We start from the raw sequence: 113300 nt of genomic DNA on the forward strand, positions 1-113300 counted from the left end.
CCCGTGCACGTCGCGCCCGCGGCATCCGTCGCCCGCGCGCTCCGGCGCGCGTCACCGCCGGCCGTCGCCCACCCCTGAGCGACGGCCGGCGGTGAGGTCCGCTACGAGACCTGCTGCTGCAGGTGGTAGCGGAGGCTGGAAAGCTCGGCCTTGAGGGCCGCAGGCACGCGGTCGCCGAACTGGCCGAAGTACTCCTCGGTGAGGTCGCACTCCGCGAGCCAGGTCTTCGGGTCGACCTCGAAGAGCTGCTCGAGCGCGTCGTCGCTGATCTCGATTCCGTCGAGGTCGAGCGAGCCCTCGGCCGGCAGGTTGCCGATCGGGGTCTCGTCGGCGTCGGCGGTCCCCTCGATGCGGCCGACGACCCACTCGATCACGCGCGAGTTCTCGCCGAAGCCCGGCCAGAGGAACTTGCCGTCGTGGCCCTTGCGGAACCAGTTGACCTGGAAGATCTTCGGCGCGTTCGTACCGAGGATGCGGCCCATCTTGATCCAGTGGCCCCAGTAGTCGGCCATGTTGTAGCCGCAGAACGGGAGCATCGCGAACGGGTCGCGACGGAGTTCGCCGACGGTGCCCTCGGCGGCCGCGGTCTGCTCCGACGAGATCGTGGCGCCCATGAACACGCCGTGCTTCCACGAGCGCGCCTCCGCGACGAGCGGCACGTTCGTCGCACGGCGACCGCCGAACAGGATCGCGTCGATCGGCACGCCGTCGTGGGCGTCCCAGTCGTCCGAGATCTGCGGGCACTGGGCCGCTGCCACAGTGAAGCGCGAGTTCGGGTGCGCGGCGGGGCGACCGGACGCGGGCGTCCAGGCGTTGCCCTGCCAGTCGGTGAGCTCCTCCGGCACCGTGTCGGTGAGGCCCTCCCACCAGACATCGCCGTCGGGGCGGAGCGCCACGTTCGTGAAGATCGTGTTGCCCCAGAGCGTCTGCACCGCGGTCGGGTTGGTGGTCTCGCCGGTGCCGGGTGCGACGCCGAAGAAGCCGGCCTCGGGGTTGATCGCGTAGAGGCGGCCGTCCTCGCCGGGGCGCATCCAGGCGATGTCGTCGCCGATCGTCTCGACCTTCCAGCCGGGGATCGTCGGGCGGAGCATCGCGAGGTTCGTCTTGCCGCAGGCCGACGGGAACGCGGCCGCGATGTGGTACGCCTTGCCCTCGGGCGAGGTCACCTTGATGAGGAGCATGTGCTCGGCGAGCCATCCCTCGTCGCGGGCCATGACGCTCGCGATGCGGAGGGCGAACGCCTTCTTCGCGAGGAGCGCGTTGCCGCCGTAGCCGGAGCCGTACGACCAGATCTCGCGGGAGTCGGGGAACTGCACGATGTACTTCGTGTCGTTGCACGGCCACTCGACGTCGTCGCGCCGGTGGCCGACGCCGTCGACGAGCGGGTAGCCGAGCGAGTGGATGGTGTGCACCCACGGCTCGCCGGTCTCGATGAGGCGGTAGACCTGCTCGCCCATGCGGGTCATGATGCCCATCGAGAGCACGACGTACGGCGAGTCGGTGATCTCGACGCCGAGCTGGCTGATCTCGCCGCCCAGCGGGCCCATGGAGAAGGGCACGACGTACATCGTGCGGCCCTTCATCGAGCCCGTGAACACGCCGATGAGCTCCTCGCGCATCGCGTGCGGGTCGCGCCAGTTGTTCGTGGGGCCCGCGTCCTCCTCGTAGGTGGAGCAGATGAACGTGCGGTCCTCGACGCGCGCGACGTCCGACGGGTCGGTGCGGGCGAGGTAGCTGTTGGGACGCCACTCGGGGTTGAGCTTGATCAGCTTGCCCTCGGCGATGAGCTGGCGCGTGAGCTGGTCGGCCTCCTGCTTGGAGCCGTCGCACCAGACGATGTCGTCGGGCTGGGTGATCGCGGCGATCTCGGCGACCCAGGCGCGCAGCGCCGGGTCGGTCGTGCCGCGCGGGCGGTCCTCCGCGTCCGAGGCGGGTCCGGAGGCGCTGACCGAGAAGTCGGAGATGGTCATCGTCGTCCTTTCGAGGAGTTCGGAGAGCCGCCGTGATCGGTGGCGTGTTTCCAGTCTGAGCGAGGATGCGCCATCCATTCGCACGATTCGGGTGTTAAGAATTTGCGATCTTTCGATAATCTGAAGGCATGAAGCTCGGCAGCCCAGACCTGGCCACGCTCGGCCACCGCATCCGGCACTACCGCACCGACCTCGGGCTCACGCTCGACCAGCTCGGCGACCGGGTGGGGCTCGCGGGCAGTCAGCTCTCCCTCATCGAGAACGGCAAGCGCGAGCCGAAGCTCTCCACGCTCGACGCCCTCGCGTCGGCCCTCGAGGTCGACCTGGCCGACCTGCTCTCGCGCGAGGCGCCGAGCCGGCGCGCCGAGCTCGAGCTCGAGCTCGGCCGGGCGCAGGCGAGCCCGCTCTACGCCGCACTCGGCCTGCCGCACGTGAAGCCGAGCCGCGGGATGAGCGACGAGTCGCTCGAGGCGATCGTCGGACTGCACCACGAGCTGCAGCGCCGCGCGAGCGAGGCGATCGCGACGCCCGAGGAGGCACGGCGCGCGAACACCGAGCTCCGCGAGCGCATGCGCGCGCGGAGCAACTACCTGCTCGAGATCGAGCAGCTCGCCGAGGAGCAGGTGCGCGCGTCGGGCCACCGCCAGGGCGCGCTCACGCACCGCGAGGTGAGCGTCATGGCCGAGCGACTCGGCTTCCAACTCATCTACGTCAACGACCTTCCCGGTTCGACCCGCTCGATCACCGACCTCGCGAACGGGCGGATCTACCTCCCGCCGGCCTCGATCCCCGGTGGCCACGGGCTGCGCTCGATGGCGCTCCAGGCGATGGCCCACCGCCTCCTCGGCCACGAGCCGCCGGCGAGCTACGTCGAGTTCCTCTGGCAGCGGCTCGAGATCAACTACTTCGCGGCGGCGTGCCTGATGCCGCAGGAGGCATCCGTCGCCTTCCTGCAGGAGGCGAAGAAGGACAAGCGCCTCGCGATCGAGGACTTCCGCGACGCGTTCGGCGTCACGCACGAGGCCGCGGCCCTCCGGTTCACGAACCTCGCCACGAGCCAGCTCGACATGACCGTGCACTTCCTGCGGGTGAACGGCGACGGCGCCCTGCTCAAGGGGTACGAGAACGACGGCCTGCCGCTGCCGACGGATGTCACGGGCTCGATCGAGGGCCAGTGGGTGTGCAAGAAGTGGAGCGCCCGCACCGCCTTCGAGCACACGAATCGGACGACCGAGAACTACCAGTACACCGACACCCCGGTCGGCACGTTCTGGTGCGCCACGCAGACCGGGCGAACGGATGCCACCGAGTTCTCGATCACCGTCGGCGTGCCGTTCAACCAGGCGAAGTGGTTCCGCGGGCGCGAGACCACCCTGCGTTCGGAATCGCGCTGCCCCGACGAGTCGTGCTGCCGGCGCGCACCCGACGGGCTCGCCGAGCGGTGGGCGGGCCGGGCGTGGCCGAGTGCTCGGCTGCACGCGCACGTGCTCTCGCCGCTGCCCTCCGGAACGTTCCCGGGCGTCGACGACGCCGAGGTCTACGCGTTCCTCGAGGCGCACGCCGGCGAGTAGCACCCTCGCGCCGCGCACGCCGCAGCGCCCGCCTCGCCGAGCCCGACGAAGGACCGTTGCAATAGTGTGTCAAGCACAGTACAGTGCTGGACATGAGCATGGATGCGACGACCGCGAGCCACCTGCAGGAGCTGCGGCGCGGCACCGTCGTGCTCGCCTGCCTCGTCCGGCTGCGCGAGCCCGACTACGGGTACGCGCTGCTCGAGTCGCTCAACGGCATCGGCGTCACCGTCGATGCGAACACCCTGTACCCGCTGCTCCGACGACTCGAGAAGCAGGGCCTCCTCACGAGCGAATGGAACACCGACGAGGCGAGGCCCCGGAAGTTCTACCGCACCAGCCCGGCGGGCGAGCAGCTCGCCGGGGTCCTCACCGCCGACTGGAAGAACATCGACCGGGCGCTCGCCCGTCTCACCTCGGGAGAAGGATCATGACCACCCCCGCTGCAACCCTCACCGACCGCTACGTCTGGGCCGCCGCCCACAACCTGCCCGAGCCCCAGCGCGAGGAGTTCGGTCGCGAGCTGCGCGAGCGCATCGGCGACGAGGTCGACGCGCGTCGCCAGTCCGGCGCCCCGACCGACGACGCCGAGTTCGCCGTCCTCGTCCAGCTCGGAGACCCCGCGGCACTCGCGGCGAAGTACCTCGATCGCCCGCTGCACCTCATCGGCCCGCGGTACTACCTCACCTGGAAGCGGCTGGTGACGACGCTCCTCGCGATCGTCCTCCCGATCGCCGTCGGCGCGGTCCTGCTCGCCCAGGCGCTCGCGGGGGCACCGGTCGGCGAGGTCTTCGCGAGCGCATTCAGCGTCGGATTCTCCCTCGCCGTGCAGCTGGCCTTCTGGCCGACGCTGGTGTTCGCGATCGTCGAGCGCAGCCCCGGCTCGGGCCCGGTCGACCGCTGGACGCCCGAGCGCCTGCCCACGATCCCCGACGACGGCAAGGGCGGCCGCCTCGGCGACCTCATCGCCTCCCTCGTCTTCCTCGGCCTGTTCGCCGGGGTCATCATCTGGCAGGGATACGGTGCGCCGGTCGCGAACCGGCTGGGCGAATCGGTCCCGGTGCTCTCGCCCGACCTGTGGTCCTTCTGGATCCCGTGGTTCCTCGTCGTGATCGGCCTCGAGATGGTGTTCGCGGCGGCGATCTACGTCTGGGGGTGGAACTGGTGGCTCGCGATCGTGAACCTCCTGCTCAACGTCGCCTTCGCCGTGCCGGCGCTGTGGCTCTTCACGACCGGCCAGCTGGTCAACCCGGAGTTCCTCGAGGTGGTCGGGTGGCCGTGGGGCGAGGCCGGCGGCATCGTGGCCACGATCATCGTCTTCGCATTCATCGCGGTGAGCGTGTGGGACGTCATCGACGGGGTGATCAAGACGGTTCGCCGGCGCGGCGGGTCCGCGCTCTCGCTCGGGCGGATCTGACCTCGCATCGCGAGCACGCGACGCGATCGGGAGCTCCCTACTTGGGCTGCATCCGGATCCCGCCGTCGAGGCGGATCGTCTCGCCGTTCAGCATCGGATTCGCGACGATCGAGCGCACGAGCGCGGCGTACTCGGCCGGGTGCCCGAGGCGGGACGGATGCGGGACCTGCGCCTCGAGCGAGGCGCGCACGTCGTCGGGCATGCCGGCCATCATCGGCGTCTCGAAGATCCCGGGCGCGATCGTGACGACCCGGATCAGCAGCTTCGACAGGTCGCGCGCGATCGGCAGGGTCATGCCCGCGACGCCGGCCTTCGACGCCGAGTAGGCCGCCTGCCCGATCTGGCCGTCGAAGGCGGCGACCGACGCCGTGTTGACGATGACCCCGCGCTCGAGGGTGGCGGGTCCACCGGCGACGCCGGCCGAGACGGGCTCCGACTCCGCCATCGCCGCCGCCGCGAGCCGGATCACGTTGAACGTGCCGATGAGGTTCACCCGGATGGTGCGCTCGAACGCCTCGAGCGGTGCCGGGCCCTCACGGCCGACCGTGCGGTTCGCGGTGACGATGCCGGCGCAGTTCACCGCGATCCGGAGGGGGCCGAGGGCGGACGCCGCGGCGACCGCGCGGCCCACCTGCGTCTCGTCGGCGACGTCCGCGGGTACGAACCGCGCCCGCTCGCCGAGCTCGGCGGCGGCCTGCTCGCCGCGCGGACCGGGCAGGTCGACGAGCACGACGTGCGCGCCGCCGTCGACGAGGGCCTGGGCCGTCGCCCTCCCGAGTCCGGACGCTCCGCCGGTGACGATCGCGGAGGCTCCGCTGAGTTCCATGTTGCTCCCTTGTTCGAGGTGTGGGCGGGGCGGGCGGATCAGATCCGCTCGACGACGTAGGCGTTGGCCATGCCGCCGCCCTCGCACATCGTCTGCAGTCCGTAGCGCCCGCCCGTCGCCTCGAGCTGGTTCACGAGCGTCGTGAGCAGGCGCGTACCGCTGGAGCCGAGCGCGTGGCCGAGCGCGATCGCGCCGCCGCGTGGATTCAGCTTCTCGGGGTCGGCGCCGGTCTCGGCGAGCCACGCGAGCGGGACGGACGCGAACGCCTCGTTGACCTCGTACGCGTCGATGTCGTCGTGGCCGAGTCCGGCACGTTCGAGCACCTTCGCCGTGGCGGGGATCACCCCCGTGAGCATGTACAGCGGATCGCTGCCGACGACCGAGAACGAGCGGAAGCGCGCCCGGGGCTCGAGTCCCAGCTTCTCGGCGGCATCGGCGCTCATGATGAGCGCGGCCGAGGCGCCGTCGGTCAGCGGCGAGGAGTTGCCGGGGGTGATCCGCCACTCGACCTCGGGGAATCGCTCTGCCAGCCGGTCGCTGCGGAACGCCGGGTTCAGCCCGGCGAGCGACTCGACCGAGGTGCCCGGCCGCACGGTCTCGTCGACCAGCCGGTCGATGCCCGCCACGGGCACGACCTCCGTCGCGAACGCACCCGACTCCCCCGCCGCTGCGGCGAGCTCGTGCGAGCGCGCCGCGAACGCGTCGAGCCGCTCGCGCGAGAATCCCCACTTCTGCGCGATGAGCTCCGCGGAGACGCCCTGGCTGACGAGGCCGTCGGGATACCGTGCGTGCAGGCGCGTGCCGAACGGGTCGGCACCGGCCGCGCTGGAACCGAGCGGCACGCGGCTCATCGACTCGACGCCGCACGCGATGACGATGTCGGCCTGCCCGGCGAGGATCGCCTGCGCGGCGAACGTCGCCGCCTGCTGGCTCGACCCGCACTGGCGGTCGATCGTCGTGCCGGGGACGGACTCCGGGAAGCCCGCCGCGAGCACGGCGTTGCGGGTGACGTTGTACGACTGCTCGCCGATCTGGCTGACGCACCCGCCGATCACGTCGTCGACGATGGCGGGGTCGAGGTCGTTCCGGTCGACGATCGTGGTGAGCACGCCCGCGAGCAGGTCCACGGGGTGGACTCCGCTCAGCATCCCTCCGGGCTTGCCGCGACCCACGGGCGTTCGGACGACGTCGACGATGACGGCTTCGCTGCTCATGCCCTCAGCCTACGACCGGAGCGGGGCGGGGCCGCCGTGCGGCCCGCCCCCGCGCCATCCGCTCAGCCGACCTCGGCGACCTCGGGCACGGCCGCCGCGGCGACCTGCTCGATGCGCACGGGCTCGCGCTCGGGGAGCACGACCGGGTGCGTGCCCGACATCGCCTCGATGACGCGGACGACCTGGCACGAGTAGCCGTACTCGTTGTCGTACCAGACGTAGAGCACGACGTCGGTGCCGTCGGCGATGGTCGCGAGACCGTCGACGATGCCCGCGCGGTGGCTGCCGACGAAGTCGGTCGAGACGACCTCGGCCGACTCGATGTAGTCGACCTGCTGGCGCAGCGGCGAGGTCAGCGACACCTTGCGGAGGTACGCGTTCAGCGTCGCCTTGTCGGTCGGGCGCTCGAGCTGCAGGTTCAGGATCGCGAGCGAGACGTCGGGCGTGGGCACGCGGATGGCGCTGCCGGTGAGCTTGCCCTCGAGTGCGGGCAGCGCCTTCGAGACGGCCTTCGCGGCGCCCGTCTCGGTGATCACCATGTTGAGCACCGCCGAACGGCCGCGACGGTCGCCCTTGTGGAAGTTGTCGATGAGGTTCTGGTCGTTCGTGAACGAGTGCACGGTCTCGACGTGGCCGCGCACGACGCCGTAGGCCTCGTCGATGGCGGCGAGCACGGGCGTGATGGCGTTGGTCGTGCACGAGGCGGCCGACAGGATGCGGTCGCCCGCCTCGATGTCGCCGTGGTTGATGCCGTGCACGATGTTCTTGATCGCGCCCTTGCCCGGAGCGGTGAGGAGCACCCGCGCCACGCCGGTGGACTCGAGGTGGCGGCTGAGGCCGGCCTCGTCGCGCCAGCGGCCCGTGTTGTCGACGACGATCGCGTCGGAGATGCCGTAGGCGGTGTAGTCGATCGTGCCCGGGTCGTCGGAGTAGATGACCTGGATGAGGGTGCCGTTCGCGAGGATGGTGTTCGCCTCCTCGTCGACCGTGATCGTGCCCTGGAACGGCCCGTGCACCGAGTCGCGGCGGAGCAGGCTCGCGCGCTTGGCGAGGTCGTTCTCGCTGCCCCTGCGCACGACGATGGCGCGCAGTCGCAGGCCCTGGCCGCCGCCGGCGTGGGCGATGAGGATCCGGGCCAGGAGGCGACCGATGCGGCCGAAGCCGTAGAGCACGACGTCGGTGCCGGCTGCCTCGGCGGCACCGTCGGCGTCGGCCGAGGCGGCCGGGTCGACGAGCACGGGCGCGAGCTCGGACCGCAGGAAGTCGACGAGGTCGGTCCCGGCGGGTGCGGCGTGGAACCGCGAGACGAGGCGGGCCACGTCGATCGAGGCGGGGCCCGGGGCGATCTCGGTGAGGGCCTCGAGCACGCGCATGGTGTCGGCCAGGTCGAGCTCGACGTCGCCGGCCTGCCGGGCGAAGCGGTGCGCCTTCAGCAGTTCGACCGCCGAGCGGTTGATGAGCCGCCGGCCGTGGATCGAGGTGACGACCCCGTGCCGGCGGTACAACCCGCCGATGAGCGGGATCATGCGCTCGGCGAGCTCCTCTCGGGCGATCCAATCCTCACGGCGGGCGTCGAACTCGTGGCTCACGACTCTTCCTCTCAGCCGCGGGTCGGACCTCGTCGGCCTGTTCGGGTCGCGCGCGCGGGTGGGCAGCGTCGACCACGGGGGTGTCCAAGGGGATGGTCAGATCATAGCGACCGCGGCACGGTGAGCGCGATGTACACGGCGTCCTGCGGCGGGGGCGTCGGCTGCCGCGGCGGCGAGCCGGAGGCATCCGCTCGACCTCGCGGGGGGGGCGCGCCGGAGCGACGCGGGTGCGGCTCAGGCGGCGATGTCGTCGACCAGGGCGATGTCGTAGACCGCGATGCGCTGCGGAACGCCATCGAACGCGGCGGCGCGCGCGGCGGAGGCGAGGTACTCGGCCTCGAGCGCACGGAAGGCGTCGGCGTCGCCGGGTGCGCTCACCGCCCAGACGAACTGGTTCGCCTCGCGGATGCCGTACGCGAACTCGATGGCGAATCCTGCGGCGCCGCGCACGCGCGGCATCCACTCGTCCCACCACGTCACGAACGCGTCGTACTCCCCGTCGACGAGCGTGTACCGGCGCAACTGGATCGTCTTCACGCGTGCCATCCTGCCGCATGCCCGGAGCGGATGACGACGGGCCGGCGGGCTATACTCGCTCCGTCCAGGCGCCCTGATCCCCCGCGATCGACGCGCGGCGCCGGCGCCCGAAAAAGGGGTGCGAAGCGTCAGGCCGCCTCGGCCGGCCCCGCGAGACACATACGGAACCGCCATCCGTCACCGTCTCGAAAGGCTCCGCCATGCCCACCGTCTCCGCGCACGTCGCCCGCACGCTCGCCGCCCACGTCGACCACGTCTTCGGCGTCATGGGCAACGGCAACGCCTGGTTCCTCGACGCGCTCGAGCGCGAGACCGAGGCGACCTTCACCGCCGTCCGGCACGAGGTCGGCGGCGTCGTCGCGGCCGATGCCCACTTCCGCGCCTCGAACCGGCTCGCCGCGGCGACCGCGACCTACGGCGCCGGGTTCACGAACACGCTGACCGCGCTCGCCGAGGCCGTGCAGGCGAAGGTGCCGCTCGTGCTCGTCGTCGGCGACGAGCCGACCTCGGGCCCGCGCCCCTGGGGCGTCGACCAGATCGCGCTCGCGTCGGGCGTCGGGGCGCGCACCTACACGGTCGGCCGAGCGGATGCCGCGGCGACGACCGTGATCGCGATCGAGCACGCCCTGGCGTACCGGGTGCCGACGGTGCTCGCGATCCCGTACGACGTCGCCGCGCTCGAGGCGGGTCCGGTCCCGTCGACCGCCGAGCCGAAGCTGCCCGCGCCGCTCGCGCCCCGCGGCGACTTCGCCGCGGCCTCGATCGCCGCGCTCGCGCGGGCGCTCGCCGGCGCGAGCCGACCCGTGCTCATCGCGGGGCGCGGTGCGTGGCTCGCCGGCGCCGGCGAGGCGCTCGGCGAGCTCGCTGCCGCCACGGGCGCCGTCACGGCGACGACCGCGCTCGGGCGCGGGGTCTTCCCCGACGAGCGCCACGACCTCGGGGTGACGGGCGGCTTCGGCGCCGAGGGCGCGATGGCGCTCATCCGCGAGGCCGATGTCGCGGTGGTCTTCGGCGCGTCGCTCAACCAGTTCACGATGCGCTTCGGCGAGCTGTTCGCCCCGGGCACCCACGTCGCGCAGGTGGATGTCGCCCCGGCCGCGACGCACCCGCACGTCGGCGCCTACGTCAGGGGCGACGCGGCCTTCGTCGCGCGGGCGCTCGTCGACGGGCTCGCCGCACTCGGCGCGTCGTCGTCGGGTTGGCGCGAATCGCTCGAGGTGGCTCCGCTCCGCGCGCACGACCCGGGCATCGGCGTCGTGCCCGAGGACGGCCGCCTCGACCCGCGCTCGGTCGCCGCACGCCTGGCCGAGCTCCTCCCCGAGGACCGCGTCGTCGTCTCGGACGGCGGGCACTTCATCGGGTGGGCGAACATGTACTGGCCCGTGGCATCCCCCGACCGCATGATGATGGTCGGCACCGCGTTCCAGTCGATCGGCCTCGGCTTCCCGAGCGTGCCCGGCGCCGCCGCGGCGAAGCCCGGCGCGACGATCGTGCTGACCACCGGAGACGGCGGCGGGCTCATGGCGATCGCCGACCTCGAGACCGCCGTCCGGACGGCGGGCGGCCGCGGGGTCGCCGTCGTCTGGAACGACACCGCCTACGGCGCCGAGGTGCACCTCTACGGCCGCAAGGGCCTCGCCGAGCCGCCGATGCGCATCCCCGAGGTCGACTTCGCGGGACTCGCGACGTCCGTCGGCGCCGAGGGCGTCGTCGTGCGCGAAATCGCCGACCTGGACCGCCTCGGAGCGTGGGCCGCCGAGCCCGCCGACGAGCGGCGGTTCCTCCTGCTCGACTGCCGCGTGTCCGACCGCATCGTGGCGCCGTACCAGCACGAGATCATCCGCGTGAACTCCTGACGACGGATGCCTCGACCGCGCGCGTGCCGGTGAGGCACGAGGGCGGCCTGCGCGACATTCCGACCCCGGCGAGGCTAGATCGTATATGATCTGAGATACCAAATGCGCTCCGCTGCTCGGTACGATCGGCGTGACGCTCACGACGAAGTGGAGACCACGTGCCAGACCCGTCACGCATCCGCGAGATCGCCGACGAGCTCATCGCCGCCGACCGCGATCGCAGGACCGTCCCGCTCCTGACCGCCCGCAACCCCGGCATGACCGTCGAGGACGCGTACGCGGTGCAGCGCGAGTGGGCCGAGCGGCGCATGTCCGCCGGCGCCAGGCTCGTCGGTCGCAAGATCGGGTTGACCTCGAAGGTCATGCAGGTCGCGACGGGCATCACCGAACCGGACTACGGCGTGATCCTCGACGACATGGTCTACGAGTCGGGCTCGGTCATCGAGTTCGACCGCTTCTCGAACGTGCGCATCGAGGTCGAGCTCGCGTTCGTGCTCGGCGCGCCGCTCGAGGGGCCGGACACCACGATCTTCGACGTGCTCCGCGCGACCGAGTACGTCGTCCCCGCGCTCGAGGTGCTGAACTCGCACATCGCGCTCGAGGGTCGCACGATCGTCGACACCATCAGCGACAACGCCGCGATGGGCGCGATGGTCGTCGGCGGTCGACCCGTGAAGGTCGACGAGGTCGACCTCCGCTGGGTGGGCGCGCTGCTCTCGCGCAACGAGACGATCGAGGAGTCGGGCGTCGCCGGCGCGGTGCTCGGCCACCCCGCAATGGGCGTGGCGTGGCTCGCGAACAAGCTCGCGCAGCACGGCCAGTCGCTCGGCGCGGGCGAGATCATCCTCGCCGGCAGCTTCACCCGACCGATGTGGGTCGAGCGCGGCGACACGGTCCATGCCGACTACCACGACCTCGGGAGCATCTCGTGCCGATTCGCCTGACCCTGCCGCCGACCTTCGCCGACCGCATCGACGCGGCCGACCGTCCGCAGGTCGGCATGTGGGTCTGCTCCGGCAGCCCGCTCGTCGCCGAGATCGCCGCGGGCAGCGGCCTCGACTGGGTGCTGATCGACGGCGAGCACTCCCCCAACGGGCTCGAGTCGATCCTCGCCCAGCTCCAGGCGGTCGCCGCCTATCCCGTCGCTCCCGTCGTCCGCGTGCCGTACGGCGACACGGTCGTCATCAAGCAGTTCCTCGACCTCGGCGTGCAGAACCTCCTCGTGCCGATGGTCGACTCGGCCGAGCAGGCCGCGGAGATCGTCCGGGCGGTCCGCTACCCGACCGGCGGCGTCCGCGGGGTCGGCTCGTCGCTCGCGCGCGCCTCGCGCTGGAACCGCGTCGACGGCTACCTCCAGGCCGCGTCGTCGACGATCAGCCTCGTCGTGCAGATCGAGTCCGCCGCCGCGGTCGCCGCCGTCGACGAGATCGCCGCGACGCCCGGGGTCGACGGCCTCTTCGTCGGGCCGGCCGACCTCGCCGCGTCGATGGGGCACCTCGGGCAGCAGTCGCATCCCGAGGTCGTCGACGCGGTGCTCGCGTCGATCCGCGCGGGCGTGGCCGCAGGGGTGCCGGTGGGCGTGAACGCGTTCGCGCCCGCCGACGCCGACCGCTACCTCGAGGCCGGCGCCTCGTTCGTCGCGGTCGGGGCGGATGTCGCCCTGCTCGCGCGCGCATCGGAGGCGCTCGCCGATCGCTTCATCGGGCCGACGGGCGCACCGGATGCCACGAGCGCCGGTGCCGACGAGCGACCGAGCTACTGAGCGGCCGCGGCATCCGTCGCGTTGCCACCCGTCGCTGGATCGTATATGATTTCAGATACCAGGAGACGAGGGAGTCCATGACCGCCATCTCGAAGCCCGGCAAGATCATCGCCGTGCACCTCAACTACCCGTCGCGCGCGGCGCAGCGGGGTCGCACGCCCGCGCAGCCGAGCTACTTCCTGAAGCCCCAGAGCTCGCTCGCCGGCACCGGCGGCACGATCGAGCGCCCGGCCGGCACCGAGCTTCTCGCGTTCGAGGGCGAGATCGCCCTGGTCATCGGCGAGCCCGCGCGCCACGTCTCGCCCGACGAGGGCTGGGCGCACGTCGCCGCCGTCACGGCCGCGAACGACTTCGGCCTGTACGACCTCCGCGCCGCCGACAAGGGATCCAACCTCCGGTCCAAGGGCGGCGACGGATTCACGCCGCTCGGGCCCGTCGCGATCCCCGTCGACGGCATCGGGCAGGGCGACTGGCGCGTCCGCACGTGGGTGAACGGCGAACTCGTGCAGGAGGACACCTCCGACACGCTCCTCTTCGACTTCGGCCGCCTCGTCGCCGACCTGTCCCAGCACGGCACGCTCGAGACGGGCGACGTGATCCTCACCGGCACTCCCGCCGGCTCGTCGGTCGTCGTGCCGGGCGACGTCGTCGAGGTCGAGGTCGACGCACCCGGCGCGCCCGGCACCCCGACCACCGGCCGGCTCGTGACGACCGTCACGCAGGGCAGCGTCGCCTTCGGCGACTTCGGCTCGAAGCCCGCCGTCGACGACCTGCAGCGCATCGAGGCATGGGGCTCCGGCGAGGCGCACGCCGCCGCCGTCGCGGCCGGCCGAGCCACGCCGCTCGACGCCGCGAGCACGGTGCCCGAGGCATCGGATGACGCGCAGCCGCCGTTCGAGCTCACCGACGCGCTGCGCGCCCAGCTCTCCTCCGTGGCCGTGGCGACGCTCTCGGTCGCACTGCGCAAGCGGGGCTACCACGACATCTTCATCGAGGGCGTCGTCGCGAACCACCCGGGAGACCGGATCGTCGGTCGCGCCCGCACGCTCCGGTTCATCCCCGCGCGCCCCGACCTCTTCGCCTCGTACGGGGGCGGCTACAACGCCCAGAAGCGCGCGTTCGACTCGGTCGGCGCGGGCGAGGTGCTCGTGGTCGACGCCCGCGGCGAGCGCGGAACCGGCACGGTCGGCGACGTCCTCGCGCTCCGTGCCAAGGTGCGCGGCGCGGCCGGCATCGTCACCGACGGCGGCGTGCGCGACTTCGACGCGGTCGCCGGGATCGACATCCCGGTCTTCTCCCGGGGCGCGCACCCGAGCGTGCTCGGCCGCCGGCACGTGCCGTGGGAGACCGACGTGACCATCGCGTGCGGCGGCGCGGCCGTGCAGCCCGGCGACGTGATCGTCGGCGACGGCGACGGCGTCATCGTCATCCCGCCGCACCTCGTGGCCGAGGTCGCCGCCGAGGCCGCCGCGCAGGACGCGGCCGACGCCTGGGTCGCCGAGCGCGTCGCCGAGGGCGAGCCGGTCGACGGGCTGTTCCCGATGAACCGTGCGTGGCGCGAGCGATACGAGCGCGAGCGGGACGCCGCGGCATCCGGTGCCCTGCCGCCCGAGGAGGCGCGATGAGCGCCGAGAGCAAGTCGCAGCAGGCGTACCGGTTCATCCGGGAGCGCATCGACGACGGCCGGTACGTCCCGGGCTACCGGCTCGTCCTGGCGCAGATCGCCGGCGAACTCGAGGTCTCCGTCGTGCCCGTGCGCGAGGCGATCCGACGTCTCGAAGCCGAGGGGCTCGTCACGTTCGAGAAGAACGTGGGAGCGCAGGTCGCGCTCATCAAGGAGACCGAGTACCTCCACACGATGCAGACGCTCGCACTCGTCGAGGGCTTCGCCACCTCGCTCACCGCGCCGTACGTCACGGCCGGGCAGCTCGACCGGGCGCGCGCGATCAACGAGGAGATGCGGCGCACGCTCGAGGACTTCGAGCCGCACCGGTTCACCGAGCTCAACCTCGAGTTCCACGCCGTGCTGTTCGAGGGCTGCCCGAACCCGCACGTGCTCGACCTCGTGCACCGCGGGTGGAACCGGATGCGGGTGCTGCGCGACTCGTCGTTCAGCTTCGTGCCTGGGCGCGCCCGCGCCTCCGTCGAGGAGCACGAGCGCATCGTCGAGCTCATCGAACGCGGCGCCGACGCGCTCGAGATCGAGCTCGCCGCCCGACGGCATCGCACCGCGACGCTCGACGCCGTGCTCGCCTACCAGGCCGACCACAAGCCCGCGACCACCCCGGCTCCGGAGGCCGTCGCCACGTGACGCCGCCGCGCCATTCGACCACCGGCACCGCGGCGCCCGCCGACGCGCGCCGCCCGCCCAGCAACGACACGGAAGGAACCCGCATGACCCAGCACATCCCCGAGGGACTGCCCGAGCGCATCCGCCACTACGTCGACGGGGAGTTCGTCGACTCGGTCGGCGGCGAGACGTTCGACGTGCTCGACCCGGTGTCGAACGAGACCTACGTGCAGGCGGCGGCCGGCCAGAAGGCCGACATCGACCGCGCCGTCGCCGCCGCCCGCCGCGCCTTCACCGAGGGGCCGTGGCCGCGGATGCTGCCCCGCGAGCGTTCGCGCGTGCTGCACCGCATCGCCGACCTCGTCGAGTCGCGCGACGCGCGCCTCGCCGAGCTCGAGACCTTCGACACGGGGCTGCCCATCACGCAGGCGCTCGGCCAGGCGCGTCGCGCGGCCGAGAACTTCCGGTTCTTCGCCGACCTGATCGTCGCGCAGGCCGACGACACCTACAAGGTGCCGGGTCGCCAGGTCAACTACGTGAACCGCAAGCCGATCGGCGTCGCCGGGCTCATCACCCCCTGGAACACGCCGTTCATGCTCGAGTCGTGGAAGCTCGCTCCCGCGATCGCGACGGGCAACACCGTCGTGCTGAAGCCCGCCGAGTTCACGCCGCTCTCGGCGAGCCTCTGGGCCGAGATCTTCGAGGAGGCCGGACTCCCGCAGGGCGTCTTCAACCTGGTCAACGGCCTCGGCGAGGAGGCGGGCGACGCGCTGGTGAAGCATCCGGACGTCCCGCTCATCTCGTTCACCGGCGAGAGCCGCACGGGGCAGGTCATCTTCGGCAACGCCGCGCCGTTCCTCAAGGGCCTCTCGATGGAGCTCGGCGGCAAGAGCCCCGCGGTGGTCTTCGCCGACGCCGACCTCGACGCCGCGGTCGACGCGACCATCTTCGGCGTGTTCTCGCTGAACGGCGAGCGCTGCACCGCCGGCAGCCGCATCCTGGTCGAGCGCGCCGTGTACGACGAGTTCGTCGAGAAGTACGCCGCGCAGGCGGGGCGCGTCGTCGTCGGCGACCCGCACGACCCGAACACGGAGGTCGGCGCACTGGTGCACCCGGAGCACTACGACAAGGTCATGAGCTACGTCGAGATCGGCAAAGGCGAGGGCCGGCTCGTGGCCGGCGGCGGGCGGCCGGAGGGCTTCCCCACCGGCAACTACATCGCCCCGACCGTGTTCGCCGACGTCCCGAAGGACGCCCGGATCTTCCAGGAGGAGATCTTCGGCCCCGTCGTCGCGATCACGCCGTTCGACTCCGACGAGGAGGCGCTCGAGCTCGCCAACGGCGTGAAGTACGGCCTCGCCGCGTACATCTGGACCAACGACCTCACGCGCGCCCACAACTTCTCGCAGGCCGTCGAGGCCGGCATGGTCTGGCTGAACTCGAACAACGTGCGCGACCTGCGCACTCCCTTCGGCGGCGTCAAGGCCTCCGGGCTCGGACACGAGGGCGGCTACCGCTCGATCGACTTCTACACCGACCAGCAGGCGGTGCACATCACGCTCGGCGCCGTGCACAACCCGACGTTCGGCAAGCAGGAGCACCACGAGTCGGACCTCGACGACCCGGACCCGCGCTGACGCGCCATCCCACCGACCCATCTCACGCAAGGACGCTGACATGACCGACCGCACCCAGCCATCGCACCGTGATGGCATGACCCTCACCTCCTCCGGCTTCTACGTCTCCCAGGAGGCGCCGATCCGCAGCGAGAACCCGATCGCGACCCCGACCGCCCCGGCCCCCGACATCCTGCGCTGCGCGTACATGGAGCTCGTCGTCACCGACCTCGAGGCCAGCCGGAACTTCTACGTCGAGGTGCTCGGGCTCACTGTGACCGAGGAGGACGACGAGACCGTCTACCTCCGCTCGCTCGAGGAGTTCATCCACCACAACCTGGTGCTCCGCAAGGGCCCCGTCGCGGCGGTCGCCGCGTTCAGCTACCGCGTGCGCACCCCCGAGGACCTCGACAGGGCCGTCGCGTTCTACACGGAACTCGGATGCCGCGTCGAGCGTCGCACCGAGGGCTGGACGAAGGGCATCGGCGAGTCCGTGCGCGTCGAGGACCCGCTCGGATTCCCGTACGAGTTCTTCCACGACGTCGAGCACGTCGAGCGGCTCGCGTGGCGCTACGACCTCTACACCCCCGGAGCGCTCGTGCGCCTCGACCACTTCAACCAGGTCACGCCCGACGTGCCGCGCGCGGTCGCGTTCATGCAGGACCTCGGCTTCCGCGTGACGGAGGACATCCAGGACGAGGCCGGCACGGTCTACGCCGCGTGGATGCGCCGCAAGCCCACCGTGCACGACACCGCGATGACCGGTGGCGACGGCCCCCGCATGCACCACGTGGCGTTCTCGACGCACGAGAAGCACAACATCCTCGCCATCTGCGACAAGCTCGGGGCGCTCCGCATGTCCGACGCGATCGAGCGCGGCCCCGGCCGCCACGGCGTCTCGAACGCGTTCTACCTCTACCTGCGCGACCCCGACGGCCACCGCGTCGAGATCTACACACAGGACTACTACACGGGCGACCCCGACAACCCCGTGGTCACGTGGGACGTGCACGACAACCAGCGCCGCGACTGGTGGGGCAACCCCGTCGTGCCGTCCTGGTACACCGAGGCATCGCTCGTCCTCGACCTCGACGGCAACCCGAAGCCCGTCGTCGCCCGCACCGACGACTCCGAGATGGCCGTCACGATCGGGGCCGACGGCTTCTCGTACACGCGGAAGGGCGACGAGGAGAAGGGCTTCAAGCTCGGCAACACGCTCTGAGCAGCGCGGTGGGATGCGTCGGGGTCGGCGCATCCCACCCGTCGCGTGCCTGCGCGGTCCGGTCCGGTCCGGTCCGGTCCGGTCCGGTCCGGTTCGGTTCGGTTCGCCATTGTCCCGTCGCGGGACGACCGGATATCGTCGATGCCCTGAGGCCGGTCGGGTGAACCGCGCGAACCGGCAGGGTTCCCGTCCGTGGAGGAGCGCATGGCAGCTGACCCCGAGCCCGTCGGCGTCGATGCGACCGCGGTTCACGATGTCGACCCCGACGCCGGAGCGACCGTCGGGGCAGCGTCGTGGCCGGCATCGCTGCTGGGCGGCGCGGTGCGTCCGCTCACGCTCGATCGGTTCGTCGACGACCGCGGCACGCTCACGCCACTCGTGCTCGCGGAACTGTCGTTCGCGGTCGCGCGCGTCTTCGTCGTGAGCGCCCCCGCCGGCGCCGTGCGCGGCGGCCACGCGCATCGCAGTGTCCGGCAGGTGCTCTTCCGCGCGAGCGGGAGCGTCGAGGTCGAGTTCCGCCATCGCGGCGAATCGTCCCGGCTGACCCTCGACGACGCACGACCGGCGGTGCTCGTCGAGGCCGGTGTCTGGGCCCAGCAGACCTACCTCGACGACGGCTCGACGCTCATCGTCCTCGCCGACGGCGGGTACGACCGGAGCGAGTACCTCGACCACGATCACGGCACCGACGGGGACGCCTCGTGACGCGTCGCCGCGTCGCCGTCCTCGGCGCGGGGATCATGGGCACCGCCACCGCCATCGAACTCGCGCGCCGCGGGCTCGACGTGACCCTCATCGACCGTGAGCCAGCCCCGATGTCGGCCACGAGCCGGTGGAACGAGGGCAAGATCCACCTCGGATTCCTCTACGGCGCGGATCCGACCACGGCGACCGCCGAGCACATCCTCCCGGGAAGCCTGGTCTTCGGCGATCGCGCCCGTGAGCTCATCGGCTCCGAGCTCGACGGGCACGTCACGCGCGAGGACGACGTGTATCTCCTCCACCGCGACTCGGTCGTCGACGCCGCGACGATGCGGCGGAAGTTCGATGCGATCGGCGAGCTCGTCCGGCGCCATCCCGACGCGGCCAGGTACCTCGTCGACGTGTCCGACGCGCGGGTCACCGAGCTCGGGGCGGAGGAACTCGCGGCCATCGCCGGCGACGGCATCGTCGCGGGCTTCCGCGTTCCCGAGCGGTCGGTCGACACCCGGTGGTTCGCCGACCGACTCGCTGCGGCCGTCGCCGACGAACCCCGCGTGACCCTCCGCGCCCGCACGACGGTCGTCGGCGCCGAACCGCTGCGCTCCGAGGACGGAAGATGGCGCATCCGCACGGACGACGACGAGGACGAGGTCGCCGATGTCGTGGTCAACGCACTCTGGAACGGGCGACTGCCCGTCGACGTCACAGCGGGCGTCGACCCCGACCCGCCGTGGACCCACCGGTACCGGCTCTGCGTCTTCGCCCGCACGCGCACGCCGCACCGGGTCCCGAGCGCCCTCGTCGCCGTCGGTCCGTTCGGCGACGTGAAGAACTACACCGACCGCGACTTCTACCTCTCGTGGTATCCCGCGGGCCTCCTCGCCCAGGGCGGCGCCCTCGAGCTTCCTCAGCCGGAGCTCCCGACCGGGGACGAGGCCACGGCCTTCGTCGAACGGGTCCGCTCGGCGCTCGGCGTGCTGGTGCCGGGCATCGACGAGGTGCTCGACGACGCCGAGGAGACCGTCGTCCACGGCGGGTTCGTCTTCGCACAGGGTCAGGGCGCCCTCGACGACCCGAGGTCCGGCCTGCATCGCCGCGATCGCTACGGCGTGCGACGGCGCGGCAGCTACCACTCGGTCGATACGGGGAAGTACTCGACCGCACCGTGGAGCGCGCGCATCCTCGCCGAGGAGATCGCCGGATGAGCGAACCGACGCCGACGACGGATGCCGCGTCCTGGCGCCCGCTCGTGACCGCGCTCGTGCCGACGTACAACGGGGCCGCGTTCATCCAGCGGACGCTCGACAGCCTCGCAGCCCAGACCTGGCCGAACCTCGAGATCCTGATCGGCGACGACCGATCGACGGATGCGACGCTCGAGGTCGTCCGCCGCTTCGCCGAGCAGCATCCGAACACCCGCATCGTCGAGCGCGAGGCGAACCTCGGCTGGCTGCGCAACTCGAACGACCTCATGGGGCGCGCGGCCGGGGAACTGCAGTTCTTCGCGTTCCATGACGACGTCGTGGCTCCGACCTACGTCGAGCGGCTCGTCGCGGCGCTCGACGCCCACGAGGATGCGGTGCTCGCGTTCACCGACATGCAGGTGCACGAGCTCGACGGGCGAATCGAGCTGCACGTGTTCGACGAGCTCGACGGCCTCCGGTCCCCCGTCGAACGCGGCCGGGTGATGGTCCGCCGGCCGGGCTTCTGGTGGGTGCCGAATCGCGGGCTCTTCCGGACGACGGCGTTCCGCGCGGTGGGCGGCATCCACCCGAACGAGCAGGGCGAGTACTCCGCGGATTGGACGTGGCTGCTCGGACTCTCGCTCATCGGCGAGTTCGTACGGGTCCCCGAGGTGCTCTGCACGAAGTACTACAAGGCCGGCAGCCTGTCGAAGACCTGGCCGCACGACGTCGACCAGGTCGCGGCGCTCCGGAGATCCGGCGTCGCGGAGATCCGGCGGAGCTCACTTCCCGCCGTTCAGAAGGCGGTGCTCGCCGGATACCTGATGCGGAGGATCTACGGCCGTCGCCTGCCCAGAGGAGTGAAGCGAGTCTTCCGCCGGCTCGGGCTCTGATCCGCGCTGAGCGAGCATCGTCACCGGTCGGACCCGGTGCTCCCGTCTCGGGCGCGCGAACAATAGCGGAATCGGGCCGCCTCCGGAATGGCTGGACGTCCCGGCGGCTCGGACGGGATGCTGGTCACGTGATCGCATATCAGGGAACGACCGCTTCGCGGGCGATCACGACCGGGGGGACGACCCCGGGGGGCGCGAGTCCCCCGGGGCCCGAAGGTTCCCGACCCGCCGTGCGCCGCACGGCGTCATCGCCATTCAGAAAGGCACTCCCGTGAACACCCTGCTCATCATCGTCGGCATCATCGCCATCATCCTGCTGTTCACCGGCGGCTTCGTGCAGTCGCTGAACTTCCTGCTCTGGGTCGGCATCGTCCTGCTCGTCCTGGCGGTCATCGTCTGGCTCGTCCGGATGCTCACCGGCAACCGGAGCGCCTGACCGCCGGTGCGTGACCGCGCGTGCGCGGTCACGACGCTCAACTCGACTCGCCGCCCGCACCGTCCCGGTGCCGGGCGGCGTCGTCGTCCGCGGGCGCAACCGCGGCAGTGGACTCCCCGGCGGCCTCCTCCGCCTCCGCGTGCGGGTCGACGAGCTCCAACGCCTCGATCATCCCGGCGAGGAACCTCGCCACGACGGCGAGCTCGTCCTGGTCGAGCCCGTCCGCGACCTCGATCATCGCCCGGTGCATCCGGCCGAGCGTCGCCCGAACCTCCTCATCGCTGTCGGTCGTGCTCGCGACGACGAGCGAACGGCGATCCGTCGGGTGCGGCCGACGCACGAGGTGACCGCTCCGTTCGAGGCGGTCGATGAGCACGGTCGTCGAGGCCGTCGAGATGCCGAGCAGCTTCGCCAGCGCCCCGGGCGTGAGCATCTCGCCCTCGCGCTCGGCGCGCAGCACGTAGCGCAGCGCGAGGAGGTCGGTCTCGCCCATGCCCATCGAGTCCCGCGTGCGCCGACGCATCTCCTGGTCGGCCGATCGGTACCGACGGAGCAGGTTGAGCACGTCGACGCTGCCGAGCCGCGTCTCGTCCGACCCGTACCAGTAGCCGCTCGACTCGGATCCGCTCGGACGACTGGACACCCTGACACCATAGTCGCCGGCCGCGCGCCGCGCTTCGTGCGCCGAGGTCCAAGTGCGTCGCGCGGACGGGCAACGCCGACCGGCGGTCCGCTGCCTACCGTGGAACCCCAACTCAACGTGGAGGTGCCATGAACAGCCCGATCCCAGTCCTCGAGGAGGCGCACGCCGATCTGCTCGCCGAGATCACGCCGCGCGACGGCGAGCGGCGCGAGATCCTCGACCCGGCGACGGGCGGCCTCGTCGGACACGCCCCGGTGCACGGCATCGGGGACCTCGAGCGGGCGATCGCCCGCGCGGAGGCCGCGCAGCCGGCCTGGGCGGCGCTCGGCCATGCGCGCCGGAGCGAGCTGCTCATGCTCGCCGCGGACGCGATCGACGCCGAGGCGGAGGCCCTCGCGCACGTGCTCTCGCGGGAGCAGGGCAAGCCGCTGAACGGTCCGAACGCGCGCTTCGAGGTCGGCGCGGCATCCGGGTGGATGCGGGCTGCCGCGGCGACGCCGCTCGAGGCCGAGGTCGTCGTGGACGACGGCGAGACCCGCGCCGAGCTGCACTACCGGCCGATCGGCGTCGTGGGCGCGATCGGTCCGTGGAACTGGCCGCAGATGATCACCGTCTGGCAGGTCGCGCCGGCGCTCCGCATGGGCAACACGGTCGTCGTGAAGCCGTCCGAGTACACCCCGCTCAGCGTGCTCGCGCTCATCGAGGTCATCAACCGCGTACTGCCCGCAGGCGTCGTCGAGGTCGTCTCGGGCGGTCGCGACGTCGGCGCGGCGCTCGCGTCGCACCCGTCGGTCGGCAAGGTGATGTTCACCGGCTCCACCGCGACCGGCAAGGCGATCATCCGCAGCTCTGCCGAGACGGTCAAGCGGCTCACGCTCGAGCTCGGCGGCAACGACGCCGGCATCGTGCTGCCCGACGTCGACCCGAAGGCGATCGCTGAGGGCGTCTTCTGGGGCGCGTTCATCAACACGGGGCAGACCTGCGCCGCGCTGAAGCGCCTGTACGTGCACGACGACGTCTACGACGCGGTGTGCGAGGCCCTGGTCGACGTCGCGCGGGCGATGCCCATGGGCGTCGGGCTCGACGAGGCGAACGTGCTCGGGCCGCTGCAGAACCGGCAGCAGTTCGACGTCGTCGACCGCCTCGTGGAGTCGGCGAAGGCGGGCGGCGCCCGCGTGCTGCTCGGCGGGGAGCCGGATCGCGACCAGCCGGGCAACTTCTACCCGACGACGCTCGTGGCCGACATCGACGACCGCTCGCCCCTGGTGCAGGAGGAGCAGTTCGGTCCCGCCCTGCCGATCATCCGCTACCACGACCTCGACGACGCGATCGCGATGGCCAACGGGGTCGAGGTGGGGCTCGGCGCCTCGGTGTGGTCGACCGACCGCGACGAAGCGCGCCGCATCGCCGCGCGCCTCGAGGCCGGCACGGTGTGGATCAACGCGCACGGCGCGGTCCACCCGATGGCCCCCTTCGGCGGCGCGAAGCAGTCCGGCTACGGGCTCGAGTTCGGCGTCGAGGGCCTCAAGGCGCTCGGCGTGCCGCAGGTCGTCAACGGCTGACCGCGGCAGCGCCCGCGGGGGCGCGCAGGGGACGGGCCGGGGGCGCGATCGCGCTCCCGGCCCTCGTCGCGCCCGGTCGCACCGCGCACCCGTCTCGGCATGCCGAGCTGGGGCCCGTCGCGGCGCGTATCGTTGACCCCGACGCCGCGGCGTCGCGAGAGGGGACCATGCCGAAGATCGTCGACCACGACGCGCGCCGCCTCGAGATCGTGCACGCGACCTGGCGCCTCATCGCCGAGAAGGGCTTCCGCGCCACCACGATGCGCGAGATCGCCAGGGCGTCGGGTGTCGCGAACGGCGGGCTCTTCCCGTACTTCCGCAACAAGGAGGAGCTGATCGGGGCGACGTTCGAGCACGTCTTCGCGGCGACGAACGAGCGCTTCGCAGCCGTGCGCGCCGACCTCGAGGGCATGGCCGCCCTTCGCGAGCTGATGCTGCAGATCTTCCCTCTCGACCAGGAGCGGATCCTCGAGGCCCGCATCGTCATCCCCTTCTGGGAATACGCGGCCAACGAACCCGACCTACTCGCCCTGCACGAGCGCACCATGGACCAGTGGCGAGTCGAGATCGGCAGCCACCTCGCCGATGCGAAGCGCCTCGGCGAGATCCGCGACGACGTCGACATCCCCGTCGTCGTCGACCACTTCATGGCGATGCTCGACGGCGTGCAGGTCATCGCCGTCGTCGCCCCGGCGAGCGCCGCGGCCGACCGGCTGACCCGGTTGCTCGACGGGTACCTCGACCTGCTGCGCTGATCGCGACGGGCGGATGCCGGTGGGCGGCGTCACGGCTCAGTTGATGATCTCGCCCTGCTCGTCAGCGGCGAGCACGGCCAGTCGTTCCCGCCACGCCCGCAGCGCGTCGGGTGCGAGCCGGGTCCAGTCGGCGACCTCGCCGACGACCCGCAGCGGCTCGGTGCTCCGGTAGGACCGGGTCGGGTTGCCGGGGAACTTCCTGTCGGTGACGTTCGGGTCGTCCTCGAACGGACCGGTCGGTTCGACGGCGTAGACGCGCGGCTCGCCGTCGCCTGCGGCGAGTTCGGCCGCGAGCCCGGCACCATCCGCAAGGGCAGTGAAGTAGACGTGGTTCATGACCACCTCCGGGCGGTAGTTCGAGCGGAACCCCGCCGTGAGCAGGTCGCCGACCCGCAGCTCGGCCTTCGTGCCGTGGTAGAACGGCCCCTCGTCCAGCACCTCGCCCATCGGGCCAGCGTAGACCGCGCGACCTGCCTCGTCGCGCCGAGACCACGATCAAGAGCTTGGTCGCGCGATTACGAGCCAGATCCCGATCGAGATCGCGGTGAGCCCGGTGAGAACCATCCGCGATGCCGTCGAGTTCCTCACTACCCCAGCTGCCAGCCGTCCGAAGGAGCGCATCGATTCTCGACGGTTCCATCGCGCTGCCCGCTCACGGAATACGACAAGTAGGACACCTGGGGCGACCAAGACCCCACCGCCGATCACCGGTCCCATGACGCCCGCCGCCCTCGCCGATCCAGTTGGCCACTCTGCCCCGACGGTGACGCGACATCTCACGGACGATCGTCACGGGGCGGGATGGTCTTGCGGATCCCACATGCCGGTGAGGGCGGCGATGGCCTGCTCACGGTCGAGCCCGTGGCGAATGGCAGTGTCGTGAAGGGCTCGCGCTGCCGTGAGGACATCCGCGGGGAGCGCGCGCGGCGATGCGTTGATGATGGTGCCGGCACGGGCTCTGGCATGCACCAGGCCCTCGGTTTCGAGCAGCCGGTAGGCCTTCGCGACGGTGCCTGTGGCGACGCCGAGGTCTCGCGCGAGTTGGCGGACGGTGGGGAGTCGTTCGCCTGGTGCGAGTCGGCCGGTCATGATCTGTGCGCGGAGTTGCCCGGCGATTTGGTCGGAGGGCGGTGATGCCCCGCTGAGGTCGATGGCGACCATCAGGCGACTCGCGCTGCTGGCGCGTCGGCGGCGGGCCGGGGCAGGTCGACCCGGACCTGCCGTCGCCGTGGTTGGAGCAGCGGCAGCAGGAGCAACGCAACACCGATGCCCTCGAGGAGGAGGCCGAGGATCATGAACGGCAGCGCGAGCGCCGCGAACGAGGTTCCGACGTCGACGCGGGTGCCGTCGTACCCGGACAGGCTGGCGCCGAGTTGTGCGGACCGGCCGATGAACAGCCAGGACTGGCCGAGCGTGAACGAGGTCGCGCCCGCCGCGAGGGCCAGCACCGTCCGGGTGCGGTTGCGGCGTCCGGCGCGGTCCAGCTCCCGACGCATCGGGTCGGCCGGGACGGCCGGCAGGGCGATCAACCAGAGCGCGCCGAGCACCAAGACCACTTGGATGCCGAGCGCGACCAGCACTGGGGTGCCGTAGGTCCAGCCGAAGAACGAGGTCCCCGCGGTGCTCTCGCCGAGCTTGATCACGAACATCGTGTAGCGGCCGTCCTCCCCGGCCGATGACGCAGACCCGGCGAGGACGACCGTGGCGGCCATCAGCACGGTCACCACCGACCATCCGAGGAACCACGACCTGGCACCGAATGACCAGAGCGAGCGTGGGGCGAGGTCGACCTCGCCGAGCGACCGGCCCTGCACCGGGCGCACACCCGCGAGTGCCATGACGGCGATCGCGGCGATCGCGGCCATGATCGGGAACGCGTACCGCCAGTCCGGACCCTCATCGAAGGTGCCGAACCAGTACGCCGACCACCGCTGCCACCAGAACGCGATCACGCCGGCCACGGCGATCACGGACGCGACCCGTCCGACCCACGATTGGCTCGCGCTGGTCAACCGGGAAGCGCGCACTCCTATCAGCAGCAAGCCCAGCAGGACCAGCGCGACGATGCCGACGACGATCTCTTCCATCCAGACCAGCACACCAAATGACACGCGCACCTCCATTGGTTATGTATCAGTCAGATGATACATAAGAGTGCGCGCGAGGGTAGCCGCCTGATTGTGGCGCTGAGGGATCGGTCGTGCGTCGCCGGCGGACCGGGTACTGGACGGCGAAGGCTGATCCCATGACTGGGTAGGTTCACACCGAGATGAGTCGCGAAAACGTCATCAACCTCGTATACGCGGAGCTCACCGAGCTCGGATTCGCGGGGCGCGGACGAAACCTCCGGGCGGCCCTGCTTGGCCACGACCAATGGAAGACGTGGCGATCGCTCGACGCAGAGGGCGATCTCGTCGACGAAGAACGGACCAAGGCGCTCCGCCCTCTTGCCCGGCAACTCGCGGGAACGACCGAAGACGTCATGACGCTGAGTGATTTGAGGTCGGCTGCCGCTGAGGGCGGCTGACCGGATTCATTCGCAAGGACGCTCGCATCCTCCTCGAAGGCGGCTCGACTCCGGACCAACAGTCACGCTGAGGGATCGGCTCTGGGCTTGGTCTGACTCGGCGCAGGGCCGGCGGTACCGTCGATCCATGGATGAGGAGTTGCATCTCGCGGGAGGCAATGCGAGTGGTGCGGTCATCCGCGTCGGGTCCACGGTGCGCAAGGCGTGGACCGAATCCAGCGAGAGCGTTCACGCCTTCATGGGAGTCGTCCGAGCCCACGGCGTCGACGTGCCTGTACCGTTCGGCCGTGACGAGCGAGGTCGGCAGATCATCGAGTTCGTGCCGGGGCAGCTGGCGATGCACACGAGCCTGACGCTCGCCGGGCTTCGCCGGGTGGGTGCCATCGTGCGGGCGATCCACGACGCCAGCGTCGACTTCGTCCCGGCCCGCGATGCGGTCTGGGAGACCGCGATACCGGCACCGGGAGCGGAGATGGTCTGCCACAACGATCTCGCCCCGTGGAATCTGATCGTCGGTGAGCGGTGGGTGTTCATCGACTGGGATGCGGCTGCGCCGAGTACGCGCCTGTGGGACCTCGCGTACGCAGCCCAATCGTTCACCCTGTCGGACGTCGACCGTGCTCCTCAGGATGCCGCGGGTGACCTTGCCGCCTTCGTCGACGGGTACCGTGCAGACGCCGCGCTGCGGGACGCGCTTCCTGCGGTGATGCATCGTCGCACTGCCGCCATGCTCGAGTTGCTGCGGTCCGGACACGAAACCGGTCGCGAGCCCTGGGCATCCATGTTCGCCGCCGGCCACGGCGACCACTGGGCTGCGGTGACCCAGTACGTCCACACCAACCACGCCGTCTGGTCCGACGCGCTCCGCCCATCTCCCTGAGGGATCGTTCGCGCGCCGCGGGCATCTGGGTGCGGTTGGCGGGGTCGGCATGTACGAGCCTTGCCTGACGGAGTCGAGACTAGCCGAGCAGACTGGGGACGGATTGGTGTGAGAGCAGGGCACGTTCGGCGTGGAGCGCTGTTGGGGCTCGCAGCGTTGCTGGCGCTGACCGTGAGCGGTTGCGCGCCGTCGGCTGAGGTGAGCGTGCGTAACTACGTCGATCAGGCCATCACGGGCCTTGATGAGGGGTACTACGCGGATTCTCCGGAGTGGCATGCGGCTGTCGCTGAGGCGCTCCCGGATCTCTACTCGGCGAAGAACATCCCCGGCACCTACCGGCTGCTCTCTTCCTTGACGAAGGTCGCGGGTGGTGCCCACAGCTTCTTCTCGACACCGGCAGATGTCGCGGCGTGGGAGCAGCGATACCCGCCCGGCCACGTGCCGGTTCCGACGGTGAGCTACGACGGCTCGGTCGCGACTGTCGTGGTGCCCGGGTTCTCCAGCGCGCACCAGGACGAGGCGGACCTGTATCTCGAGGCGGCAGCGGAGATCTTCACGTCGCCTCGGGCGCGCTCCACCTGCGGATGGGTCATCTACGCGAGTGCGAACACCGGGGGTGACCTACGGGTGATGCTCGTGGCGTTGAGTCCGTTGCTCGATGACGGCGTCGTCGCGGTGTTCCGGGAGCGCGACGGTTCCACGACCGAGGTCGTGGTACATGCGAATTCGGTCTCGTGGAGAGATGAGGTCTGGGGCGAGCTGCCGGCCGAGCCGACCAAGCTCGCGAGCCGGCCGATCGCAATCGTTCAGAGCGGCGCGACCGCAAGCGCCGGGGAATCGGTGATCATCGCCTTCACCGGGCAGGAGGCCGTGAGGACGTTCGGCTCCGCGACAGGTGGGTTCACGACCGTGAACGACGGATTCGAGCTTCCCGACGGTGCCGCGGTCACGCTCTCGTTCGCCGTGATGGGAGATCGAGAAGGCAACTTCCACGAAGGCCCGTTGGCGCCCGACAGGGAAGGGGGGCACGGCGATGGATCATCACAAGCGGTAGCTCGTGACTGGGTGGCCGGCCACTGTCCCGACTCCTGAGTGCGCCGCCACCGCGAACGAGACAACACGATGGGCGGCGTCAAAGGGCGCTCGCCTCACACCGGCACACTCGAATCGGCCAGGGGTGCCTGATCAGATGGTTCGCACTTGGGGATCGCGCATGCGTCGCCGGCGGCGACCATCGGACGTAGCTCGAGCCGCGACGGCCTCATCTCTGCTTAGAGCTGAAAGGCGATCAGGTAGACCAAGGCCGCCAGAGGTATGAGCGCGAGGACCACCATCATGGCCTTCGTCATCCGGCTCTCGGTGCGTCGATAGAGCCAGATCAGGAGGCCGAAGAACAGTGTCAACACGAGAACCGCGCTCAGCGCGTAGTACGGAACGAGACCCGCTGCGGCCAACCCGCATGCTTCGCAGCCGGGCGGGAGAGCGTTCTGGAACTCATAGGTGACGGAGACACTGAGCCAGATGGCCAAGATCGTGGCGCTCCCGAGAACGCTGAAGAAGACGAGCCATCGTCGTCGACTGCCGGCAGAAGTCTTTCCCATGGCCCCCCGGTTCGTTCACGCACCTGCGTCATCGCACGTTCGCGCTGCTGGCTGCTCGGCGCCGCATCCGATGGCTGTCGCCAGATTACCGATCTGGACAGAAGCGACAGTCGCGCTGAGGGATCGCCTGCGTAGCAGCCACGGCGGTATACTCAGAGTATGACCACGACGATCAAGGTGAGCGATGAGCTCCGCGACCGTCTCAAAGAGCAGGCGGCACGCGACGGGCTCACCCTCGGCGCGCACCTCGCGCATCTCGCGGACGAGGAGGACCGCAGGTGGCGGCTGAGCAGCCTGAAGGCGGCAGTCTCCGCGTCGACGGCCGCGCAGGCCGACTCGCACGCTCGGGAGTCGGCGGACTGGGAGCGCACCGAGTTGACCGACGCCCAGTCGTGACCGAGGCGGAACTCGCTCCCGGTGTCATCGCCTGGGCATCGCTCGAGCCGGTTCGTGGTCGGGAGCAGGGTGGCCACAGGCCGGTCCTCGTGATCGCCTCCGCCGGATACCTGGACGCGGTCACGACCCTCGCGATCGTGCTGCCGATCACGACCACCGACCGCGGATGGCCCAACCACGTCCGGGTCGACGGGCACAGCGGTCTCGATCGGCCGTCATGGATCATGACCGAGCAACCGCGAACCCTCTCGCGTGACCGGCTGACGAGGATCTCGGGTCAGGTATCGCCCGAGTGCCTCGAAGCCGTGCGGATGTGGCTCGGCGACTTCCTCGACCTCTGACCACGACCGGCACCCGACATCATCCGCGGCCTCCACGCCGGGCTGAGGGCTCGTCGGTGCATCGACAACGGACCGTCTCGCGGGCGGTGCCGTTGGTCGCCGACACGCGCGCAAACCCCGCGTGGTGGAGGGGCGCCTGAAGCCAAGACCAAAGTCCCTTCTCGGGTCGGTCGTGACGTGGTAGCGAGGAACCAACCGAGTGTCGGTCCGACCAGGAACTGGTCCGTGGACCGGCGCCTCGAGGGGGCTGTCAGGAATGGGAATCGGAAGAGTTCTCGCTGGATCCGCACTGGCCATCGTGTTGACGACGGTGCCGGTGAGCACCGCACTCGCGGATGAGCCCGTTGAGATCGAAGGTTCAATTACCCCCACGGACGTGAATCCGTGTACTGGCGAACTCCACGAGTTGACCATCGAGTATTCTCTTCGCCTACATGTGCACGACGGGCGCACGGTCCAACACTTCTCGCGTACGGGATGGACCGACAGCGGCTACGTCTTGCAGCAGGGCGTCCGAACGGATCAGTTCAACGGTGAAGCAGAACAGAGAGCGGTGATCGACAACTGGTGGAATCCTGACGGCTCGAGGATGCAACTACGGTACGTCTTCGTGTTCAACGCCAATCTGGGCGACCTGGTCTTCACCGACTTCACCCTGCGTTGCATCAGATGACGCGCTCGTCCCCGACAGATCGACCGTAGGAGGTAGCGGCGCAGAACTCTTCCTTCAGGGAGGGTCAGCCGCGTCGCGGTTCGGGATCCTCAGTGGAGTGGTCAGCCGCTGGGCTCGTCGGCCGGGTCGGGGAGGTAGGCGGTGATGTTGATCGGCTGCGTCGGCGGTAGGGATGTTGCGGCGGCATCAATCGCGGGGATCATGGTGATTCCTCTCAGATCCGGTCAGCTGGATGGGCAGGCGAACGAGCCGTTGCCGGTCGAGGTGCATCCGTCGTCATCGAGGGCGCCGTTCGGTGTCCCGCCGGCGGGGGCGGCATCGACGACCGAGGTCTCGACAGCGGTCCACGCGATTGCCGTGCCGACTGGGAACGTGCTGTCGCCGGGGTCCTCGACGAGCACCTCGCGTTCGCCGATGAGCAGCCCGGTGTCCGGGTCGATGATGAGGTCCTGGCGCAGACCGTTCGCACCCTCGAGGCGTCCGATCGCGATGCCGGTGCGGCCGTTGAGGTTTGCTTGCTCCTCGGTCACGGTGACACCGGGGATCAACGCGGCCGCCTGATACATCGCCGCTCGCAGGTCGGCTGGGATGGCACCGATCCGAAGACGGTCAGCGATCCAGACCAGGGCCTCTCCATCGGGCGAGGGGCCTTGCCCGATCGTGGTCCGGTAGATGTAGTTCAACAGCCGGTGCGGGTCGCGGGGCAGGTCGGCAAGCGACTCCGGGTCGTTCAGGTTCGGCGATCCGTAGAACTCGCCGCCGGGCGCACGAAGTCGTTCGACGTAGTCCTCACCACGCTCGGCGACCACGCTTTCCCACGAGGCGGCCGCGAACCGCTCGGATTCCGGCCCGAACGTCTGGTACGGGCGCGACAGCGGACGCAACCAGATCCACTCGTCACCCCGGTCGGCGGGAATGAAGAGGTCCTCGTCCGTGATCGTGAGGTAGCTGGCGGCAGTGCCGTCCTCGTCGACGACCGTGGCGCCGTAGACGGCCGTGGTCTCCACCTTCAGATACTGGCCAGGTGCGATGACCGGGTCGGCGTTGCGAATGGCGGCGATGGATGCCTCCTGCAGGACGGCGGCGGCTGCGGCGTCCGCGCCGCCTCGCCATCCGGCGAGGCCGACCACGTTCGTCATCACCAGCGTTGCGATCAGCCCGGCCGCCGCGACGGTGCCAATCCCGGCAAAACCGGCCGAGCGCCATGGCCGGTGCCGGACCAGCCGGCGCGTCCGACCCGCGGCGCGGACACGCGCGGCTCGAGCGCCCGGGTCGACCTCGAGTGCAATGCGATCGAACAGTGCCGCGCGGGCGTTGGTCAGCGCCGCCTCGCTCGGCGGCGGCACGTCGCTACACGCGTTGCGGAGCAGGGTCAACTCGTCCATGGTCCATCTCCGGTTCTCCATCTGCAGAACGTCCGGCCGCGGCTCGCAGGACGCGGCGGACCCGATTCAGGCGTGAGCGGACGGTGCCGACCGGCACTCCAAGCGCGGCAGCAACGCCCTCGTAGTCGAGGTCGCCCCAGGCGTACAGCAGCAGCGTGTCCCGGTCGCGCGCCGGCAAGGACCGCAGCGCGGCCGCAAGCTTCCGCGACATCCGCGCCGCGTCGACGCGATCGTTCGCGAGCTCGATCGCGTCCGGCACGATCTGGGCGGCCGTGCCGGCGACCATGCCCCGCCAGGCTCGCGCTTCCAACCTCGCGTGACGCTTCATCAGTAACGTCGCGATCCCCAACAGCCACGGCCGAGCACTGCCCAGCGACGGATCGAACCGCTCGCGCTGCTCGAACGCGACCAGGAACGTCTCCGACAGGATGTCGTCGGCTACCCCCACCCCGATCCGACGCGCGACGTACCGGTGCACCATGCCCGCGTGCCGGTCGAACAGCTCAGCGAACACGGCCGGCTCATCGACCGACCGCTCGAGAACCTCGTCATCGTCGCTCACATCAGGTCTTGTCGGATCAGCGCGATCGAGTTCACGATCCCACTCTGCATCTCAGCCCCAGCCTCAACCGACTGGCCCGCCGAACAGGGCGATGCGGCTGGCCGCGCCCTCATCCCAGGCAGACCGTCGGCGTTCGTTGAGGGATCGATCTCGTAGCCAAGCGCGGCGCTGCTTGGGCCACAGTGCAATGATGACCGTGCGGGATCTCGTGCGACGATTTCAGCCGCCTAGAGACCGGCGGAGAAGGGCAAGCATCAAGATGACGCACTTCCTTCGGGCGCGCTGGGTCAGCTTGTTCGGGGCGATCTACGTCGGGCTCGGTGCGGTGCTTATCCTCGGGCTATCCATGATGAGGGCGCCACTCCCGTTCTGGGCAGTCGTTGCATGGACGGTCGTCGCTCCAGTGGCCGCACTTCCACTCGCGTTCTGGTGGGTTCGAGTCGAGACGCGAGCACTGTCTCGATCGATCACCTCACGCTTCGAGGTCGAATGCATCGTGCGCGTCGACGCACGCGCAAGGGATTGGAACACTCTTCTGCTCCCGGAGACGGAACAGTGGAAGGCGATGACGATGGGGAGTCGCGATGCCCGCATGCGCCGCGTGACCCGATACGGCAACACGCTGTTACTCGCGATCACGCCGGAATCCGCCGAGTTGTGGAGTGGACCCGCGGACGACCCAATCTTGGTTGCCAGGACTCCGTGGGATCGCGTCACGGTTGACGGAGCCGGCAACTTCATGCTTCGCGTTGACCGTCGTGACAACTTGACGACGATCTCGTTGCAGCTCGCACGCGCTGCCAGCGGCGAGCCGTTGACGCCCGCAGCCCGAGACGACGTACGTTCGCTCATCCAAGCGCATCTGGCCCTCGCCTGAGCCGCGGGTCGGCCCCCTCGGCGCAGTCCGCCCGTCCCTATGCACGCTCGCGCTCCGGTCGTGGGTCGAACAAGCCGTGTGACGCCGGCAGAGTCGACTAGAGGTCGTTCGCACTGAGGGATCGTTGGGGCGTCGGGATGCGGCACGCGCTGGGCTGGACTGGCTCCCGTGATCTGGGTCAGCGGTGGTGGCGGAGACTGATGCCTCCCAGAGTCACCAGCGCCGCGCCCAGGACGGGTACCAAGAAGGTCTGCAACCCGAACTGCAGCATCGGCCACAGGCCGCCGTCAGCCCCCATTGCGGACGTGCCGAGGAGTTGTCCAAACAGCCCGACGAAGATCAGTGTCGCGCCGGCCGAGATCGACGCTCGCGGCCGAGCCCATCCAGCTGCACATGCCGCGACAGTCGTGACCGAGAGAGCGACTCCAACCGAAATCCTCAGCTCAACCTGGGGCACGGCCGTGCCCAGACTCAATGACGCGAGGAGCGAAACGAGCACGAGCAGGATCACGCCGGACGCCAGGCCGAGGACGGCATCTACGGCCAGGCCAGCGCGACTGCTCGCGCGACTGCTGGAAGTCTCGGAGACTTCGTTGACCTGCATCGCTGACCCCCGCGTCCTCGTCCGGCACGTCGACGACATGTGGTGACCGACGTGCAGCTCATGCTAGTGAGCGGCACGCCTCCGTCGCAGACAGGGATCGTCGATGCACTTGCTGCCCGTAGGGTCGGATCATGCAGCAGCGGACGAGGGTTCTCACGATCGTGACCGGTGCCGGCGTGGCGCTCGTCGGCGGGATCGTGACCGTCGTCTACCTGTTCCAGCCGTGGCGAAGCTGTCCATATGACGACTCCCCGGCGGCGTGCGCGATGCTTCCAGCAGACGCCGCCGTGTTGGCCATCGCGGTCGTCTCGACGCTCATCGGCGCCCTGGTCCTCGTCATCGGGTTGCTTCTCAGACCCCGCGAAGAAGCCCGCTGAGGGATCCCTATACGAGTCGCCGCGAGCGATGGATCGCCCGATCTTGCTTCACGGATCGGAAGAACTGATTTGAGGGCGGCAACCACAGCAGGATCACCGCGACAAGCTCCAAGAGCCCGGTCACCACGGAGACGGGGTCTCGCGCGGAAACGAACTGCGCGATGACACTCAACCCGAACAGCACAGTGATCCAGATCCGAGCCCAGTTCGCCCCGCGTAGAAGCCCGACCGCGAAGACCGCATTGAGCAGGACACCGGCACTAACCAGGACGAGTCCTACGACCGCGGTGGCGACGGCGCCTTCAGGGGTGACCTCGAGTTGCGCACCATTGTGCTCGTAAGGCCCGACCGAGTCCGCGATGTACGCGTTCCAGTCGGTGGAGAGGAGGTTGAAGGCCAGGAGGATGAATCCGAGGGCCGCCAGCCCCAACTCGATGTAGGCGGCGACTCGAACCTGAACCGGCACGGCCCGAGTGAGTCGGAAACGCGGGGCCCGCTGAGGCCGAGCCAGTTCGCGACCGAATGTCGCGCTCGGGAGTCTTGGCATGCGTGAGAGCGTAGTCGGGCCAGAATGCTCGTCGGCCCAAGCACGACCCGCCGGCGCATGGACGATCCCTCAGCGCATCGCACGAATGACGGTGCTCCTCGGGCGGGATCGTGTCACCCCGTCTTGGTCAGCGAGATGGCGATGGATGAGCCGGCCGGGCGGAAGTCTCCAGCGAGACGAACCAGATTTCGGTGTGCGACCCATCCCGACTCCGCGTCTCAGCGTGGTCGAGGGTCTCGACGAACAGCTCGAAGTGACGCTCGCCCTTCTCGCGGATCAACCAGGCGAGAACTTCTTCGACCGAGCGCGCTCCGGTGATTCGTTGCGGATCATGCCGAGCCGCTTGCTCGACGTCGTCCCCCGTCCAGAAGCAGACCCAGTAGGCACGCGCATCCTGTTGTTGCGCTTCGAAGAACGACTCGTCCCATTCGGCGTTCATTCGACCTCCTCAGTCCCTCGACGCTAGCGCTTCGGCGACGGGTCGCCTGCCCGAGGCATTTCCGATCGTCGCGGTCTGCGTGCAGCCACGATCCCTCACCGCTGACGGTTCGACCAGAGCAGTGTCTGAAGCGTGTCCGGAACGCGAAATCGATGGACCACAACCGCGATTGTGATGAAGACCACGTCGAGTACGCCAGCCGTAGCGGCAAGGCCCCATCCAGCCGGATGACCGTAGAGCGCGAACGCGATCCCGAAGAGGACGAGCCCGCTGCACATCGCCACGTTGATGATCGAACCGCGACGACCGACGGGGCCTAGCAGCAGGTCACGTTTCGTCTTGGTCCTCACCAGCGGGCGAGCCAGTTTGAAGTCGCTCTCCGACCACTCTAATCCGTCCCACCACCGGAGCATGTCGTCCGCAAGAGGGTCGGTGTACCAACCAGGTAGGGCGCCTTCATGCGGCGGCGGGAGCGGGTGCATCCCAGAATCTTCGCATGTGGCTCGTGTCCGGTAGCCGGTCCACGAGCGATGCACGGACGATCCCTCAGTGACGACTCTCTCAGACGGGATCGAGCACGCTAACGCGATGAAGAATGGATCGCAGCTTGCCTATTGGCACGAAAGCGACTCGTGGCATTGGCCACTCGCCGTTGACGCGATGGACAAGGACCCGCTGGAGTGCGGCGATTAGGTTGAGGTCGACCCATCCGAGGAACTGACCGGGTCCGACTCCGAGGACCCAGCCGAAGAGCAGCCAAGCGATGAAGCCGACCGGGATGACGATCCATAGAAGCAGGCCTCGGACAACAAGCAGCGCGAAGACGCTGATCCCTCCGAGCGCTGAGGATGCCGCCTCCTTCATGCCTCGACCCTATGTCCGATCTCGATCCCTCAGCGCACAGGAGCGCCGCTCGGAGGCGCCGCCCTCGATGCGGTGGTGATCCTAGAAGCCGGTCACTAGCAGCGTGAAGACGGCTCCGGCGACACCGAGCGCGATGAGCACGCCCATCGCGGTCCGACCAGCCCACGCGGGCATCGTGACGCGTACCACGCTCGCAGCCAAGGCAGTGAACCCGACGATCATGGCCCAGACGGCGGCTGTGCCAGGTCGAAGGGAAAGTGGCGGGCACACCTGAACTCCGTTGCAGGCTTGGGGCCACTGTCCGATGAAGAGGATCAAGAGGCACAGGGCAGCCCCGATCACGAGGGGCCGGATGGCTCTGGGAAGTGCAGGCGCTGGCCGAGTGGGCTCGAGGTCAGAACGGGTCATGGCTGATCCTTACCCACCCGGGCCGCGCCCTGCCATGGCTCCGCGATGGTCGTTGCCAAATCGATCCTCGTCTGCGACCCGTCGGAATTGCGCCCGTCGGGCTGATTTCGTCGTTCACGGTGGTCTCAGAAGGGCACCTATGGGGGACGATCTGACACCTCAGGTGCGTTGCTCGTGCCGGAGTGGTTTGAGTCCGCGTGGTGCGTCGGTGGCCGGCTTCCATTCGCAGGTGAAGCTGCCCCGGTAGCCGAACAGGAAGCCGAAGCGGTCGTTGCGCACCTCGAGATCAACGTGGAACCGCCCGTCCGCGTCGTCGAAGCGTTCACGCAGGACCGCCCGCCCGCTGAACAGCAGCGGGAAACGGAAGCCGATGCCTCCTTCGTAGAACCGCTGCGCGTCCGAAGTCAGCAGCAACCCACCATCGTCATCCACGATGAGGTCGAGATCGACGGCGAGGTGCTGGTGCGTGCCGAGGTAGTCGACGATCCGCTCACCGACCAGGATCATCGTCGCGTCGAACCTGCGCCGCCGCCCGCCGACGGTGTACTCGCGGACGAACGTGACCGTCTCACGGCCGAACGGGTCGATGTAGGGGTAGTTCTCGATGGTGAAGGGAACATCGGTCCCGACATCCGGCACCAGGATGTTGCGGAGCCGGCCGACCTGCAGGAAGGGCACGGTCCACCACGGGCCGCGCTGAATCTCACTCATCACGCCGTGACCGATGCAGGCCTCGCCGCGGTCCAGGCTGACGCCGAACCTGCGCTGCATCATCGGGTGGAGCCGTGCGAACGCTTCGGCCCCGAGCGCGCTCTCGAACATGGAGGTCATCGCAGCGTCTCCGGGTCAGGTAGGGCCGCGAGTGTGGCGGGCGCCGTTCGTAGGTGGTCGGCGCGCCGTCGTTGCCCCTCAGGCGCCCGCCGGCACCGAGACGCGCGCGGGCGATCGGGTCGCCACAGCCAGACGACACTCGCGAGCGGCCAACGCTCAGGCGGTGCACTCTGCTCGAGCCAGATCCGGAGCCGGTCGAAGCTCCACGCCGTGGCCCACCCGATCACCGGTCGGACCAGCACATCGAACGGCCCCCAACCCGGCTCGTAGTCGTACCCGGTGATGAAGCGGATGCCGCCGGGCACCGGCTCGTACCGCCAATAGCCCCGCCCGGAGCGGATCGGCGAGAACCGGTCCGGCGTCCAGAACCGCAGCGCGGACGTGCGGGCCCCGTCCGGACGGGAAACCTCCCCAAGGTTCACCCCCGTGCCGTGCACAGTGTGGAACGGTGTGCGGCGCGTGTACTCGAACCGGGCGGCCCCGCCTGCGGCGACGCCCGTCGTCCGGATCTCGGAGAAACGGATGTCCCACCTCGCATGCCGTGCTGGGTCCTGCGTCGCATCCCACACGACGTCAAGGTCCGCCCTGATAGTCGTCTCGACGTAGATGCTGCGGGAAGACACGAATCGACACTAGACGAGCTGCGCGGTTCCGATCCGTCAGCGACGCTGTCGGTATGACTGGTTGTACTCGGATCATGAAGACCGCGATCTCGATCCCCGACGGCGACTTCGAGCGCTTCGAGCGTGTCGCCGCCCGGCACGGCATGAACCGCTCGGAGTTCTTCCGTCGCGCAGGCCGCCGTTTCGTCGAAGAGCTCGAGGGTGAAGCAGAGCTGACCGCCCCGGCCGACGCGGTGATCGAACGCGTCGGACAGCCCTCGGCGGATAGCCCCTTCCTGCCTGAGTCCGAACGCAACATGCTCGAGGCGACGGCGTGGTGATCGCCCACGGCGACGTCGTCTGGGTCGACTTCGGCTCCCCACGCGGATCGGAACCGGCGAAGCGAGGACCCGCCGTCGTCATGCAAGAGGACTGGCTGCTCGCCACGCAGATCGCCACCGTCCTGGTGGTTCCGCTCACCTCGAACCTCGCGCTCGAAGCATTCCCGGGCAACGTGCTTGTTCCCGTCGACGCGTCCGGGCTGGGCAAGGACTCGGTAGCGATCGTGTCCCAGGTCGGACCCGTCGGCCGGGAGTTCCTCGAACCGTTTCCCGTCGGTCACGTTCCCAGCTACGCCCTCTCAAAGATCGCTGACGGTATCCGCCGGGTCATGGGGATCTGAGCGACTACGAGAAGGACGGCAGCTCGCACGCGATCCCCCAGACATGCACCGACGTTCCGCGCGGTCCGGCCGATGTGCGTTGCGCTGGATCGTGCGGTGGCAGGTCTCTCAGGGCGGCCCCGTCTGTTGCCACGCTGTTGCGCGACAGCAAGACCAGGTGGGACCGACCGTGAACGTGGATCGACGGCGGCGATCGTCGTCAGTTTCGGTGGGTCGAATGGGCTTCACACCCGCCGATGGTGACGACGTTCCCACCCGGCAGCGGAGCCCGGTACACGGTCCCCTCTGCTCCGATGCCGCCTGCCGGAGTGGACGCGGTGGTCCCCGCGAGCCGCGCGGGACCCGCTCGCATTCGACCCGGCCGAAAGGACGGTCAGTGAGGGGACCGTCACCAGACGGTCCGGAACGCGTGGGGCGGGCTCCGCAAGAGGGTCTGGGCGGACGAATGCGCGACGGCCGCCGGCGGCGCAGAGCGGGCGGATGCCGCTTCCGCGACATCCGCCCGCCCGTCGTTCGAGCGCCCGCTCGTCAGGCCCCGTGCCCGTGCCCCGAGCACGAGCACGCGCCCGCCTCGCAGTGGCATCCGCCGGCCGCGGCATCCGTGTGGCACGCCATGCCGAGGGACTCGGAGGACGGGACGTTGAGGGTGGGGTTCCGCCCGAAGAAGCCGTACGGCTTCAGGGTGAACTTCGCGTAGTCGACGGGCATGACCGGCCAGTCCTCCACGCGCGGGAAGTGCGTGGGGCCGAAGGTGTGCCAGAGCACGATGTCCTCGCCGTCGATCGAGCGGTCGGCCTCGGTGTAGCGCGGGAGGCCGTCGCCGCCCGGGTTCTGGTTCACGAGGTCGCCCGCCGGGTAGCGCTCGTCCTGGTCGTAGCGGGTGACCCAGAGGTGCTTGCGCGTGAAGCCCGCGCGCTTGGCGATGACTGAGTCGGGGTCGGCGAGGAGCGTCGGCGTGCCCTCCGCGCGGAGCTCGTAGCCGACGGGACGGCCGAGCCGGTTCTGCCGCTCGGTGTTGACGATGTGCCACACGCGACCGGCGACGGGGTCGGCGTCGCGCGCGCCCTCCGCCTCGGTGCGCAGGCGCGTCGTGCGCTTGGTGAACGCGTTGCCGTAGGCGTTGCCCTCCCCCATCGGCACGCGGACCGCGTCGACCTCCTCGACCGCGTTCGCGACGCCGTCGACCATCATGTCGAGCCGCGCGCTGAAGAGGTGCTGGTGGTACGGGGCCCCGAGCCCGGGAGCGACCTCGCTCGCGTGGTCGCCCGCCTCCGGGTCGTAGGCCGACGAGAAGAGCACGCCCGTGAGCTTCGCCTCGCACTCGATCGTGCCGTCGAGGTAGAGGTACCAGTAGAACCCGTAGTCGTAGTTGCCGACCGTCGTGAAGAAGCTGATCACGAGGCGCCGCTGGCGGCGGACCTCGTTCGAGCCCGTGTAGATGTCGGTGTGCTTCCAGAGGGTCCCGTAGTCCTCCTCGTGCATGCAGATCGCGTTCGGGATGACGCGGGGGTGGCCGAACTCGTCGGCGATCGTGGCGTCGAAGTACCGGATCTCGCCGAGGCAGTCGCACCCGAGCTGCAGCGAGTTCGCGTAGCGGCCGAAGACGTACTCCCCCGTGTCGAAGTAGTTCTGCCAGAAGCGCGCGGGCGACGGGTCGCCGTAGGGCACGACCATCTCGGCGATGGAGGCGCGGTAGACGATGTCGCGCTCGATGCCGCCCTGGTCGGCGTCGACGTAGCGGATGCGGCGGAGCACCAGCCCCTCGCGCGCGTCGAACGCGAGGGAGAACCGCCAGTTCGCCCAGCTCACCCGGTCCTCCTCGACGGTGAAGCTCGGACCCTCGGGCTGGGTGATGCTGATCGGCTTCAGCGTGTCGAGCGGCGCGCCCTGCACCTCGGGGTCGTCGAAGTTCCCCGACTCGGCGGGGATGTCGTAGACCCTGTGGTCGACGAGCTCGAACATCCGGCCCTCGATCATGTCGACGTAGGCGCAGAGCCCGTCGACGGGGTGCGCCCAGCAGTGGTCCTGCTCGTCGTGCCGCATGAAGGCGAGCACGCGGATGACGCGGCGCCCGCGCTCGGCCTCGAATCCGTACTCCCCCGCCGAGAGCGGAGCGAGCGCGACCTGCTCGTGCGTGATGCCGCGCTTGGCGAGGGCCTCGTGCCACTCGGGCTCGGCGCCGAGCAGGTCGTAGATCGCCTCGAACTCGACGTCGAGGATCGGGACCTGCCCGTTCGCGCCGTCGATGCCGGTCCGGCTGACGATCGCGCGGTCGGTGACCGACACGCGCACGTCCGCGGATTCGCCCGTGGCGCGGTCGAGCAGCAGGACTCGGGAGATGCGCGGCAGCTCGGCGCCCGAGAGCACGTCGGCCTTGGCGGGCTCGTCGAGGCCGACGTACACGAACCGCGTCTGCTCGGCGAGGAGGCCGGCTTCGGCCAGGATCTCGCGCGTCGCGTCGATCTCCTCGGCGGAGAGGCCGCGCATCGGATCGATCGCGGGCGCGCCCGGATCGGGTGAGTGGTGCCGCGCTGCGGCTCGGGTGGTCGACATCGTCGTCATGGTGCACCTCGTTTTTCTCTACGTTTGTCGAGTAATATAGCCGGACTAACCGGAACAGGGAAGATTCGGGGAACGAATGGCCGAGGTCGCGCACGGATTCATGCTCGCCGGCGCGCTGGCGGGCACCGGCGCGACGCTCGCCCGGGGGCGCCGGCTCCGCGCCCTAGACGCGGTCGCCGCACTCGCGATGCTCGCGGCCATGTTCGACACGGCCGTCACCGGCATCCTCCCCGGCGTGGCGTGGGCGGGCATCCTCGTCCTCGCGGGCCTCGCCCTCGGCATCCGCTCGCGCGTCGACCGGTCGGGCCGCTCCGCATCCGCCGCGCCGCGGGGTCCTCGGCCGGTCGGCGTCCGCCCCCGCCCGATCCACGACCTGCACCACGCCCTGGCGCTGATCGCGACCGGATGGCTCGTGGCCGCCTCCGGCAGCGACGTCCACGATGCGTCCGCGGCAGTGCACGGGCACGCGGTCCCGCTCCTCGGCGCCGAGACCGTCGGCGTGCTGGCGGTGGTCGCGCTCGGCGCGGGGGCCACCGTCCGCGCGATGCGCGACGGCCGCGACGGGGTGGGCCACGGGGTCGCGGCGGCGAGCATGACCGTCATGCTCGCCGCCATGGCCGTTCCCGGCCTCGCCACCGCGTTCGGCGCCTAGACCCCTCGATGCGCCGGGGCCTCGACGACGGCCGCCTCGGCCTCCTCGATGCCGTGGCCGACCCGCGCGTAGAGCTCCGGGTTGCGCCGACGGATGACGAGCCCCCACACGACCCCGATGATGCCCGGGACGATGACGAGCGCAGGCAGGACGAACGTGACCGCGGTGGTCTCGGTCTGCCCGAGCAGCACGTTGAAGTTCGCGAGGATGAGCACGAACACCGCGAACAGGACGACCGCCGAGATCGCCGGCGCGATGAGCGTCTGCCATGCGCCGAGTCCGCGACGGTCGCGTCGGAAGAACCCGATCACCGCGATCGCGATGACGCCCATCAGCAGCACGAGTCCCATGGCGCCGGTGTTGGTGAGCCAGGTGAACATCGTGAGGACCGGGTAGAGGAACTCGACCGGCGCGAAGTCGGACTTGAGGCCCATGACCTCGCCCGCGACGACGAACCCGAGCGTCACCACGATCGCGATCACGCTCTGGGCGACCGAGCCGGCCCAGGGCGCACGCGAGGTCACGCGGACCGCGCCGAGACCGCGGTGCAGCACGCCCTCGCGTCCGAGCGAGAACAGGTAGCGGGCGACCGCGTTGTGGAAGGACTGCAGGGCGGCGAACAGGCTCGTGAGGAACAGCACCTGCATGAGGTCGCTCACGATGACCGGCGCGTGCGCGCCCATGAAGACGAACATCAGGTCGGGACCGTACGTCGCCGAGGCCTCGACAATCTGCGACGGTCCGATGCCGACCGTGAACGCCCACGCGCTGAACGCGTAGAACACGCCGATGATCGCGACGGCCGAGTAGGTCGCGCGGGCGACGGTGCGCTTCGGGTCCTTCGACTCCTCGCCGTAGATCGCCGCTGATTCGAATCCCATGAACGCGGCGACCCCGAACGACAGGACGGCGCCCACGCCGGGCACGAGGAACTCGGCCGGCTGGAGCGCGGCGGTGCTCACGCCCTCGGGTGTGACCGCGAACGCGACGAGGTCGAAGACGAGCACGGCGGCGAACTCCAGGGCGACGAGGATGCCGAGGACCTTGGCCGACAGGTCGACGCGGTTCACGCCGAGCGCGCCGACGACGACGATGCAGGCGAAGATCCAGAGCCACCACGGCGTGGCGAACCCGAACCTCGCCTCGAGGAACATCGACATCTGGAATCCGAACAGGCCGTAGATGCCGACCTGCATGGCGTTGTACGCGACGAGCGCGACGAGCGAGGCGCCGACGCCGAAGGGGCGCCCGATGCCCTGGGCGATGTAGGCGTAGAAGGCGCCGGCGTTCGTGACGTATCGGCTCATCGCGGCGTAGCCGACGGCGAACACCGCGAGCGCCGCGGCGAGCACGATGAAGCCGACCGGCACGCCGATCACGCCGGTCACGGCGAAGGTCGTGGTCACGCCGCCGGCGACGACGGTGAGCGGCGCCGACGCCGCGATGATCATGAGGGTGACGGATGGCACGCCGAGTCGGCGGTGGCTGAGCCCACCGGTCGCCGTCGGCGACGTCGTCGTCGTTGCGGAGGTCATGGCTGGGATCCCTTGGTCGACGGAGGGCGAGCCACGGCGGCATCGCCCGGTTCCGGCCCATGGTTCCGTGCGCCGCCCCGCCGGGCTTGTCGCAGAGCGTACGCCGATTGACCCCGGCCGCAGACTCCCACTGTCGAATTTGCCTCAACACGCGTAGAGTTTCCTCTCGACCCGGACATCGACGTCCCACCCAGAGATGAGGTGCATCCCGTGCCCCACGGATCCTCCCCCTCCCCCGCGCCCGCCCACGACGCGCCGGCCGTCGACACGTCGACGCTGCCGCTCGACTTCACCGAGTTCAGCGCGCTCGCCTCACGGTCCTTCGTGCCGCTGCGCGTGCGATCGGACGATCCGGACGCCTTCCGCGGCGACATCCGCGCGTCCGTCGGCGACGACATCCACCTCTCCGTCGTCACGGCTGCGGGGCACGAGATCCACCGCACCCCCGAGCTCGTCGCACGGTCCGAGCATCGCTCGTTCAAGCTCGGCCTCCAGCTCTCCGGTACGGGCCTGCTCGTCCAGGGCTCCCGCGAGGCCGTGCTCCGGCCCGGCGACCTCACGATCTACGACACCGATTCCCCGTACACCCTCGTGTTCGAGGAGGCGTTCAGCACGCTCGTGCTCATGGTGCCGCACCGGATGCTCGAACTCCCCACCGAGGCCGTGCAGGGCATGACCGCCGCACGGATCCCGGGCGAGAACGGGCTCGGCCGCACCGTCGCGCGCTTCCTCGCCGGACTCGCCGACGACCTCGACCAACTCGACGGCCCCATCGGCGGCCGGCTCGCCCGCAACGCGGTCGACCTCGTGACGACGCTCTACGCGCGCGAGCTGGATGTCGCGCGCGACGCCGACCGGCCCCACCGGGCGATGCTCCGCGGCATCCAGGCCTGGCTCGAGGACCGGCTGGGCGACCCGGACCTCACGCCGGCGAAGATCGCCGCGGCGCACTTCATCTCGACGCGCCACCTGCACGCGATCTTCCACGAGGAGGGGCTCACGGTCTCCAGCTGGATCCGCTCGCGGCGGCTCGACCGGTGCCGTCGCGAGCTCCGGGACCCGCTGGCGGCGCACCGCCCGGTCGGCCAGGTCGCCGGCCGATGGGGCTTCTCGGACGCCGCCCACTTCAGCCGCGCGTTCCGCGCCGAGTTCGGCGAGCCGCCGACCGCCGTCCGCGCGCGCGCGACGGCCGCGTGATCCGGAGCTCCGGTCAGACGAGGAAGTCGATCGCCGCGTCCTTGAACGTGCGGGACGTCAGCGTCGACACGTGGTCGCGACCGCGGATCGTGACGAGGTCGCTGCCCCAGTCGAGCGCGAGCTGCTGGACGCCCACGGGAACCGGGTCCTCCTCGCCCGCGACGAACAGCACCGGGATGCCGCCGGGGATCGCGAGCGGGGCGCCCGAGACGCCCTCGATGCACGCCAGGAGCGCCTCGCGGTCGGCGCCGGCGCGGATCGCCGGGGCGAGGACCTGGGCGATCACGGGGTTGCGCGGTGGCGTGCCGTCGACGAGGTACCCGCGCGCATCCTCGACGTCCCACGTCGCGAAGAGCTCCGTCGGCCCCGCACCGCCCACCACGACGCGGCGCACGCGATCGGGCGCGAGCTCGCACAGGGCGGAGATGACCCGATTGCCCATCGAATAGCCGATGGCGTCGCAGCGCGCCGCACCCGCCGAGTCGAGCACCGCGAGGAGGTCTCCGCCGAGCCGATCCGGCGCATAGGCGTCCGCGTCGGCCGGCTTGTCGCTCGCACCGTGTCCGCGGAGGTCGGTCGTGATCACGCGGCGCCCGGACTCCACGAGCGAGCGCACCCATCCCGTGCCGTCCCACGTGACGGTCGAGTCCGACGCGAATCCGTGCACCAGCAGCACGGGCGGGCGACCCGATTCGGCATCGTCGCCGTACACGCGGTAGGCGATCAGGACGCCGTCGGGGCCCTCCGCGTGCAGGACCGGCGCCGAGGACGTCGGCCCGATCACGCGTCGCCCGCCTCGTCGTCGACAGCCGCGTCGGCGGTGTCCGCCGCATCGGAGTCATCCGCCCCGACGACCTCGCCCGGCGGCAGCTCCGACGAGTCGACGATCGCGGCACCCGCGTGACCGAGTTCGGCGATCGCCGCGGCGGACGACTCCAGCGCGACGCCCGCGACCAGGTCGCGGAGCACGCGCACGTGCCGCCCGTGCTCGATCGCATCGAGCGCGCTCGCGCGCACGCAGTAGTCGGTCGCGAGGCCCGCGACGTCGATGTCGGTGATGCCGTGCCGCTCGAGCACCTCGGTGATCGTCGCGCCCGAGTCATCCGTGCCCTCGAAGATCGAGTACGCCGGCACCCCCTGGCCCTTGCGGATGTGCACGTCGACGCCGCTCGTGTCGAGCGCGGGGTGGTACTCGGCGCCCGGCGTGCCGGCCATGCAGTGCTTCGGCCACGTCGTCACGAAGTCGGGCGCGGCATCCGTCGCGAAGTGCCCGCCGTTGTCGTCGTCGGCGTTGTGCCAGTCGCGGGAGGCGACGACGAGGTCGTAGCGCTCGCCGTGCTCGGCGAGGTACGCGGTGATGCCCGCCGCGACGGCCGCACCGCCGTCGACGCCGAGCGCGCCGCCCTCGGTGAAGTCGTTCTGCACGTCGATGATGAACAGGGCCCGACTCATGATCGGCTCCTTCGCTCCTCGGGTCTCGGGCGGGGGTTCCTCCGGCCGCCGCTTCCATTCTGTCGCGATTCACGGATGCCGCGGCAGGCCCTCGGTCACTCGTTCGAGAGTTCGTCGCCGCAGCGGTAGAGGCCAGTCGTGAGCGTGTCGATCGCCACCTTCGCGTCGGCCGTGATCTGCGAGACGTCGCCGAGCGCATAGATCGCGAAGGTCAGGGTCGTGCCGTCCTGAGCGTGGACGATGCCCCCGAGCGTGTAGCCCGTGTCGATCCAGCCCGTCTTCGCGAACACCGCGCCGTGCGCGGCGGCGTTGCCACCCGCGAACCGGTCGGCATACGACAGCGAGCCTCGCTGGCCGGCGATGGGGAGGCCGTCGCGGATCACGCCGAGGTTCCCTTCTCGCGCCTCGACCTTCGCGAACAGGCGGGTGAGGTAGGCGGGCGGCACGGCGTTGTCGGGCGAGAGTCCCGACCCGTCGATCACGCGGATGCCGCCGCGGGCGATGCCGTACGTCTCGAGCGCCTGTCGCACCGCGGGGTCGATGGCCGCGAACGTGTTCCCCGTCCCCACCGCGACCGCCACCTGCCGGGCGAGCATCTCCGCGACCGTGTTGTCGGAGACGACGAGCGACTTGTCGATGAGCTGCGCGACCGTGGGCGACCACACGCGGCCGAGTTCGGTCGCCCCGTCGGGCGCGGTGCCGCGTTCGATGACCGAGACGCCGCCGAGGACCGAGGCGAACGCGTCACCCGCCCGGCCGACCGCGTCGGCACCGCGCCGGGAGGTGTTCGCGTACGGGTCGTCGCGGTCGCCGTCGACCATCAGCGCCGTGATCTCGGGCATGTAGCCGAGTTCGCGCTCGGTCGGCGCCCAGCTCGCGTGCCAGGTCTCACCTCCGAAGTACGAGGAGTCGAGGATGAGCTTGGTGAGCGGCGGATTCGACGGGTCCGCGTCCCACGCGGCGCGCACCTGGCGGGCGAGGTCGTCGAGGTGCGCGGCGCCGGGGTAGACGGTCTCGTTCCCCGTCGCGGTCCTCGAGAGCGTCACGTCGCCACCCCCGACGAGCACCACCGAGCCCGGCTCGCTCCCCTTCACGACCGTCGTCGGGAACCGGTCGTCGGGTGAGAACACGGCGAGCGCGGCAGCGGCCGTCACGACCTTCATGACGCTCGCCGTCCGCGAGGCCGTGAGGCCGCCGCGATCGAAGAGCACCTCGCCGGTCTCGGCGTTCATGACCTGCGCCTGCAGGTTCGCCAGGCGCGGGTCGGCGGCGAGGCCGGCGACCGAGCAGGTGCGCACGCGCGCGACCGGTTCCGGGGTCGGGCTCGGCGTCGGGGTCGCAGTGGGCGTCGGCGTGGGCGTCGCGGTGGGAGTCGGGGTCGGCGACGGGGTCGAGGTCGCGGCACCGCCGGCCATGGTCGCCGCGACGGCGACGGTGGTCCCGAGCAGCCCGACGGCGACGACAGCGGCCATTGCCGCGAGCACGCGGTGCTCGCCGATCAGCGAGCGGATGCCTCGGCGCCGACCGGGCTGCGTCCCATCAGCCGCGCTGCGCGGCGATGCGGGCGCAGCGGGCTCGCCGGACGACCGGGCCTCCCCGGCCGGCGTCGCGCCCGCGTCATCCGTCTCGTCGCTCACCCGGGCATTGTACGGAGGCCGTCCGGACGCCTCCCGAGTGCCGGCCGTTCCCCCCGGATGTCGGGAGGGTCAGCGTCCGGGCGCCTCGGCGGGCGAGCGGCCGCAGAAGTCCTGGACGACCCGCGTGACGACCCCGGTCAGCGTGTCGAGCGACGCGATCGAGACCCACTCGACCTCGGCATGCGCGCCGCCGCCCGCCGGGCCGACGAGCACGACCGGGATGCCCGCCTCTGCGATGAGCCCGGCGTCGGTCCACCAGGGGTCGCCTCGCAGGGTCGCGGGAGTGCCCGTGGCCGCTTCGACCGCGTCGATCACCGAGCGGGCGATGGGCGAGTCGGCGGCGCTCTCCATCGCCGGGCGCACGACGAGCGGGACGACGCGAGCGGGCCGGGATGCGGCGAGCACGCGTTCGAGTTCCGCTCCCGGGTCGGGCTCTCCGGGAAGGGTGCGCCGCTCGACGACCAGCACGCAGCGATCGGCGACCGTCGCGGCATCCGAGCCGCCCTCGATGGTGGCCACTCGCACGCTCCCCGTCCCGAGCAGCGGATGCCGCGCCCGCGCGCCGAGCTCGGCGCCGAGCGCACGCAGCGCGACGAGACCGTCGAGCGCACGATCGATCGCGTCGACACCGAGGGCGGGCTGCGACCCGTGCGCCGCGACGCCGTCGTACTCGACGCGGTACCAGGCGAAGCCGCGATGGGCGAGCGTCACGCCGAGGTCGGTCGGCTCGAGCACCACCGCGCCGTCGGGACGACGACGCGACGGATCGGACGCCGCATCCGCGTCGATCGCCGCGAGGAGCTCCTCCATCCCGAGCGAGCCGAACTCCTCGTCGGCGGCGAACGCCAGGACGACGTCGCCCGCGAGGTCCTCGGGCGCCGTCGAGGCCGCGACCATCGCCGCGGCGAGCCCGCCGGCCATGTCGTACGCGCCGCGTCCCACGATGCGGTCCGCATCGACATCGGCAGCGGCATCCACCCCGTCACCGGTTCCCCCGACGGTGTCGAGGTGACCGGCGAGGAGCAGGGTCCGGCCGCCGCCGGTTCCGCGTCGCCGCGCGAGGATGCTCGGACGCGCGGGATCGGCGCCGACCGGCCGGACCTCGAAGCCTCGGTCTCCGAGCCAGGTCGCGACGGCCTCGGCGAGCTCCCGCTCGCCGGCCCCGTCGGCGACCAGCGACGGGTTCGCCGCGTCGATCGCGACGAGCCGCCGCGTCAGCGCGGCGACGTCACCCTCGGTGGACACGTCGTCCCGTGCAAGCCGGTGGAGGTCAGTCCTCGCCCGGGTACCGCAATCCGATCTCAGCGCGGATGCGGTCGAGCGTGCCCATGATGGCGACCGATTCCTCGGTCGGCAGGATGTCGCCGCCGTCGAGTCGGCCCTCGGCGACGAGCTGCTCGAGCGCTGCCGCCTGGTAGTGCATGCCGCGACCGTTCACGTCGGACGCGAACTCCTCCAGCACGGCGTCGTCGTGCCCGATCACGCGGAAGGTCGTGGGCGTGTACCAGACGCCGTCGATCTCGATGCGCGCCTCGGTGCCGAGCACGAGCGCGCGGTTCGGCCCGCGGGCGTCGCTTGCGGAGAACGTCGAGGCGATGCGCCCGTCGAGGTAGCCGAACTGCACGGCGACCTGCGCATCGACACCCGTCTCCTTGAAGATCGCGGTCGACTGGATGACTGCGGGCTCGCCGAAGAGGTCCCACGCGAACGAGACCGGGTAGATGCCGAGGTCGAGCAGTGCGCCGCCACCGAGCTCGGGCGCGTTGAGTCGGTGGGCGGGGTCGTCGGGGAGCTTCTGCGTGTGGTCCGCGACCATCGAACGGACCTCGCCGATCGTCCCCGCCGCGATGATCTCGCGGATCCGGACCATGTGAGGGAGGTACCGCGTCCACATCGCCTCGAGCACGAGCACGCCGCGCTCGCGCGCGGCATCGGCGACGACACGGGCCTCGGCCTCGTTGAGCGTGAACGGCTTCTCGACGAGGACATGCTTGCCCGCCTCGATGGCCGCGAGTGCCGAGGCGGCGTGCCACGGATGCGGCGTCGCGACGTAGATCGCGTCGACCTCCGGGTCGGCCAGGAGCGCGTCGTAGCTGCCGTGCGCGGTGCGGATGCCGTACTCGTCGGCGAAGCGCTGCGCAGACTCGGCCGATCGCGAGCCGACCGCCCGGACGTCGAAGCCGTTGGCGAGCAGGTCGGAGGTGAAGAGACGGGCGATGCCGCCCGTCGCGAGGATGCCCCATCGCAGTCGTGCCGTCATGGGCGAAAGCCTATCGGTGCGGAAGACGGCGATCCGGAGGGGGTCGTCCACGTGACACCTGTTCTGGGATATGCGGAAGCCGCACCTTCTCGCTAGGTTTCGGCCATGTCGGCACATTCGAACCGAAGGAGCCGCATCGTCGGCTCGATCGCCGGGGCCACCGTCGCCCTCGTCGCCGTGTTCCTCGGCGCCGCTCCAGCCGCCCTCGCCGCACCGCCCGAGCCCGTCAACAAGTACGTCTCGCTCGGCGATTCGTACGCCGCCGGGCAGGGTGCCGGGCTCCCGCTCGACGAATGCCTCCGATCCGACGCCGCCTACCCCGTACTCCTCGACGCCGTGCCGCGGACCAACCTGCTCCGCCAGGCCGCGTGCAGCGGTGCGACGATCTCGGATGTCGCGTCGACCCAGCTGTCGCAGGTCAACCGCGGCACGACCCTCGTGACGCTGACCGTCGGGGGCAACGACCTCGGCGTCGGCGAGATCTTCGAGATCTGCGCCCCCGCCCCGGAGTCATTCGCGTGCGCGACGGCCGTGGCCGAGGCCCAGCAGCTGCTGGCGTCGGGCGTCATCGGGCAGGAGCTCGGCGGCCTGCTGCTCGCGATCGCGGAGCGCGCACCGAACGCGCGCATCGTCGTGGCCGACTACCCGATCCCCTTCGTGAGCGGATTGAGCCCACTGACCGACACGGTGAACGCCGCGACCGGCGCACTCGACGCCCAGATCGGCACCGCTGCGGCCGCGGCCGCCGCGGCCGGGGCGAACGTCGAGTACACGAGCATGGCGTTCGCCTACTTCGGCCACCAGGTCGGCGATGCGGACCCGTGGCTCGGCGCCGATCAGTTCGAGCCGCTGACCTTCCTCCATCCGACGGCGGTCGGGCAGGCCGTCTACCGCGACGCGATCCTCGCGACCCTCGGCTGAGGCGCGGACGCCGTGTTCACCTCAGTCGCCTCGCCGCGCCGGCGATCTCGGGACCGGGTCATGTCGACCGTCGAATCCATCGCACCCGTGCGCCCGCATTCGGACCACCGGCCCATCGCCCTGCTCGCCGCCGCGCTCCTGGCAGCAGTCGCGATGGTGCTCGGCGCCGCCGTCGCGGGGCCGGCGGATGCCGCGTCAGCCGCCGTCGCGACGGGCAAGCCGGACAAGCCGGGGAAGCCCGGCGGCGGGGGCGGCACGACCGAACTCACGTACTCCGCGCTCGGTGACTCCTTCGCGTCGGGCACCGGCGCCGAGAACTACATCGACTCCACCAGTTGCGACCGCAGCAGCCTGAGTTACCCCAAGGTACTCGACGCGGACGCGACTGCGAACGTGAAGCTCGCGGCGTTCCCCGCCTGTTCGGGCGCCTCCACCGGGGATGTCATCAACTCCCAGGTGAAGGCGATCCCGAGAGGGACGACCCGCGTGACGCTCACCGTCGGCGGGAACGACCTCGGCTTCTCGGACGTCATGACGTGGTGCTTCGTGATCGTCTGGCAGAGCCGGTGCAACTCGTACCTCAACACTGCTGAGTCGCTGATCTCCACGGGGACGCTCGGGGCGAGAATCACCTCGACCGTGAACGCGATCACGGCGAAGGTCCCGAAGGCCAAGATCATCGTCACCGGTTATCCGCTGCTGTTCGACCCGGCATCCGGGTACGCCAACGCCGCACGCGTGAACACCGACACCGAGGCGTTGAACGCCGCGCTCAAGGCGGCCGCGGAGGGCGCCGGTGCGGTCTTCGTCGACGTGGCCGGGCCCTTCACCGGCCATGGGATCGGCAGCGGAGCACCTTGGATCAACGGCTTCAGCGACACATCCATCGCCGCTCACCCGAACCAGGCCGGCAACCTCGCCTACGCGGAGGCCATCCGATCCGCTCTCGGCTGAAACGTGCGCCGGCATACCGCGAGCCGGCGGCGAGCTCTCGTGGCCCACGGTCCGGAAGCCGAAGGCCCCTCCGCCGGAGGGGCCTTCGCCGTGGTCTTTGGTGAGCGGCCGGTTCACCCCGGCCTTCGGTCAGGCCGACGCGGCGGTCTCGACCGACGACGGCGTTCCGCGCTCGGGGACCTCAGCCTCGAGCACCGTCGTCCACGCGCCCGACCCGCCACGAAGCACGGCGACCGCGGCGCCCGTGAACGCGATGACGCCGAGCACGAGCGACGTGTACGTGACCCACGCCCCCGAGAGGAAGTTCGGCAGCACGAACTCCACGACCACCCATGCGAGCAGCACGATCGCCACCCAGCGTGGCGCGACCGCGGAGCGGAGCAGCGCGACCGCGACGAGGATCACGCCGAGCACGGTGCCGGCGAGCCCGGCGAGCAGGTACGGCACGAAGTCGCCGCCCTGCGTCGCACCGAACGCCGCCTGCGCCGCGTCGAGATCACCTGACTCGGCGGCGTAGCGCGCCACGCCGAGCGTGACGAGGTTCGCGCCGCCATAGGCGGCGTGACCGAACGCGCCGAGGCCGCTGAACACCGCGCCGAGCGAGCCGAGCACCGGCGATCGGTGGCTCTCGGCGTGGGCGAGTCCGACCAGGCCGATCGCCCAGAACACCTGCGACCACAGGAAGAGCTGCAGTCCGATCGCGGCGGACGCCGAGCCGGCCAGCATCTCGACGTACCGGCTCGGGTCGTCGGGGAACTCGGGCTGAAGCAGCATCCCCACTGCAGCGAGGGCGATCGCGGCGACGAGCGATCCGGCGACGAGCAGCCGGCGGACGGACGGAAGTGCACGGGACGTGGACATGGACGGTTCCCTTCGGTTGGGCCACGGCCACCCCGCGGCGTCGGCACGAAGCTACGGGCGCGGGCGCGTCGAGGTCATCGGCCGCGGGAACCGTCCCGATCAACCGAAGTCGACTCGCCGATCATCCCGAGGTGATTCCGTCGGCGGGCCGCCGCCCGCTAGCCTGCGGTCGTGGACCGCCGCACGCGCTGGCATCTCGCCCAGGACGTCGCCGTCGCCGTCATGATCGCGGCGATCGGCCTCGCCGAGGTGTGGGTGCCGTTCGAGTCCGTGCAGGGCACCGGTTCGCCGCTGGTGAGCACGGCCGCCATCCTCGTCTGCGCGGTCCTGCTCGCGATGCGTCGCATCGTCCCACTGGCCTTGGTCGGCGTCCCCCTCACGTGGGTCGCGTGCTTCGTCGCGACCGCCGGCGACACCCAGGTGCTCTTCTTCGGCGGATTCCTCCCCCTGGCCCTGACCCTCTACACCGGTGCCCGCCACGGCAGCCTCCGGACGTCGGCGGCCGTCTGCGGCTCGGTGTTCGCGGCCGTGATCCTCGCCGACTTCTTCGTTCCCGAGTTGCAGGGGCCGAGCGAGGTCCTCTTCCACTGGGGCGTGCTCCTCACGATCTTCCTCATCGGCATCGGCATGCGCGTCTCCGAGCGGCGCGCCGTGGATGCCGCGGTCCGCGCGAGCATCGCGGAGACCGAGGCGCGCGAGGCGGCACTCCGCGCGGTCGCCGACGAACGCGCGCGGATCGCCCGCGAGCTGCACGACATCCTGGGCCACTCGGTGAGCGTCATGGTGGTTCAGGCCGGAGCCGCAGCCGAGGTCGTCGACGTCGACGCGGGCGCGGCCCGTCGCGCCCTGGAGGCGATCCGGACGACGGGCACCGATGCACTGGCCGAGGTGCGCCGGATCGTCGAGCTGCTGCGCGAAGCCGACCACGACTCGCTGTCGCCGCAGCCCGGCATCGCTCGCATCCCCGAGCTCATCGAGCAGGCGCGCGGCACCGGACTCGCCGTGGAGTTCCGGGCCGACGACACCAGCGATCTGTCGGCCGGGCGGCAGCTCGCCGTCTACCGCGTCGTCCAGGAGGCGCTCACGAACGTCCGCCGTCATTCGGGGGCCGCGTCGGCCACGGTCGCGATCGATCGCGCCGCAGATCGCGTCGACGTGACGGTGACCGACGACGGTGGCGACGCGGAGCCCGTCGGTGCCCCCGGGCACGGGCTCGTCGGCATGCGCGAGCGCGTGACGCTCTACGGCGGCACGCTCGAGGCGGGTCCGGGACCGAGCGGATGGCGCGTCCACGCGTCGCTTCCGACCGGGGCGGGATCGTGACCGACTCGGGCGCGATCCGGGTCCTGCTCGTCGACGACCAGGAACTCGTCCGCGTCGGATTCCGGCTCATCCTCGAGCGCGCCGGGCTCGAGGTCGTCGGCGAGGCGGGCGACGGCGCCGCCGGCGTGGCCGCGGCCGACGACCTCGACCCCGACGTCGTGCTCATGGACATCCGGATGCCCGTGATGGACGGGATCGAGGCCACGCGTCGCATCCTCGCGGCCGACGCCTCCCGCCGGGTGCTCGCGCTCACGACCTTCGACCTCGACGACGTCGTCTTCGCTGCGGTGCGCGCGGGAGCATCCGGATTCCTGTTGAAGGACGTGCCCCCCGCCGACCTCGTCCATGCGGTCCGCGTGGTCTCCCGCGGCGACGCGATGCTCGCGCCGGCCGTGACGGCGCGACTGCTCGAGCGGTTCGCCGCGGCCCCCTCGCCCGATACCGGTCTGCCTGCTGGTCTCGACCCGACCGATCGGGAGATCGAGATCATCCGCCTCGTCGCACGCGGTCGCTCGAACGCGGAGATCGGCGCGGCGCTCTTCCTCAGCGAGTCCACGGTGAAGACGTACGTGTCGCGCCTGCTCGCCAAGCTCGGCGCGCACGACCGCGTGCAGATCGCGATCCTGGCATACGAATCAGGGCTCGTGCGGCCCGGCGAGCGCACGGCCTGAACGCGCGGTCGCCGGCCGATGACGCCGACCGTCGCAGGTTCCCGAAATCGATCGCGAGAGGTAGGATGGTGCTACTCGTGATAGCGCCATAACCGTCGAGGAGGCGCGCACATGTCCATCTCGTCCCCGCCCCGCACACCGGACGTCTCATCGCAGCGCGGCGACGCCGATCCGCCGCCGATCGAGCTCGAACCCGATTCCCGCCCGAGCGCGGCCGGATCCTCGGCGCCGAGAAGCGTGCGAGCACTGATCGAGGAGGCGTGGCGCCGCGCGGGACGGCGTCGGACCCTCATCGTGGCGGCGCTGATCGCCGCCTCCGCCGGCGTCATCGTGCTCGTGCTCGGACTCAGCCGTCCGACCGACCTCTCCACCGGCGTCGTCGACCGCACCATCGGCCTGAGCGGTCCGCCGGCCGCGGCGACGTCGACGACCGGGGAGAACGGAGCCCTGGCCACCGTGGGCACGTCGGCAGCGGGGGCGCCCAGCGACATCTACCTCCTCGCATCCGGCAGCGCCGTGCCGACTCGACTGACCTCGACGTCGACGCTGGACGAGTACGCGCCGTCGTGGTCGCCCGACGGCGCCCTGCTCGCGTTCATCCGCTCGGACCCGCCGGACGGCGAGCAGGCGAAGAGCGCGATCAGGTCGCTCGGGTTCGCACAGGCCGCGGCGTGCGTCGACGTCTGCGACCTGGTCGTCGTGGACGGCGCGACCGGGGAATCGATCCTCACGTTGGGCATCGGTCACGCGTTCTCGCGCGATCAGGGCGGCTTCGACCGTTCGATGGTGCCCTCATCGATCGAATGGGCGCCGAACGGGACCACGCTCATCGTCGACCGGCGTTCCTGCGGGATCGGCGGATGCGGCGGCCACGACGGCGTCGGATCGGTGCTCGTCGACCTGACGACCGCTCGCGCTTCGGAGGTCTCGCCCGAGATCTCGGTTCTGGGATGGTCGCCCGACGGACGCTGGCTCGCAGTAGCCGAAGAGCGCGGCGTGTACGGCCACTCTGTAGTGGCGGTGCCGACCGGCGCCTTGGATGAGTCGGCCCTCGCCGATCCGCCGGAGCGTGACGGATGGATCGTGCTCTCCGACACCCTGTCGTGGGCGAACGACGTCGGCTGGGCGGCGGACTCCTCGGCCGTCTTCCTCAACGAGGGCCGGATCTTCGGGCCCGGTTCCGGCGAGCAGTGGCGGCCCGCCACGATCGACGCGGTCACGGTTCCGGACGGGATCCGGCACACGGTCATCGCCGACGGGGCAGGCCCATTGGTCTCGCCCGACGGTCGGCACCTCGCGTACCACACCGACTACGAACTCGACGGGGACGACCGGATCCTGACCGACATCTGGGTCGCCGACATCGACGGCGACGGCGCCGTCAAGATCGCCGAGAACGCCACCGCGGACGCCTGGTCACCGGACGGCCAACTGCTCGTCGCCCACGACGACCGAAGCTGGTTCACCATCGCATCGGACGGCACCGGCCGGACCGATCTGACGGTCAGGGCCACCGGAGACGGGGTGCCATGGGGGCCGACCGCATCGTGGCAGGGCCTCCCGGCCACCGAGTGACGGAACGTCGCCGACTCGACGGGGAACGAGGTGCGCGAGGCCGACGAAGACGCCGAAAGCCCCCTCCTTTGGAGGGGGCTTTCCGAGTGGAGCCGCCTGGGGGAATCGAACCCCCGACCTATTCATTACGAGTGAATCGCTCTGCCGACTGAGCTAAGGCGGCGTGGCATCCGTTGCGAATCACACCGAACGGCACGAGAGACCATGTTAGCGGGTTTTCGGCAGGCTCATGACCACTCCACGCACCCGGGTCAGCAGCGCGGGTCGGCGGCGGGCACGGTGCCGTCGACGAGGAAGTCCTCGACGGTCTCGTCGATGCACGCGTTCGACTTGCGGTAGGCCGTGTGGCCCTCGCCGTCGTAGCTGACGAGGAACCCGGAGTCGAGCTGCGCAGCGAGCGCCTCCGCCCACTGGTAGGGCGTCGCCGGGTCGCCGGTGGTGCCGATGACCATGATCGGGGCTGCCCCCTCGGCCGTGATCGCGGTCCGCTCGGCCTCGCTCTGGACCGGCCACTGCGCGCACCCGATGTCGCCGTACCCGAAGTACGGACCGATGATCGGTGCGGCCTCGGCGAGCTCGGCCGCGCCGGCGCGCATCTTCGCCGGATCGTCGTCGTAGGCGTAGTCGAGGCAGTTGATGGCCCGGAACGCCTCGGTCGAGTTGTCGCGGTATGTGCCGTCCTGCTCGCGTCCGTTGTAGAGGTCGGCGAACGCAAGCGCGATGTCGGCTTCGCCGAACATCACCGACTCGAACATGTCGCTGAGGTAGGGCCAGCTCTCGGCGCTGTACAGGGGGTAGATGATCGCGGTCACGAGCGCGTCGGCCCCGAGCATCCGGCCATCGCTCCCGCGCAGCGGGCTCGCCTCGACCGAGGCGAGCAGGCGCGCCACCTCGTCTGCGGCGTCGTCCACCGATCCGGAGAACGGGCACTCCGTGCCGGACAGGCATTCGTCGAGATACGCGCGCAGCGCGTCCTCGAACCCGACCGACTGGGCGATGTTGACCTCCTGGTTGCTCGCCGTCGGGTCGATCGCGCCGTCGAGCACGAGGCGGCCCGTCTTCTCGGGGTAGAGCCCGGCATAGGTCGCGCCGAGGAACGTGCCGTACGAGTACCCGAGGTAGTTCAGGCGCTCATCGCCGAGGATCGCGCGGAGGAGGTCGAGGTCGCGCGCCGCGCTCACGGTGTCGACGTTGGCGAGCAGTTCTCCGGTCTCGTCGGAGCACGCCTGCCCGAACGCGCGGTTCGCCTCGGTGACGTCGGCGATCCACTCGTCGCTGCCGCGCTCGGCGGGAACGATGCCGTAGAGGAAGTCGTCCATCTGCGCGGCGTCGAAGCACGTCACCGCGGTCGACCGGCCGACGCCGCGCGGGTCGAAGCCCACCACGTCGTACCGCTCCAGCAACCGCGGCCCCACCGCGTAGTCGACGGAGTCGGCGATGAACTCGTACCCCGAACCTCCGGGCCCGCCCGGGTTCACCAGCAGCGAGCCGATCTTCTGCCCGCTCGCCGGGCGGCGCACGAGCGCCAGCTCGATCTCGCCCGCGCCCGGGTCGCTCCAGTCGAGGGGTGCGGTGGCGGTCGCGCAGAGCTTGTCGTCGCAGCGCTCCCACTCGAGCACCTGCGAGTAGAACGGCTCGAGCTCGGCCGAGACGCGCTCGCCGGTCGGCTCGGACCGCTCCGTCCCGCCGCCCAGGAAGGACGGGAGGCTGCACCCCCCGAGCAGCAGCACCGACGCCACCACGACGGCCGACGCGGAGACGAGGCGGCCGCGCACGCTCACGAGCGCACCCCGCTAGCCGGCTCCGGTCGACGGATCGCCGAGACGAGCATCGCCTCGAGGGCGAGCGTGGGCTGGACGTTGGCGTCGATGCGGATGCGGGCCTCCTGGATGGCGTCGAGCGTCGCGAGCGTCTGCGCCGGGGTCGCGGATGCCGCGGCGCGGTCGACGTCGGCGGCGATGTCGAGGTTGACGAGGTCGACCTCCGCGCCGAGCTGCGTGACGAGGATGTCGCGGAACAGCGATGCGAGGTCGACGAGGATCCGGTCGATCCCGTCGCGCAGGCTCCGGGTCGCACGTCGCTTCTGGTCCTCCTCGAGCGCGCGGAGTTGCGAGCGGAGGGCGGCCGGAACGGCCTGGCCGGGCGCGACGCCGAGCGAACGGAGGGTGTGCTCGCGCTCCTCGGCGTCGCGGAGCTCGGTGATGGCCTTCGCGTCGTCGCCCGCGATCTCGATCAGGCGCGCCGCGGTGAGCACGGCGCCGGGCGTCGATCGGACCTGCAGCGCGAGCCGGAGGGTCTCGTCGCGGCGGTCGCGCGCCTCGGCGCTCGTGGCGAGCCGATGCGCCATGCCGATGTGGCTCTGCGCCTCGCGCGCCGCGCGCTCGGCGACGCCGCGATCGACGCCGTCCCTGCGGACGAGGAGGTCGGCGACCGCGGCGATGCCGGGCACCTGCAGTCGCACCGATCGCACGCGGGAGCGGATCGTGGGGATGAGGTCGGCTTCGCTCGGCGCGCAGAGGATCCAGACCGTGCGGTCGGGCGGCTCCTCCAATTCCTTCAGGAGCACGTTCGAGGTCTGCTCGGTCATGCGGTCGGCGTCTTCGACGACGATGACGCGGTGGTGGCCGACGGACGGCGCGTAGTGCGACCGCTCGACGATCTTGCGCACGTCGGCGACCTTGATGATCACGCCCTCGGTCGCGAGCACGTGCAGGTCGGGATGGCTGCGCGCGATGACCTGTGCGCGGGTGGTCCGATCGCCGTCCGGGCTGCCGGAGAGGAGCGCCTCGGCGAACGCGTAGGCGAGATTCGAGCGCCCGGAACCGGGCGGACCGGTGATCAACCACGAGTGGGTCATGTCTGCGCCCGCCCGTGAGTCGGCCGCGGCCGCGGCCGCAGTGCGCAGCACGGCGATCGCGGCATCCTGACCCGTCAGGTCGCTCCACACGGTCACGATTCCACGCTACCTTCGGCCGACGACAGCGGCGGCGCCAGGGCGGGTGCCTCGAGCGGAAGGCGCTGCCGTCGTGGAGCGGACTCCGACGCTCACGCGAGCCCCTCGACGCGTGCGCGGATCAGGGAGTGGATCTCGTCGACGGGGCGGGTCGCGTCGACGACGAGGAAGCGGTCGGGCTCGGCCTCGGCGAGGGCGAGGTAGGCCTCCCGCACACGGGCGTGGAACTCCCCCGCCTCGGCTTCGAGGCGGTCGTAGCGCGTCCGCGCACCGTCGAGACGCCGACGGGCGACGTCGGACGGCAGGTCGAGGAGGACCGTGAGGTCGGGCGCGAGGCCCTCGGTCGCCCACTCGGAGATGGAGCGGACCTCGGCGGCGTCGAGCACACGGCCGGCACCCTGGTAGGCGACCGAGGAGTCGATGTAGCGATCCTGCACGACGACCTCGCCGCGCGCGAGCGCGGGTCGCACGACCGTGGCGACGTGGTGGGCCCGGTCGGCCGCGTAGAGGAGCGCCTCGGCGCGCGGCGCGATGTCGCCGCGATGGTGCAGCACGATCTCGCGCACCTCGACCCCGACCTCGGTCCCGCCCGGTTCGCGCGTGCGCACGACGGTGCGGCCCTCGGCCGTCAACCACTGCTCGAGCAGTTCCGCCTGGGTGGTCTTGCCCGAACCGTCGCCGCCCTCGAGGGTGAGGAACAGCCCGCGGCTCACGAGCTCTTCTTCGCCGTACGGGTGGTCGTGCGCTTGGCGGGTGCCTTCTTGGCACCGGACTTCGCTGCGGTCGAGCGTGTGCCGCGTGCCGGTGCCGGACCCTTGTCGCGCTTGATCTGGAGGAGCTCGACCGCTCGCTCGAACGTGATGTCCTCCACGGACTCGGCGCGCGGGATCGTGGCGTTCGTCGTGCCGTCGGTCACGTACGGACCGAAGCGGCCGTCCTTCACTTTGATCGGCTTGCCGCTCACCGGGTCCTCCGCGAACTCCTTCAGCGCGCTCGACGCGCGTCGCGCGCCGTACTTCGGCTGCGCGAAGAGCTCCTGGGCTCCGGCCAGGTCGATGTCGAAGATCGCGTCCTCGCTCGGGAGCGTGCGCGTGTCGGTGCCCTTCTTGAGGTAGGGACCGTACCGGCCGTTCTGCGCGGTGATCTCGTCACCCGACTCGGGGTCGAGACCGACCACCCGCGGCAGGTCGAGCAGCTGCAGCGCGGTCGCGAGGTCGACCTCCTCGATCTGCATGCTCTTGAACAGCGAGGCGGTCCGCGGCTTGGGCGCCGCGGCCTTCTTGGTGCCGCGCTTGGCCGCCTTCACCGGCTGGCCCTGCGCCTCGGCGACTTCGCCGGTCGCCGGGTCGACGGATGCCTCGGCCGTCTCTGGCTCGGGCTCGAGCTCGGTCACGTAGGGTCCGAACCGGCCGTCCTTCACGACGATCTGCTTGCCGTTGTCGGGATTGACGCCGAGCACGCGGTCGGTCTGCACCGGCGCTTCGATGAGTTCGCGCGCCTTCTCGGCCGTGAGCTCGTCGGGGGCGAGGCCCTCGGGCAGGTTCACGCGGCGCGGCGGCGCGTCTGCGGCGGCCTCGGGGTCGACGGTCTCGAGGTACGGGCCGTACCGGCCGATGCGGAGCGTCAGGCCGGGCCCGATCACGATCGAGTTGATCTCTCGCGCGTCGATGTCGCCGAGGTTGTCGACGACCTGGCGAAGGCCCGTGTGCCGGTCGCTGCCGAAGTAGAACTCGTTCAGCCAGTCGACGCGGTCGGCCTCTCCGGACGCGATGCGGTCGAGGTCGTCCTCCATCTCGGCCGTGAAGTCGTACTGGACGAGGTCGCCGAAGTGCTCCTCGAGCAGGCGCACGACCGAGAACGCGACCCAGCTCGGCACCAGCGCCTGCCCGCGCTGCGTCACGTAGCCGCGGTCGATGATGGTGGAGATGATCGACGCGAACGTCGAGGGTCGGCCGATGCCGAGTTCCTCGAGTCGCTTCACGAGGCTCGCCTCGGTGTAGCGGGGCGGCGGGCTCGTCTCGTGGCCCTTGGCCTGGAGCTCGGCGAGGCCGACGGCCTCGCCCTCGGCGAGCTGCGGGAGCTTCGCCTCGCCGGGCGCGTCGTCGGCGTTGCGCTCCTCGTCGCGGCTCTCCTCGTACGCGGCGAGGAAGCCGCGGAACGTGATCACGGTGCCGCTCGCGGTGAACTCGGCGGTCGTGCCGGCGACGGCGGCCGTGGGCGACTCGGGCTCCGCGGCATCGGTCGCCGTCGGCCCGACCTCGATCGTGACGGTCGCGGTCTGCCCCTTGGCGTCGGCCATCTGGGAGGCGACGGTCCGCTTCCAGATGAGGTCGTACAGCTTGAACTCGCTGCCGCGGAGGACGCTCTGCAGCTCGGAGGGCGTGCGGAAGACCTCGCCGGACGGCCGGATCGCCTCGTGCGCCTCCTGCGCGTTCTTCGACTTGCCGGCGTAGGCGCGGGGCTTGTCGGGCACGCTGTCGGCGCCGTACAGCTTCACTGCCTGCGTGCGCGCGGCTTGGATCGCCTGCTGCGACAGCGACACCGAGTCGGTGCGCATATAGGTGATGTAGCCGTTCTCGTAGAGCGACTGCGCGACGCGCATCGTGTCGCGCGCCGAGAGCCGGAGCTTCCGCGCCGACTCCTGCTGCAGCGTGGAGGTCGTGAACGGTGCGGCGGGGCGCCGCGAGTACGGCTTCGACTCGACGCGGCTCACGCGGCGCGCCACGGTGTCGTCGCGCAGCGCGGCGGTCAGCGACTGCGCGGTGGCCTCGTCGAGCACGACGGCCTTGCCGGTCAGTCGGCCGGAGTCGTCGAAGTCGCGACCGGTCGCGATGCGCTCCCCGCCGACGCGGACGAGCCTGGCTTCGAACGACGAGGACTCCTTGGTGAAGCGGCCGATCAGGTCCCAGTACGAGGCGGCCACGAATGCGAGGCGCTCGCGCTCGCGGTCGACGACGAGTCGCGTCGCGGCCGACTGCACACGGCCGGCCGACAGCCCGGGCCCGACCTTGCGCCAGAGCACCGGCGAGACCTCGTAGCCGTAGAGGCGGTCGAGGATGCGTCGGGTCTCCTGCGCGTCGACGAGTGCGGTGTCGAGCTCGCGTGTCTCGTCCTTGGCCTTGAGGATCGCGTCCTTCGTGATCTCGTGGAAGACCATGCGCCGCACGGGCACCTTGGGCTTGAGCTCCTGCAGGAGGTGCCACGCGATGGCCTCGCCCTCGCGGTCCTCATCGGTGGCGAGCAGGAGTTCGTCGGCGCCCTTCAGTGCGCGCTTGAGTTCGGCGACCGTCTTCTTCTTCGCGTCCGAGACGACGTAGTAGGGCTCGAAGCCGTTCTCGACGTCGACGGAGAACTTGCCGAGCGAGCCCTTCTTCAGCTCGGGAGGCAGGTTCTTGGGCTCGATGAGGTCGCGGATGTGGCCGACCGACGAGAGCACCTCGTAGCCGTCGCCGAGGTACTGGGCGATCGACTTCATCTTGGTCGGCGACTCCACGATCACGAGTTTCTTCGCGCCAGACACCGGACTCCTCTTGCTCATGGACGGAAACGAGGGACGCACATCATCGCCGCGCCCCCGAGCGGTGTGCCATCGGCCGGCGGATGACGCCGACATGGCACACCATACACATATCGACCGTGAGGAAGCCCTCCGTGGCGCGTTGCGACGCGGGGAGGAAAGTCCCTTGCGGCCGTGGAGGACAGGTGGAGAATGGCGCCATGGACACGTCATCCGGCACCTACACCGCCAAGCTGATCGACGGACCACTCGAGGGGAAGACGGTCTCGACCGGCTTCCTCGACACCGGCGATCCGCAGCCGAGGATCAGCTTCCCCGGCGACGGCGGAAAGCACTACGTCTACTCCCGCGGCGCGGGACTGGAGTTCGACGCGCCGGGCGACGATCGCCCCTCGGCCGTCGAGTACCGCTTCATCGAGACCGTCTTCGACTGAAGCGGATGCCTGAGGCGTGACGCACCCCGGAGGTGCGCCACGCCTCGGGCGCGCGAGCCGACCCGGCTACACGTGGCGCTCGTCGACGCCGTCGTAGTGCGACAGCGGGCGGATGAGCGCGTTCGAGGCGGCCTGCTCCATGATGTGCGCCGTCCACCCGGTGACCCGCGAGGCGACGAACAGCGGCGTGAAGGTCTCGGTGTCGAACCCCATGAGGTGGTAGGCCGGACCCGACGGGTAGTCCAGGTTCGGGTGGATGCCCTTGCGCTCCACGAACTCGCCGGAGAGGGCGTCGTACAGCTCGGCGAGGTCAGGCCGTTCGTAGTGTGCGACGAGCGTGTCGAGCGAGGACTCCATCGTCGGCACGCGCGAGTCGCCGTTCTTGTAGACGCGGTGGCCGAACCCCATGATCTTGCGCTTCTCCGCGAGTGCTGCATCCAGCCACGGCACGACGTTCTCGGCATCCCCGATCTCGTCGAAGATGCGCATGACCGCCTCGTTCGCCCCGCCGTGGAGCGGGCCCTTGAGTGCGCCGATCGCACCCGTGACCGCGGAGTACAGGTCGGAGAGCGTCGAGGTGATGACTCGCGCGGTGAAGGTCGACGCGTTGAACGAGTGCTCGGCGTACAGGATCATCGACACGTCGAACGCATCGACGACGACCTGGTCGGGCACCTCGCCGAACGACATGTGGAGGAAGTTCGCCGAGTAGTCGAGGTCGCCGCGCGGCGGCACGGGCTCCTGGCCTCGACGGCGACGCTGGTCGTACGCCACGATCGCGGGCAGCGCCGCGAACAGCGCCGTCGACTTGGCGAGGTTCGCCTCGCGGCTCGCGTCGTCCGTCGCCGGATCGGAGGCCCCGATCACGCTGACGGCCGTTCGCACGACGTCCATCGGGTGCGCCGACATCGGCAGCAGGTCGATCGCCGCCTTCACGTTCGGCTGCAGGGCGCGCCCCGCGCGCTCGGTGGCGCGGAACTCCGCGAGCTGGGCGGCGTCCGGCAGCTCGCCGTGCCAGAGCAGGTACGCGACCTCCTCGAAGCGCCTGGTCGCTGCGAGCTCCTGCACGGGGTATCCGCGGTAGAGCAGCGAGTTCGTCTCGGGGTTCACCTTCGAGATCGCGGTCGTGTCGACCACGACGCCCGCGAGTCCCTTGCGGATCTCGGGTGCGGGCGCAGGCGCAGTGATGGTGTCCGTCATGCCGTGCTCCTCTCGGGGCCGCGCCTCAACGCGCGACCGTGAAGTTGAAGATCGAGGTGTCGAAGTGGTTGTAGCCCTCGTAGTCGATGAGCTCGTAGAGGTCGGCCCGGTGCTGCATCTGCGGCAGGAGGCCCGTGAGGGCACCGGCATCCACCAGCTCGTCGAGGCCGCGGTCGGCCGCCCCCATCGCGAGGCGCAGGAGCGAGACCGGCCAGATCACGAGGTTCATGCCGACGTCGGCGAGCTGCTGCACGGTGAAGAGCTCGCTCTTGCCGAACTCGGTCATGTTCGCCAGCAGGGGCACGTCGACCGCGGCACGCATGGCCGCGAACTCCTCGAGCGAGCGCATCGCCTCGGGGAAGATCGCGTCGGCGCCCGCGTCGACGAGCGCCTTCGCGCGGTCGATCGCGGCGTCCAGCCCGTCGACCGCGGCGATGTCGGTGCGCGCCATGATGAGGAAGTTCGGGTCGCGACGGGCGTCGACCGCTGCGCGGATGCGCTGCAGGGCGGTGTGCTCGTCGACGACCTGCTTGCCGTCGAGGTGTCCGCACCGCTTGGGGTTCACCTGGTCCTCGATGTGCAGGCCGGCGAGGCCCGTGTCCTCCATCTCCTGGACGGTGCGCGCGACGTTCATGGGCTCGCCGAAGCCGGTGTCGGCGTCGACGATCGCGGGCAGCTCGGTCATCCGCGCGATCTGCTTCGCCCGGCCGGCGACCTCCGTGAGCGTGGTCAGCCCGATGTCGGGCAGCCCCAGGTCGGCGGAGAGCACGGCGCCCGAGATGTACACGCCGTCGAAGCCCTTGCGCTCGATGAGCCGGGCGGACAGCGGGTTGAACGCGCCGGGGAAGCGGAGCAGCTCGCCGCTCGCGAGGCGCTCGCGGAAGCCGGCGCGCTTGTCGGCCGGGGTGGTCTGTGCGTACAGCATGGGTCCTCCTAGAAGATGCCGCGGGGCGTGTCGAATCGGGCGAGAACGCCGGATGCGGCGACGATGGTGAGCTCGCCGAGCTCGTCGGGGCCGAGCTCGGGGAGTCGCTGGGCGACGTCGAGGAAGCGATCGATCTCCGCCGCCTCGAGGACGCCGTCCGCGAGGGTCCGGAACTTCTCGACGTACTGCTCGCGTCCGAACGGGCGCGCCCCGAGCGGGTGCGCGTCGGCCACGGCGATCTCGTCGACGATCGTCTCTCCACCCTCGAGCGTGATGACGACCCGGCCGCCGAACGCCTTCTCGCCGATGTCGAGCGAGTGGTACCGGCGCGTCCACTCCGGGTCCTCGACCGTGGTGACCCTGCGCCAGAGCTCGACGGTGTCGGGTCGACCGGCGCGCTCGGGCGAGTACGAGTCGACGTGGTGCCACGTGCCGTCCTGCAGGGCGACCGTGAAGATGTACGGGATCGAGTGGTCGAGCGTCTCGCGCGAGGCATCCGGATCGTACTTCTGGGGGTCGTTCGCGCCCGAGCCGATGACGTAGTGCGTGTGGTGCGACGTGTGGATGACGACGCTCGCGATGCGCGACGGGTCGGCGACGAGCACGGGGTGCTCGCGGTGGAGCCTGCGGGCGAGGTCGATCCAGGCCTGCGCCTGGTACTCGGCCGAGTGCTCCTTCGTGTAGGTGTCGAGGATGGCGCGCTTCGCCTCGCCCGCCTCGGGCAGCGGCACCTCGTAGGAGGCGTCGGGCCCGTCGAGGAGCCAGGCGATCACGCCGTCCTCCCCCTCGTAGATCGGCACGGGGCTCGTCTGCCCGCGCATCGCGCGATCCACGGCCTCGACCGCCATCTTCCCGGCGAAGGCCGGGGCGTGCGCCTTCCAGGTGGAGATCTCGCCCTTGCGGGACTGCCGCGTCGCGGTCGTGGTGTGCAGCGCCTGGCCGACGGCCTGGAAGATCGTCTCCCGGTCGAGGCCGAGGAGCGTGCCGATGCCGGCCGCGGCAGAGGGACCGAGGTGGGCGACGTGGTCGATCTTGTGCTTGTGCAGGGAGATCGCCTTCACCAGGTCGACCTGGATCTCGTAGCCGGTCGCGATGCCGCGCACGACCTCTCGACCGCCGAGGCCCCGCTGCGAGGCGAGGTGCTGCGCGACGGCGACGATCGGCGGGATGTTGTCGCCGGGGTGCGAGTAGTCGGCGGCGAGGAACGTGTCGTGGAAGTCGAGCTCGCGCACGGCCACCCCGTTGGCCCAGGCCGCCCACTCGGGGCTCGTGCGGCGGGCGGGCTCGAGCCCGAACACGGTCGCGCCCTCGCCGCCGACGGACACCGGGTGCGCGGTCGCCTGCGCTCGGGCGGCGATGATCGGGCCGCGGGTGAGGGATGCGGCGGCGACGGCGGCGTTGTCGATGACGCGGTTCACGACCATCTCGGCGACCTCGTCGGTCACCTCGACCGGGTCGGCGGCGACCTCGGCGATCTTCCAGGCGAGCTGGTCGGGGCGAGCGAGGTTCTCCTCGCTGCGGTGCACGCGCACGTGGTGGAGCTGCACGGTGGGCCTTTCGGTTCGGTGTTCGCTTCGTTCGTTCGGGAGGTCTTCGGGCGCGGAACGAGCCGGCGGCCGAGTGGGCGAGCGGATGCCTCGCTCACGCGACCCGCGACGCGTCGGTGCCGGGCGGCGCGGCAACCTCGTCGTCGGGGGCGCTCACGAGCGCGTTGGTCAGGCTCCGGTGGAGGTGCACGTGGGTCGCGTGCGAGGCGAGCTCGGCGTCGCCGGCGATGATCGCCTCGACGATCAGCTCGTGCTCCCGCGCGGCGGCGCGGAGCCGCTCGGGGTTGTACCGCGACAGGCGCCGGATGCGCGCCGAGTGCAGCTGGACGCTGCGGAGCGCGCTGCCGAGGAACGGATTCGCCGCCGCGTCGTCGATCGCACGGTCGAGGTCGTCGACGATCTCGAAGTAGCGCGTCAGCCCCTCCTCCCCCTCGCCGAGGAGTCGCGGCGCCTCGCGGAGGCGGTCGCCGATCGCGACGAACGGGGCCTCCGCGCGCCGTCGCGCGGCGAGCCCGGCGGCGCGCGCCTCGAGCGCTTCGCGGAGCTCGTAGAGCGCGACGATGTCGGCTCGCGAGATCGCGGTCACGATCGTGCCGCGAGCCGTGGGCTCGACGAGGCCGTCGGCGGCGAGCCGGCGCAGCGCCTCGCGCACCGGGGTCCGGCTGACGCCGAGGCGGACCGACTGCTCGACCTCCTGCAGGACGGTGCCGGGGCCCAGCACGCCGTCGAGGATCTCGGTGCGGAGCGTCTCGTACGCGCGTTCACCGGCTCGCATGCGACTCCTCCCGCCCTCGTCGTCGACGACTCATGTATACACGGATGCGGTCACTGCCGCAACGAATGTCTGATTCGCGTGCGGATCAGTTACCGCGTCTCGTCGACCTGCGAACTTCGTGTATACATTGAGCGTCAACCCAGCGGAGCCTGCGAGGCGTGCCGCCGGACCGCTCCCCGACGTCGAGTCGGAAGACGTCGACCCGAGCGCCCGGCTGCGTCAGGACCTCGAGCTCGATTCGCTCGACTTCCTCCGGCTGCTGGAGGTCCTCGCCGGTTCGACGGGCGCCTCGACGCCCGGCGCGGCCGGCGCCCGTCACCCCGCCCAGCCGGGTGGCCCCGCGCGCGCGCCCGCCGTCGCGCGGACGGGACCGACCGCGACCTCGACCGAGACGACGGCGACCGGCCCCTCGATCCGGCACCGGACGAGCGTCGCGCCGTTCCGGCGCGCGAGGTCGCCCGCCAGCGTGCACGGCTCACCGGCCACGGCGCCGCTGACGGCGTCGGCGGCGGCGAGGGCCGAGGCGTCTGCGGCGTTCGCGGCAGACTGCGACGCCACGGACGCCCCGAGCACACCCACCGCCGCGACGCCGAGCGCGACCACGGCACCGAGGATCGCGACGGCGAGGACCGTCGCCGCCCCCGATTCCTCGGCGAACCTGCTCGCTCGGCGCGCTCGGTCCGAGAGCCCGCCCGTCACAGCCCGCCCCGCATCGCGCACGACTCGGCGCGGATCTCGAGCGCCGCGAGCACCCCGCCCGGGCGCGTCGACAGGATCGCGCAGACGAACTCCCCGTCGTCGACGATTGTGAGGCCCGCCCCCGGCACCTGCCGCCCCGCGATGCCGGCCGCCGCGTCGACCGGGTCCCCGCGCCCGAGGGCTCGAGCGGCGTCCGCCGCCGCATCCGCGAGTCGGACCTGCAGTGCGACGGCGTGCACCGAGGCGAGCGTCGCAGCGAGCACCAGGGCGATCGCGGGCAGCGCGACGGCGAACTCCGCCGTCACGCTGCCCCGCTCGTGGTCAGCCGACCGTGAGCGCATTCCGCACGAGGTCGGTGAGGATCCCGCGGACCTCGTCTCCGCGCAGGATGACGACGAGCAGCCCGGCGAAGCCGACGGCCGCCATCGTCGCGACGGCGTACTCGGCGGTGGCGGCGCCGCGGTCCCCTGCGAGTCGACGCGCGACCGCGACGACGACGACGCGTGCGCGCGCCCTCCGCGCAGGCACGTCTCGAGCCGGCGGATCGAGTGACGGTTCGTGATGCATGCGGTTCTCCTTCTCTCTGCCGCGCACTGCGGCGACGGTGGCACGAGTCGGGACGACGTCACACGGCACCGCCGAGGGTGCCTGTGACGACCGAGATCATGAGCGGGGCGACGCCGAGCAGCACGAACGCCGGAAGCACGCAGCAGCCGAGCGGGAGCATCAGCCGCACCCCGAGCGTCGCGGCGCGCGCCGCTCCCTGGGCGCGCGCCGCGCCGCGGATGCGACCCGCCTCGGCACGGAGCAAGTCCGCCACGGGCGACCCGGCGCGCTCGGCGAGCCTGACGACGGATGCCGCCTCGCCTGGCGCCGCGGATCCGGGCAGGTGCCGAGCCAACGCGTCGTGCACGATCCGCTCGGCCCTGGCGACCGATGCGCCGCTCGAGAGGGCCATCGCGAGCAGTTCGAGCTCGAGTCCGGCTGCGGGGTGCGCGACCGCGGCCCGCCGGATGAGGGCGCGGTTCCACCGCGCCCCGCACCAGAGCAGCGCCGACCCGGCCGCCAGGCAGCCGAGTCCGATCGGCCCGCCGAGGAGCACGCCGAGCGTGTCGAACCCGAGCAGGGCGCCGAACGCGACGGCGATCAGCGGCAGCGCCGCCACGAGGCGCGCGCTCGCCGCCGGTCCCGCGAGGAGCGCGGCGGCCTCCCGACGGAGTTGGGCCTCGTCGCGCAGGGTCGCGGCGAGCATCGTCAGGCAGCGCGCGAGCGGCGCGCCCGATGCATCCGCGACCGCCCATGCCGCGGCGAGCACGGCCCACGAGGGCGCGACCGCTCCGTTCGACGCTCGGGCCGCGTCGACGGCGTCGGCGACCGACGCGCCGTCGGCCGCCGCCCGTGCCGCGCGTGCGACCAGGGCCGTATCGGCGTCCCGGCCCGCGTCCGGACGTGTCGGGCGGTCTCCGCCGTCCGCCGGTGCGGCGAGCGCGGCCCATGCGGTCGCCGGCGCGAGCCCGGCCGACAGCAGCGCGGCCATCCGCTCGGCGATCCCGGCGACCCGGTCGGGACCGGCCGAGTCGTCCGCGCGCTCGCGTCCGAGGATCCGCGCCGGCACCGCAGGCATCCGGAGGCTCAGCATCCCTCCACCTCCAGCGTGTCGCCGTCGAGCCGGAGCCGGCCGATCCCGGCGACTCGACGTCGGCCGTCGACCCGCTCGAGGTGCACGACGAGGTCGAATGCGCTGACCGCCTGGCGCGCGACCGCCTGAGCCGACATCCCGGTCGTCGCGCCGAGCGCCTCGAGCCGCGCCGGCACGTCGGCGAGCGAGTTCGCGTGGAGCGTGCCGGCGCCGCCGTCGTGCCCGGTGTTCAGCGCCGCGAGGAGATCGCGCAGCTCCGGGCCGCGGCACTCCCCCACGACGAGCCGGTCCGGGCGCATGCGGAGCGCCTCGCGCAGGAGCACGTCGAGCCCGATCCGCCCCGTGCCCTCCAGGTTCGCCTGCCTGGCCTCGAGGGACACGACGTGCGGATGCGCTGGCCGCAGCTCCGCGACGTCTTCGAGGAGCACGATCCGATCGCCGGGGGACGCTTCGGCGAGCAGCGCGCCGAGCAGCGTCGTCTTGCCCGTGCCGCCCGCGCCGGTGATGAGGATGTTGCGACGATCCCGCACCGCGTCGCGCAGCCGACGTTCCTGCTCCGGGCCGAACATGCCGGACCGGGCGAGTGCACCGAGGCTCGCCCCCGCTGCGCGGGGCACCCGGACCGACAGGAGGGTGCCGGAGGCGGACAGTGGGGGGAGCACGGCATGCACGCGGATGCCGTCGCCGAGCCGGACATCGACCGCGGGGGTCGCCTCGTCGATGTGCCGTCCGCCCCGCGCGATGAGGTGCACCGCGAGGGAGCGGACCTCGGCCTCGTCGGCGCGCCAGGCGGGGTGATGCTCCGGTCCGGCGCCGCGGTCGACCCAGAGCCCGCGCCCTCCGTTCACGAAGAGGTCGGTGACGGCGAGGTCGGCGGCGAAGGGTGCGAGCGGCCCGAGCGCGGCGACATCGGCCACGACCGTCGACATCTCGTCTCGCCCGACCGCGGCGTCCGTCGCGTCGGCGGCTCCCGGACCCGTCCGCCCCGGTCCGGGCGGCGCCCATTCCGTCGCGGCCTCGCGCTCCCACGACGGGACGGGGACGAACGGGGCGGGCATGGGGACGACGCTAGGCGCGCGTCGCCTCGTGCCGGGACGGCGGGAGCCGGAGACGAGACGAGCTCCCCACCACGCCGTTGTGGAGGAGAGCTCGTGCTGTCGGCATCCGGGACGCCGCGTTAAAAGAAGGGGGCGGCACCCATTGGGGGGAACAGGTGCCGCCTCGGCAGCGCACGGATTGGGGGGAATCGCGAGCGCTGCAGGCCTCGAATCGAAGTTGTTCGGGCGTACCCAAGTGTATGGGCTGGAGATCCATGCGCAAGTACTTTTTGTCCTCATTTGTGCGGACGCACAGATATCTCGTCGAGATCCTCCAGTTGATGGTCGGATCTCGACGGAATTCGAGGGTGAATCGGACCGCCGGCAACGGTTTCCGCACCTGCCCCGGATCGACCGCAGGGCCTCGGGCGGTTCGAGCGGCGAGATCTCCGCCGCATCGCGCCCCCTCGCGCGGACCCAAGCGTACGCCCGGGAGGACCACCCCCGCACACGACACACGCAGCCAACATCGGGCGGCTGCCGCTATGGTGCTGTGTGGGGCAGGCGACCCGTCATCTGAATACTTCGCGAAGGAGCGATCGCACCACTATGAACGCGCAGATCGATCACGCGCTCGAGGAGATCCGGCGCTTCCGCCCGAGTCCCGAGTTCGCCGCCCAGGCCGTCGCCGACGAGAGCCTCTACGACGCTGCTCGCGCCGACCGGCTCCAGTTCTGGGCCGACCAGGCCCGCACGCTGCTCCAGTGGGAGAAGCCCTTCACCCGCACGCTCGACTGGTCGAACCCGCCGTTCGCCAAGTGGTTCGACGACGGCGAGCTCAACGTCGCCGTCAACTGCCTCGACCGCCATGTCGAGGCGGGGCTCGGCGAGCGGGTCGCCCTCCATTGGGAGGGCGAGCCCGGGGACTCGCGCGCCATCACGTACGCCGAGCTGACCGACGAGGTCAAGCGCGCCGCCAATACGCTCATCGACCTCGGCGTCCGCGAGGGCGACCGCGTCGCCATCTACCTGCCGATGATCCCGGAGGCCGTCGTGTCGATGCTCGCGGTGGCGCGCCTCGGCGCGATCCACTCCGTCGTCTTCGGCGGGTTCAGCGCCGACAGCCTCGCGTCGCGCATCGACGATGCCGAGGCATCCGTCGTCATCACCGCAGACGGCGGCTACCGCAAGGGCCGCGTGTTCCCGTTGAAGCCGGTCGTCGACGAGGCGCTCGAGAAGTCGGCCGGGAGCGTCCGGAACGTGCTCGTCGTCCGTCGCGGCGAGAACGAGGTCGACTGGAACGCCGACCGCGACGTGTGGTGGCACGAGAGCGTCGCGACCGCGTCGAACGAGCACGAGGCGAAGGCGTTCGAGGCGGAGCATCCGCTGTTCATCCTCTACACCTCGGGCACGACCGGGAAGCCGAAGGGCATCCTGCACACCTCGGGCGGCTACCTCACCCAGGCGGCCTTCACGCACCGGAACGTGTTCGACCTGCACCCGGAACGCGACGTCTACTGGTGCACGGCCGACGTCGGCTGGATCACCGGCCACTCCTACGTCGTCTACGGGCCGCTCGCCAACGGCGCGACCCAGGTCCTCTACGAGGGCACGCCCGACACGCCGCACCCCGGCCGCTGGTGGGAGATCGTCGAGAAGTACGGCGTCACGATCCTGTACACGGCGCCGACCGCCATCCGCTCGTTCATGAAGCTCGGCCGGCAGATCCCGCACGAGTTCAACCTGCGCACGCTCCGCCTGCTGGGCTCGGTGGGCGAGCCGATCAACCCCGAGGCATGGATCTGGTACCGACACGTCATCGGCGGCGGCTCGATCCCCGTGGTCGACACGTGGTGGCAGACCGAGACCGGCGCGATCATGATCTCGGCGCTGCCTGGCGTCACCGACCTGAAGCCCGGCTCGGCGCAGGTGCCCGTCCCCGGGATCTCGATCGACATCCTCGACGACGACGGCACCGCCGTCGAGGGCGAGGGCGGAGGCCTGCTCGTCGCCACGGAGCCGTGGCCGTCGATGCTCCGCGGCATCTGGGGCGACCCGGAGCGCTTCAGGGAGACCTACTGGGAGAAGTTCGGCGACAAGTACTTCGCCGGCGACGGCGCACGGCGCGACGAGGACGGCGACATCTGGCTGCTCGGCCGCGTCGACGACGTCATGAACGTCTCGGGCCACCGCCTGTCGACCGCCGAGATCGAGTCCTCGCTCGTCGCCCACCCGTGGACGGCCGAGGCCGCCGTGGTCGGCGCCTCGGACGAGACCACCGGGCAGGCGGTCGTCGCGTTCGTGATCCTGAAGGCCAGCCAGGTCTCGCACGTGAACGACCCGCTGGAGGCCAGCGAGGAGCTGCGCAGGCACGTCGCGACTCAGATCGGCGCGATCGCACGCCCGCGACAGGTGTTCATCGTCAACGAGCTGCCGAAGACGCGCTCGGGCAAGATCATGCGACGCCTGCTGCGCGATCTCGCCGAGGGCCGCGAGGTCGGCGACACGACCACGCTCGCCGACACGTCGATCATGGAGGTCATCAGCGCGCAGTTGCGCTGACCCGTCCGAACGACGGATGCCGCGGCCGGAGGTTCGGCCGCGGCATCCGTCGTCTCGGGGCGTCGCCCGGCGTGCTACGCGAACTCGACGACGAGCTCGACCTCGACGGGTGCGTCGAGCGGCAGCACCGCGACGCCGACCGCCGAACGCGCGTGGCGCCCGGCATCCCCGAAGACGTCGCCGATGAACTCGGACGCGCCGTTGACGACGCCGGGCTGACCCGTGAAGGCCGGGTCGGACGCCACGAAGCCGACGACCTTGACCACGCGGGTCACCCGCTCGAGGGAGCCGATCTCGGCCTCGACCGCCGCGAGGGCGTTCAGGGCGCAGAGGCGCGCATACTCCTTCGCGTCGTCGGCGGGCACGAGGCCCTGGCCGTCGCCGACCTTGCCGGTCGCGGGCAGGGAACCCGCGACGAAGGGCAGCTGGCCGGAGGTGAAGAGCAGGTTCCCCGTCACGACGGCGGGCACGTAGGCGGCGACCGGAGCCGCCACGGCGGGCAGCTCGATGCCGAGCTCGGCCAGCCGATCCCCGACGGCGCCCATCAGGCGTCACCCTCGAACTGCTTGGCGGCCTGTGCGGCTGCGGCCTGGCCGGCGGATGCCGCGGTCGACGACTCGCCTCCGACGGGACGCTTCAGGTACGCCACGAGCCCTCCCTCCGGACCCTGCACGACCTGCACGAGCTCCCATCCCTCGGACCCCCAGTTGTTCAGGATGGCGGCGGTGTTGTGGATGAGCAGCGGGGTGGTGATGTACTCCCATGCGGGCATGGCGACTCCTCGGTGTCGGAACGGGCGGCTATCCTGAGGTTCGAGCCGGCCGTGGGCGCTGCGGCCCCTGCGGCATGCCGGGTATTGCCAGCCTTCCTCAGTTAGGCTCCACTCTATGTCTGCCCAAAATCGAACGATGAGCGATGCCGCCGCGGGAATCCTCGGCTTCGTCGGCATGAGCGCACTCGCCGGCGTGCTGGTCACCGCCGCGGTCACCCCTGCGCTCGCCGTCACGGGCATGGCCGCGAACAACAGCATCAACATGTTCGAGAACCTGCCGGGGTACCTCGAGATCGAAGAGCTCTCCGAGAAGTCGACCGTTCTCGCCAAGAACGGGAACGGCGACTGGATCGAGCTCGCATCCTTCTTCGACGAGAACCGGGAGGAGGTCGCGTGGGACTACATTTCGCAGTACCTCAAGGACGCGGCCGTCGCCGGTGAGGACCCGCGGTTCTACACACACGGCGGCGTCGACATCCAGGGCACCGTTCGCGGAGCGCTGAGCACCGTCATCGGACAGGACACCCAGGGCGGTTCCTCGATCACACAGCAATACGTGAAGAACGTGCTGATCAACAACGGCGTCTCCGAGGCAACGACCGACGAGGAGAAGGAGGCCGCGTACGCCGCCGCCACCGAGGTCAGCGCCGAGCGCAAGCTCAAGGAGATCCGGTACGCGATCTCACTGGAGAAGAAGTACTCGAAGGACGACATCCTGCGGGGATACCTGAACATCGCGCATTTCGGTGGTCGGGTCTACGGCGTGCAGGCCGCAGCGCAGTACTACTTCGGGACGAACGCGCAAGATCTCACGCTCGCCCAGGCCGCAAGCCTCATCGCGATCGTGAACCACCCGGAGAAATTCCGCCTCGATTACCCCGAGAGCGAGTCCAACGGGGCGAACTCGGTCGATGCGGCGGGCGAGGCGACACCGTATGCCGCGAACAAGGACCGTCGCGACTACATCCTCCAAGAGATGCTCAACGAACAGAAGATCACGCAGGAGGCCTACGACGCGGCGGTCGCCGAGCCTGTCACGCCGAAGATCTCTGAGCCGAGCACCGGCTGCGTGACGGCCAAGGGTCACGCCTTCTTCTGTGACTACGTCGCCTGGGACATCCGCAACAAGTTCGATGACCCCGCGACGACCGACATCAACGAGGGTCGCGAGCTTCTGCAGAAGGGCGGCTTGAAGATCTACACCACGATCGACCTCGTCGTCCAGGACGAGGCGATCCTGGCTCTCAACGAGAACGTGCCGAAGGCCGCCGACGGCGTCGATGTCGGTGGCACCGTCGTCAGCGTCGAGGTCGGCACTGGGCGGATCCTCGCGATGGCTCAGAACAAGGACTACTCGAACGACCCCGATGTGCTCGCGTCCGGCAAGAACTACACCGCCGTGAACTACAACTCCGACATCGACTACGGCGGCTCGAGCGGCTTCCAGCCCGGCTCGACCTACAAGGTGTTCACGCTCGCCGAGTGGCTGAAGGAGGGCCACGCCCTCAACGAGTCCGTCGATGCACGGTTCCGTGAGAACTGGGGTTCGTTCAACAACAGCTGCGAAGGCACCATGAGCGGCGATGGCTGGGGCCCGAAGAACGACGACTTCAGCCCCGGCGGGTACTGGACCGCGGTCCAGAACACGATGAACTCGTACAACACCGGCTTCGTCGCGATGGCCAAGCAGCTCGACCTGTGCGGCATCGCGAAGACCGCCGAGTCGTTGGGGGTCCACCGCGCCGACTACGACCCGCTCTCCCAGTTCCCGTCAGCCGTGCTGGGCACGAATGAGATCGCGCCGCTGTCCATGGCGACCGCGTTCGCGGGGATCGCCAACAACGGCACGTCGTGCTCTCCGATCGCGATCGACAAGATCACGAAGCAGGACGGCACCGAGGTTGCACCGCCGAAGTCGGAGTGCAAGCAGGCGCTGACCCCCGAGGTCGCAGCCGGCACGGCGTACGCGATGCGCAAGACGATCGAAGGCGGAACCGCCGCCGCATCGGGTGGTCGCACCAACCCGTGGGTGCCGATGATCGGCAAGACGGGCACCACCGACAACGCCGAGGCCACCTGGATGAGCGGCGCGTCGACGAAGGTCTCGACGGTCGTCGGCGTGTTCAACGTCACCGGGCACGTCAACCTCCGCGACACGTACTTCGACGCCGGCCAGGCCGCGTCGCTCCGGCACCAGATCTGGCCGCGCGTCATGTCGGTGGCCAATGCGCGCTACGGCGGCGGCGACTTCACCGAGCCTCCGTCGTCGATGATGAACGCGCCGCAGGTCTCCGTGCCGGACGTGCTCGGACTCTCGCCCGAGGAGGCCCAGAAGGCGCTCGAGTCGGCTGGGTTCGGATGGCGCATGGACGGCGAAGTCGACTCCGACAAGCCGAAGGGCACGATCGGCGCGCAGTCGCCCGCTGGTGCTGCGAGCCGCGGCGCGATCATCAGCCTCCAAGTCAGCCGCGGCAACGTGTCGGGTCTGCCGAACGTGGTCGGCATGACCGCGGACGAAGCGGAGGACACCCTCAAGAACGCCGGTTTCAAGGTCAACCGACAGGAGCAGGACGTCACTGATCCGTCTCAGGACGGGGTTGTGATCAGCCAGTCCCCGGCCTCCGGCAGCTCCGTGAAATCCGGTGACAAGGTCGAGATCGTCGTCGGCCGACTCGAGATCGGCAACGGAGGCGGTCCCGGCGTGGGCGGGCCCGACCAGGGCGACTGATGGGTCATGGACTGACGCCCGTCGCGCGGATCGCACTCGCGGTCGGCGCGGCGGGCGCCGCCGCGTTCGCATGGGGCACACTCGTCGAGCGACGTCGATTCACCCTCAGGCGCGTCGAGGTTCCCGTGCTGCCCGCCGGCTCCGAGCCGATACGGGTCCTGCATGTCTCCGACCTGCACATGGCGCCGTGGCAGCGCGACAAGCAGGCCTGGATCGCTTCGCTCGCCGACCTCCGCCCCGACCTCGTGATCGATACGGGCGATAACCTCGGTCACCGACGTGGACTGGATGGCGTGCGCCGGGCCTTCGAACCATTCCGAGGCGTCCCCGGCGTCTTCGTCAATGGTTCCAACGACTACTTCGGGCCGGTCGTGAAGAACCCTCTCTCCTACTTCGGAGGCCCCTCGGGCATGGTGACCAGGGCCGAGCGGCTGGACATCGGCGAGCTCCACGCGTTCTTCGGCGAGCTGGGCTGGGTCGATCTCGACAACGCGGCGACGTCCATGGAGATCCGGGGCACCCACCTCGAGTTCTTCGGCGTGGACGACCCGCATCGCGGATTCGACCGACTCGACGTCGTCGCGGCCGCGATCGACGACCTCCGGGCCGACGACGCCTTCGGTGACGACGATTGGCCCGACCGGGGAAGCGGCACACGCGTACGTCCGGCAGTGACCATCGGTGTCACGCACGCACCGTACCGGCGGGTGCTGAACTCGTTCGTGAACCACGGCGCTCAGCTCCTGGTTGCCGGCCACACGCACGGTGGCCAGGTGTGCGTCCCGGGGTTCGGCGCCCTCGTCACGAACTGCGACCTCCCCCGTTCGCAAGCGAGCGGCCTCAGCATCTGGCGACATGGCCTGCGCAGCGCGTTCCTCAACGTATCGGCCGGTCTCGGGACATCGATCACGGCGCCGGTCAGGTTCGCGTGTCCGCCCGAGGCGACCTTGATGACGCTGGTCGCGAGCCCCTGAGCGCGGCGATCCCATCGAACCGCGACGCGAGTCGAGTGGTCGGGAGCCCGCGAAATCTCGGCTATGCTGGTTGAGGCCTTCGGGCCACCCGGGGTGTGGCGCAGCTTGGTAGCGCGCTTCGTTCGGGACGAAGAGGTCGCAGGTTCAAATCCTGTCACCCCGACCGGGAGACCGGTGCCGCATGACGGCCCGGAGTTCGAGCCCCCTCATCGTGAGGGGGCTCGAACCGTCTCACGGCAGTCTCTGACCGGGTTCGTCGGCAGGCATCCGGCTGCGTCCGCTCACCCAGCGGAAGAAGCGCTCCAGCGGGCCGATGCCGACGAATCTCCGCCAGAGCCACGCGAAGGCTGCCAAGCCGGCGACGAGCCCGATCAGCAACGCCCAGGAGTCGTCGGCGACCACGCCGTCCTCCCGGACGTACTTCGCGTTCGCGATCACGACGAGGTGCAGCGTGTACACCGTCAGCGGCATCGCGCCCATCGCCGTGACCGGCGACAGGATCGCTCCGGCGATGCGACGCACCCGCGCGGACGTCAGACCGAGCAATGCGGTCGACGCGGCGACGACGAGCACGCCGACCGCCGTGTTCCCGAGCGTGGAAAGCGAGGCGGCGAGCGGAATGCTCCATGCGGTGGTCTCGGGCATGCCGGCGACGTCCGCCGGCCCGGGAAGGACGTGCGCGAGCGGAAGCGCGAGGACCGCGACGGCTCCGGCGGAGATCGCAGCCCACGCGAGCGTACGTGGCCTCCCGACCCCCGCCCGCGCCAGCCCGAGTCCGATGAGCATCACCGGCACCCAGATGGCGACCGGGTAGGCACCGAGCACGAGCCAGTCGACGAGGATGCCCCAGGGCCCCCTGGCCACTTCGGCGAGGTCGACGTCGCGCGCGGCGAGTTCGACGATCGCTGGCGTCACGGCGAGGAGCGCCGGCCCGAGGAGGAGCGCGAAGCGCCATGGCAGGAACAGCAGCGGCAACATGAGCAGGAACGCGACGCCGTAGACGTCGAGGATGACGAGCACGAGCGGTCGGAGGAGCTCGACCACGACGACGCCCATCGCGATGAGCAGGATCGCGCGGATCGCGATCTGGCGTCTGAGCGTCGTCCGGGCGTACGGCGCGCGCTGCGGTGCGACACCGCCCGTGAGCAGGCCCAGACCGATCCCGGCGGTCAGGGCGAACAACAGCCGCGGACGTTCGTCGGCGACCGCGATGAGGTCGTCCCAGAAGCCGAAGCCGACCACCGGTGCGACGTGTGCAACGAACATGCCGATCAGGGCGATACCCCGTGCGGCATCGACCCCCGCCACCCGCGACGACGCGGCCCGAGCGGGTGGTGTCCGGAGATCGGCCATGCGCCATCATCGCACCCCTTCCGGGGCGTAGCTGCGATCTCGTCGCCCCGGGCGCCGACAGCTCAGGGGCCGGGCGCGCAGACGGTGTAACGGCCGGAGCGCAGCTCGACCTCGCACGCCTCGACGCGGGGTTCCCCCGACCAGATCGTCGGATCGTCGGCCGTCGATTCACCGGCATCGGTCAGGCCGATGTGGGCACCGCCCAGCACCGCGACGCTCACCGCCGCTCCCCACCAGGTCGCGAGACGTTCGGGACCGAGCCGTGCGATGTCGGACCCGACGGCGCGCTGGTCGAGGAGGGTCTCGCCGGTGGCGCCGGGGCGGGTGCCCACGGTCGCGACCCGTCCGACAGTGGACCACGCGAGCGCGACGACGAGGATCGCGGCGAACACGGCGACGGTCGCGCGCGCGAGCATCGAGCGGGACCCGTCCCACACGATGCGGGCAGCCGGAACGACTCCGGCTGCGAGGACCGGGACGAAGGCGAGGACGCCGGGGGCCGGATGGCGGACCCAGGCGGGCGTGTGACGCGACACCAGCCACCACGCGAGGAAGCTGGCGAGACCCAGCGCAGCGACGCCGAGGATGGCGCCGACCTCGGCGCGGCTCGCCTCTGCTCGCCCGGGGTCCGCGAGCAGTGCGGGATCACGACGAACCCGGATCACGGCTCCCACAAGCAGCGCCGAGCCGCCCACCACGACGAGGATGACGACTCCCGGAGCGATGCCCGACGGCAGGTTCCAGGACCCGAACAGGACCCCCACCTTCTCGGCGGGGGTGACGACGTAACCCCGCTGACCGCCCGACAGCAGGAAGTATGCGAAGTCGCGCAGGTTGGCCCAGTAGCCGGCGAACCCGAGTGCGAGGAGCTTCGCGAACTCGAACGCCAGCGTCGGCACCGCGGCCGCGCATGCCGCGACGAGCGCCCGAGGCACGGTGACGCGCAGCCTGGCGAACAGCGGGCCCGATGCATCGAGCAGCACGGCGACGGTGAAGGCGGGCACCGCGAGCAGGGCGATGAACTTGGTCTGGATGGCGAGTCCGACGAGCAGCCCGGCGAGCCAGGGTCGGCGGTGCACGAAGACGAGCGCCCCGGCGAGGAATGCCGCGGCGGTGACCTCGCCGAGCACGTCTGCGGGAGTCTGGATCGGCGAGGGCAACGCGGCCGTCTCGAACGCCAGCGGGACGGCCATCGCCACGAGCGCCGCCCATCGTCCGCCGAGTCGGCGCCCGATGAGGCCGAGCGCGCAGACGAGACCGACGTATCCGAGCGTGGCCACGAGCCGGCCGGCCACGACGGGATCGACACCCAGTGCGACGAGTCCGGCGGTCGGGAGCAGGATCACGGGACCGGTCGAGATCCGCACGTCGAAGGGCGTGAGCGTACTTCCGGAGAGCGTGCCGTCGCTCGCGTACCCCAGTCCGCGAACGAGGTTGAGCGGCACGGTCAGGTTGAGCGCCTCGTCCTCCCAGAGGCGGACGGTCGCGATGCCGGGCACGAGCACGGCGAGGTTGGCCGCCACGAGGCCGACGAGCAGGATCCACCACGCGACGCGCACGACGAGCCCACGCGGGACGGCAGACGCCGCGCCGCGTGCGACGCCCGGGTCCGCGGTCACCGGTCGGCCCCGGGCCGGAGCGACACCTGCCAGAGTTCGACGGCAGCGGCCACCGCGAATCGTCTGAGTCGCTTCGGCGGGAACCTGGGCGGCCGCTCGACCCCCCACATGGTGCCGGTCGCGTTGGTGCCACGACGAGGCAGGCTCGCGACCTCCACGTATCGGACCGCGTACCTCCGCCGGACCTCGGCGAGCGAGAAGTGCACGTGGGGCACGAGCGCGTCGGCAGGCACCGCCTCGACGAGGTCTGCGAGCGGACCGGGGCGGTAGACGCGGAGGGGCGTGTTCACGTCCGGCACTCGGCGACCGACCGCGGTCCACACGACGATGCCCACGCCGAACGTGAGCACCCGGCGGAACCACGGGTCACCCCGGCCGCGTCGAACGCCGTGCACGACGTCGGCCGAGGTGGAGAGGGAGGCCCGCACCGCCCTCGCGAGGTCGGTGCCGTGGAATTGCCCGTCTCCGTCGACGTGGAGCACGAGGTCGGGTGATCGATCGAGTCCGGCGCGGTAGGCGGCGAGCGCCGTGGGGCCATGGCCGCGATTCGCCTCGGCGCGGATCGCCGCGAGTCCGGGCAGTCCGGCCTCGAGCCCGCGCAGCACCTCGAAGGTGTCATCCGTCGATCGGTCGTCGACGACGACGATGCTCAGCCGCGCAGCGAGCGGCGAGAGATGCTCGTCGATCTCCGCGAGGAACTCGGGCAGTCCCTCGGCCTCGTTGTACGCGGGCATGACGACGACGAGATGGTCCACCTGCACACGTCCTCCCGACGTTCGGCCGGACACGGGGGCAGTACCGGCTCCGTAGTAGCGTAGTCGAATGTCACAGCACGCCCGTTGGCGCCGTCTCGCCGGTCTCGGGGCTCGATTCCTGACCGTGGGAGCTATCAGCACACTGATCGAGATCGCGGTGTTCAACCTGCTCTATCTCGTGCTGGGGGTCGATCTCGTCGCGGCGAAGATCATCGCCTCGCTCGTCGCGCTGGTGAATGCGTACCTCGGCAATCGCGAGTGGACGTTCCGGCATCGCGGCGGTCACTCGCGGTCGATCGAGATCACCCTGTTCATCGTCGTGAACGCGATCTGCACGGCGCTCGGAGCCATCCTGGTCTGGGCGGGCGTCGTCGCCGCGTCCGCGACGCTCGGCAGGGAGGCCGGACCGTTCGCCGTGAATGCGATCAACCTGATGAGCATCGTCGTGGTCGTGTTGCTGCGCTTCCTCCTGTACCACTACGTCGTGTTCCGCGGCGTTCGGGTACGCGAGCAGTCCGATGTCACGGAGGAATCCGACGAGCGCGCCGGCTCAGAGACGACTCGCTGATCCGTCGCCACGCGCTCCACGTTCGGCGCACCGTCCGTCCTGCGCGATCAGCGCTCGGCCCGGTGCTCCGAGAGGTATCGGCCGAGTGCCGTCGCAGCGGGTTCGGGTCGCGCGGATCTTCGCGAGGTCGAGTTCGCCGTGCGCTGGCCTCGGAGCCACCGCGCGACCGGATGCCGCGCGTTCCTGCGCCGTATTCGGCCGTCATCCTCGCTCGCTCGCGGGCAGGATCGTGAGACCGACCGACGGGAAGACGTCGCGTGCGACGTCGAACCAGCTGGCGAACGGTGATCCTCGTTCGGACCGGACGTTCAGCGCTCGACGCAGCCCGGCGCGTCGATCGAGACGCCGGCCTTCCGCACGAGCGGCGTGTGTCGGACCTCGAGGGGGCCGTACGTCGCATCCGCCCCGCCGCTGAAGGTCGCGACGACGGTGTGCGAGGACGCCGGGAGATTCCGGATGTTCACCTTCACCGCGGGCCGCCCGAGATGCGGGAGCGGGGTGGCCGCGGCGGGAGCCCCGTCCACGGTCACGGCCTCGAGCGTCGCGCCGACCGGGCCGTAGAGCACGAGGTCGGTCGAGATGTCGCCTCGGGGGAAGTACTTCCCGGTCGCCACGTATTCCGCGAGCCCGTCGACGTCGCCCGGCTGAACCGTGTTCGTGAGCGTCGCACTGGTCGTGAAGGTCGGTGACGTTCCCTCCTCGACAGTGCACGCGTCGGTCGAGGCCGCGACGTCGAGCTGCAGGTAGTAGTCCATCTTCCCCTGCGTGATGTCGTTGACGTAGACGCCCACGACGCTCTGCTCCGCGTTGTCGGTCGGCAGGGTCCCGGTGATCCGCGATCCCGTGATGTAGTCCGCCTCGTCGGGATCGGACGGGACGTACATCAGTCGGTCCTCATCGATGGATCGCGACAGCGCCTCGACGAGCGCACCCGCGTCGCCGCCGCCGGAGGTCAGCACCTTGAACACCGATGCGGCGGCGGCAGCGAAGAACGCGTCCTGCTCCTCGGGCTCCTCATAGGTCGAGTACACCTCGTTGAGCACGAGGCTCGCGGCGTTGTCGGAGGTGATCTTCTCCCCCGTCGGCAGGGTGACGGGCCCCGTCGCGCCGATGATGTAACCGAGCGCGACCGGGTCGAAGGAGACCACGCCGTCGACCTGGTCGCCGAAGGACTCGTCCCAGAACGCCCGGATGAGCTCCGCGGTCTCGGGGAAGTCGGGCGTCAGGGTGACATCCATCATGTACCGGCCGATCTTGTCGCCGTAGAGTGCCTCGGTCTCCGCATCGAGCGGGATGATCGGCTCGGCTCGACCGTTCTGAAAGTCGCTGCTCGAAGCCTGCCGCGCGATGGTGATCCGACCGTCGGTGACGTTCACGAGCAGCAGCGCCGCCGGGTTGCCGCCGGTGCCGCGCGCCTCGGCGAGGTTCTGGAAGAGGACGAGGTAGTTGCGCGGGCCGTCCGCCCCGAGCGCACCCGGCAGCACCGCGAGCGCCTGCTGCGCGGGGAGGATCATCGGCTCGAGTTCGGTCACCGCGCCGTCGAGCTGGTCGACGCCGTCGCGGACCGGGCCGATCAGCTCGTCGCGATCGACCGAATCCAGCTCGGAGGCGACATGGACGATCGTGTCGGCGACGCCGTCGACCGTGGCCGAGAGCTCGGTGAGGGCGGCGAGGTCGACCGCTCCGTCGACGGGCTTCAACGCGTCGATGCTGAGCGTCGTGGCCGGCTCCACGACGCCGTCGACGAGTTCGTCGACCGATGCCGACGTGATCCGGACGGCCTGCAGGTTGGCCCCGAGCGTCGGGACCCACTCGAACGAGCGCCACATCGGATCGTCCGTGAGTTCACGAGCCTTCGCCGAGTGCGTCCGGAGCTGCTCGATGGTCGCGGTCGCCCCGTCCTGGTCGCCGTCGAGCACCTGCTGCTGGGCCTGCTTCGCGAGGGGGATGGCCTGCTCGAGTTCGTCCTTCGCCGCGAACCCGCGCTCGGCGATCTGCGCGCCGGCGACGCCGACTCCGACGAGCGCGAGGAGGACGACACCGAGGGAGACGGGTACCCACAGCCGAGCGCTCTTCACCAGCGGTCGCTTCGGCCGATCCGTTCCTCGCCTACTCACGCGAGCCATCGTATGTCGTCACGGCCGGGATCCGGCTGGGCGCCGGATCACGATCACGACACGGCATCAGTAGGCGCCCTGCGCCTGGAGGACGGCACGCGCCGTGCGATAGAGGATGATGACGTCACCGGTCAGCGACCAGTTCTCGACGTAGTAGAGGTCGAGGCGGACGCTGTCGTCCCACGACAGGTCGGAGCGCCCCTGCGTCTGCCAGAGGCCCGTGATGCCGGGGCGGACGAGCAGCCGTCGGCGCGCCCACTCGTCGTACCGCTCGACCTCGGATGCGAGCGGCGGCCGGGGACCCACGAGGGACATCTCGCCGCGCAGCACGTTGATGAACTGCGGCAGCTCGTCGAGGCTGTAGCGACGCAGGATCGCGCCGATGCGCGTGACGCGAGGATCGGCGCGCATCTTGAAGAGCACCCCGTTGCCGTCCGTACGGTCGAGCAGCGTCGGGAGGTGCGCCTCCGCGTCGACGACCATCGACCGGAACTTCAGCATGCGGAACCGGGTGCCGTTGAGCCCGACCCGTTCCTGGGAGTAGAGCGCCGGGCCCGGGCTGTCACGTCGGACGAGCACCGCGATCGTGAGGAACACCGGGCTGAGGACGATGAGCGCGAGGGTGGCGACGACGAGGTCGAACGCGCGCTTCGCCGCGTACTTGCGGCCGGTGAACTCGGGGTAGTCGACCTGGATGAGCGGAAGCCCGGCAACCGGTCGCGCGTGGATGCGGGGACCCGCGACGTCCGTCAGGGCCGGAGCCACCACGAGGTTCGTCGCGGTCGCCTCGAGCTGCCAGCCGAGCTGGCGCATGCCGCGCGGGTCGATGGTGTCGGCCCCCGTGAAGACGACCGTATCGGCGCGCGCGGCGCGCAGCGCATCATCGATCTCGTGGTATGCGCCGAGGACGGGGATCCCGGGCGCGAGTTCACGGGACGACTCGCCGTGCTCGGTGAGCGCCCCCACGATCACGATGCCGGAGACCCCGTCGCGCGCGATCTGCTCGGCGACGTGGAGCGACTTCTGCCGCTCGCCCATGAGGATGGCGCGGTGCAGGAAGCGTCCGTCCGCCCGCTGCCGCAACAGCCACTTCCGCCACGCCCATCGCGCGGTCATGAGCAGCGCGAGGCCGAGCGGGAGGGCGACCAGCACGTATGCGCGGCCGACTTCGGAACGCAGCAGGAACGCACCGATCGCGAGCACCGCGAAGACACGGATGCTCGCATCGGCGATCCGACGGTATTCGGCGGTGCCCGCGCCGATGATCGTCCGGTCCCGCGTGGCGAAGATCGCGAGCGACGCGAACCAGCCCGCGGCGAGGAGTGCGGACACCAGTGCGTAGCTCAGCAGGTACTCGGCGTCGCCGAGCCCGGGAATGCGGAGCGAGGTGCCGGTCGTCCCGAACCTGATGAACTGCGATCCGTACACGGCGAAGACGATGACGATGAGGTCGGTCGCGAGCAGTCGCCGCGCGTAGGCGCGTTGCCATTCCTCAACCGTCTCGGCAGGACTCGTCTCCGTGGCGTGCCGTGCGAGGGTCATCCATCACCTCCGCCGCAATGGCTCGGGCCCGATGACGGCCCCCGAGCGTCCGCCGTTCGGGTCGGCGGACAGGGTCAAGGTTAACGCGCCGCTGTCCCCCTATGTGAGGACCGGAGGAAAGTACCCCCCTAATTGGGGCGACGCCTCCCGACGGTCAGCCGTGGCGTCCGCGAAGCCGGCCGCCGCTCTCCTCCAGGTAGCAGGCGCCGCAGAGCGACTCGTATGCCACCTCGACGCCGTCGATCGCGACCTGGTCGCCGTCGAAGATGAATCGGCCGCCGACTCGGCGGCCGTTGAAGATCGCCTTCCTGCCGCATCGGCAGATCGTCTTCAGTTCCTCGAGACTGTGGGCGATCTCGAGGAGGCGCCCGCTTCCGGCGAAGGCGACGGTCTGGAAGTCGGTGCGGATGCCGTAGGCGAGGACGGGGATGTCGTCGAGCAGTGCGATTCGCAGCAGGTCGTCGACCTGGTCTGCCCTGAGGAACTGCGCCTCGTCGACGAGCAGGCAGCTCACGTCGCGCCCGTGGGCCTCGATGACCGGCGTGCGGTGGCGCTGGAACACGTCGAGCACCTGGTCGTCGGGCGCGATCGTGAAGTCGACCTCCCGCACGACGCCGAGCCGTGACACGATGTCGCGGTCGCCCTTGGTGTCGACCGCCGGCTTGGCGAGCAGCACGCGGTGCCCGCGCTCCTCGTAGTTGAACGCGGCCTGCAGCAGTGCGGTGGACTTGCCCGAGTTCATCGCCCCGTACCGGAAGTAGAGCTTGGCCACTACTCGAGCATCCCGTCCTCCGCCGCTCGGCGGATCAGTTCGGCCCGACGGCCGGCCGGCCTCCCGACCTTGGCGTACTTGTCCCGTGCCCGACGGAGGTAGGTCTTCGCGGTCTCGTAGCCGACGTCCATGGTCGCGGCGACGTCGGCGGTCGACATCCCCTGCACGTAGAGTCCGACGGCCCGCCGCTCTGCGGCGCTGAGCGCGGCCTCCGGCGGGGCCGAGACCTCGAGGCCCCCGTCGTCGGATCCGGCTGAACCGGCCGGGCCCTTCGACGCCGCGGACGCCCGCTCCCCCCGGAGTGCACGCCGGGCCGCCGCCACGAGGTCCTCCACCGGGACGGTCTTCGACACGAAGGCATCCGCCCCTGCCGCGAGGCACCGCTCGCGCGACGCGTCGTCGTCGAGCGCGGTGACCACGACGACGATCGCACCCGCGGCGCGACAGGCGCGGATCCTGGACTCGATGGAGACCGTGTCACCGAGCTGGAGGTCCATCAGCACGAGGTCGACGGGGAAGTCGGGATGGCGGACCAGGTCGAGCCACGCGGTCGTGCGGATGACCACGCGAAGGTCGGGTGCGTGCTCGGCGATCCAGCTCGCGATGCCGTCGACGATGACGGCGTGGTCGTCGAGGATCGCGACCCTGACGACTTCGTCGACCTCGGGCTCAGGCGTCATATCGGAACTCCACCCGGACATTCTCTCGCGTCATCTCGAGATCGCCGCGCACCCCCACCGCCCGCGCGACCGCCAGGAACCGCTCGATCTCTCGCCTGGCCGGCGCCGAACCGCCTGCCGCAGCCACGAGCGCCTCGACACGGACGATCGCACCGCCGCCCTCCGCGGCGACCTCGATCCGGATCGCATCCGAGCGATCGGCGCTGCTCAACCAGGACAGCAATGCGGTCAAGGGCGGCCGCTGATCGCTGCGCAGACGCGCCGCGGTGGCCCCGGGATCGTCCACGACGACGGGGACCCGGCGTGCGGCGCCGATGGACGTTGCGAGGTCGTCGAGCCAGGTCGACTCGATGCCCGCCTTCAGCGCGCGACGGAGCATCTCCGCGAGCTCCCGCGCCCGATCGGCGTCGGCGACGCTGATCCTCTCGGCGTTCATGACGCCGGCGAGGAAGGGCAGCACTTCCCTGCTGAGCACCGACACGCGGCCCTGCTGCACCGAGCGGACGATTCCGGCGCGCACGCCGCCGTCGCGTTCGAGCGCGATGGCGTTCGCCTCCCGCTGCCACGAGAGGCTCTCCCTGACGATGGTCGCCGAGTACGCCGCACCCGCGGCCGAGAGGGCGAGCACCGCGACCGAGTTGACTGCGACGAGCGCCGCGGCGTTGGCCTGCGTCGCGCTCGCACCCGACGAGCCGATGGCGAGGATCGCGAGCACGGCGGCTGCGACCGCGCCCGCCGCGAGCAGTGAGATCCAGGTGCTGAACGGCGCCAGGGAGAGGATCAGGATGCCCACGACGAGCGGCCCGTAGTTGTCGTACAGGTATCGATCCGCGCCCACCGTGCTGACGTACTCGGCGATCGCGCCGCCGACGGCGAGCGCGACCGCGAACCAGAGCCGGTCCACGGTGAACGGCGCGCGGGACGGGAGCGCCGAGACGGTCGCCACGGCTCCCGCAGCCGCGACGAGCAGGATGCCCGCGACCGCGGCGGCCACCGATCCGACCTCGTCCCAGTGCCACGCCGTCAGGGCGATCGAGGTCACCGCGCCGAGGATCGAGCCGGTGAGCACGAGCGGGGCCGCCGCGACGCCGCCGATCGGGTCGACCTCCTGTTGCGTGAGCCGGAGTGCGGTGCTCATTCGCCGCCCTCCGGCACCGCGAGAAGGACGGTGGTACCGACGCCGGGCCGCGACCAGACACGGGCACGACCGCCCTCCTGCTCGATGCGACCCCTGATGGACGTGCGCAGCCCGATGCGGTCGTCGGGGACGTGATCGGGGTCGAACCCCCGTCCGTCGTCCACGACGACGACGGTGACCTCACCGTCCGCCCGCCCCAGCACGACCTCCACGTCGTCCACGCCGGCGTGCCGCGCGACGTTCATCAGGCACTGCGCGACGGCGGACTCGATCGCCGAGCGACGTCGCGGACCGACCGCGGCGAGGACCTCCGGGGGGCCCGACACGTTCACCGCCAGTCCGGCGTCGCGCGCGACGCCGAACGCCTCGGAGAGCGGTGCGGGGCCGTGCTCGGCGACGTCGGATGTCGTGCCCGCCCGACCCGCGCGAGGGCGATTCCTACCGGACGCCTCGGACGCATCGCGGGACCCGGCCGCCCGGACGGTGACCGGGCTCGCGCCGCCGGCTCCGGTCCCGTACGCCGCCGCCTCGCCGTCGTCCGAATGCTCGGTCGCCCAGTCCCTCCCGACGATGAGGGAGAGGTCGTGGCTGATGGCGGTCCGCAGCCGCTCGTCGACGGGCCCTGAACCGGACGCCGCGATCGCGACGAGGTGGCTGAGGGCGGTGTCGTGGAGTCGTGCGATGGCGCGGAGTTCGTAGTCGTGGCGGATGACGAGTTCACGGGTCTGCTGGCTGGCGCGATGCAACGCCGTCTCGCGCCGGGCGTCGCTGCGGGTCAGCGCATCGAAGACCCGCGTGATCACCACGATGCCGAGGGCGGCGGCGGCCGCGGCGTTGGGCGCCCAGGCGGCACCTGCCGCCGTCGCGCCGAGGAACGCCGCCGCCTCGCCGAGTCCCCAGCCGAGCGTCGCCCAGGTGATCGCGATCCGAGAGCCGATCCCGGCGCCGCCGACGAGGAGCAACGCGGTCCGGGGCATGGCGAGCAGCGCGTTGTTCGTCGTCTCGAAGTCGTTGCCCGGGGCCATCACGAGCACCGTCAGCCCGTACACCACGGCGGTGCCTCCCAGCAGGTACACGACGGTGAGGGTGACGTTCGGGTGGAACGCCACGAGCGCGAACAGTACGGCCTGCAGGCCGATCAGCGCGAAGGCCGCGACCGCCGCCTGTTGGTCCGGACCGAACTCGCCGACGGGCTCCAGGAGGATCGACGCGACCGCGATGACCATGGCCGATGCGAGGCACACCGCACCCGCAGCATGCCCGGCGCTCGCGAGCGCCCGACTCAGGGACGCCTTCGCGAGGTGCTCGGGCAGGCCCAGGGTCATGGTTGCTCCGATCCGGCCGTCGGGGGAAACGGCACTGGCCGGATTATCGCAGTTCGGCGGCCGATCGACCCACTCTGCGACATCGCGATGTCAGAACAGCATCGCGGGCGCCGCGCCCTCGAGCGCCGGGGGCGGCGAGGAACGATCGGCGACGCGTGACCGCACGCCACCGGTCACGACGTCCTCCCGCCCGCGATCGAGGCGGTGCGCCCGCAGCAGCGGCGATACTCGTGCCGCGAGCCACGTTCGGTACTCCTTCGGCGCATATGCGGCCACGCCCGGGAACATCGCGCGGTACTTCGGCACGAGTTCCGGGTGCTCCCGCGAGAGCCAGGCGAAGAACCAGGGCTTGACCGCCCCGCGCAGGTGGAGCGCGGAGAACACGACGCTCGTCGCGCCGGCCGCCTTGACCCGGCCGAGCGCATCGTCGAGGTGCGCGCGCGTGTCGGTCAGGTACGGCAGGATCGGCATCAGGAACACCGTGCAGTCGAAGCCCGCCTCGCGAACGGCGGTGACGCAGGCGAGTCGGGCCGTGGTGGTCGGGGTCCCCGGCTCGATCGAGCGCTGCAGTTCGTCGTCGTACACCGCGATCGACATCGCGAGGTCGATCGGCACGTGCTCGCTCGCACTCTTCAGCAGGGGCAGGTCGCGACGGAGCAGCGTGCCCTTGGTGAGCACACTGAAGGGCGTGCCGCTGCCGGCGAGCGCCTCGATGATCCCGGGCATGAGGGCGTACCGACCTTCGGCGCGCTGATACGGGTCGGTGTTCGTGCCGAGCGCCACCGGGTCGTGCCGCCATGACGGCCGAGCGAGCTCACGCCGGAGCACGTCGGCGACGTTCACCTTCACGATGAGCTGCCGGTCGAAGTCGTCGCCCGGTCCGAGGTCGAGGTACTGGTGCGTCGGCCGCGCGAAGCAGTAGACGCAGGCATGGCTGCACCCTCGATACGGATTGATGGTCCATCCGAACGGCACGTACGACTGGCCCGGCACGCGGTTGAGCGCCGACTTGGCGAGCACCTCGTGGAACGTCAGGCCCGCGAACTCTGGCGTCTGGACGGAGCGCACGAGGTTGCTCAACCGAGCCAGGCCGGGCAGCGTCCCCTGCTGCTCGACGTCGAGTTCCTGGCCGATCCATCGCATGCGCTCATTCGAACATACGTTCGATCACTCCGCAAGCCGGCGCGCGCACCGGCGACACCTCGGCGCAACAACCCCGGGCTACGCTGTGTCGATGTCCCGGACGCCGAATCCCGACCGTCGCCCGGCACCCGCGACATCATCCACCGGCCCCGGCCCCGGCCCGCGCGCGCTCGCATGGCGACGCGTGGTCCTCGCGATCGTCGGCCTCGCGTACGGCATCGGCCTGTGGACCGTCCTCTTCTGGCCCGTGCACGTCGACGGCGAGGGCGGCCTCATCAGGGTCGACGGGATCATCGATCTCCTCGGGCGGATGGGCATGCCCGCCGGGATCCGCTACCCGCTCGTGCAGTCCGGGCTGAACGCGGTCCTCTTCCTCCCGTTCGGCGCGCTCTGGGCCGCGTGGTTCCGGCGTCAACGGCTGCACCTGGTGATCTCCGCCACGGCGCTGGCCGCCGCTGCGAGCCTCGCCGCGGAGATCGCACAGGGTCGCTACCTCCCCGAGCGCACGTTCGACCTGCGCGACGTCGTCGCGAACGGGGTCGGCGCGGGCATCGGCGCCCTCATCGTCGTCCTCGCGGCGCGGCGCCCGCCACCACGCGAACCGGGTTCGTGACGACGGATGCCTCGAGCGCCAGCTCCTCCCCCGCCCATCGGCGCCGGAGCCAGCGGTCGTGGCTGGCGACGATCACCGCTCCGGGGAATCCGCCGAGCGCGTCCTCGAGCTCGCCTGCGAGGGCCAGCGAGAGGTGGTTGGTCGGCTCGTCGAGCAGGAACACGTGCGGGGGCGCCGCGATGACGAGCGCGAGCGCGAGCCGCCGCTGCTGACCGACCGAGAGCCGCCCGACGGCGCGATCGAGGTCGCGCGGCGCGACGAGTCCGAGACCGGCGAGTGGCACGCGCTCGGCGCGCCGCTCCCCCAGCGCCCGCTCGTAGATGGCGCGCGGCGTGGCATCCGGCTCGGCGAAGCGCACGTCCTGCTCGAGCAGGCCGACCCGCAGGCCCCGTCGACGACGCACGGTGCCGCGGTCCGGAGCGAGCCGGCCGGCCAGCACCGAGAGGAGCGTCGACTTGCCTGCTCCGTTCGCGCCCGTCACCAGCAGCCTGGTCGTCGACGCGATCCGAAGCGCCCCGAGGTCGAGGCGCCCGGCGACGGCGAGGTCGGCGACGTGCAGGAGGAGACCCGAGTCGTCCGACGGCGCGTGCGCACCGCCCGGGATGCCCGCGAACGCCATCGGCGCTGGCGGGCGGGAGACCTGCGTCCGCTCGAGCTCGTCGAGCCGGTTCTCGGCGTTGCGGACCCGCCTCGACACGGCGGCCTCGACGTTCCCGCGCTTGAAGTGCTTCAGGAACTTGTCGTTGTCGGTCGGGCCGCGGCCGTGCGCGACCTGGCGGGCCGTCTCCGCGACCGAGCGGCGCAGCCGCCTCAGCTCGCCCTGCTCGTCGTCGTACTGCCGACGCCAGCGTGCGCGTTCGTCGTCGCGGCGGCCGAGGTAGTCGCTGAACGACCCCCCGAACACCGTGCCGACGGATGCCGCGAGCGCCGCTTCGCGTCCGTGCTCGCCCCATGCGCTGCCGCCCGATCGCGCGAGCGCGGTCGCGCCAGAACGACCGGGGTCCAGGTCGAGGAGCCCCGTCGCGACGCGGTCGAGGAACTCGCGGTCGTGGCTCGCGAACGCGACCGGCCCGCGCCAGCCGCGAAGTCGCTCCTCCAGGAAGGCCGCGGCGGCGTCGTCGAGGTGGTTGGTCGGCTCGTCGAGCAGGAGGGCCTCCGGCGATGCGAGCAGGAGCGCGGCGAGCGCGAACCTGCTCCGCTGCCCCCCGGAGAGCTCGTCGACGCGTCGATCCCGTCCGAGGCCCGACAGGCCGAGACCGTCGAGGAGTTCGTCGCGCCGACGGTCGAGCGACCAGACTTCGGCGAGTTCGGCGGCCTCGAGCGCCCGGGCGTACCGTTCGGCCGGGTCGTCGTGCGACCCGGTCGGGTCCGCGGCGTCGGCCCCGAGCGCGGCGGCGGCGTCGTCGAGTTCGCGCTCGATCGCACGCACCTCCTCGACGGCCGACTCGAGCACGTCGCGGACGCGATCGCCCGGCGCGAACGGCGGCTCCTGGAGGAGCAGCCCGGTGCGCGCGGGGCGCACGAGGCGCCCCTGCACGGCGGCACCCCTGAGGGAGGCACCGGCGACGAGCCGCAGCAGCGTCGACTTGCCCGCGCCGTTCTCGCCGATGAGCCCGAGACGGTGCCCGGGCGCGACGGCGAAGCCGAGGTCGGCGAACACGCGGCGATCTCCGTAGGCGACCGAGAGCCCGTCGACGCGGAGGTGGGAGGAATGGGAGTGGATGACCGGCATGTGGAAGGGATCCCTTCGCGAGATGCCCCCGGGCCGTCGAACGGCGCCCGCGCGCTTCGGCGAGCACGGACGACGCGTCGACCGAGCGGTCGGCGCGCGAGAGGGACGACACGACGGCCCGGGAGCGGGTGATGGATCCCGCCGGGCGTGTGCCGTCGTCGAGGCGAGCGCGAACACGGTCGCGATCAGTGCAGGAGCGCACACCCCGGTGTCGACGGCGCCTCGGGCGCGGGACGGTGGGATGTACTCACTTCATAGCGCCGTTGAGAGTAGCAGACGGCGAGACGCCTGTGAAGAGCGGATGCCGCGGCATCCGCCCCTCGGGTTCAGGCGCTGATATCGAGCGCGGCCGCGGTCCGCGCGAGCGAGGCAGCCGCGACCTCCGGGTCGTCGGAGAGGGTCGTGCCGTACGACGGGATCATCTCGCGGATCTTCGGCTCCCATTCGGCCATGCGCTCGGGGAAGCACTTCTGCATGACCTCGAGCATGATCGGGACGGCGGTGGACGCGCCCGGCGAGGCACCGAGGAGGCCGGCGATCGAGCCGTCCGCCCCGGAGATCACCTCGGTGCCGAACTGCAGCACGCCGCCCTTCTCCGGGTCCTTCTTCATGACCTGGACGCGCTGCCCGGCCGTGATGAGCTCCCAGTCCTCCGACTTCGCCGTCGGCATGAACTCGCGCAGCGCCTTCATCTTCGCCTCGCGCGAGGCGAGCAGCTCGGAGACGAGATAGCGCACGAGGTCGAAGTTGCGCAGGCCCACCTGCAGCATCGGGATGATGTTGTGCAGGCGGATCGAGAAGGGCAGGTCGAACCAGGTGCTCGTCTTCAGGAACTTCGGGGTGAAGCCCGCGTACGGCCCGAAGAGCAGCGAGGTCTCGCCGTCGACGACGCGCGTGTCGAGGTGCGGCACCGACATCGGCGGGGCGCCGACCGCGGCCTTGCCGTAGACCTTCGCCTGGTGCTGTCCGACGACCTTGGGGTTCGTGGTGCGCAGGAACTGACCGGAGATCGGGAAGCCGCCGTAGCCCTTGATCTCGGGAATGCCGGAGTGCTGCAGGAGCGACAGCGCCCCGCCGCCCGCGCCGACGAAGACGAATCGCGCGCGCACGGTCTCGGGGGTGTTGCCGACGAGGTTCCGGATGCGCAGCTTCCAGGTGCCGTCCTTCTGGCGCTTCAGCCACGTGACCTGGTGGTCGGTGCGGATCTCGGCCCCGCGCGACTCGATGTCGCGGAGCATCTGGACCGTGAGCGCGCCGTAGTCGACGTCGGTGCCCGACTCGATGCGGGTCGCGGCGATCTTCGCCTTCGGGTTGCGCTTCTTGGCCAGGAGGGGCGCCCACTGGGCGATCGTGTCGAGGTCCTCCGAGTACTCCATGCCGGCGAACAGCGGCTCGCCCTCGAGCGCGTCGACGCGCTTCTTCAGGTACTCGATGTTGGACTTGCCGCGCACGAAGGTCATGTGCGGCGTGGAGTTGATGAAGCTGTTCGGCTCGGAGAGCGCGCCCGACTCGACGAGGTGCGCCCAGTACTGGCGGCTGACCTGGAACTGCTCGTTGATCGACACGGCCTTCGCGGCGCTCACGCTGCCGTCGGCCGCTTCGGGCATGTAGTTCAGCTCGCAGAGCGCGGCGTGACCGGTGCCCGCGTTGTTCCACGGGTTCGAGGACTCCTGGGCGACGCGACCGAGGCGCTCGTAGAGGCGGATGCTCCAGTCGGGCTGCAGCCTCGAGATCAGGGAGCCGAGCGTGGCGCTCATGATGCCCCCGCCGATCAGGACGACGTCGACGCTTTCCTCGGAATTCACGCGTTCCAGTGTATGGGCGCGCGGATGGACGCGATGACCAGCCAGTCTGCCGCGGATGTACGCCCTGACCAGCCCGGGTGCGAGGTCAGAGGGCCTGGATGCCGCCTGCGAGCAGCCCGACGCCGGCCGTGGCGAGACCGATCGTGAGCGAGAGCGCGCCCAGCCAGAGCAGCAGGATGGCGCGGCCCGGCTTCTCGGGATCGCGCCCGAGCACCGACAGGAAGAAGCCGGCCGGCATGAGGATCGCGGCGATCGGCACGCCGAGTCGGGCGATCCAGAGCCATCCGCCCTCGAGCGCGGCCGCCGGCAGCACGGCGAGGATCGCGACCGAGAGCACGATGAGCACGCCCGCGTGCGCGTGCCCGGCGCGGAAGAACGACTGCTGCAGCGGGTTGGCGGGCGCGAGGCCGCGCGAGACGCGGGTGAGGAACCATCCGCCGCTCTCGACCGTGACGAGTGCGAGCAGGAGCGCTCCGATGAGGATGGTGTCGATCGGCGACGGCATGGCGCGGCCCTCCGGGGTTCGAAGTCATGATTGGATAGCGTGACTCTCCAATATTAGAGAGTCATGCTATCCAATGCAAGGAGCGGGTATGCGCATCTCGGGACTCGCCGACGCCTCGGGCGTCGCCGTCGCGACCATCAAGTTCTACCTGCGCGAGGGGCTGCTGCACCCCGGCGTCGCGACCTCGGCGACGCAGGCGACGTACGACGACTCGCACGTGCGCCGGCTGCGGCTGATCCGGGCGCTCACCGGGCCGGTCGGGCTCAGCGTGCAGCAGGCGCGGACCATCCTCACCCTCGTCGACGACCCCGGCGACGACCTCTACGCCTCGCTCGGCCGGGCGGTCGGCGCGCTCCCTCCGGCCACCGCGCCGGCGCCGGCCGGCGACCCCGACCCGTACCCCCGGGCCCGCGCGGCGCTCGAGGCACTGGGCCAGGTGTTCGACCCGAGGTTCCCCGCGGTCGCGCAGCTCGAGACCGCGTTGGCCGCCGCCGAGGACGCGGGGCTCCCGATCAGCCCCGAGCGCCTGCTCGCCTACGGGCGCTCGCTGCGCGAGCTCGCGGCCTACGACGTCGGACGGATGCCGGCGGAGCCGCGCGCCGCCATCGAGTACACGGTGCTCGGCACCGCGCTGTACGAGCCGGTCATCCTCGCGCTGCGCCGCCTCGCCCACCAGGACGTCGCGGCGCGGCTCGATCTCGGGGGCTGAACTCGCCCGCACGCGGCCGAGCGCACACGCCCGGACAGCACGAGACCCGGCCGCCTCGACGACGACCGGGTCCCGTGAGGTGGATCAGACCGACGCCGGCAGCTTCGCCGCGACGAGTTCCGCGATCTGCACCGCGTTCAGCGCCGCGCCCTTGCGCAGGTTGTCGTTCGAGACGAAGAGCACGAGGCCCTTGCCCTCGGGCGCCGACTGGTCCTGGCGGATGCGGCCGACGTAGCTCGGGTCGGTGCCCGCGGCCTGCAGCGGCGTGGGGATGTCGCTGAGCGCGACGCCCGGGGCATCCGCCAGCAGCTCGGTCGCGCGCTCGGGCGTGATCGCGTTGGCGAACTCGGCGTGGATCGAGAGCGAGTGCCCCGTGAAGACCGGCACGCGCACGCACGTGCCCGCGACGCGCAGGCCCGGCAGCTCCAGGATCTTGCGGCTCTCGTTGCGGAGCTTCTTCTCCTCGTCGGTCTCGAGGTCGCCGTCGTCGACGATCGAGCCCGCGAGCGGGATCACGTCGAACGCGATGGGCCGCGGGAACTTCACCGGATCGGGCATCGTCACCGCGGTGCCGTCGTGCACGAGGCCGATCGCGTCCTGTGCGACCGCGGCGCGCGCCTGCTCGAGGAGCTCCTCGCCGCCGGCCAGGCCCGCACCCGAGACGGCCTGGTAGGTCGAGACCATCAGTCGCTCGAGGCCGGCCTCGTCGTGCAGCACCTTGAGCACCGGCATGGCGGCCATGGTGGTGCAGTTCGGGTTCGCGATGATGCCCTTCTTCGCCTCGTCGATGGCGTGCGGGTTCACCTCGCTCACGACGAGCGGGACCTCGGGGTCCATGCGCCAGCCGCTGGAGTTGTCGATGACGGTGACGCCCGCCGCCGCGAAGCGCGGTGCCTGGGCCTTGGAGAGCGTGGCGCCCGCGGAGAAGATCGCGATGTCGAGACCGGTCGGGTCCGCCGTCGAGGCGTCCTCGATGACGATCTCCTCGCCCTTCCACGGCAGGGTCGAGCCCGCCGACCGCGCCGAGGCGAAGTAGCGGATGCCGGCGACCGGGAAGTCGCGCTCCTCGAGCAGCCGGCGCACGACCGCGCCGACCTGTCCGGTGGCGCCGACGACGCCGATGTTCACTCCGTGTGCCATGGTGCTTCCTCTCGTGGCATCCATCAAGTATTCAGGAGGTTCCGCGACGTGCGGGACCCGAGCCGGCCGATCGTCCGGCAATGGCAGGGATCTGCCGATATTCCGGCAGTCGGTCGACGGATGCCGCGTGGTGCGTCGCGACGAGGCATCCGCTCGGTTCGGCGGTTCAGCGCCCGGTGCCGGCGTAGACGACCGCGTCGTCGTCGCCGTCGAGGTCGAACGCGGTGTGCACCGCACGGGCGGCGGCGTTGACGCTGTCGGCCCGGGTGACGACCGAGATGCGGATCTCGCTGGTCGAGATCATCTCGATGTTGATGCCCGCCTCGTAGAGCGCTTCGAACAGCCGCGCCGAGATGCCTGCGGCCGAGCGCATCGCGGCGCCGACGAGCGAGAGCTTGCCGATCTGGTCGTCGTACTGCAGCGACTGGAAGCCGAGCGTCTCCTGCGCGGCCGAGAGCGCCTGCACGGCCTTCTCGCCGTCGGACTTCGGCACCGTGAACGAGATGTCGGTCCGGCCGGTCGCGGCCGCCGAGACGTTCTGCACGATCATGTCGACGTTGGCGTTGGTGCCGGCGACGATCTTGAAGATCTTGGCCGCGGCGCCCGGCACGTCGGGGACGCCGACGACCGTGATCTTGACCTGCGACAGGTCGACCGCGACGCCGGCGATGACGGACTCTTCCACAGCTTCTCCTTCGGGAAGACGCTCGGGGTCGTAGACGATCGTCCCCTCGCTGTTGTTGAACGACGACCGCACGTGCAGCGTGACGCCGTGGCGTCGCGCGTACTCGACGGCGCGGATGTGCAGCACCTTCGCGCCCGAGCCGGCGAGCTCGAGCATCTCCTCGCTGGTGATCCGGTCGAGCTTGTGCGCCCGCTTGACCACGCGCGGGTCGGACGTGAACACGCCGTCGACGTCGGTGTAGATCTCGCACACGTCGGCGTCGAGCGCCGCGGCGAGCGCCACCGCGGTCGTGTCGCTGCCGCCGCGGCCGAGCGTGGTGATGTCGCGCGATTCGCGGCTGAAGCCCTGGAAGCCGGCGACGATGACGACCGCGCCCTCGTCGAGCGCCTCGCGCAGGCGCACGGGCGTGACGTCGACGATGCGCGCGGCGCCGTGCGTGGAGTCGGTGATCATGCCGGCCTGGCTGCCCGTGAACGAGCGGGCGTCGTGGCCGAGCGCCTTGATCGCCATGGCGAGGAGCGCCATCGAGATGCGCTCGCCCGAGCTGAGCAGCATGTCGAGCTCGCGGGGCGCCTGGATCGGCGTGACCTCGTCGGCGAGGTCCATCAGCTCGTCGGTCGTGTCGCCCATCGCGGAGACCGCGACCACGACGTCGTTGCCGGCCTTGCGGGTCTCGACGATGCGCTTGGCGACCCGCTTGATGCTCTCCGCATCGGCGACGGACGAACCGCCGTATTTCTGCACGATCAAGCTCACGTGGGCGCTCCCGGGGGTGTCTGGGCCGGGGAAATGCTCACCCGGCGCCGGAAGGACCATCATACGGCGGCGCGCATACGCGCCCGGCCATGTGACGTCGCCTAGCGGTCGCGCTCCATGTACCACTCGGTGAAGCGAGCGGCCCGGCCGTCGGACGCGAGGCGGATCACCCAGAGGTTGTCGTAGAGCTTCGCGGCCGGGTAGTCGGTGCGGCCCTGCACGACGACGAGGTCGCCGGTCTCGGTGAGCACCTCCCAGTCGAAGTGCCAGTCGCCGGGCTCGTCGCGCGAGTCGAGCCATCCGGCGACGATCGCCTCGCGGCCGCGGAGCGCGTCGGGGTCGTCGGGGCTGAACTCGTACACCGCGTCGTCCGTGAAGAGGGCCGCGATGTCGTCGGCGTCGTTCGATTCCCATGCCCGGACGTATCCGGCGACCCAGTCGGTCCCTGCGCTCATGGGGTCCGTTCTACTGGTGCGCTGCGCGTGCGTCAACGGATGGCGCGGGCCGGCGTTTCCTGCGTCAGCCGACGACGCGGCGACCCTCGAACGCGCGGCCGAGGGTGACCTCGTCGGCGTACTCGAGGTCGCCGCCGACGGGCAGGCCGGAGGCGAGGCGCGTGACGCGGATCTCGAGGGTCGTGAGCAGGCGGCTGAGGTAGGTCGCGGTCGCCTCGCCCTCGAGGTTGGGGTCGGTCGCGATGATGACCTCGGAGACCGTGCCGTCGGCGAGGCGCTGCATGAGCTGGCGGATGCGCAGTTCGTCCGGGCCGATGCCGTCGATCGGGCTGATCGCGCCGCCGAGCACGTGGTAGAGACCCCGGAATTCGCGGGTGCGTTCGATCGCCACCACGTCCTTCGCCTCTTCGACGACGCAGATGAGGCTCGGGTCGCGCCGCGGGTCGCGGCAGATCGAGCACGTCGCCTGCTCGGCGACGTTGCCGCAGATCTCGCAGAACTTCACCTTGTCGCGCACCTCGACGAGGATCTCGGCGAGGCGCGAGACGTCGAACTGCTCGGTCTGGACGATGTGGAACGCGATGCGCTGCGCCGACTTCGGCCCGATGCCCGGGAGGCGGCCGAGTTCGTCGATGAGCTCCTGGACGATGCCCTCGTACACGCGCTACCCCCGCTCCCCGAATCGGGCCTGCGGCGCTTCGACCTCTTCGAGGAAGGTCGCGCCGAGCAGGTCGCGGACGACGGCCTCGCCGTATCGCTGGATCTGCGGTGCCGTGCCGCCGGCCGGTCCCCGTGCGGAGCGCGAAGCCGGTCGGCGCGCGTCGTCGCGCGCGGGTGCTGCCGCGGTCGGGGCGCCGGGCGAGGACGGCTCGGGACCGGGTGCGAAGTCGGGCTCGGGGTCGAGCGGGGGCGCGTCGGCGTCGTCGAGCGGCGGCGGCGCGTCATCGTCCGCGACGGGGGTCTCGGTCGCCTGCGCGGGCGGGGCGGGCCGCTCGGCGACGGCCGTGCGGGCGCCCGACCGGGACGCGGGGGCCGTCGACCCTGCGGCCGCATTCGCGGTCTCCGACGCGGTCGGGTCGGACGCCGGGATCGCGACGGTCGCCCACGAGTCGACCGGGGCGCTCGAGCCGCCCCGACCCGGCGGGGTCGTGCTCGATGCGGCAGGGCCGTTCGAACCCACCGGCTCGGACGCCGGTGAGGGCGTGCCGTGCGCCGAACCCGACCTCCCGGCCGAAGCCCCGGCGGACCCTGACGGAGCGGACGCCGCCGTCGTCGAGCCTCGGCCGCCGTCGGGCGCCTGGGGCGCGGCGGGCGCGGGTGCCGCCGCGCCGCGATCCGCTCCCCCGCCGGCGGAGACGACGCGTGCGAGGAACTTGACCCGCACGCCGAGGACCTCGGCGATGGCACCGCGCAGGAGGTCTCCGACGCTCTGGCCGGGAGGGCCGGATCGGAAGCTGCCCATGTCGGACTCGCTCGGGAAGCCGAGGACGAGCACGTCGTCGTCGCGGTACTCGAGGACCTGGGCCGTGAACGCGACCATCCACGCGCTGCGCTTCGTGCGCTGGAGGCTCGAGAGCACCTCGGGCCAGGCGTCGCGCATCTGCTCGACGGTCACCGGCCCGACCGGGCGTGCGGGCTTCGCCGGAACCGGGACCTCAGCGGGCGCAGCCGGAACCGTCGCCTCGGTCTCGGCCGCGGGCGTCTCCCACTTCGGCGGCGACGTGGGGGCGACCCGTTCCGCGGGCGCCTCGGCGGGAGCCGGCTTCTCGGCGGGAGCCGGCTTCTCGGCGCCGGCGGGCTTCGCGGCGGCAGCGGGCTTCGCGGCCGGTGCAGCCGCAGGCGCGGGAGCCGGGGCCGGAGCCGCGGTCGCCGCCGGCGCGGGCGCTGCGCCGGAGGCATCCGTCACCCCGACGCGGCGTTCGAGCCGCTCGACGCGCGCGAGCGCGCCACGCTCGGTCTCGTCGCTCGACGGGACGAGGACGCGCGCGAGCATGAGCTCGAGGTGGAGGCGAGGCGAGGTCGCACCGGTCATCTCGGTGAGGGTCTGGTTGACGAGGTCGGCCACGCGCGAGAGCTCGGCGGCACCGAACACGGACGCCTGGGTCGCCATGCGCGCGAGCTCGTCGGCCGGCACGCCGCGCAGCACGGCGGCCGCAGCCTCGGGGGTCGTCGCGGCCACCACGATGAGGTCGCGGAGGCGTTCGAGCAGGTCCTCCACGAACCGGCGCGGGTCTTGGCCGGTCTGCATGACGCGATCGGCGGCGGCGAACGCGCGCGCGGCGTCGGCGGCCCCGATCGCCTCGACGACGTCGTCGAGGAGGGCGCCGTGCGTGTAGCCGAGCAGGGCGACGGCGCGCTCGTACCCGACCGTCGTCCCCTCGGACCCGGCGATCAGCTGGTCGAGCAGCGACAGCGTGTCTCTCGGCGAGCCGCCGCCGGCCCGCACGACGAGCGAGAGCACCCCGGGCTCGACCTGCACGCCCTCTTCGTCGCAGAGCTTCTGCACGTAGTCGAGCATGGGGGCCGGCGGAACGAGCCGGAACGGGTAGTGGTGCGTGCGCGAGCGGATGGTGCCGAGCACCTTGTCGGGCTCGGTCGTCGCGAAGATGAACTTCACGTGCTCGGGCGGCTCCTCCACGAGCTTCAGCAGCGCGTTGAAGCCCTGCGGCGTCACCATGTGCGCCTCGTCGAGGATGAAGATCTTGTACCGGTCGCGGGCCGGCGCGAACACCGCGCGCTCACGCAGGTCGCGGGCGTCGTCGACGCCGTTGTGGCTCGCCGCGTCGATCTCGACGACGTCGAGCGAGCCGCCGCCCGCTCGCGAGAGCTCGACGCAGCTCGGGCACACGCCGCACGGCGTGTCGGTCGGCCCCTCGGCGCAGTTCAGGCAGCGCGCCAGGATGCGCGCCGAGGTCGTCTTGCCGCAGCCGCGAGGGCCGGAGAAGAGGTACGCGTGGTTCACCCGGTCGGTACGGAGCGCCGTCATGAGCGGCTCGGTGACCTGCGACTGGCCGATCATCTCGGCGAAGGTCTCGGGCCGGTAGCGGCGATAGAGGGCGGTGACCACGGGTCAATGGTAGTCGCGGCCCCCGACAGCCCCGCCTCGCCGCCGACGACGTCGACCCGAGCGGCACGCAGGCCGGTCGCGGCACGCCGCCGGGCCGTTCGACCCGGCCGCGAGGTCGGCGGGCTGGCATAGGATCGGTGGACCGCATCGGAGCGGACACGCCATCCCACCGCCCCGGTGCACGACGACGGAGGTGGTCACGTGACGACGGGGGTCCGCACAGCCGAGCAGCTCGAGCGGTTCCGAGAGCTCCTGCTCGCGGAACGGCGCGAGGCCGAGGAGCGCCTCGCCGAGCAGAGCGAGGGGATCACGGCGGTCCGCGAGGCGAGATCCGACACGTCGGTCGACGACGAGCACGACCCCGACGGCCCGACCATGAGCCAGGAGTGGTCGCAGCGCACGGCGGTGCTGCACGACGTCGAGCACGAGCTCGCCGACATCGACCACGCGCTCGCACGCATAGACGAAGGCACCTACGGCGTCTGCGAGCGGTGCGGCAACAAGATCACGGTCGCACGGCTCGAGGCGCGGCCGACCGCGACGCTCTGCATCGACTGCGCGCGCCTCATCCGCTGACGCGAGCTCAACGCGGCGACTCGACGACGGCGCCGAGGTCTGCGACGGATGCCTCGTCGCCCGCCTCCGACACTGAGCCCCCGCCCCGTGCGCTCGACAACCCGTCGAACGCACGCAGCACGAGCGGGCTCGCGCCGAGCACCGCGTAGAGCACGGCCGCACCCGCCACGACCGGCACGAACCCGAACGCGTCGACCGCGGCACCGGCCGCGAATGCTCCGATCGGCATCGACGCCGCGACCCCCGAGGTGATCGCGCCGAACACCCGGGCGCGCATGCCGTCGGGCACGACGCCGAACAGGGCCGTCGAGATCATCGGGTTGAGCGCCCCGGCCGCGAGGCCGGACAGTGCGAGCACGACGAACAGCACCTCGACCGGCACGCCGAGCGCCATCGCCGCGTACGGCGGCGCACCCGCGAGCATGAAGCACGCGGCGAACATGACGCGCCCCGAGGCGCGATGGCCGATGAGCCCGAACACGGCCGAACCCGTCAGCGCGCCGGCGGCGAAGCAGCCGATCATGAACCCGAGCGAGGCGGGATCGCCGAGCACCTGCGAGGCGTACACGGGCTTCAACACGGTCATGCCGGCCGCGTCGATGGCGTTCGTGAGGGTCACGAGCAGCACCACGGCGAGCGCGAGCGGCGTCTTCGCGATGAAGCGGATACCGGCGACGAAACCGGCCGCGCTCTCCGCCGCGCTCGCGTGGCCCGACTCCGCAGCCCCGCGCTCCTGGACGGCGTCCGGCACGGCGGCCGCCAGGCGCGTGCGCGAGGGCACGAGCAGCGCGATGAGGATCGCCGACACGGCGAAGCCGGCGGCATCCGCCAGCAGTGCGGTCATCGGGCCCGCCAGCGCGACGAGCGCTCCGGCGGTGCCGGCGCCCACCATGGTCGCGGTGCGCTGCACGGCCGACTGGGCGCCCGCGGCGCGGGCGAGCGGCGTGTGCGCGAGCGCCGCGAGCTCGGGCATGAGCACGGTCTTCGCGGTGTCGCCGGGCGGGTCGAGGAGGCCCCCGAGGAACACGAGCGCGAGGAGCAGCCCGAAGGAGAGCAGGCCCGCCGCGTCGAAGAGCGGAATCGCGAGCACGGTGACGCCGCTCGCGACATCCGCCGCGATGCTCGACGCACGGTATCCGAAGCGATCGACGAGCACGCCGCCCAGGGCGCCGCCGATCACGAGCGGCACGGTCGCGAAGATGCCCGCGACGCCGGCGGCGAGCGGCGATCCGGTCTGCTGCAGGACGATGAGCGGCACCGCGACGATCGCGATCGCGTTGCCGCCGAGCGAGAAGAGCTGGGCGGCGAAGAGCGCGACGAGCGGCAGTCGGCGGCGCGGCGCGCGGTCGACCGGGTCGAGCGGGGCGGATGACGCGCTCACGCGCCGGACCTCGGGAACACGTGGGTCATCCACCGCACGAGCCGCGTGCCCTCGGCCGGCTCGCGCCCGCGCGCCCACCACTTGTCGCGAACCGCGGCGAGGTCGGCGGAGAGCTCCCGGAACTCCTCGAGCGTGAGGTGCGCGGCCCCGTCCGACGAGTCCGACGGTGCGATCCACTCGGGCTCGAGCTGCGCCTCGGCGTCGAGTACGGCGAGCAGTTCGCGGTGGTAGCTCTCGAGCACGGTGCGGCGCAGGGCCTCGGATGCCGCGTGCCGCGCCGGATCGTCGAGGAACTCGACGGTGTCCCAGCTCGTCATCTCGTGCGCGGCGCGCCACCAGCGCTCGCGGCGGTCGCGGGCGAGCTCGGGCGCCTCCTCGACGAAGCCGTGCTTCGCGAGGGTCGACACGTGGTAGCTCACGGAGCCGGCGGACTCCCCCGTCTGCTCGGCGAGCATGCCGACGGTCGCGGGCCCGTCCATGCGCAGGATGCCGATGAGGCGCAGCCGCGTGGGGTGCGCCATCGCGCGCATGGGGCCTGGGTCGTGCAGGTGCACGCTCGAGTCTGCAGGCGGGCGTCCGGGGTCGGTCATGGGATCAGCCTAGATTCACAAGAGCCCTTGTACAAGAGTTCTTGTGTAATTCGTCGTGCGGATGCCAGGACGTGCGGCCCTGTCGCCTTCGGCGTCAGCCCGCGACGACCTCGACCGTCTGCCGGGCGATCTCGAGCTCCTCGTTCGTCGGCACGACGAGCACCGCGGTCCGGGACGCATCCGGCGAGATGCGCCGTGCCTCCCCCGAACGCTCGGCGTTGCGCGCGGCGTCGACCTCGACACCGAACCCCTCGAGCCCCGAGAGCGCCATCGCGCGCACGTCGGCCGAGTTCTCGCCCACGCCGGCGGTGAAGACGATCGCGTCGACGCGGCCGAGCTGCGCCGCGTACGCACCCACGTACGACCGGATCCGATGCGCGTAGACCTCGAGCGCGACACGCGCCCGCTCGTCGCCCGACGTCGCCGCCTCGGTCAGGTCGCGCATGTCGCCGTGGCCGCCGAGGCCGAGCATGCCGCTCCGCTTGTTGAGCAGGTCGTCGACCTCGTCGACCCCGAGCCCCGCGCGACGCTGCAGGTGCAGCACGACCGCCGGGTCGAGGTCGCCGGAGCGCGTGCCCATCGCGAGCCCCTCGAGCGGCGTCATGCCCATGCTCGTCTCGACCGAGCGCCCGCCGTCGACCGCGCACGCCGAGGCGCCGTTGCCGAGGTGCAGCACGATGAGCTTCAGTTCCTCGACGGGCCGACCCAGGAACGCCGCCGCGGCACGCGAGACGTACCGGTGCGACGTGCCGTGGAAGCCGTACCGGCGGATGCGGTGCCGCTCGGCCAGGTCGCGGTCGAGCGCGTAGAGGTACGCCTCGGGCGGCATCGTCTGGTGGAACGCGGTGTCGAAGACCGCGACGTGCGGCACCGACGGGAACGCGCGCTCGGCCGCGACGATGCCGGCGAGGTTCGCCGGGTTGTGCAGCGGCGCGAGCACCGAGAGCTCGTCGATGTTGATCCTCACGAGCTCGGTGATCACGGTCGGCTCGAAGAAGCGCGCGCCGCCCTGCACAACGCGGTGCCCGACCGCGACCGGTGCATGCTCCTCGAGCGACGGGCCGTGCTCGGCGAAGGCCTGAAGCATCCACGCGAAGGCCGCGTGGTGGTCGGCGACCGACACCTCCTCGCGGAAGGCGCCGCCCGCCGCGTCGGTGTGCGTGGCACGACCGTCGCCCGCGCCGATGCGTTCGACGAGGCCCGACGCGAGCGGCCCGCCCGCCGAGACGTCGACGAGCTGGTACTTCAGCGACGACGACCCGGAATTGACGACGAGGACGACGCGACCCGCGCCGGGGACGTCGGCCGTGCCCGCGCCATCCGCCCCGCTCACGACGCCGCCTGGATCGCCGTGATCGCGACCGTGTTCACGATGTCCTGCACGAGTGCGCCGCGCGAGAGGTCGTTCACGGGCTTCCTGAGGCCCTGCAGCACCGGCCCGATCGCGACGGCGCCGGCCGAGCGCTGCACGGCCTTGTACGTGTTGTTGCCCGTGTTCAGGTCGGGGAAGACGAACACCGTCGCGCGCCCGGCGACCGACGAGCCCGGCAGCTTCGTGCGGGCCACCGCGGCGTCGGCGGCCGCGTCGTACTGGATCGGCCCCTCGACCGGGAGCTCGGGCGCGCGTTCGCGCACGAGCGCGGTCGCACGCCGCACCTTGTCGACGTCGGCCCCGGAACCCGACTCGCCCGTCGAGTACGACAGCATCGCCACGCGCGGCTCGATGCCGAACTGCTCCGCCGTCTGCGCCGACGAGATCGCGATGTCGGCCAACTGCTCGGCGGTCGGGTCGGGCACGACCGCGCAGTCGCCGTAGACGAGCACGCGGTCGGCGAGCGCCATCAGGAACACGCTCGAGACGACCTGCACGCCCGGCTTGGTCTTGATGATCTCGAAGGCCGGGCGGATGGTGTGCGCCGTCGTGTGCATCGCCCCGGAGACCATGCCGTCGGCGAGGCCGAGCTCGACCATCATCGTGCCGAAGTACGAGACGTCCTGCACGGTGTCGCGCGCCTGCTCGAGCGTGACGCCCTTGTGCGCACGGCGCCGCTGGTACTCGTCGGCGAACCGGTACACCAGCACGTGGTCGTGGTTCGAGAGCACGGTGGCCCGCGAGATGTCGAGGCCGAGGCCGATCGCACGCGAGCGGACCTCGATCTCCTCGCCGAGGATCGTGAGGTCGGCGACGTCGCGCGAGAGGAGCGTCGCCGCCGCGCGGAGGATGCGGTCGTCGTAACCCTCGGGCAGCACGATGTGCTTGCGCGCGTCGCGCGCGCGGGCGAGCAGCCCGTACTCGAACATGAGCGGCGTGACGACGTCGGTGCGGGCCACGTCGAGCCGATCGAGCAGCTCGACGCCGTCGACGTGCTTCTCGAAGAGGGCGAGCGCGGTGTCGCGCTTGCGCTGCGACTCGGCGGCGAGCTTGCCGCGGGTCTGCGTGATCGCGAGCGCGGTGTCGTAGCTGCTGAGCTCGGTGCGGATGATCGGCAGGCCCGACTTCAGGCCCTCGATCAGGCGCTCGACGGTCTCGGAGACGGGGAATCCGCCGTTCAGGACGATGCCCGCGATCGACGGGAACGTCGCCGAGGCGTGCGCCGTGAGCACGCCGAGCAGCACCTCGCTCCGGTCGCCCGGCACCACGACGACGGCGGCCTCGGTGAGCCAGGCGAGCACGTTCTCCATCGACATCGCGGCGACCACCACGCCGAGCGCCTCGCGCTCGAGCAGCTCGGGATCGCCGGCGTAGAGCTCTCCGCCGACCGCCCGCATGACCGAGCGCATCGAGGGCGCGACGAGGTACTGGTCCTCGGGGATGGCCCACACCGAGACGGATGCGTCGTGCCCGCCGGCCGCGCCCGACGCGGCCCGCACGGCGTCGACGATCGTGTCGAGTCGGTCCGGGTCGGCCCGGTTCGCGACCACGCCGAGGAGCGAGGCGTGTTCGCGCTCGAGTTCCTCCACCGCGAGCTCCGTGATCTGGGCGAGCTCGTCGGGCGTCCTGGCATCGGTGTAGCCGAGCCGCTCGCTCGCGCCCCGCCCCTGCGTCACGCGGCCCCCGACGACGAGGAGCACCGGCGCACCGAGGTTCGCGGCGATGCGCGCGTTGAACGCCAGCTCGGTCGGGCTGCCGACATCCGTGTAGTCGGACCCGATCACGACGACGACGTCGCACCGCGCCTCGATGGCCTTGAACCGCCGGACGATCGTGGCGAGCGCGGCGTCGGGATCGCCGTGCACGTCCTCGTAGGTGACGCCGATCGCGTCGTCGTAGCCGAGCTCGATGACGCCGTCGTGCGCGAGCAGCAGCTCGAGCACGTAGTCGCGCTCCTCGGTGGAGCGCGCGATCGGGCGGAAGACGCCCACGCGGGTCGCTCGCCGGCTCAGCGTGTCCAACGTCCCGAGCGCCACCGTCGACTTCCCGGTGTTCCCCTCGGCGGAGCAGATGTAGATGCTGTGCGCCACCCCGAAAGCCTATCGAGGCGGCTGCCGGGCACGCAGGCGATCCAGGGCCGGTTCCGGAACCCGAGCACCGTTCGCCTATGCTGTTCGGACCCGACCCGGCGTCCACCCCGACGACGACGCCCACGCACAGGAACCACCAGTGAACCCCATCGCCCTCATCGGAGCGGGCCCATCCGGTCTCGCCGGTGCCCGCGCGCTCAGCCGCGCCGGCATCCCCTTCATCGGCTTCGAGGCCGGCCCAGACGTGGGCGGCCTCTGGAACATCGACAACCCGCGCTCGACGATGTACGAGTCCGCGCACCTGATCTCGTCGCGGACCACGACCGAGTTCGCCGAGTTCCCGATGGACTCGACCGCGGACTACCCGGGCCATCGCGAACTGCACCGCTATTTCCGCCAGTACGCCGACGCGTACGCCCTGCGCGAGCACTTCCGGTTCGACACCAGGGTCACCGCGGTCGAGCCGGTCGACGGCGATGCGACCGGGGCGAGCGGATGGCGCGTGACCGCCGAAGGTCCGGACGGCACGACGACCACGACCGAGCACCCGGCCGTGGTCCTCGCCAACGGCACGCTCGCCGAGCCGAACGTCCCGGACTTCCGCGGCGAGTTCGCGGGCGAGCTGATGCACACGAGCGCGTACAAGTCGCCCAAGGTGTTCGAGGGCAGGCGCGTGCTCATCATCGGCGCCGGCAACTCCGGCTGCGACATCGCGGTCGACGCCGTGCACCACGCGGCATCCGTCGACCTGTCGGTGCGTCGCGGCTACTACTTCGTGCCCCGCTACCTGTTCGGGCGCCCGAGCGACACGCTCAACCAGGGCCGGCCGCTGCCCGCGCGCATCAAGCAGTTCGTCGACACCCGCGTGCTGAAGGCGTTCACCGGCGACCCCGTGCGATTCGGCTTCCCGAAGCCCGACTACCGCATCTACGAGTCGCACCCGATCGTGAACACGCTGATCCTGAACCACCTCGGGCAGGGCGACCTGCGCGTGGTCGGCGACGTCGACCGGTTCGACGGCCGGGCGGTGCGCTTCGCCGACGGCAGCGCCGCGGACTACGACCTCGTGGTCCTCGCGACCGGCTACAAGCTGGACTACCCGTTCGTCGAGCGCGCCCACCTCAACTGGACGTCGGCGGCGCCCGAGCTCTACCTCAACGTCTTCCCGCCGAGCTTCAACGGCCTGTTCGTGCTCGGCATGATCGAGGCCTCGGGCATCGGCTGGCAGGGCCGCTACGAGCAGGCCGAGCTCATCGCCGCGTACCTCGCCGCCGCGCGCGCCGAGCCGGATGCCGCGTCCCGCTTCCGCGACGCCGCCGCGAAGCCCTGGCCCGACCTCACGGGCGGGTACCGCTACCTCGGCCTCGATCGCATGTCGTACTACGTGAACAAGGACGCGTACCGGAGGACCGTGAAGCGGATGCTCCGGACGCTGCCGACGCCCGCGGCATCCGTCGCGCCCGCGGCCTCGGCCTCGGCCTCGGGTTCCGTGCACGAGGTCGAGCGCCGTTCGCCGAAGGCGGGCACCCGCGCATGAACATCGACGACGTCGTCCTCAACTTCGCGCCGGGCTCGATGATCGCCCTGAACATCGTGCTCGGATTCATCATGTTCGGCATCGCGCTCGACACCTCGCCGTCGGACTTCCGTGCGGTGGCGCGCGCCCCGAAGGCGATGGTCATCGCGCTGCTCGCGCAGATCGTGCTCCTCCCGGCCGTCACGTTCGGGCTCACGCTCCTGCTCGACGTCCAGGCCTCCGTCGCGCTCGGCATGCTGCTCGTCGCCGCATGCCCGCCCGGGAACATCTCGCAGGTGCTCACCTACCGCGCCCGCGGCAACGTCGCCCTCTCGGTGTCGATGACCGCGGTCGCGAACGTCGCCTACATCTTCGTGCTGCCGCTCAGCATCGCCTTCTGGGGCAGCATCCACCCGAAGGCGTCGGAACTCGTGCGCGCCGTGAGCCTCGACGGCTGGCAGATGCTCCTCGACATCTTCCTCATCATCGGCCTGCCGTTCATCGTCGGCTTCGTCATCCGCGCCGTGTGGCCGCGCTTCGCGGCCCGGGTGCAGCCGTACGCGCGCTGGATCAGCCTGCTCGCGCTCGTCGGCTTCATCGTCGCCGCGCTCGTGGGCAACTGGGCGATCTTCATGGCCTACATCGGCGTGGTCCTCCTCGCCGTGTTCCTCCACGACGCGATCGCGCTCGGGCTCGGCTACGCGAGCGCGCGCATCGGCGGCCTCGGCGTGCGCGACCGCAAGGCGATCACGTTCGAGGTCGGCATCCGCAACGCCGGCCTCGGCCTCGGCCTCGTGTTCTCGTTCTTCGGAGGGATCGGCGGCATGGCGATCGTCGCGGGCTGGTGGGGCATCTGGGACATCATCGCGGGGCTCGCGCTCGCCACGATCTGGGCGCGGCGCACGAAGCGGGCGGATGCCTCGGCCGACGCCGGTGCGGGCACCCCCGACGCGCCGGACGCCGCCTCCGGCTCGGCGGCGGCATCGGGAGCGTCGTCGTGAACCGCCGCATCCTCGTCACGGGCGGCAGCGGCTTCCTCGGCTCGAACGCGGTCCGCGCCCTGGCGTGGGACCCCGAGGTCGAGCTCGTCGTCTCGGGCGACGTGCGTCCGCCCGCGGCATCCGTCCCCGATGGGGTGGTCGTCGAGGCGTGCGACGTGACGGATGCCGCGGGCGTCGCCGCCGTCGTGGAGCGCCACGCGATCGACACGATCGTGCACCTCGCCGCGATCGTGAACCCGGGCGGGCTCAGCGAGGACGTGGAGTACCTCGTCGACGTGGAGGGCACGCGCAACGTGCTCGACGCCGCCGTCGCCCACGGCGTGCGCCGGATCGTGGTGTCGTCCTCGGGCGCCGCGTACGGCTACCACGCCGACAACCCCGAGTGGCTCACCGAGGACGACCCGATCCGCGGCAACCAGGAGTTCAGCTACTCCCGGCACAAGCGACTCGTCGAGGAGATGCTCGCCGACTACCGCACGCGCCACCCCGAGCTCGGACAGGTCGTGCTGCGCATCGGCACCATCCTCGGACCGACGGTCGCGAACCAGATCACGGCGCTGTGGGAGGCGAAGCGCGTCCTGCGGGTCGCCGGCTCGGAGAGCCCGTTCGTGTTCGTGTGGGTCGACGACGTCGTCGGCGCCATCGTGCGGGGAGCGACCGGAGAGGTCACCGGCGCCTTCAACGTCGCCGGCGACGGTCGCGTGACCGTCACCGAGATCGCGGCCGCGCTCGGCAAGCCGACCGTGACCGTCTCGCCGAGGCTCCTCACCGCGGCGCTGCGCGTCGGACGCGCGCTTCGACTCACGGTGCACGGACCCGAACGGGTCGGCTTCCTCCGCTACCGGCCGGTCCTCGACAACACGCGCCTGAAGCGCGTGCTCGGCTACTCGCCCGAGCGGACCAGCCGCGAGGCGTTCGAGGAGTACCTCGCGGTTCGACGCACGCGTTCGCTCGGGTAGACTGTCCGAGGCTCCTCACGTGGCGCCATCCAGGCCAACTCCCCCAGGGCGGAAACGCAGCAAGGGTAACCGGGCTCTGGCGGGTGCGTGAGGGGTCCCAGGAGGATTCGCCTAGTGGCCTATGGCGCACGCTTGGAAAGCGTGTTGGGTGAAAGCCCTCGGGGGTTCGAATCCCCCATCCTCCGCCACCGAACCCCCGGTCCGACGACCGGGGGTTCTGTCGCATACCCCCCGAACGGGAGTGGCCGCACGGCTGGGGAAACGGGATGATGCCCCCAACCCGGACTCCGCTGCGCGATGACGCACGGCGTGCATCGCGCGCCTCGGGAAGGGGAATCCGTGTCCGCATCCTCCAAGCTCCACCGTCGCGGCATGATCGCCGCCGCCGCTGCTGCCGCGCTCGCGGCATCCGTCCTCGCCGCTCCGTCGGCGATGGCGCGCCCGCTCGAGAACATCCGCGTCGTCGAGGAGGACTCGTTCACCGACGACGACTTCTGCGGCGCGGGAATCACGGTCGAGGTCGAGTTCGTCAACGAGCTCCACATCCTCTTCAATTCGCGCAAGCCGGGGACGGCACCGTACTTCCTGGCCAACAGCGAGCTCACCGGCACATACACGGGTCCGGGAGGGACGGTCACGGAGCTGAGCAAGACGGTCGACAAGGATCTCGCGATCACCGACAACGGTGACGGGACGATGACGATCCTCGTGCTCGCAACCGGAAGCGCCAACGTCTTCGACGAGTCGGGCAAGGCCATCGCACGCAATCCCGGCCAGGTCCGGTACGAGCTGCTGATCGACTACGGCGACGACATCGCCGACCCGTCCGACGACGAGTTCCTGGCGTTCCTCGGCGTCGTGAAGGGTTCGACCGGTCGGACCGACGACTTCTGCGAGGCGGTCCTCCCGGCCGTGTCCTGAGCGAGGATCCGAGCACGGCCGTCGCGCCGAGCGCAAGTCCCCCTTAATGCCGAATGGCGCCCGCCGTCGCATCGGCGCAACATGGACTCCGATGTCAGTGGCAACGGTGAGAACGGGATACGGGGACGCAGGGGACTCCCGCACCGGCCAGGCAGGGGGCAGGGGTCTCAGGGTGCTCACCCTGAGACCCCGTCGCTCCCTGACGAGGGCCGTCGGGCTTCCGGTGATCGCCCTGCTGGTACCCGTGCTCCTCACCGTCGCCTGGCTCGTCTCCCCGCTCGGGAGCGCCGCGGTGGGCCTCACCGCAGCGGTGGTCGTCGTCCTCGCGGCACTCGGCGTCGCCGCGTACATCGGCTACCAGCGCACCGAGGTCGTGGTCAGTCCGCACGGCATCGTCGAGCGCGGGTTCCTC

General features: G+C 71.0%; 110 protein-coding genes, 3 tRNA genes and 1 other RNA gene (1 of these 114 running past the window's edge). 49 read left to right on the forward strand and 65 right to left on the reverse strand.

Going from position 1 to position 113300, the window contains the following annotated elements:
- Window positions 1–101: 101 nt before the first annotated feature.
- Window positions 102–1970, reverse strand: a complete 1869-nt coding sequence (locus ACFVHK_RS15040) for a phosphoenolpyruvate carboxykinase (GTP) (protein ID WP_376929528.1) — start codon at window positions 1968–1970, stop codon at window positions 102–104.
- 128 nt (window positions 1971–2098) lie between these two features.
- Here ACFVHK_RS15040 and ACFVHK_RS15045 point away from each other — a divergent pair, with 128 nt between their 5' ends.
- The 3 genes from ACFVHK_RS15045 (at window position 2099) to ACFVHK_RS15055 (ending at window position 4958) form a co-directional block, all read left to right on the forward strand.
- Window positions 2099–3541, forward strand: a complete 1443-nt coding sequence (locus tag ACFVHK_RS15045) for a helix-turn-helix domain-containing protein (RefSeq protein WP_376929529.1) — start codon at window positions 2099–2101, stop codon at window positions 3539–3541.
- A 92-nt stretch (window positions 3542–3633) separates the two neighbouring features.
- The gene (locus tag ACFVHK_RS15050; protein ID WP_129234231.1) at window positions 3634–3975 is read left to right on the forward strand and encodes a PadR family transcriptional regulator; all 342 of its coding nucleotides are present in this window, start codon (window positions 3634–3636) and stop codon (window positions 3973–3975) included.
- Window positions 3972–4958 carry a hypothetical protein gene (locus ACFVHK_RS15055; RefSeq protein WP_376929530.1) on the forward strand — a complete coding sequence of 329 codons (987 nt, stop codon included), beginning with the start codon at window positions 3972–3974 and terminating at the stop codon, window positions 4956–4958. The genes ACFVHK_RS15050 and ACFVHK_RS15055 overlap by 4 nt, the downstream gene beginning before the upstream one ends.
- A 37-nt stretch (window positions 4959–4995) precedes the next feature.
- On the opposite strand, the gene ACFVHK_RS15060 is transcribed toward ACFVHK_RS15055, so the two are convergent.
- From ACFVHK_RS15060 to ACFVHK_RS15075, 4 genes are all read right to left on the reverse strand, one after another.
- A complete protein-coding gene (locus ACFVHK_RS15060; RefSeq protein ID WP_376929531.1) occupies window positions 4996–5784 on the reverse strand; it encodes a 3-hydroxyacyl-CoA dehydrogenase in 789 nt (262 codons plus the stop codon).
- A 38-nt stretch (window positions 5785–5822) separates the two neighbouring features.
- Window positions 5823–6998: a thiolase family protein gene (locus ACFVHK_RS15065; protein ID WP_376929532.1), complete on the reverse strand. Its 1176-nt coding sequence runs from the start codon at window positions 6996–6998 to the stop codon at window positions 5823–5825.
- A gap of 62 nt (window positions 6999–7060) precedes the next feature.
- Window positions 7061–8587: a glyceraldehyde-3-phosphate dehydrogenase gene (locus tag ACFVHK_RS15070; RefSeq protein WP_376929533.1), complete on the reverse strand. Its 1527-nt coding sequence runs from the start codon at window positions 8585–8587 to the stop codon at window positions 7061–7063.
- A gap of 234 nt (window positions 8588–8821) precedes the next feature.
- Window positions 8822–9124 (reverse strand): hypothetical protein, encoded by a 303-nt coding sequence (locus tag ACFVHK_RS15075; protein ID WP_376929534.1) that lies wholly within the window; start codon window positions 9122–9124, stop codon window positions 8822–8824.
- A gap of 200 nt (window positions 9125–9324) precedes the next feature.
- Between ACFVHK_RS15075 and ACFVHK_RS15080 the strand changes: the two genes are divergently transcribed.
- From ACFVHK_RS15080 to ACFVHK_RS15130, 11 genes are all read left to right on the forward strand, one after another.
- Entirely contained in the window at window positions 9325–10980 is a 1656-nt protein-coding gene (locus tag ACFVHK_RS15080; protein WP_376929535.1) for a thiamine pyrophosphate-binding protein, read from the forward strand.
- Window positions 10981–11138: 158 nt separating this feature from the next.
- On the forward strand, window positions 11139–11924 hold the full coding sequence (gene hpaH, locus ACFVHK_RS15085; protein ID WP_376929536.1) for a 2-oxo-hept-4-ene-1,7-dioate hydratase: 786 nt from the start codon (window positions 11139–11141) through the stop codon (window positions 11922–11924).
- A complete protein-coding gene (locus ACFVHK_RS15090) occupies window positions 11909–12742 on the forward strand; it encodes an HpcH/HpaI aldolase family protein (RefSeq protein WP_376929537.1) in 834 nt (277 codons plus the stop codon). The genes hpaH and ACFVHK_RS15090 overlap by 16 nt, the downstream gene beginning before the upstream one ends.
- Before the next feature lie 77 nt (window positions 12743–12819).
- On the forward strand, window positions 12820–14367 hold the full coding sequence (locus ACFVHK_RS15095; protein WP_376929538.1) for a fumarylacetoacetate hydrolase family protein: 1548 nt from the start codon (window positions 12820–12822) through the stop codon (window positions 14365–14367).
- Entirely contained in the window at window positions 14364–15053 is a 690-nt protein-coding gene (locus tag ACFVHK_RS15100) for a GntR family transcriptional regulator (RefSeq protein ID WP_376929539.1), read from the forward strand. Before ACFVHK_RS15095 ends, ACFVHK_RS15100 begins: the two co-directional genes overlap by 4 nt.
- An 83-nt stretch (window positions 15054–15136) precedes the next feature.
- Window positions 15137–16669 carry a 5-carboxymethyl-2-hydroxymuconate semialdehyde dehydrogenase gene (gene hpaE, locus ACFVHK_RS15105; RefSeq protein WP_376929540.1) on the forward strand — a complete coding sequence of 511 codons (1533 nt, stop codon included), beginning with the start codon at window positions 15137–15139 and terminating at the stop codon, window positions 16667–16669.
- A 40-nt stretch (window positions 16670–16709) separates the two neighbouring features.
- Window positions 16710–17870 (forward strand): 3,4-dihydroxyphenylacetate 2,3-dioxygenase, encoded by a 1161-nt coding sequence (hpaD, locus tag ACFVHK_RS15110; RefSeq protein WP_376929541.1) that lies wholly within the window; start codon window positions 16710–16712, stop codon window positions 17868–17870.
- 204 nt (window positions 17871–18074) lie between these two features.
- Window positions 18075–18575 carry a sugar 3,4-ketoisomerase gene (locus ACFVHK_RS15115; RefSeq protein WP_376929542.1) on the forward strand — a complete coding sequence of 167 codons (501 nt, stop codon included), beginning with the start codon at window positions 18075–18077 and terminating at the stop codon, window positions 18573–18575.
- Window positions 18572–19777: an NAD(P)/FAD-dependent oxidoreductase gene (locus tag ACFVHK_RS15120; RefSeq protein WP_376929543.1), complete on the forward strand. Its 1206-nt coding sequence runs from the start codon at window positions 18572–18574 to the stop codon at window positions 19775–19777. Before ACFVHK_RS15115 ends, ACFVHK_RS15120 begins: the two co-directional genes overlap by 4 nt.
- On the forward strand, window positions 19774–20649 hold the full coding sequence (locus ACFVHK_RS15125) for a glycosyltransferase family 2 protein (protein WP_376929544.1): 876 nt from the start codon (window positions 19774–19776) through the stop codon (window positions 20647–20649). The genes ACFVHK_RS15120 and ACFVHK_RS15125 overlap by 4 nt, the downstream gene beginning before the upstream one ends.
- Window positions 20650–20920: 271 nt before the next feature.
- Entirely contained in the window at window positions 20921–21085 is a 165-nt protein-coding gene (locus tag ACFVHK_RS15130) for a hypothetical protein (RefSeq protein ID WP_376929545.1), read from the forward strand.
- Window positions 21086–21122: 37 nt separating this feature from the next.
- Here the strand turns inward: ACFVHK_RS15130 and ACFVHK_RS15135 are convergent, their stop codons facing one another.
- Window positions 21123–21728 (reverse strand): MarR family winged helix-turn-helix transcriptional regulator, encoded by a 606-nt coding sequence (locus ACFVHK_RS15135; protein ID WP_376929546.1) that lies wholly within the window; start codon window positions 21726–21728, stop codon window positions 21123–21125.
- Between the two features lie 128 nt (window positions 21729–21856).
- On the opposite strand from ACFVHK_RS15135, the gene ACFVHK_RS15140 reads away from it, so the two are divergent.
- Window positions 21857–23290 carry an aldehyde dehydrogenase family protein gene (locus ACFVHK_RS15140; RefSeq protein WP_376929547.1) on the forward strand — a complete coding sequence of 478 codons (1434 nt, stop codon included), beginning with the start codon at window positions 21857–21859 and terminating at the stop codon, window positions 23288–23290.
- Between the two features lie 167 nt (window positions 23291–23457).
- On the forward strand, window positions 23458–24045 hold the full coding sequence (locus ACFVHK_RS15145) for a TetR/AcrR family transcriptional regulator (RefSeq protein ID WP_129235265.1): 588 nt from the start codon (window positions 23458–23460) through the stop codon (window positions 24043–24045).
- A 36-nt stretch (window positions 24046–24081) separates the two neighbouring features.
- Here ACFVHK_RS15145 and arr read toward each other — a convergent pair whose 3' ends face one another.
- The 3 genes from arr to ACFVHK_RS15160 all read right to left on the reverse strand — a co-directional run bounded on the left by arr (window position 24082) and on the right by ACFVHK_RS15160 (window position 26156).
- Entirely contained in the window at window positions 24082–24492 is a 411-nt protein-coding gene (gene arr, locus ACFVHK_RS15150) for an NAD(+)--rifampin ADP-ribosyltransferase (protein WP_376929548.1), read from the reverse strand.
- A 342-nt stretch (window positions 24493–24834) separates the two neighbouring features.
- A complete protein-coding gene (locus ACFVHK_RS15155; protein ID WP_376929549.1) occupies window positions 24835–25206 on the reverse strand; it encodes a GntR family transcriptional regulator in 372 nt (123 codons plus the stop codon).
- Window positions 25206–26156 (reverse strand): hypothetical protein, encoded by a 951-nt coding sequence (locus tag ACFVHK_RS15160; RefSeq protein ID WP_376929550.1) that lies wholly within the window; start codon window positions 26154–26156, stop codon window positions 25206–25208. Before ACFVHK_RS15160 ends, ACFVHK_RS15155 begins: the two co-directional genes overlap by 1 nt.
- A gap of 158 nt (window positions 26157–26314) precedes the next feature.
- Here ACFVHK_RS15160 and ACFVHK_RS15165 point away from each other — a divergent pair, with 158 nt between their 5' ends.
- The 3 genes from ACFVHK_RS15165 (at window position 26315) to ACFVHK_RS15175 (ending at window position 28544) form a co-directional block, all read left to right on the forward strand.
- Window positions 26315–26572 carry a hypothetical protein gene (locus ACFVHK_RS15165; RefSeq protein ID WP_376929551.1) on the forward strand — a complete coding sequence of 86 codons (258 nt, stop codon included), beginning with the start codon at window positions 26315–26317 and terminating at the stop codon, window positions 26570–26572.
- 127 nt (window positions 26573–26699) lie between these two features.
- A complete protein-coding gene (locus ACFVHK_RS15170; RefSeq protein ID WP_376929552.1) occupies window positions 26700–27452 on the forward strand; it encodes a phosphotransferase in 753 nt (250 codons plus the stop codon).
- A 141-nt stretch (window positions 27453–27593) separates the two neighbouring features.
- Window positions 27594–28544, forward strand: coding sequence for a S41 family peptidase (locus ACFVHK_RS15175; RefSeq protein ID WP_376929553.1), 951 nt, complete (start codon window positions 27594–27596; stop codon window positions 28542–28544).
- Between the two features lie 179 nt (window positions 28545–28723).
- On the opposite strand, the gene ACFVHK_RS15180 is transcribed toward ACFVHK_RS15175, so the two are convergent.
- The gene (locus tag ACFVHK_RS15180; protein WP_376929554.1) at window positions 28724–29053 is read right to left on the reverse strand and encodes a hypothetical protein; all 330 of its coding nucleotides are present in this window, start codon (window positions 29051–29053) and stop codon (window positions 28724–28726) included.
- Between the two features lie 159 nt (window positions 29054–29212).
- Here ACFVHK_RS15180 and ACFVHK_RS15185 point away from each other — a divergent pair, with 159 nt between their 5' ends.
- The 3 genes from ACFVHK_RS15185 (at window position 29213) to ACFVHK_RS15195 (ending at window position 30463) form a co-directional block, all read left to right on the forward strand.
- Window positions 29213–29449, forward strand: a complete 237-nt coding sequence (locus tag ACFVHK_RS15185) for a ribbon-helix-helix protein (RefSeq protein ID WP_376929555.1) — start codon at window positions 29213–29215, stop codon at window positions 29447–29449.
- Window positions 29446–29790 (forward strand): type II toxin-antitoxin system PemK/MazF family toxin, encoded by a 345-nt coding sequence (locus ACFVHK_RS15190; RefSeq protein ID WP_376927034.1) that lies wholly within the window; start codon window positions 29446–29448, stop codon window positions 29788–29790. The genes ACFVHK_RS15185 and ACFVHK_RS15190 overlap by 4 nt, the downstream gene beginning before the upstream one ends.
- A gap of 316 nt (window positions 29791–30106) precedes the next feature.
- Window positions 30107–30463 carry a hypothetical protein gene (locus ACFVHK_RS15195; RefSeq protein ID WP_376929556.1) on the forward strand — a complete coding sequence of 119 codons (357 nt, stop codon included), beginning with the start codon at window positions 30107–30109 and terminating at the stop codon, window positions 30461–30463.
- 224 nt (window positions 30464–30687) lie between these two features.
- Here ACFVHK_RS15195 and ACFVHK_RS15200 read toward each other — a convergent pair whose 3' ends face one another.
- The gene (locus ACFVHK_RS15200) at window positions 30688–31848 is read right to left on the reverse strand and encodes a CU044_5270 family protein (protein WP_376929557.1); all 1161 of its coding nucleotides are present in this window, start codon (window positions 31846–31848) and stop codon (window positions 30688–30690) included.
- Entirely contained in the window at window positions 31814–32410 is a 597-nt protein-coding gene (locus tag ACFVHK_RS15205) for an RNA polymerase sigma factor (protein WP_376929558.1), read from the reverse strand. Before ACFVHK_RS15205 ends, ACFVHK_RS15200 begins: the two co-directional genes overlap by 35 nt.
- 259 nt (window positions 32411–32669) lie before the next feature.
- On the opposite strand from ACFVHK_RS15205, the gene ACFVHK_RS15210 reads away from it, so the two are divergent.
- Window positions 32670–33287, forward strand: a complete 618-nt coding sequence (locus ACFVHK_RS15210) for a hypothetical protein (RefSeq protein ID WP_376929559.1) — start codon at window positions 32670–32672, stop codon at window positions 33285–33287.
- 178 nt (window positions 33288–33465) lie between these two features.
- Here ACFVHK_RS15210 and ACFVHK_RS15215 read toward each other — a convergent pair whose 3' ends face one another.
- Window positions 33466–33891, reverse strand: a complete 426-nt coding sequence (locus ACFVHK_RS15215) for a hypothetical protein (RefSeq protein WP_376929560.1) — start codon at window positions 33889–33891, stop codon at window positions 33466–33468.
- Window positions 33892–34022: 131 nt separating this feature from the next.
- Between ACFVHK_RS15215 and ACFVHK_RS15220 the strand changes: the two genes are divergently transcribed.
- On the forward strand, window positions 34023–34268 hold the full coding sequence (locus ACFVHK_RS15220) for a hypothetical protein (RefSeq protein WP_376929561.1): 246 nt from the start codon (window positions 34023–34025) through the stop codon (window positions 34266–34268).
- Between the two features lie 7 nt (window positions 34269–34275).
- Here the strand turns inward: ACFVHK_RS15220 and ACFVHK_RS15225 are convergent, their stop codons facing one another.
- The 6 genes from ACFVHK_RS15225 to ACFVHK_RS15250 all read right to left on the reverse strand — a co-directional run bounded on the left by ACFVHK_RS15225 (window position 34276) and on the right by ACFVHK_RS15250 (window position 37980).
- Window positions 34276–34734, reverse strand: coding sequence for a hypothetical protein (locus ACFVHK_RS15225; RefSeq protein WP_376929562.1), 459 nt, complete (start codon window positions 34732–34734; stop codon window positions 34276–34278).
- 208 nt (window positions 34735–34942) lie between these two features.
- Window positions 34943–35254 (reverse strand): hypothetical protein, encoded by a 312-nt coding sequence (locus ACFVHK_RS15230; RefSeq protein ID WP_376929563.1) that lies wholly within the window; start codon window positions 35252–35254, stop codon window positions 34943–34945.
- Window positions 35255–35349: 95 nt separating this feature from the next.
- Window positions 35350–35736: a DUF2510 domain-containing protein gene (locus ACFVHK_RS15235; protein ID WP_376929564.1), complete on the reverse strand. Its 387-nt coding sequence runs from the start codon at window positions 35734–35736 to the stop codon at window positions 35350–35352.
- A gap of 79 nt (window positions 35737–35815) precedes the next feature.
- Entirely contained in the window at window positions 35816–36118 is a 303-nt protein-coding gene (locus ACFVHK_RS15240; protein WP_376929565.1) for a hypothetical protein, read from the reverse strand.
- Between the two features lie 567 nt (window positions 36119–36685).
- Window positions 36686–37357, reverse strand: coding sequence for a DUF4166 domain-containing protein (locus ACFVHK_RS15245; protein ID WP_376929566.1), 672 nt, complete (start codon window positions 37355–37357; stop codon window positions 36686–36688).
- Window positions 37354–37980 carry an SRPBCC family protein gene (locus ACFVHK_RS15250; protein WP_376929567.1) on the reverse strand — a complete coding sequence of 209 codons (627 nt, stop codon included), beginning with the start codon at window positions 37978–37980 and terminating at the stop codon, window positions 37354–37356. Before ACFVHK_RS15250 ends, ACFVHK_RS15245 begins: the two co-directional genes overlap by 4 nt.
- 74 nt (window positions 37981–38054) lie before the next feature.
- Here ACFVHK_RS15250 and ACFVHK_RS15255 point away from each other — a divergent pair, with 74 nt between their 5' ends.
- Both ACFVHK_RS15255 and ACFVHK_RS15260 read left to right on the forward strand, forming a co-directional pair.
- Window positions 38055–38300, forward strand: a complete 246-nt coding sequence (locus tag ACFVHK_RS15255) for a CopG family ribbon-helix-helix protein (protein ID WP_376929568.1) — start codon at window positions 38055–38057, stop codon at window positions 38298–38300.
- A complete protein-coding gene (locus ACFVHK_RS15260; protein ID WP_376929569.1) occupies window positions 38294–38641 on the forward strand; it encodes a type II toxin-antitoxin system PemK/MazF family toxin in 348 nt (115 codons plus the stop codon). The genes ACFVHK_RS15255 and ACFVHK_RS15260 overlap by 7 nt, the downstream gene beginning before the upstream one ends.
- A 528-nt stretch (window positions 38642–39169) precedes the next feature.
- Here ACFVHK_RS15260 and ACFVHK_RS15265 read toward each other — a convergent pair.
- The gene (locus tag ACFVHK_RS15265) at window positions 39170–41203 is read right to left on the reverse strand and encodes a primary-amine oxidase (protein ID WP_376929570.1); all 2034 of its coding nucleotides are present in this window, start codon (window positions 41201–41203) and stop codon (window positions 39170–39172) included.
- A 76-nt stretch (window positions 41204–41279) separates the two neighbouring features.
- On the opposite strand from ACFVHK_RS15265, the gene ACFVHK_RS15270 reads away from it, so the two are divergent.
- Window positions 41280–41855, forward strand: a complete 576-nt coding sequence (locus tag ACFVHK_RS15270) for a hypothetical protein (RefSeq protein WP_376929571.1) — start codon at window positions 41280–41282, stop codon at window positions 41853–41855.
- Here ACFVHK_RS15270 and ACFVHK_RS15275 read toward each other — a convergent pair.
- Window positions 41852–43390, reverse strand: coding sequence for an APC family permease (locus tag ACFVHK_RS15275; protein ID WP_376929572.1), 1539 nt, complete (start codon window positions 43388–43390; stop codon window positions 41852–41854). The two genes, ACFVHK_RS15270 and ACFVHK_RS15275, sit on opposite strands and share 4 nt — an antisense overlap.
- A 210-nt stretch (window positions 43391–43600) precedes the next feature.
- On the opposite strand from ACFVHK_RS15275, the gene ACFVHK_RS15280 reads away from it, so the two are divergent.
- Window positions 43601–44587, forward strand: a complete 987-nt coding sequence (locus tag ACFVHK_RS15280; protein ID WP_376929573.1) for an AraC-like ligand-binding domain-containing protein — start codon at window positions 43601–43603, stop codon at window positions 44585–44587.
- Between the two features lie 13 nt (window positions 44588–44600).
- Here the strand turns inward: ACFVHK_RS15280 and ACFVHK_RS15285 are convergent, their stop codons facing one another.
- The 5 genes from ACFVHK_RS15285 to ACFVHK_RS15305 form a co-directional block, all read right to left on the reverse strand.
- Window positions 44601–45371, reverse strand: coding sequence for an alpha/beta fold hydrolase (locus ACFVHK_RS15285; protein WP_376929574.1), 771 nt, complete (start codon window positions 45369–45371; stop codon window positions 44601–44603).
- On the reverse strand, window positions 45368–46039 hold the full coding sequence (locus tag ACFVHK_RS15290) for an isochorismatase family protein (RefSeq protein ID WP_376929575.1): 672 nt from the start codon (window positions 46037–46039) through the stop codon (window positions 45368–45370). The genes ACFVHK_RS15285 and ACFVHK_RS15290 overlap by 4 nt, the downstream gene beginning before the upstream one ends.
- A 95-nt stretch (window positions 46040–46134) precedes the next feature.
- Entirely contained in the window at window positions 46135–47676 is a 1542-nt protein-coding gene (locus tag ACFVHK_RS15295) for a D-alanyl-D-alanine carboxypeptidase/D-alanyl-D-alanine-endopeptidase (RefSeq protein ID WP_376929576.1), read from the reverse strand.
- A gap of 69 nt (window positions 47677–47745) precedes the next feature.
- Entirely contained in the window at window positions 47746–48921 is a 1176-nt protein-coding gene (locus ACFVHK_RS15300) for a M20/M25/M40 family metallo-hydrolase (RefSeq protein WP_376929577.1), read from the reverse strand.
- 25 nt (window positions 48922–48946) lie between these two features.
- A complete protein-coding gene (locus tag ACFVHK_RS15305; RefSeq protein WP_376929578.1) occupies window positions 48947–49936 on the reverse strand; it encodes a Gfo/Idh/MocA family protein in 990 nt (329 codons plus the stop codon).
- Window positions 49937–50041: 105 nt separating this feature from the next.
- Here ACFVHK_RS15305 and ACFVHK_RS15310 point away from each other — a divergent pair, with 105 nt between their 5' ends.
- On the forward strand, window positions 50042–50857 hold the full coding sequence (locus ACFVHK_RS15310) for an SGNH/GDSL hydrolase family protein (protein WP_376929579.1): 816 nt from the start codon (window positions 50042–50044) through the stop codon (window positions 50855–50857).
- Window positions 50858–50917: 60 nt separating this feature from the next.
- Window positions 50918–51811 (forward strand): SGNH/GDSL hydrolase family protein, encoded by an 894-nt coding sequence (locus ACFVHK_RS15315; protein WP_376929580.1) that lies wholly within the window; start codon window positions 50918–50920, stop codon window positions 51809–51811.
- Window positions 51812–51940: 129 nt separating this feature from the next.
- On the opposite strand, the gene ACFVHK_RS15320 is transcribed toward ACFVHK_RS15315, so the two are convergent.
- The gene (locus ACFVHK_RS15320; protein WP_376929581.1) at window positions 51941–52672 is read right to left on the reverse strand and encodes a hypothetical protein; all 732 of its coding nucleotides are present in this window, start codon (window positions 52670–52672) and stop codon (window positions 51941–51943) included.
- 171 nt (window positions 52673–52843) lie between these two features.
- Here ACFVHK_RS15320 and ACFVHK_RS15325 point away from each other — a divergent pair, with 171 nt between their 5' ends.
- From ACFVHK_RS15325 to ACFVHK_RS15335, 3 genes are all read left to right on the forward strand, one after another.
- Window positions 52844–53995, forward strand: coding sequence for a sensor histidine kinase (locus ACFVHK_RS15325; RefSeq protein ID WP_376929582.1), 1152 nt, complete (start codon window positions 52844–52846; stop codon window positions 53993–53995).
- A complete protein-coding gene (locus ACFVHK_RS15330) occupies window positions 53992–54666 on the forward strand; it encodes a response regulator (protein ID WP_376929583.1) in 675 nt (224 codons plus the stop codon). Before ACFVHK_RS15325 ends, ACFVHK_RS15330 begins: the two co-directional genes overlap by 4 nt.
- Window positions 54667–54777: 111 nt before the next feature.
- Complete coding sequence (locus tag ACFVHK_RS15335) at window positions 54778–56241, forward strand: hypothetical protein (protein ID WP_376929584.1); 1464 nt, start codon at window positions 54778–54780, stop codon at window positions 56239–56241.
- A gap of 87 nt (window positions 56242–56328) precedes the next feature.
- On the opposite strand, the gene ACFVHK_RS15340 is transcribed toward ACFVHK_RS15335, so the two are convergent.
- From ACFVHK_RS15340 to topA, 5 genes are all read right to left on the reverse strand, one after another.
- A tRNA-Thr gene (locus tag ACFVHK_RS15340) sits at window positions 56329–56404 on the reverse strand.
- Window positions 56405–56492: 88 nt separating this feature from the next.
- On the reverse strand, window positions 56493–58022 hold the full coding sequence (locus ACFVHK_RS15345) for an alpha/beta hydrolase (RefSeq protein ID WP_376929585.1): 1530 nt from the start codon (window positions 58020–58022) through the stop codon (window positions 56493–56495).
- Window positions 58019–59194, reverse strand: coding sequence for a DNA polymerase III subunit delta' (locus tag ACFVHK_RS15350; protein WP_376929586.1), 1176 nt, complete (start codon window positions 59192–59194; stop codon window positions 58019–58021). The genes ACFVHK_RS15345 and ACFVHK_RS15350 overlap by 4 nt, the downstream gene beginning before the upstream one ends.
- A 92-nt stretch (window positions 59195–59286) precedes the next feature.
- Window positions 59287–59907, reverse strand: a complete 621-nt coding sequence (gene tmk / locus ACFVHK_RS15355) for a dTMP kinase (RefSeq protein ID WP_376929587.1) — start codon at window positions 59905–59907, stop codon at window positions 59287–59289.
- A complete protein-coding gene (topA, locus tag ACFVHK_RS15360; protein WP_376929588.1) occupies window positions 59904–62714 on the reverse strand; it encodes a type I DNA topoisomerase in 2811 nt (936 codons plus the stop codon). The genes tmk and topA overlap by 4 nt, the downstream gene beginning before the upstream one ends.
- Before the next feature lie 197 nt (window positions 62715–62911).
- Here topA and ACFVHK_RS15365 point away from each other — a divergent pair, with 197 nt between their 5' ends.
- Window positions 62912–63145 (forward strand): hypothetical protein, encoded by a 234-nt coding sequence (locus tag ACFVHK_RS15365; RefSeq protein WP_154344670.1) that lies wholly within the window; start codon window positions 62912–62914, stop codon window positions 63143–63145.
- Window positions 63146–63211: 66 nt separating this feature from the next.
- Here the strand turns inward: ACFVHK_RS15365 and ACFVHK_RS15370 are convergent, their stop codons facing one another.
- The 9 genes from ACFVHK_RS15370 to ACFVHK_RS15410 all read right to left on the reverse strand — a co-directional run bounded on the left by ACFVHK_RS15370 (window position 63212) and on the right by ACFVHK_RS15410 (window position 70988).
- Complete coding sequence (locus tag ACFVHK_RS15370; protein ID WP_376929589.1) at window positions 63212–64345, reverse strand: bifunctional 2-methylcitrate synthase/citrate synthase; 1134 nt, start codon at window positions 64343–64345, stop codon at window positions 63212–63214.
- A gap of 25 nt (window positions 64346–64370) precedes the next feature.
- Entirely contained in the window at window positions 64371–65270 is a 900-nt protein-coding gene (gene prpB, locus ACFVHK_RS15375; RefSeq protein WP_376929590.1) for a methylisocitrate lyase, read from the reverse strand.
- A gap of 8 nt (window positions 65271–65278) precedes the next feature.
- Window positions 65279–66817: an MmgE/PrpD family protein gene (locus tag ACFVHK_RS15380; RefSeq protein ID WP_376929591.1), complete on the reverse strand. Its 1539-nt coding sequence runs from the start codon at window positions 66815–66817 to the stop codon at window positions 65279–65281.
- A 94-nt stretch (window positions 66818–66911) separates the two neighbouring features.
- Window positions 66912–67592, reverse strand: coding sequence for a GntR family transcriptional regulator (locus ACFVHK_RS15385; RefSeq protein ID WP_376929592.1), 681 nt, complete (start codon window positions 67590–67592; stop codon window positions 66912–66914).
- A 315-nt stretch (window positions 67593–67907) separates the two neighbouring features.
- Window positions 67908–68291 (reverse strand): Rv3654c family TadE-like protein, encoded by a 384-nt coding sequence (locus ACFVHK_RS15390; RefSeq protein WP_376929593.1) that lies wholly within the window; start codon window positions 68289–68291, stop codon window positions 67908–67910.
- Window positions 68288–68596 carry a TadE family type IV pilus minor pilin gene (locus ACFVHK_RS15395; RefSeq protein ID WP_376929594.1) on the reverse strand — a complete coding sequence of 103 codons (309 nt, stop codon included), beginning with the start codon at window positions 68594–68596 and terminating at the stop codon, window positions 68288–68290. The genes ACFVHK_RS15390 and ACFVHK_RS15395 overlap by 4 nt, the downstream gene beginning before the upstream one ends.
- Window positions 68597–68612: 16 nt before the next feature.
- The gene (locus ACFVHK_RS15400; RefSeq protein WP_376929595.1) at window positions 68613–68858 is read right to left on the reverse strand and encodes a DUF4244 domain-containing protein; all 246 of its coding nucleotides are present in this window, start codon (window positions 68856–68858) and stop codon (window positions 68613–68615) included.
- Between the two features lie 58 nt (window positions 68859–68916).
- Window positions 68917–69930 carry a type II secretion system F family protein gene (locus ACFVHK_RS15405; protein WP_376929596.1) on the reverse strand — a complete coding sequence of 338 codons (1014 nt, stop codon included), beginning with the start codon at window positions 69928–69930 and terminating at the stop codon, window positions 68917–68919.
- Entirely contained in the window at window positions 69924–70988 is a 1065-nt protein-coding gene (locus tag ACFVHK_RS15410; RefSeq protein ID WP_376929597.1) for a TadA family conjugal transfer-associated ATPase, read from the reverse strand. The genes ACFVHK_RS15405 and ACFVHK_RS15410 overlap by 7 nt, the downstream gene beginning before the upstream one ends.
- A gap of 588 nt (window positions 70989–71576) precedes the next feature.
- On the opposite strand from ACFVHK_RS15410, the gene acs reads away from it, so the two are divergent.
- The gene (acs, locus tag ACFVHK_RS15415; RefSeq protein WP_376929598.1) at window positions 71577–73529 is read left to right on the forward strand and encodes an acetate--CoA ligase; all 1953 of its coding nucleotides are present in this window, start codon (window positions 71577–71579) and stop codon (window positions 73527–73529) included.
- Window positions 73530–73603: 74 nt separating this feature from the next.
- On the opposite strand, the gene ACFVHK_RS15420 is transcribed toward acs, so the two are convergent.
- The gene (locus ACFVHK_RS15420; RefSeq protein WP_376929599.1) at window positions 73604–74074 is read right to left on the reverse strand and encodes a RidA family protein; all 471 of its coding nucleotides are present in this window, start codon (window positions 74072–74074) and stop codon (window positions 73604–73606) included.
- The gene (locus ACFVHK_RS15425) at window positions 74074–74301 is read right to left on the reverse strand and encodes a hypothetical protein (RefSeq protein WP_129233419.1); all 228 of its coding nucleotides are present in this window, start codon (window positions 74299–74301) and stop codon (window positions 74074–74076) included. The genes ACFVHK_RS15420 and ACFVHK_RS15425 overlap by 1 nt, the downstream gene beginning before the upstream one ends.
- Window positions 74302–74437: 136 nt before the next feature.
- Between ACFVHK_RS15425 and ACFVHK_RS15430 the strand changes: the two genes are divergently transcribed.
- The 3 genes from ACFVHK_RS15430 (at window position 74438) to ACFVHK_RS15440 (ending at window position 78166) form a co-directional block, all read left to right on the forward strand.
- The gene (locus ACFVHK_RS15430) at window positions 74438–77029 is read left to right on the forward strand and encodes a transglycosylase domain-containing protein (RefSeq protein ID WP_376929600.1); all 2592 of its coding nucleotides are present in this window, start codon (window positions 74438–74440) and stop codon (window positions 77027–77029) included.
- Entirely contained in the window at window positions 77029–78003 is a 975-nt protein-coding gene (locus tag ACFVHK_RS15435; protein ID WP_376929601.1) for a metallophosphoesterase, read from the forward strand. Before ACFVHK_RS15430 ends, ACFVHK_RS15435 begins: the two co-directional genes overlap by 1 nt.
- 89 nt (window positions 78004–78092) lie before the next feature.
- Window positions 78093–78166 (forward strand) — tRNA-Pro (locus ACFVHK_RS15440).
- Between the two features lie 68 nt (window positions 78167–78234).
- On the opposite strand, the gene ACFVHK_RS15445 is transcribed toward ACFVHK_RS15440, so the two are convergent.
- The 3 genes from ACFVHK_RS15445 to ACFVHK_RS15455 all read right to left on the reverse strand — a co-directional run bounded on the left by ACFVHK_RS15445 (window position 78235) and on the right by ACFVHK_RS15455 (window position 81730).
- Window positions 78235–79356, reverse strand: a complete 1122-nt coding sequence (locus ACFVHK_RS15445) for a DUF418 domain-containing protein (RefSeq protein WP_376929602.1) — start codon at window positions 79354–79356, stop codon at window positions 78235–78237.
- Between the two features lie 62 nt (window positions 79357–79418).
- Entirely contained in the window at window positions 79419–80975 is a 1557-nt protein-coding gene (locus ACFVHK_RS15450) for a hypothetical protein (RefSeq protein ID WP_376929603.1), read from the reverse strand.
- Complete coding sequence (locus ACFVHK_RS15455; protein WP_376929604.1) at window positions 80972–81730, reverse strand: glycosyltransferase family 2 protein; 759 nt, start codon at window positions 81728–81730, stop codon at window positions 80972–80974. The genes ACFVHK_RS15450 and ACFVHK_RS15455 overlap by 4 nt, the downstream gene beginning before the upstream one ends.
- A gap of 67 nt (window positions 81731–81797) precedes the next feature.
- Between ACFVHK_RS15455 and ACFVHK_RS15460 the strand changes: the two genes are divergently transcribed.
- Window positions 81798–82298, forward strand: coding sequence for a GtrA family protein (locus ACFVHK_RS15460; RefSeq protein WP_376929605.1), 501 nt, complete (start codon window positions 81798–81800; stop codon window positions 82296–82298).
- A 308-nt stretch (window positions 82299–82606) separates the two neighbouring features.
- On the opposite strand, the gene ACFVHK_RS15465 is transcribed toward ACFVHK_RS15460, so the two are convergent.
- The 7 genes from ACFVHK_RS15465 to ACFVHK_RS15495 form a co-directional block, all read right to left on the reverse strand.
- Window positions 82607–84415, reverse strand: a complete 1809-nt coding sequence (locus ACFVHK_RS15465) for a DUF4012 domain-containing protein (protein ID WP_376929606.1) — start codon at window positions 84413–84415, stop codon at window positions 82607–82609.
- 66 nt (window positions 84416–84481) lie between these two features.
- A complete protein-coding gene (locus tag ACFVHK_RS15470; protein ID WP_376929607.1) occupies window positions 84482–85957 on the reverse strand; it encodes a sugar transferase in 1476 nt (491 codons plus the stop codon).
- 154 nt (window positions 85958–86111) lie between these two features.
- Window positions 86112–86729, reverse strand: coding sequence for a thymidine kinase (locus ACFVHK_RS15475; protein WP_376929608.1), 618 nt, complete (start codon window positions 86727–86729; stop codon window positions 86112–86114).
- Window positions 86729–87409, reverse strand: coding sequence for a response regulator (locus ACFVHK_RS15480; RefSeq protein WP_376929609.1), 681 nt, complete (start codon window positions 87407–87409; stop codon window positions 86729–86731). Before ACFVHK_RS15480 ends, ACFVHK_RS15475 begins: the two co-directional genes overlap by 1 nt.
- Entirely contained in the window at window positions 87399–88547 is a 1149-nt protein-coding gene (locus ACFVHK_RS15485) for a hypothetical protein (protein ID WP_376929610.1), read from the reverse strand. The genes ACFVHK_RS15480 and ACFVHK_RS15485 overlap by 11 nt, the downstream gene beginning before the upstream one ends.
- The gene (locus ACFVHK_RS15490; RefSeq protein ID WP_376929611.1) at window positions 88544–89872 is read right to left on the reverse strand and encodes a sensor histidine kinase; all 1329 of its coding nucleotides are present in this window, start codon (window positions 89870–89872) and stop codon (window positions 88544–88546) included. The genes ACFVHK_RS15485 and ACFVHK_RS15490 overlap by 4 nt, the downstream gene beginning before the upstream one ends.
- A gap of 90 nt (window positions 89873–89962) precedes the next feature.
- Complete coding sequence (locus tag ACFVHK_RS15495; protein WP_376929612.1) at window positions 89963–91015, reverse strand: Rv2578c family radical SAM protein; 1053 nt, start codon at window positions 91013–91015, stop codon at window positions 89963–89965.
- Window positions 91016–91106: 91 nt separating this feature from the next.
- Here ACFVHK_RS15495 and ACFVHK_RS15500 point away from each other — a divergent pair, with 91 nt between their 5' ends.
- A complete protein-coding gene (locus ACFVHK_RS15500) occupies window positions 91107–91628 on the forward strand; it encodes a VanZ family protein (RefSeq protein WP_376929613.1) in 522 nt (173 codons plus the stop codon).
- On the opposite strand, the gene ACFVHK_RS15505 is transcribed toward ACFVHK_RS15500, so the two are convergent.
- From ACFVHK_RS15505 to ACFVHK_RS15515, 3 genes are all read right to left on the reverse strand, one after another.
- Complete coding sequence (locus ACFVHK_RS15505) at window positions 91576–93360, reverse strand: ATP-binding cassette domain-containing protein (protein WP_376929614.1); 1785 nt, start codon at window positions 93358–93360, stop codon at window positions 91576–91578. The two genes, ACFVHK_RS15500 and ACFVHK_RS15505, sit on opposite strands and share 53 nt — an antisense overlap.
- Before the next feature lie 326 nt (window positions 93361–93686).
- On the reverse strand, window positions 93687–95165 hold the full coding sequence (locus ACFVHK_RS15510; RefSeq protein ID WP_376929615.1) for a malate:quinone oxidoreductase: 1479 nt from the start codon (window positions 95163–95165) through the stop codon (window positions 93687–93689).
- An 85-nt stretch (window positions 95166–95250) separates the two neighbouring features.
- On the reverse strand, window positions 95251–95670 hold the full coding sequence (locus tag ACFVHK_RS15515; RefSeq protein ID WP_376929616.1) for a hypothetical protein: 420 nt from the start codon (window positions 95668–95670) through the stop codon (window positions 95251–95253).
- Window positions 95671–95758: 88 nt separating this feature from the next.
- On the opposite strand from ACFVHK_RS15515, the gene ACFVHK_RS15520 reads away from it, so the two are divergent.
- Window positions 95759–96379 carry a MerR family transcriptional regulator gene (locus ACFVHK_RS15520; RefSeq protein ID WP_376929617.1) on the forward strand — a complete coding sequence of 207 codons (621 nt, stop codon included), beginning with the start codon at window positions 95759–95761 and terminating at the stop codon, window positions 96377–96379.
- A gap of 84 nt (window positions 96380–96463) precedes the next feature.
- Here the strand turns inward: ACFVHK_RS15520 and ACFVHK_RS15525 are convergent, their stop codons facing one another.
- From ACFVHK_RS15525 to ACFVHK_RS15545, 5 genes are all read right to left on the reverse strand, one after another.
- Window positions 96464–97519, reverse strand: a complete 1056-nt coding sequence (locus ACFVHK_RS15525) for an aspartate-semialdehyde dehydrogenase (RefSeq protein ID WP_129235324.1) — start codon at window positions 97517–97519, stop codon at window positions 96464–96466.
- A gap of 166 nt (window positions 97520–97685) precedes the next feature.
- Entirely contained in the window at window positions 97686–98960 is a 1275-nt protein-coding gene (locus ACFVHK_RS15530; protein ID WP_129235323.1) for an aspartate kinase, read from the reverse strand.
- A 101-nt stretch (window positions 98961–99061) separates the two neighbouring features.
- On the reverse strand, window positions 99062–99415 hold the full coding sequence (locus tag ACFVHK_RS15535) for a nuclear transport factor 2 family protein (protein WP_376929618.1): 354 nt from the start codon (window positions 99413–99415) through the stop codon (window positions 99062–99064).
- A gap of 64 nt (window positions 99416–99479) precedes the next feature.
- Window positions 99480–100076: a recombination mediator RecR gene (gene recR, locus ACFVHK_RS15540; protein ID WP_129235321.1), complete on the reverse strand. Its 597-nt coding sequence runs from the start codon at window positions 100074–100076 to the stop codon at window positions 99480–99482.
- Between the two features lie 3 nt (window positions 100077–100079).
- Complete coding sequence (locus ACFVHK_RS15545; RefSeq protein WP_376929619.1) at window positions 100080–102482, reverse strand: DNA polymerase III subunit gamma and tau; 2403 nt, start codon at window positions 102480–102482, stop codon at window positions 100080–100082.
- Window positions 102483–102683: 201 nt separating this feature from the next.
- On the opposite strand from ACFVHK_RS15545, the gene ACFVHK_RS15550 reads away from it, so the two are divergent.
- The gene (locus tag ACFVHK_RS15550) at window positions 102684–103058 is read left to right on the forward strand and encodes a TraR/DksA family transcriptional regulator (RefSeq protein ID WP_129235747.1); all 375 of its coding nucleotides are present in this window, start codon (window positions 102684–102686) and stop codon (window positions 103056–103058) included.
- A 7-nt stretch (window positions 103059–103065) separates the two neighbouring features.
- Here the strand turns inward: ACFVHK_RS15550 and ACFVHK_RS15555 are convergent, their stop codons facing one another.
- From ACFVHK_RS15555 to pta, 4 genes are all read right to left on the reverse strand, one after another.
- Window positions 103066–104439, reverse strand: coding sequence for an MFS transporter (locus tag ACFVHK_RS15555; RefSeq protein WP_376929620.1), 1374 nt, complete (start codon window positions 104437–104439; stop codon window positions 103066–103068).
- Entirely contained in the window at window positions 104436–105029 is a 594-nt protein-coding gene (locus ACFVHK_RS15560) for an ArsR/SmtB family transcription factor (protein WP_129234556.1), read from the reverse strand. The genes ACFVHK_RS15555 and ACFVHK_RS15560 overlap by 4 nt, the downstream gene beginning before the upstream one ends.
- A 94-nt stretch (window positions 105030–105123) precedes the next feature.
- The gene (locus ACFVHK_RS15565; protein ID WP_376929621.1) at window positions 105124–106362 is read right to left on the reverse strand and encodes an acetate/propionate family kinase; all 1239 of its coding nucleotides are present in this window, start codon (window positions 106360–106362) and stop codon (window positions 105124–105126) included.
- Window positions 106359–108491 (reverse strand): phosphate acetyltransferase, encoded by a 2133-nt coding sequence (pta, locus tag ACFVHK_RS15570; protein WP_376929622.1) that lies wholly within the window; start codon window positions 108489–108491, stop codon window positions 106359–106361. Before pta ends, ACFVHK_RS15565 begins: the two co-directional genes overlap by 4 nt.
- Window positions 108492–108630: 139 nt before the next feature.
- Here pta and ACFVHK_RS15575 point away from each other — a divergent pair, with 139 nt between their 5' ends.
- The 7 genes from ACFVHK_RS15575 to ACFVHK_RS15605 all read left to right on the forward strand — a co-directional run.
- On the forward strand, window positions 108631–110028 hold the full coding sequence (locus ACFVHK_RS15575; RefSeq protein WP_376929623.1) for a flavin-containing monooxygenase: 1398 nt from the start codon (window positions 108631–108633) through the stop codon (window positions 110026–110028).
- Window positions 110025–111008, forward strand: a complete 984-nt coding sequence (locus tag ACFVHK_RS15580; RefSeq protein ID WP_376929624.1) for a bile acid:sodium symporter family protein — start codon at window positions 110025–110027, stop codon at window positions 111006–111008. Before ACFVHK_RS15575 ends, ACFVHK_RS15580 begins: the two co-directional genes overlap by 4 nt.
- Window positions 111005–111967 (forward strand): NAD-dependent epimerase/dehydratase family protein, encoded by a 963-nt coding sequence (locus tag ACFVHK_RS15585; protein ID WP_129235077.1) that lies wholly within the window; start codon window positions 111005–111007, stop codon window positions 111965–111967. Before ACFVHK_RS15580 ends, ACFVHK_RS15585 begins: the two co-directional genes overlap by 4 nt.
- Before the next feature lie 6 nt (window positions 111968–111973).
- Window positions 111974–112070, forward strand: an RNA gene (gene ffs, locus ACFVHK_RS15590) — signal recognition particle sRNA small type.
- A tRNA-Ser gene (locus ACFVHK_RS15595) sits at window positions 112068–112155 on the forward strand. The genes ffs and ACFVHK_RS15595 overlap by 3 nt, the downstream gene beginning before the upstream one ends.
- Before the next feature lie 151 nt (window positions 112156–112306).
- A complete protein-coding gene (locus ACFVHK_RS15600; RefSeq protein ID WP_376929625.1) occupies window positions 112307–112888 on the forward strand; it encodes a hypothetical protein in 582 nt (193 codons plus the stop codon).
- A gap of 172 nt (window positions 112889–113060) precedes the next feature.
- Window positions 113061–113300 carry the start of a hypothetical protein gene (locus ACFVHK_RS15605; protein WP_129235081.1) on the forward strand. It continues 288 nt past the right edge of the window, so only the first 240 of its 528 coding nucleotides appear in the window; it begins with the start codon at window positions 113061–113063; its stop codon lies off the right edge, out of view.

Source organism: Agromyces binzhouensis (assembly GCF_042672355.1).
GTDB lineage: Bacteria > Actinomycetota > Actinomycetes > Actinomycetales > Microbacteriaceae > Agromyces > Agromyces binzhouensis.

Coding starts and splice junctions, on each gene's coding strand:
- ACFVHK_RS15040 (WP_376929528.1), bottom strand. CDS start 1,970: ATGACCATCTCCGACTTCTCGGTCAGCGCCTCCGGACCCGCCTCGGAC.
- ACFVHK_RS15045 (WP_376929529.1), top strand. CDS start 2,099: ATGAAGCTCGGCAGCCCAGACCTGGCCACGCTCGGCCACCGCATCCGG.
- ACFVHK_RS15050 (WP_129234231.1), top strand. CDS start 3,634: ATGAGCATGGATGCGACGACCGCGAGCCACCTGCAGGAGCTGCGGCGC.
- ACFVHK_RS15055 (WP_376929530.1), top strand. CDS start 3,972: ATGACCACCCCCGCTGCAACCCTCACCGACCGCTACGTCTGGGCCGCC.
- ACFVHK_RS15060 (WP_376929531.1), bottom strand. CDS start 5,784: ATGGAACTCAGCGGAGCCTCCGCGATCGTCACCGGCGGAGCGTCCGGA.
- ACFVHK_RS15065 (WP_376929532.1), bottom strand. CDS start 6,998: ATGAGCAGCGAAGCCGTCATCGTCGACGTCGTCCGAACGCCCGTGGGT.
- ACFVHK_RS15080 (WP_376929535.1), top strand. CDS start 9,325: ATGCCCACCGTCTCCGCGCACGTCGCCCGCACGCTCGCCGCCCACGTC.
- ACFVHK_RS15095 (WP_376929538.1), top strand. CDS start 12,820: ATGACCGCCATCTCGAAGCCCGGCAAGATCATCGCCGTGCACCTCAAC.
- ACFVHK_RS15100 (WP_376929539.1), top strand. CDS start 14,364: ATGAGCGCCGAGAGCAAGTCGCAGCAGGCGTACCGGTTCATCCGGGAG.
- hpaE (WP_376929540.1), top strand. CDS start 15,137: ATGACCCAGCACATCCCCGAGGGACTGCCCGAGCGCATCCGCCACTAC.
- hpaD (WP_376929541.1), top strand. CDS start 16,710: ATGACCGACCGCACCCAGCCATCGCACCGTGATGGCATGACCCTCACC.
- ACFVHK_RS15115 (WP_376929542.1), top strand. CDS start 18,075: ATGGCAGCTGACCCCGAGCCCGTCGGCGTCGATGCGACCGCGGTTCAC.
- ACFVHK_RS15125 (WP_376929544.1), top strand. CDS start 19,774: ATGAGCGAACCGACGCCGACGACGGATGCCGCGTCCTGGCGCCCGCTC.
- ACFVHK_RS15140 (WP_376929547.1), top strand. CDS start 21,857: ATGAACAGCCCGATCCCAGTCCTCGAGGAGGCGCACGCCGATCTGCTC.
- ACFVHK_RS15145 (WP_129235265.1), top strand. CDS start 23,458: ATGCCGAAGATCGTCGACCACGACGCGCGCCGCCTCGAGATCGTGCAC.
- arr (WP_376929548.1), bottom strand. CDS start 24,492: ATGGGCGAGGTGCTGGACGAGGGGCCGTTCTACCACGGCACGAAGGCC.
- ACFVHK_RS15155 (WP_376929549.1), bottom strand. CDS start 25,206: ATGGTCGCCATCGACCTCAGCGGGGCATCACCGCCCTCCGACCAAATC.
- ACFVHK_RS15165 (WP_376929551.1), top strand. CDS start 26,315: ATGAGTCGCGAAAACGTCATCAACCTCGTATACGCGGAGCTCACCGAG.
- ACFVHK_RS15170 (WP_376929552.1), top strand. CDS start 26,700: ATGGATGAGGAGTTGCATCTCGCGGGAGGCAATGCGAGTGGTGCGGTC.
- ACFVHK_RS15180 (WP_376929554.1), bottom strand. CDS start 29,053: ATGGGAAAGACTTCTGCCGGCAGTCGACGACGATGGCTCGTCTTCTTC.
- ACFVHK_RS15185 (WP_376929555.1), top strand. CDS start 29,213: ATGACCACGACGATCAAGGTGAGCGATGAGCTCCGCGACCGTCTCAAA.
- ACFVHK_RS15200 (WP_376929557.1), bottom strand. CDS start 31,848: ATGGACGAGTTGACCCTGCTCCGCAACGCGTGTAGCGACGTGCCGCCG.
- ACFVHK_RS15210 (WP_376929559.1), top strand. CDS start 32,670: ATGACGCACTTCCTTCGGGCGCGCTGGGTCAGCTTGTTCGGGGCGATC.
- ACFVHK_RS15215 (WP_376929560.1), bottom strand. CDS start 33,891: ATGCAGGTCAACGAAGTCTCCGAGACTTCCAGCAGTCGCGCGAGCAGT.
- ACFVHK_RS15220 (WP_376929561.1), top strand. CDS start 34,023: ATGCAGCAGCGGACGAGGGTTCTCACGATCGTGACCGGTGCCGGCGTG.
- ACFVHK_RS15230 (WP_376929563.1), bottom strand. CDS start 35,254: ATGAACGCCGAATGGGACGAGTCGTTCTTCGAAGCGCAACAACAGGAT.
- ACFVHK_RS15235 (WP_376929564.1), bottom strand. CDS start 35,736: ATGCACCCGCTCCCGCCGCCGCATGAAGGCGCCCTACCTGGTTGGTAC.
- ACFVHK_RS15240 (WP_376929565.1), bottom strand. CDS start 36,118: ATGAAGGAGGCGGCATCCTCAGCGCTCGGAGGGATCAGCGTCTTCGCG.
- ACFVHK_RS15245 (WP_376929566.1), bottom strand. CDS start 37,357: ATGACCTCCATGTTCGAGAGCGCGCTCGGGGCCGAAGCGTTCGCACGG.
- ACFVHK_RS15255 (WP_376929568.1), top strand. CDS start 38,055: ATGAAGACCGCGATCTCGATCCCCGACGGCGACTTCGAGCGCTTCGAG.
- ACFVHK_RS15265 (WP_376929570.1), bottom strand. CDS start 41,203: ATGACGACGATGTCGACCACCCGAGCCGCAGCGCGGCACCACTCACCC.
- ACFVHK_RS15270 (WP_376929571.1), top strand. CDS start 41,280: ATGGCCGAGGTCGCGCACGGATTCATGCTCGCCGGCGCGCTGGCGGGC.
- ACFVHK_RS15275 (WP_376929572.1), bottom strand. CDS start 43,390: ATGACCTCCGCAACGACGACGACGTCGCCGACGGCGACCGGTGGGCTC.
- ACFVHK_RS15290 (WP_376929575.1), bottom strand. CDS start 46,039: ATGAGTCGGGCCCTGTTCATCATCGACGTGCAGAACGACTTCACCGAG.
- ACFVHK_RS15305 (WP_376929578.1), bottom strand. CDS start 49,936: ATGACGGCACGACTGCGATGGGGCATCCTCGCGACGGGCGGCATCGCC.
- ACFVHK_RS15310 (WP_376929579.1), top strand. CDS start 50,042: ATGTCGGCACATTCGAACCGAAGGAGCCGCATCGTCGGCTCGATCGCC.
- ACFVHK_RS15315 (WP_376929580.1), top strand. CDS start 50,918: ATGTCGACCGTCGAATCCATCGCACCCGTGCGCCCGCATTCGGACCAC.
- ACFVHK_RS15320 (WP_376929581.1), bottom strand. CDS start 52,672: ATGTCCACGTCCCGTGCACTTCCGTCCGTCCGCCGGCTGCTCGTCGCC.
- ACFVHK_RS15335 (WP_376929584.1), top strand. CDS start 54,778: ATGTCCATCTCGTCCCCGCCCCGCACACCGGACGTCTCATCGCAGCGC.
- ACFVHK_RS15365 (WP_154344670.1), top strand. CDS start 62,912: ATGGACACGTCATCCGGCACCTACACCGCCAAGCTGATCGACGGACCA.
- ACFVHK_RS15370 (WP_376929589.1), bottom strand. CDS start 64,345: ATGACGGACACCATCACTGCGCCTGCGCCCGCACCCGAGATCCGCAAG.
- prpB (WP_376929590.1), bottom strand. CDS start 65,270: ATGCTGTACGCACAGACCACCCCGGCCGACAAGCGCGCCGGCTTCCGC.
- ACFVHK_RS15385 (WP_376929592.1), bottom strand. CDS start 67,592: ATGCGAGCCGGTGAACGCGCGTACGAGACGCTCCGCACCGAGATCCTC.
- ACFVHK_RS15400 (WP_376929595.1), bottom strand. CDS start 68,858: ATGCATCACGAACCGTCACTCGATCCGCCGGCTCGAGACGTGCCTGCG.
- ACFVHK_RS15405 (WP_376929596.1), bottom strand. CDS start 69,930: ATGCTGAGCCTCCGGATGCCTGCGGTGCCGGCGCGGATCCTCGGACGC.
- ACFVHK_RS15410 (WP_376929597.1), bottom strand. CDS start 70,988: ATGCCCGCCCCGTTCGTCCCCGTCCCGTCGTGGGAGCGCGAGGCCGCG.
- acs (WP_376929598.1), top strand. CDS start 71,577: ATGAACGCGCAGATCGATCACGCGCTCGAGGAGATCCGGCGCTTCCGC.
- ACFVHK_RS15420 (WP_376929599.1), bottom strand. CDS start 74,074: ATGGGCGCCGTCGGGGATCGGCTGGCCGAGCTCGGCATCGAGCTGCCC.
- ACFVHK_RS15425 (WP_129233419.1), bottom strand. CDS start 74,301: ATGCCCGCATGGGAGTACATCACCACCCCGCTGCTCATCCACAACACC.
- ACFVHK_RS15430 (WP_376929600.1), top strand. CDS start 74,438: ATGAGCGATGCCGCCGCGGGAATCCTCGGCTTCGTCGGCATGAGCGCA.
- ACFVHK_RS15435 (WP_376929601.1), top strand. CDS start 77,029: ATGGGTCATGGACTGACGCCCGTCGCGCGGATCGCACTCGCGGTCGGC.
- ACFVHK_RS15445 (WP_376929602.1), bottom strand. CDS start 79,356: ATGGCCGATCTCCGGACACCACCCGCTCGGGCCGCGTCGTCGCGGGTG.
- ACFVHK_RS15460 (WP_376929605.1), top strand. CDS start 81,798: ATGTCACAGCACGCCCGTTGGCGCCGTCTCGCCGGTCTCGGGGCTCGA.
- ACFVHK_RS15470 (WP_376929607.1), bottom strand. CDS start 85,957: ATGACCCTCGCACGGCACGCCACGGAGACGAGTCCTGCCGAGACGGTT.
- ACFVHK_RS15480 (WP_376929609.1), bottom strand. CDS start 87,409: ATGACGCCTGAGCCCGAGGTCGACGAAGTCGTCAGGGTCGCGATCCTC.
- ACFVHK_RS15485 (WP_376929610.1), bottom strand. CDS start 88,547: ATGAGCACCGCACTCCGGCTCACGCAACAGGAGGTCGACCCGATCGGC.
- ACFVHK_RS15490 (WP_376929611.1), bottom strand. CDS start 89,872: ATGACCCTGGGCCTGCCCGAGCACCTCGCGAAGGCGTCCCTGAGTCGG.
- ACFVHK_RS15495 (WP_376929612.1), bottom strand. CDS start 91,015: ATGCGATGGATCGGCCAGGAACTCGACGTCGAGCAGCAGGGGACGCTG.
- ACFVHK_RS15500 (WP_376929613.1), top strand. CDS start 91,107: ATGTCCCGGACGCCGAATCCCGACCGTCGCCCGGCACCCGCGACATCA.
- ACFVHK_RS15505 (WP_376929614.1), bottom strand. CDS start 93,360: ATGCCGGTCATCCACTCCCATTCCTCCCACCTCCGCGTCGACGGGCTC.
- ACFVHK_RS15515 (WP_376929616.1), bottom strand. CDS start 95,670: ATGCCGTCGCCGATCGACACCATCCTCATCGGAGCGCTCCTGCTCGCA.
- ACFVHK_RS15520 (WP_376929617.1), top strand. CDS start 95,759: ATGCGCATCTCGGGACTCGCCGACGCCTCGGGCGTCGCCGTCGCGACC.
- ACFVHK_RS15525 (WP_129235324.1), bottom strand. CDS start 97,519: ATGGCACACGGAGTGAACATCGGCGTCGTCGGCGCCACCGGACAGGTC.
- ACFVHK_RS15535 (WP_376929618.1), bottom strand. CDS start 99,415: ATGAGCGCAGGGACCGACTGGGTCGCCGGATACGTCCGGGCATGGGAA.
- ACFVHK_RS15560 (WP_129234556.1), bottom strand. CDS start 105,029: ATGACCGACCCCGGACGCCCGCCTGCAGACTCGAGCGTGCACCTGCAC.
- ACFVHK_RS15580 (WP_376929624.1), top strand. CDS start 110,025: ATGAACATCGACGACGTCGTCCTCAACTTCGCGCCGGGCTCGATGATC.